Source organism: Herpetosiphon sp. (genome assembly GCF_003512625.1).
Lineage (GTDB): Bacteria > Chloroflexota > Chloroflexia > Chloroflexales > Herpetosiphonaceae > Herpetosiphon > Herpetosiphon aurantiacus.
Map to the genome: position 1 here is coordinate 1 of NZ_DOPT01000091.1, position 81881 is coordinate 81881.

The following is an 81881-nucleotide window of genomic DNA, read 5'->3' on the forward strand; positions in this document are numbered from 1 at the left end:
CCGCCCTTAAACACTGCGGCGGGCGAGGGGCGTTTGGTTTGGTGGTTTCCCCTCGGCTCGCGGGCGGGCTAGGGGGCTAGGGGGTGAGGGCATTAAACCAATAATTATCCTCTTGACAAACTATGCTATCCGACTGTATAGTCATTGTCAAATACTACACGAACGGATAGCATAAAAATAATTGAGGAATTGATGATGACTGAAACCGCCTTGGCAAGCCCAGCCTTGATTGCGCCAGGCCCGTGTGGCCGCCTGTTGATTGGCAATTTGCACGATTTTATCGATGATTTTCTGGTCACGATGCAACGTGATTTTGTTAATCATGGCGATATTGTGCGCTACCAAATTGGCTCACGCATTGTGCATGTGGTTTCAAATCCCGATTATGCGCAATATGTACTTGTTGAGCATCAGCGGGATTTCCCCAAAGTTGGCGGCAACGGCGGTTTACAAATTATCGCTGGCAATGGCTTGATTTCTAATCCCAGCCCTGAATCGTGGCTCATTCAGCGGCGTATGATGCAGCCAATGTTTCACCGCAAACGCCTCGCGGCCATGGGTGAAAAAATCGATGGCGCAGGCGCACGTATGATCCAGCGTTGGCAAGCGTTGCCCGATGCAGCACCGATCGACATGGATCATGAAATGCTGCAAGTGACGCTTGATATTATTATGCAAACCATGTTTAGCGCCGATATGCTGGGCGAAGTGGGCAAATTGGCTCCGGCAGTCACTGCGGCGGTCGATTATGCAAATTATCGCATTTTTAATCCGTTCAGCCTGCCCTTACCAATGCCAACCCGCCGCAATCGCGCCTATATGCAAGCTCGCAAAGTGCTGGATAGCATGATTTTTGGTTTGATCAAACAACGACGGGCGGCCACCGAGCCAGTTGGCGATTTGCTGGATATGTTGCTCGAAGCCCAAGATGCCGAGACTGGCGAGCGCATGAGCGATGAGCAGATTCGCGATGAAGTCCTGACAATCTTTGCGGCTGGTCACGAAACCACGGCCAATACCTTGACTTTTGGCTGGTATTTGCTCAGCGAACACTGCGAAATTCGCCAAAATCTCCAAACCGAGCTTGATCAGGTGTTGCAAGGCCGAGCACCAAGCGTCAACGATTTGCCGCAATTGCCCTACACGTTGCAAGTATTTAAAGAGGCCATGCGCTTGTACCCAGCTGCGCCAATTACTGGACCTCGCCGTGTTACCAAACCCACCCAACTTGGTGGCTACGACTTGCCACTCAATTCGCAAGTGATCGTCAGCATCACCAATTTGCATTTGCATCCGGCTTTTTGGGAAAATCCTTTGCAATTTGATCCGAGCCGTTTCGCGCCAAATGCCAATCAGCCTCGTCACCATTTGGCGTTTATGCCGTTTGGCGCGGGGCCGCGTAAATGCATTGGCAATAATTTGGCCGAGATGGAAGGCGCATTATTACTAGCATGTGTGGCGCAGCATTACAACCCGCAATTGCAGCCAGGCCACCAAGTTAAGCCTGAAATGGCGATTACCATGCGAGCCAAAGCTGGCATGCCGATGTTGCTCAAGCGGCGCTAATCCCCTCATCCCTATCCCCACGCTCCCAGGGGAACCACCAAACCAAACGCCCCTCGCCTGCCGCAGCGGGAGAGGGGTTGGGGGTGAGGGGTCTTAAAACTCGATGTTCATGCCCTCAGCACTATCCCACGCTCCCGCACGCGAGGCGAGGGGGAACCACCAAACCAAACACCCCTCGCCTGCCGCAGCGGGAGAGGGGTTGGGGGTGAGGGAACGCTCGCACTAGCTAACAAACTAGGTTTCTTTCAGCAGTTTGTAATCATCAGGGTTATCGAAGCCCGCGATCCAAGCGGCGGCTTGATGGCAACTCTGCATAGTTGGTGGCACACGCAAGACATAGCGTCGATCAGTTGAAGGACATTGCACCGCCAAACAAACCAAATCTTCATCGTTGGGCATGGGCATTTGCAACAAGCGCCGCACGCCACCAGTATCACGGTCGCGATCAAGCTCTTTGGCTTCAGCTTGGGCAAAAAATTCTTCGTAGCCTTTGCGTTCGAGCAACACCCGCCGCCGCTCAACATTAACTTCGTCGATAATTTCGCTAACGCTGATTGTTTCAGGTTGGAAGGCGATCCGCTCATCAATTGGCACGCCATTCCAGCGCAATTGGCTAACTTGGCTATCCGCAGGCAGGCAGCTAATTTCAGTATTACCCAAATCGAGCCACGAGTGGACTACCAAGCCTGCTGGCAATTCGGTTAGGCTGCTGCAACCACGCACACTGAGCTGAGCCAATTCGCCGAGCCAATTGGGCAAATTGGGCATGTTGATACAGTTGCGAGCCACAATCCGTCCAACGCTGATGCGGCCTGTGCTTGGCCAACGCCGAAAATTAACACAATCGGTCAAATCAAGAAAATTAACATCAATTCCTTCGGGCAGGCTTTCGAGCGCACTGCAACCGCGCAGCACCAACGAGCCAACTTTGAGATTGCGCGGCAAACTCTTGAGATGAATATTGTTGCTCAGGTTCAGCCGATTTTGCACATGCACCAAGGGCAAATGCTCAATGCTGGTACCACGGAGATCAAGTTCAAAACAGTGCAAACCTTCAGGAATGCTGGTCAAACCGGTACAACCACTGAGATCTAAGCGCCCTGCATGCAAATCTTTGGGCAAATAGCGCAATTTGGTGCAATTTTTGGCTTCGATGGCAGTTGCCACCAGTCCACGCGGCAAAAATTCAATATTGTTATCTAAAACCAACGTGCCATTAATTGGGCGACCACCGAAATCTTCGACCCCAGCGCGAATTTGAGCTAAGGCAGTGGCGACAGTCAGCATTGCATCATTCATCGAACTATCCTCAAGGGCTGGTGGTAACAGGAGAGTATTACCACCAGTCGCAGCATTAATCAACGACTCGGCGAATTTCTTGGGGTGAATATTCGCGTTGCATCCAAACCCGATACGTACCGCGTGGCAATTCGATCATGGCATGTTCTTCATGAATAAGTTGAGCGTTATCGGCGGTTACTTCGACGAACAATGAATCGCCGCGTTGCCAAAGTGCCACAGTGTCGGCCAACTTAAAACGATGGCTATGGCCAGTAACTTCGCCATAGGCTAAAGTCGAGCCATTACGCGGCGTTGCATCACTGGGAATTTGATCAATTGCTGCGATGAGGACATCACCATGTCGCCACATTGAAGCACCCTTTCTGCTCGGTTGAGCACTAATGCCGCTGCGAATGCTGCCGTTCCAGCGACCTTACTTAAGCTAGTATAGGGCTTCGACGTGTCAAAGAATGTCACAGTTAATAAACACAATGATTGATTTTTGGCCCAACAGCGCTATACTGTTGCTAGCAATTGATTTGATCAATAACGAGGTGCAACTATGCGCGATTTTTGGCAACGAGTGCAAGCCTTGGCTGGCCAAACCTTGGCTACCACAGCCCAACATCGCTTATTTAGCATTTTAAGCGTTGATGCAAATGAACTTTGGTTGGAGCTGCATAGTACACACAAAAAACGCTGGTTGCGGCGCAACGATTTTGAGGTTTTGTTACAAAGTGGGGTTGATCTTAAGCGCTTAACCCGCGCCGATATTGCTGAACATATGCCCAATGCGCGTTTCAATACCGCTTATGTCTACACAATTTTAGCCCATTTGGGAATAATTGATAATTAATGGGCATCACGGCAAGATCGTGAAGCAAAGGGATGCCCATACCAAACTTAGCTGATGTTACGAGGGATCGCTGCTGCAATAAAAGCGGCCAACGCTGGCTACGCTTGCACCGCTACTATCAGTAACAACTAGGTTCACTCGTGCCGTTCGGCCAAGCGTACAGCTACCCAAAACGTAGTCACCGCCATTTTGCCCGATATCGGCGTTGAGTACGGGAGACCAATTATAGCTATAGGAACCGGTTCCACCACTCACATAGGCATCGCAGGCAAATGCCCCACGGTTATACTGAATACCCAAGCTATAACATGAAACACCTGCGGTTAATGGCCCAGCTTGTGGGGCGGCAGCGGTTGGAGTCAAGGGAGCTAAAGCCAAAGCACAGGTTGCCGCCACCAAACCGAGCATCCGTCGCGAAATTTTGAACATTGCCAGTCCTTCCAATTACAGCAAGATAATTCTTAAGAACAAATTAATTAGCGCTTTGATCGATTTAAGATTCGCTATTGTCGCAGTACAGGTAGCCATAATCTACTGATTTGCGTAAGCCATTGCTATCAGTAACCGTAAGCTTAACAAGGAATGACGTATAAGGATCGCAATAACCAAAGATTGAGTCCCCTATCGTTGTATCAATCGAAGCATTACGAGCTGACCAGCTATAGTTGTAGAGACCGGTTCCACCACTCACATAGGCACTGCAGGAGAATGATCCTTGATTATAATCTATGCCATGTTGTGCACAACCGACGAATACACTCAAGGGCTTGGGTGCGGCAGCGGTCGGAGTCAAAGGGGCCAAGGCTAAAGCACAGGTCGCTACCAATAAACCAATTGCCCGTCGTGACGTTTTAAACATTGCCAATCCTTCCAAAATATAGCTATACGTACTAACTATGTACGTAGACCTCTATTGTGCTGAATATAGTAGCTTTGTCAAAAGATAATCTATTAAATGTCTATTAATAAATATTAACTTTATTAACATAAGCGTTAGATTAACCAGCACGTTAAAAGGACAATTGGCGATCGAATTGGGAATATTTTGGAGGTTGTTGCTGCTCAAAAACTGGGCATCGCGCGGGAGATCGCGAAGAGGAAGGGATGCCCATGACCAATTAGCCGAACTTACGAGGCGACTTTGCGGCAGAGCACGCGCCCAATTTTGCTGACGCTGGCTCCACTGTTATCGGTAACCACAACGTTCACCCGAGCACTTTGGTTAATCGCACAGCTCCCGTAAATATAGCTACCCCAGTTTTCCAGAATCGTAGCATTTTGCACCGCCGACCAGTTGTAGCTATAATCGCCAGTTCCACCACTAGCAAACGCGTCGCACGAGAATGAACCTTGGTTATTGCGCATACCTAGATTTTCGCAAAAAACACTTACATCCAAGGCATTGGGCGCTGCTGCACTGGGAGTCAAGGGAGCCAAAGCCAAAGCACAGGTTGCCGCCAACAAACCGAGCATCCGTCGTGAAGCCTTAATCATCGTCGATCCTTTCGCTTACAATCCTACGCAGCAAATGGCTACGTAGAACACGATTGTGCTTGATTTGACGGTTAGGATCAATAATAGTTGCATGAGAAATTGCTGATACCTAGCTTATTAATCATTGCTTGACGAACATAAGTAATTATCCTATACTTAGGATGCTAAATATTGAGGAAGCCATGTCAAAGCCAATTCGCTACTTAAAACTAAGCTACATTCTGATGCGCAAAGGCCTAGATGAAGAACTAAGTGCCTATCAGCTTACCACCTCGCAATTTGAGATTATGGGCTATCTTTATGGTGAGGCGGAGATTGAGCAACAGCAACTTCAATCCTACAGTGGGGTTACGCCTGCAACCTTGACTGGCATTCTGGATAAATTGGAGCAACGTGATTTGGTACAGCGGCGCTTGAGCCATGTCGATGGTCGCGCTAAAACGGTTGCTTTAACACCCACAGGTCAAGCCCTTTGCGGCCAATTGATCGATCTATTTCATGAGTTTGAAGCCAAAATGCTTGAAGGCTTTTCAGCCGCCGAACGCGCTTTATTCACCGATTGGCTCCAGCGAATTGCCAAAAATTTAGGCTATCACGAATCAGATTAATTTTTTGACATATATTTAGCATCCTAATTATTTTTATCAAAGGAAGCATTGTATGAATGTTGTGGTAACTGGGGGAACCAGTGGAATTGGCGCGGCAGTTGTGCGCGAATTAACCAACAAAGGCCTACAAGTAAGCTTTATTGGGCGTAATCGTGAGCGTGGGCAAGCAATCGCCAAGCAAACAGGTGGGCAATTTATTCAGGCCGATTTATCGTTGCTCCACGAGACGCACCAGCTTGCTACATACCTAAACAAACCACTCGATAGCCTCATTCTATGTGCTGGTGGGATCGGCTCAAAAAGCACACCCTTAGTTACTAGTGAAGGCTTAGAGACATTGTTCGCCACTAACTATTTAAGCAAAGTCGTCTTATCGCAAGCTTTACTGCCCCAAATGACTACCAACGCCAGTATTGTGATGGTAAGCGGCAATGGACGTTACAAAAATGCTTCAACTGCTTGGCAAACTGCCGAAAAAGGGCTGCGAGGAGCATTAAAAGCTGGTTTAGCGCTCGATTTATATGCCCAGCAGCTTGCTCAAAACCAACCAGCACTGCGGGTTCATACCTGTTACCCTGGCATGGTTCAGACAAATTTATTTCAGCAGATGGCTTGGCCAGTACGAGTGTTGGTGCGCATGTTTGGCCAATCGCCAGACCAAGCTAGTGGCTATATCACACGCTTGGTCTACAGCCGCCATGAAGGTGTGCATTGGCAAAAAACCAAACCTATACAGCTTGACTTGCCAGTAACCGGCAATGATTTAGCTCTTGAGCTATGGAACTATAGTCACAGCATTCTGGCTGATTATCAATAACGCAGGAGTTTTACGATGAATTATAAGGTTGGTTGGCTGTTCGATCAGCAAATTTTGGCCCTTACCCATTTTACTCCGGCCATAACTCCTGAGGAGTTTCAGGCAATCGTAACCCAAACTCAAGCCTATCTACAATCTGTTCGCCAGCCTTTTCATGTATTGATTGATAATCGCCAGATTGGCGATAGCAATGTTGTTGATTTAGATATGGTGATGCAAGCATTTCCGGCCTTGAACCATGCCCAATTACGTTGGATTGTGATGATTTTACCTGAGCCAATTAAGCATACGGCGGCTCAGCGAGTAATCCAACGGCAAGCCGAAATACAATTAATCTATGTCGAGACGTTGGAACAGGCTTTAGCTCATTTGCAACAGGTTGATCCAACACTCGATCTAAATCAGCAGGATCAAGCATTTTTCAGGCAACCCTAACGCAAGCGCTGCGCCAATAGCCCTTTGACAAGGCCTAAAATCATAAATGAGATAACCAACAACAGCATGGCCAAAATTAATGCCACATTTAAATCTTGCTCAAAGCCTTGGTAAATTGCCAAGGGCATGGTTTGGGTGCGACCCACGAAATTGCCAGCAAAAATGATCGTAGCCCCAAACTCGCCCAAAGCGCGGACCCAAGTCATCACTGCGCCGCTCACCACACCTGTCCAAGCCAGTGGAATGCTAATAAACCAAAAGATTTGGCGCGAATTCGCGCCATCAAGCGCCGCTGCATCCTCTAAATCATGATCGATCGTGGCGAAAGCTGCGGCGGCGGCTTTAATATAAAAGGGTGAGGCCACGAAAACTTGGGCTAAAACCACCGCCGCTGTGGTAAATGGTAACTCGATCTCGATCAGGCGGAGATATTGGCCGAGCAAACCACGCCGCCCAAACGCCATCAACAGGGCAATTCCGGCGACCGAGGGTGGCAAAATCATCGGCAAGTCGATTAGAGTATCCAGCAATGCTTGACCACGAAAACGTGGTCGAGCCAAAAGAATTGCAATTGGCGTACCAAATACGAGCGTGATCAGCATGCTACTGCTGGTGGTAAGCAGGCTCAGACTAAGGGCTTCGCGCACAGCTGGTTTGGCAAACGTACTAGCCAATGCCTCAATTGGAACCCGCAACGCTACCGCAATTAAGGGGATCAGTAGAAAACCAAGCAATGGCATACTACTCAGTATCAACCAAAACGAGCGACGAAAACGATTATTTCCCATTCAACACCCATAAAAACAGGATAGGCTTTCATCCTACCCTGTTGCTGGATCTGCGCAAATTATAGGTTCATTCTACCGTAATTTTGACGATGTTTTTAAGCTGGCTGGCGTTCGGATTGCTCGGAATAATGCTGGTAAAACTGCCATCAGCTTCGGCGGCGATAATTGCTCGTGGGTCGGCAGTGAGGTCGGCAATTGCCAGCACAGTTTGGCTACCATCGCTACTGAGCAAGCTAAATGTTCGAGCATTGCTCTTGGGCTGAATTTGCATCAACAATTGACCAAAGCCCAAACCACGATAGCTTTGACCATTGAATTCAACTTGTTGTTGTTCGTAGTTCTCGATCAGTTCAGCGGTCAGGGTCAAGGGTGTCGTTAAATTGCCAGCAATCAATAGTTGATAAGGAGATAATGCTGAAGGATCGGTGACCGTAATAAAGCCATAACGGGCCAAAATCTGTTGGCCTGCGGGAGTTAACACAAAATCGACGAAGGCTTGGGCAAGTTGCGAATTGGCACTATTTTGGGTAATTGCAATTGGATAGGTGGCGATCGTATTCAGCTGATCAGGAATTGCCAACGTGCCAATGCTGCTATCGCTGATCGAAGCTGCATCAGTGCTATAGACAATGCCTGCATCGGCCTCGCCCAACGAAACTTTGCTCAAAACAGCTTTGACATTATTTTCATACGAAACCACATTCAACAAGACAGTTGGGCTATAGCTTGTACCAAATTCGGGCAAAGCTGAGGCTTTCGCCAAAAAATCTAGGGCATAATTGCCAACTGGCACGCTCGCACTGGCCAATACCAATTTCAGCTTAGGCTTGGCTAAATCTTGCAGGCTTTGAATTTGGGCTGGGTTAGATTGAGGGTAAACTACGATTAAGCGATTACGAGCAAAAGGCTGAAGCATTGAACCATCAATCATACCAGCATCAACCGCAACCTGCATCTGTGTAGAATTGGCTGAAGCAAAAACATCAGCAGGTGCACCCTGGGTAATCTGGGTTGCCAGCTGATCCGAGCCAGCAAAATTGAAATTGATTTTGGTATTAGGATGGCTTGTCTGAAATGTATTACCAATCTCAGTAAATGCGCCAGTCAATGAGGCAGCTGCGAATACATTTATCTCGCCACTGAGGGTTGGCGTAGGGTTAGTAGAGGTAGTTGGTGCAGCGGGGGTAGTTGGTACGCTGGTAGTTGCGGCTCCACACGCCAACAAACTAAGGCTCAACACAAATAATCCGATTCGACGAATCTGCTTCATACTGATAATCCTTTATCCACACCAAACACTGTTTGGCTCATTTTCCAGCGCCTAGCATACCACTTTAATCAGGGATGAAGGATGAAGGATGAAAAATCAAAAGGTTGAAGGCAAAAATCAATGTAGCTCAAGTTTTGATGCAGAGGCGCAGAGAGTCTAAGGCTTCAGGCTCAATGGTTATCGGCTATCGAAATACTTATTAATATCTCCATTATCCCGATAGCCAAGCGCCTATAGACCATAGCCTCATCATTCACGATCTTCGCGTGCTTCGTGGTTTCAACCTTCGTGCCCTTCGTGTCCTTCGTGGATCAAAACCTGATCCCTATGCTCTATGTTCTTTGCTCTATGCTCTCCTGAGTTTGCCAATTGAGCCGTAGCTGAAAGCGCCGCAAGACTGCCAGAATTGGCTTGCCAAAGGCCATAATCAGCAAAACATTGAAGAAGGCTCGTGTGGCATCCCAGCCCAATGAAGTTAGCAGATAAAAGGCCCAATAGCGCTCTACGGTTGGGCCAAACCCCAAGCCTGGTTGCCAGGAAATTGCGCTTTCGCCTGCGCTAAATGGCCAAAATGTCAGGTTCATCAAGCCGCCGAAGAGTAAGCCCCAAACCCAGCCAAATATCGCTAGCAGGACGACTTCGCCCCACCCAGCATCGGCCAATTTCAACCAGCGTTTGATAGGCTGCAACAAGGCGGTGCTTAATCCCAACCAGCCCATTGCCAACATCTGAAACGGCATCCATGGGCCAATCCCTGCCACCAACAAGGCCGAAACTGCTAAACTCAGGCTACCTAGTAAAAATCCAAAGCGCCCACCATAGACAAAGCCCGCCAAAATGACCAAAAAGAAAAAGGTTGGGCTATCACCTGGGCCAGCAGGCAAGCGCAGCACTGCATTGATCGCCACCAACATGCCCAAGGCTGCCACCACCCGCGAATTCATCGCATGACTATTGAGATCCGCCAGAATAATCCCGAGCAATAATGGCCCGAGTAACAACATAATCAAAGGCGCATCGGCAGCATGATTATCGCCAGCCTGAACTTCGCTTAGAAAAAATGGATAAAAAAAGGCAACCAGCCCAATCAGACTGGTTACCCCAACTAAAATACGGCTAGCAAACGGCGTGGCTCGGCTCATGAAACGGCTTCAATCAATGGGTCGGGATAGACAATTGTTTCATAGCGGGTGCGCAAGGTCGTCAGAATTTTCTCTAATTCGGCTGGTAGCGGTACTTCCCACGAGCACCATTCGCCAGTGCTTGGCAGGCGAAAGCCCAAATGATAGGCATGCAAAAAGTGGCGTTCGATGCCAAAGGTTTCTTTGGGCTTACGATGACCATATAGCGCATCATTTAAAATTGGCCGATTGCGATAGGAAAAATGCACCCGAATTTGATGGGTGCGGCCTGTTTCGAGGGTTGCGCGAACCAACGAATAGGGGCCAAGCACCTCTAGCACTTGATAATGAGTAACCGCATAACGCCCTTCGGGCATCACCATCATGCGCAAACGGTTATTGGGGTTGCGGCCAATTGGCGCATCGATTGTGCCGGTTGGCTCTCGCCAATGGCCTTCGACCAGCGCGAGATATTTTTTATGCATGCGCCGCGCCATCTGTTGCTCAGTTAGCATCATGCGTGCTTGATCATGCTTGGCAATCACCAATAAACCTGAGGTTTCTTTATCCAAGCGATGCACGATGCCCGGTCGCAAATCGCCGCTAGTGGTCAAATGCGGATAGCGATAGAGCAAGGCATTGACTAATGTGCCAGTTGTATGGCCAGGCGCAGGATGCACAACCATGCCTGCGGCCTTATTGACCAACAGCACATCGGCATCTTCATAGATCACATCAAGCGGCAAATCTTCGGCCACGATATCGGTCGGCTTTGCCAGCGGCAGAAAGATCTCAATCTGATCGCCAATTTGCACCGGCAAACTGGCTTTTGCGCCGCGCCCATTGACCCGAATATGTAAATCGGTAATTAATTGTTGAACATATGTGCGTGATAAATCTGGCATATTGGCAGAAACAAGCCGATCTAAACGTTGGCCTGCTTCTGCTTCGCCCACCTGAATCGTGGTTAAATTGGCCGTTGGCTCCATCGCTCCATCCTCTGCTGTGTTGGGTTAACTATTGGCGGCCTCAATTGAAAGCGCTGCATACGGCAACACCTCGAGCCGCTCGATTGGAATTTGCTTGCCAGTTTTAAGGCAAATGCCATAGGTGCCATGATCAATGCGATCAAGCGCTGCTTCAACCTCGCCAATCAAGCGTTGGCGATCTTCAATTAAGGCAAAATTCTTTTCACGCTCAAAAATATCCGAGGCATCATCGGCAATATGATTACTAACCCCAAACTCAGCATCTTGATTGAGCTGGTTGGTGGCCTCTTCCAAACGCTGAACTTCTTCATTCAGATGGTTATGCATATCGTGCAAGCGCTCTTTGAAATAGCCTAATTGTGCTTTTGATAAAGTCATCGTGTACTCCCACACAAATTTTAAGCCAGGATTATAGCACGCCCATGGGCAAGACTCTAGCCATGAACTGCGATTTTGCTCGAATCTTGTAGAGATCTAACGCTTTTGCTGCTTGTGTGGATGGATCGTGGCGCTATTGTACACGATATTTAGCTATATGCTTAGTGACTAGCCCATTCTAAAAACCAATAGGGTTGCACGGGTGTCAAAGCACGATCTTCACCAGTTGCCAAGGTATATTCCATTAATCCATCATAGCCATGGATAAAGAGAAAATGCTCGCCATCGGGATTCCAGGCTGTGCGGCCATCGTCAATATTTTGCGCTAAGGGCTTCAAGGCTCCATCATTGGCATTAACTTGCCACAATGAAACTGGCTCGCCGTGAGCACTAGCAATCTCGACTCCTAACAACACTTCCCACCAAGCCAAGCTTGGCTCTGCGCCGCCACCAATTGCGCCAGGCCCGCCGCCAACCGTCATCACAATGCTGCTGCCATCGGGCGACCAGCGCGGGGCGACAATCGATTTGAAGGGCAGATCTGGCTGGCCGAGTGGCTGGGCAGCGCTGCCATCAAGTTTGGCAAGCATCAACGAGGGAAAGCCAATTTCAACATTCGGCTGCACATAGACCAGATGTTGACCATCGGGCGAAAGTGCAGGTGTAGTTGCACCTTCAACCACAACCGTTTCTTGGTTGCTGCCCAAGGCATAGCGTGCGACGGCAATTTCTTCGCCAACAAATTGGTTTTTCGCGTCGAGCAGGGTGCGACGGCGGGTCAAATACAACGATTGATTATCACTAGCCCAGCTTGGCTCACTTAATGAAACATCGATATTGCCATAGGCTAAAAGGCTGCCTTTGCCAGTGGCCGCATCGATTCCACAGACAATACTCGATTGCAACCACGGAATCGCCAAATCAATTGGCGGCAACATCAACGAATAGGCTAAAGTTTTGCGATCATGCGACCATGCTGCATCACGAATGAGCGTGCGTTCCTTGACGGTGGTTAATTGACTGGCCTCTGTGCCATCGCCGTTAATTGACCACATATTGCCTTCGAGGCCGACGATCACGGGCTTGGTGATCGGTGCAGTATCAACACAATAGCCAGCCAAGTTAGCAGCATCGGGTGCTGTTAGAACTTGGGGAACAGTCGTAACGCTGTTTGAGGCCGCGCCACAGCCAGCTAAACCAACAATTAAACCAACAATTAAAAGCTGTTTTTTCATTATGATTATGCCATTTGATTAAAACAAACCGCTGAGTGCAAACCACTCAGCGGTATTGTAACGCGTTTTACTAAGTTCGTTATTTGCCAACTAATGGCAGATAAAGCTTGTTGTTGACTACAGTTACCACAAAGGTACGTTCGAAGGTGTCTTCGCCATCATTAACGGTAACCGTAATGGTGGTTGTACCAGTTTGGCTGGCGGCTGGAGTCAAGCTCAAGGTACGTTCTGAGCCAGTGCCAACAATTGAAATATTGGCATTTGGTACCAAGATCGTGTTTGATGATTCAGCGGTAACGGTTAAGTTGGCGGCTGCATCATCAATATCGGCCACGGTAAACAGAATTGGCCCAAGGGTTGAATTGACGTTGATCGTTTCATCCATAAAGGCCGAAAGCTCAGGTGCATCGTTAACCGCATTGACGGTCAAGGCAACGGTCTGGGTATAGGCTGAAACACCATCCTGAATAAAGAAGTTCAGGTTGGTTGTACCCGAAGCATTCAAGACTGGAGCAATCGTGAAGGTACGGGTATAAACGTTGGTTGCGCCAGTTTCCACAATATCAGCATTGGCAACCAAATCTTGATCACCCGATAAGCTAGTAATTGTAATATCGCTGGCTCTGGTGTCGCTATCGATTATGCCAATATTAAGCGTGACCGAAGCATCTTCATCGGTGGTCAGGCTGGCAACACTGTTGGCAGTTGGCTTATCGTTCACCACCACCACAAAGGTATCACTGGCTGAGCCTTGACCATTAACCCGAATTTGAATGGTAACTGTGCCTGTACGACCAGCCACTGGCGTGACCGTTACTGTTCGATTGATACCACTACCAGTCAAAACAATATTGGCATTTGGCACCAAAGTAGTGTTTGATGAAGTTCCAGTCAAGGTTACGGTGGTGGTATTAGGATCGGTCGTCAAACGTGGATCGCTAATCATGAAGTTCATGGCCCCAGTGGTGCCATCCTTTGGAATGATCCGATCGTGAATATCCTCGATACGGGTTACATCAAGCAAGCGATCTTGGATGCTTGGGATAATTGGTGTTGTTTGGCTGATATATTCCAACACCACATCGGCCATAACCGCTAAGGTCGTGCCTTTGCCATCGTTGAGCATGGTATAGCCGTCGCCACCAGCGTTGGTAAAGTCGTTGGTTGCGAGGGTATAGATCGAGGTGGTATTTGAAAGCACCTGTGTACCATTATCCAAGGTGATCGATTGGACTTGCTGGCCGATTGGCTTTGATGAATCGAAGGTTACTTTGAAGCCCGAAATTTGTGGGAAGCGGCCATTTGCCCCAGGCAACGCGCCCAAGCCAAATTCCATTACTTGCCATAATTGACCACCAGTAACGGTTCGGGTTACCACCGTATTACCGAATGGCAAGACCGCATAGATATCGCCTAACACCAAATCATAGCCTGGGCCAGTTGGGTAGCCGACGCTCGCACGGCGCAAGTTGCGATTAATTGGCGTGTAGGACGATGGCAAGGTGTCGCGCAAACCGCCGCCGTTGGTAAAGGCAATTTGGGTGCCATATTTGACCCGCATTGCATCGGTTACCAAATTGCCCAATGGTACTTCAGCAACCCGTTCGACGTTATTGCCACGGGTGTAGAAGCCACTGGTCGTACCAATCGGGGTGTCAAATTGTTGGGCTAATTGTGCCCGATAGGGAGCCAACATGGCTTCAATCGCAGCAACTTTAGGCACATTGGCAGTTGGCGTAACAAAGGTAGCACTCTTGTTGGTTACAGTTTCGGTTGTGGTATCGTAGGTCAAGTTAACCTTAAGATACTGCAACCCTTTGCTCTTGTTTTCGGTAACCAATGCCCCGTTGATTGTATTTTGGAAGTTTAAGTCGGTGTGATCGCCTAAGATTAAATCAAAGCCAGTCACGCCGTTGGCAAAATCAATCAATGGGCCTTGATTTGGGGCGGTGATCCCTTTGTGGGTAATTGCCACAAACACATCAGCGCCTTCAGTTTCGGCTTGGGCTTTGGCTGCCATCGCCGCTGCAACTGAATCGGTAATTTGAATTGGCCCGAAGTTGCCTGGCTTCACCAAGCTTGGAGCTTCTTCGTTGACCAAACCGATGATCGCAACTTGTACGCCTTGGAATTCAAAAATCTTGTAGGGAGCTACGCCAGTCAACACGCCAGTGGTGTTGATCAAGTTGGCTGCTACATAGTGAAAAGGAATCCCATTGTTGTAGATTGAGCTAGGAGTTAATGGACTGGTTGGCGAGCCAGCCAATTCGATCATCTGTTGCAAGTGAGCAACCCCACGGTCGAAGTTGTGGTTGCCAAAGGTATTCACCTGAATACCCATCATGCGTTGGGCCAACACAGCGGGTACTTCATCGAACATCCCCGAAAGCGGAGGAGTAGCCCCAAAGTCATCGCCAGCAGTCAAAGTAATGGTGTTGGGGTTGGCAGCGCGATCAGCATTCCAATAGGTTGCGATCGTCGAGGCTCCCCCAGCTGCTGGTGTACCACTTGGGTCGAGTTGCCCGTGCCAGTCGGAAACATTCAACAATTGAATATCGACAATAGCAACTGGCGCGGCACTGGTCAAGGTTGAGCTGAGCGGAACAAGCGCACTCAATATGGCGCAGAGGGCAACAAGGACAAGTAGTTTTCGTTTCGTCATAGCCATGTGATGACAGAGGTTTGGCACCTTTGCCATCGATCCCCCTTTCGTGGAGCAACAATGATTTATTAAGCATGTTGGCTGATTTGACACATCTATTGTACCCGATCTTAATAACCGAGCAACTATTAGAATTATTTAATAGCGGGTTAAATTTAGGTTATCTTCATCAATTAAAGCTAAATATTTGATGAGAATGCCAAAATACTCTAGGAGTGCTTTCGGCGGCGATTATGAGAAAAATTGTTGCCAACGAGTGCCAATCGTAGTTATTTTTTAATCTTTTTGCTGGCGAATTATGTTGACGAAATCTGCAAGCCTTGGTATCCTCCCCCGCCGATACACCATGCATTGTGTATTGCATCCTAGTTTCGATGGTGGCTCCATGTTGAGCCTGGTTTTCTGGAGGTTCCATGGTGAAACGGACACTGCGCTCGGTGTTGTTTGGGGTTATCGGGGTCGCGGTGTTGCTGGGGTTTGCTCAATCGGCACAGGCCGAAGGCAAGCCAACATTGTATCTACCAACGCCACCAGGCCAAACGTGGGAAGTAATTCAAGGCTATAACTGCGGGACACACGACGGTTGGGGCCGACTCTCGTTCGATTTGGTCAATACCGAAGGGCCAACGACTGGTGCACCAATCTATGCCGCAGCCGATGGTACAATCTTTTTCTGGACAGGTCGCTCTGGTTCGCTGATTCTCTCTCACGGTGATGGCTACTACACGATGTATTCACACTTATCATCGTGGATCGAAGCTCCGGTTGGCACTTCGATCAAACGTGGTCAATATATCGGCAACGCAGGCGCGACTAATCCCACACCCACAGTTCCCCACTTACACTTTACCTTTTTCCGTGGCGATGGCCCATATGCCTACAATCGCCAACCAGTGGCTTTAGCCTTCGCTGAAGGCCACGATTTTCCGGATACTGGCAAATGTAATCAATATGCTGGCACGCAATTAGTTGCGAATGGCGAAGCTGATAACATTGCTCCAACCCTCGAATGGGCTGGCCCAGCCGAACGCACCTGGGTCAACAGTGGGCGGCTCGATTGGCAATTAGCCGATAATCAAAGCATCCTTGGCTTTAGCCAAAATTGGGATGCCCCCGCTGCCACTGAAAAACCGCAATTTGCCGCCAACACAGGCTACCTTGAGTTGATCGCAGGTCAACACACCGCCTATGTGACGGTGTGGGATGCCGCTAGCAATCAAGCAAGCTTCCAACGGGAAATCTGGTTTGATCCAACTGCGCCCAGTTTGCCAACCACGACCGTGACCGAAAGCCTCAAACTCAACGGCAGCCAAGCCAGTTTGGTGCTCAATTGGCAAGCGGCCAGCGATGCCGATTCGGGAATCAAAGGCTATCAAGTCTATTTTGGCACTGATCCGTTGGGCACAAGCGAATGGTTTGTGGCGGAGCAACAAGTTGATGTTGGCTTACGCGAACCAGGCTTCTACTACTTCCGTATTCGCAGCGAAGATAATGCCCATAATTTCAGCGAATGGACAACCCTGCAAACGGTGCAAATTAATTAAGTCAAGCGATTAATTTTCTGTATTGAATACCATATCAGCCATCGCCACAAAAGTGCTAGCAGAGTGTCATTGCCAAGCGTGCTGATGACCTTTATACTCAGTTTATCCCCGTCTAGCCTTTGGGAGGATCGCTGATATGGTGTTCTTTGGGATCGTCTTGCTGATCGCGGCTGTTATCTGCTTCTTTTTCGCTCGCAGTCAATCCAATAAATTGGCCGATCTGAATGCTACCGACACCTATACAACCCAAATGTTGCATGATTTGCACAAAAAAGTTGTGGAAACGCTCGGGGCCGAGGCGCTGGCCGAACCCTGCGAAATTGAAGGCCAAGTTAGCTGCGATAATCCATTGGTCGCCCCGATTTCTGGTCAAACCTGTATTGCCTACCGTTTTTCGTTAACTCGCGAATATAGCGAAGTTGTGCATGACACCGATAGCGAAGGTCGCAAACGTACCCGTACCCAAACTGGCAGTGAAACGATTAAATCTGAGGAAGAGTGCGCCTATTTCTGGATCAACGATAATTTTGGTAAGGTCTGGGTTGACCCAACTGATGCCGAGATTGAGTATGAGGCGGGCCAAAATATTCTGCTGCCTTCGCCAGATAAGGCTTCAATTTTGCATTTTGGCGATTTTGAATTTGCCGCCCCAGCCTCAAACAAGGGTGCTCGCCGCACCACTGGCTATCGGGCGCAAGAAGAGCTTTTTACCGACGATGGGCGAGCCTACATTCTTGGTTGTGTGACTGATGACGAGGGTGAGCCAACCATCGCCTACCATGAAAAGAAGCTTGATCGCATGCTGGTTAGCCGCAAAACTGAACGCGAATTGGCTAACAGCGCGGCTGGTTGGTCACGCAATCTCTATTATGGCGCTGCTGGCTCAGCCGTAGCTGGTATCATCTTCACGATTTGGGGTTTGTTGTAATAACCCTATTTTAAGCTTCCATACACCCGTAAAATCGGATCGATTGCGCTGAGGTGGCTCAAAGCCCAAGCCAAACTGGCAGCCTGAACTGCCTCAGCCAACCAACGACTGCCTCGTGGCCAACGCCAGGCCTGCCCGCGCAACCACTCCAACCAATACGCGCCAAGCACCAACAACAAGGGCACAATCGGTAGATAAAAACGATCTTTGTTCCAGGTTAGGGCAATAATTGGAATATAGCTTAAACTCAGCCATGCCAACAAACTCAAACGCGGGTCAGCCCGTTTCAATACCGCTAAGCCCAATCCCAAAAGCATCAATAAGCCAAATGGCCAAATAAAGATTGTGTGCAAGGTAAAGCTAAAAAATTGGCTTAAATTAGCTTGCCAATGACGAAATAGGCCATATGGATCAAACGCCACAATATCGTATAAGCCTGTATCGCTGGGCGCGGTGGCAATCGCTTCGGGGCTATCGGCAGCTACTACCGCATCAACCCGATTGTAGGCAGCTTGCCAGATGTTTTCATATTGTTGTGAGAAAAATGGTCGCCCTGTATCGCGAATATCGAGCACCCACTGCGGCGATGACCCAAGCAAAAATCCGGCTAAAAGCAAACTTGGAGCAAACCAACCTGCCAAACGTTGCGGCCAACGCGGCGGGGCAGGCAGGCGTTGCAGCCATAACCATGGCAAAACCAGCACCACAATCACTATCGATTGAAAACGGAATAAATAAGCCAACCCCAAGCACAACCCAGCCAGTGCGACGCGGCGGCGGGTCAGTTCTGGTTGCCAAACTAGGATCAATAACGCAGCTAAATAGGCTGGCAATTGGACACTATCGCTGCTGGCCACCACGCCAAAAGCCAGTAATAGCGGGGTTGCTAAGGCCAAAATCAAGGCGACAATTGCCCCACGCAAGGCCAAGATCCGATAGGCCAATAAGCCCGTGAGCAGCAAGCTCAAGAGCATGCTGATAAATCCAGCGGTTTGCCCAATCGCTAGTTGATCGCCGTTCCACAACAAACCAAGCCATAAGATTAGCGGAAATCCCAATGGATAGAAGGGATGCGCCCGAAACACCGATTCGGCAGAACTACCATGGTTGGCGTGCCAGCCAAAATCTGGCCCCTCAACCGCCCACCACTGGCGCGAGAGCAGCATCACAATTGCCGCAATGCCAATTAAACTGAGTACTGGCAAGGCTTGCCACCAGCCTTGCCATGGCCAGCGCAATAGTGCAAACCCCGCCAAGGGCAAAATCAACAAACTAGGGGCAAAGCGTAATGGCGACCAAACGCTTTGATCGTTGGCAAGCCAGCTCAGGCCGCCGAGCATTAGGCTTAACCCAATAGCCGATAGTGCAAACCAAAGCCAATCACGCCGTTGCTGTGGCCTGATTAATGCCGCTAAACTCACCACCAGCGCGGTAATCCAGGCAAATGGTAATAACGAAATGCTGCCAGTAGGCGACCAACTGAGGTTTTGCAAGACTACGCCTAGTTGGCGTTGATCGCTGCCTTCAAGCACTTGCAGCTCGCTATTGAGCGTAAGTTGCTGGTCGCTAGCCCAACGCAGCCAATTCAGCGAGATATTGGGCCGCCAAAAAATTTGATAATAGCGCGGCGCATTACTAATCGGTAGCTCAAGCACCCGATGTCCAGCATTATTGAGCTGAACAACCGTGGTTGTTACGGGAGAAACTAAACTCAAGCCTAGCATATAACTACGATGAGTTGCTGGTGAGCCAATAATTCCATGGCCATTCGTCCAACGATAGGCTCCCAATTCTGAGCGTTCTTTGGTTTGAAAGCCCTCCACCAGCCATGGTGAATCGTATTTGCCACCAATTGTGACCTGCGCAGGGCTACGTTGCAGTACCCAAATTAAGGTTATGGCTAAACAAAGAGCTAAAATAGCTATAAAACTGCTTATTTGAATAATTCTACGTTGCACAATCAATCCAATCCTCATCACACAAATCACATCCGTGCTTATCCTAGCACATCTGTTGCGCGACGAGGATTGGATTGGTCAGTTTTGGATTAATTGCTAATTAAGATTTAGCCAATGCTAATCCATTGGCTGCGCAAGCGTTGAATAATTTGGCTTTCATAGCCAAGCAACTCGTTGGTAATTGCAGTCATGATGTTCGTTTCAGGCTTAATTGTGGCCTGTTGGGGAGCAATCGTGCTCAGAAACTCGATTCGCTGGGCGGTTGGCGGATGTGAAGCATCAAGCAATGAGCCTTCTAAACGAGCTACGCGCCGCAAGCGTTCGCGCTCATGATCAGGAATCGTCGTAATATGCTCTGCCAAATATTGCAAAATATGTGGTTTGGCAGGGCTAAGCACGGCCCGCTGAATTGCCAAATGACATGAATCGTCAAGGTGAATCCGATCCAGCAAATCGATTGCGGCGGCACTGCCACCTAATTCAGCTGCCTTATAATCGGCCAAATATTCAGCTCGTTGGCTTTCGCGGCCAGCCAATAGCACCATGAGCCGCATCCAACCCAGTAGAAGCCAACAAAAGCCCCGTAGCAACAGATTAAACGGTAACAACAAAAAGCCTTTCAATCCTAGCTCAGGCTGTACCAGCTCGACTGGATAGATCGTTTGAACCCATGTCGCTAATGCGTTAATTGCCGAATGAATTAAGAACGAGCGATTAATATCATTGTTGATGCTATGGTCAATTTCATGGGCGATTAGGGCAACCCGTTCTTGGTTGCTCAAAGCTAACCACAAGGGCAGCCCAAGGCCCAGTACTGGCGTTCGATGCCAACCCAAACTGCTGAACGAGGCATTAAACCGTTCATCAACCACCACAACTTCAATCGGTTTTGCACCAAGCTGAGTGGTCATTTGGTTGAGCAAGTTAAACAACGTTGGCGCTTCTTTTGGTGTTAGAATTAATTCATCTTTGGAAAATTTGGCCAACCTTGGACGCAAGAGCCACACCATACCCAGCAGCACGACCCCAAAAACTACCGCAAAGGGATTGGGCCAGCCATCAAAAATTAAGAGCACGCCTAAAACGAGGATGAGCAGCGTAAATCCATGAATGAGTCCAGCCATCAACCCAACCACGACTTTGCCGAACGTCCAACGCGGTTTAAGATCATTCAGCGATTGCATCTGACGTAACATCTGGTTACCCAAACGCCGACTCACATTGGTATAGATCTTGTCGAACATGCCATAGGTTTCAGGCAGCGAACGTGGCTTGATATTCCAGCCACATTCACACCATGGCAAATAGGCTGGGTTGAACGCAAGCTGGCGTTGGCATTGGGGACATTGCTGTTGCATAAACTCTCTCATCAAACAATATGGTTCGTGTAGTTGGGAATAGGGCTAGTTTAATCGAGGCCCAGGCTCGGTGCATCCTGCTTTGGGCCTAGATTTCACGCTCAAAGCAGCCCCCTCGACTAATTGGCGAGCAGAGGGGGCGAGGCATTGCTTATTTACTGTGGTTAATATAATTCAGCAAATTTGGTTTGTAAATACTTAACGTAAGGCGCTGCATCCATTGACCGGCCCGTTGCTCGGGTAATCAACTCGTTAGGCAAGAATTTACTGCCATGCTGATGGATATGTTCACGCATCCAACCAAGCAGTGTGCCAAATTCACCACGGCGCATTTCATCCCAAATCTCAGGATGTTGGGCGATTGCCGTATCAAATAGTTGAACCGACAGCACATTGCCAATAGTGTAGGTGGGGAAGTAGCCAAACATCATGCCCGACCAGTGAATATCTTGGAGTACACCCTCAGCATCGTTGGCTGGGGTGATGCCAAGGTAGGCTTGCATCTTGGCGTTCCAAGCTTCGGGCAAATCGGCAACCTTGAGCGTGCCTTCAACCAAGGCAATTTCTAGCTCCATACGCAGCAAAATATGCAAATTGTAGGTTAATTCATCAGCTTCGACGCGAATCAATGAGGGCTTAACCGCATTAACGGCCCGATAGAAGCGCTCCAGATCGACATTGGCTAATGGCTCAGGGAAGGTCGCCTGCAAATCGCTGTAGAAAAACTCCCAGAATGGTCGCGAACGCCCAACAATATTTTCCCACATACGCGATTGCGATTCGTGGACACCCAACGAGGTACCGCGACCAAGCGGCGTGCGATCAAGTTCGGGCTTGATATTTTGTTCGTACAAGGCATGCCCGGTTTCATGCAATGTGCCAAAAAGCGCTGGTGAAAGCCAATTGGGATTAAAACGCGTGGTGATCCGTACGTCGTTGCGCCCAAAGTTGCTACAAAATGGATGGGTGCTGCGATCTTGCCGACCGCGATTCCAATCGTAGCCATAACGCACGGTCACTTTTTTGCCAAATTGTTCTTGGAGCGCTTCGGGATAATTGCCATGCAACGGGGCATCGCGGCCATCGTCGCCCATCGCGGCAATTTTGAGCACCAATGGCACAGTGCCGGCCTTCAATTCATCGAACAAGCCAAGCGCTTGCTTGGTTGTCAAACCACGCTCGTAGCTATTGAGCAAGGCATCGTAGGGATGTTCATCGTAGCCCAGAAATTGGGTTTGTTCGCGCACCATCTCAACAATCGTTTCAAGATGCGGCTGAAACTGGCTGAAATCGGCGTTGGCACGGGCATCTTCCCAAACTTTGCCCGCTAATGCCCGTACCCGCGATTGTTTGGCGACAAATTCGGCAGGCAATTTGCTCGAACGTTCGTAATTGTAGCGGGTATGACTGATCAAACGAGCATCATCAGAGTCGGGCGATAAATCAGCAACATCAACCGCATCAAGCAAGCTGAGGGTTTTCTCGCCAGTGAATAGCTCATGCGAAATTCGACTGATGGTAGCTAATTGCTCAGCACGCGTGCTGGCCCCACCACGCGGCATTTGAGTGCGCTGATCCCAGGCAAGCAATCCTGCGGTGTGATTAAGATCGCGGATAGTTGCGAGATGGTCGCGAAGTTGCTCAAGAGCTTGGCTCATAAATGCTTAAATCCTTTTCGTTAAAGCCGCATAAACCAGATGTAGCTTAAGTGGCTGATTATTCCCAGAGTATTTTAGCATATGTTGATATGATCATACGAGCTTTTTTAAAGATTAAGCCATCACCTTCTGCTCAAACGGGCCATTTGGTTTCAGCCCTCATTCTTCATGCGTGTCTATGCTATCATACCAAGAACATACATTAAATTTTACGAGATACTCACCGATAGTTGGAGGTAGTTCGATGACCTTCGAACGTGCTGCGGGGATTCTTCTGCACCCCACGTCGTTGCATGGTCGCTATGGAATTGGCGATCTTGGCAGCGAGGCTTACCAATTTGTGGATTGGCTACAAGCTGCTGGCGCACGGCTATGGCAAATTTTGCCACTCGGCCCAACTGGCTATGGCGATTCGCCCTATCAATGTTTTTCGGCGTTTGCTGGCAACCATATGCTGATCAGCCCCGATTATTTGGCTCGGATCAATTTGCTAGCCGAATGGGACTTGGAACAACTCACCCATTTGCCAGCCGAAGCTGTCGATTTTGGCGCGGTAATTCCGGCCAAATTGCAGCTTTTGCGCACCGCCTTTGAAAATTTCAAGGCTCAAGCCGATGATCGTGGTTTTCGCGCGTTTTGTGTTGCCGAACAAGCGTGGCTCGACGATTATGCCTTGTTTATGGCTTGTAAAGCAGCTCATGGCGGCGCTTCTTGGACGACATGGGATCAGGCAATTGCTTTGCATGAACCAGCGGCAATCAGCGAATGGGGCAACAAATTAGCTGATGATGTGCAGTTTCATAAGTTTTTGCAGTGGGCCTTTTTCAGCCAATGGGATGCCTTGAAGCACTATGCCAACGAGCGCGATATCAAAATTGTTGGCGATATTCCAATTTTTGTAGCTCACGATAGCGCCGATGTTTGGGCTAATCGCAGCCTGTTTTTGCTGCATCCCGATGGCAATCCGGTTGATATTGCGGGTGTGCCACCAGATTATTTTTCGGCGACCGGCCAGCGCTGGGGCAACCCACTCTATCGTTGGGATGTGATGGCCCAAGATGGCTATCAATGGTGGCAACAGCGAATTAGTGCCAGTTTGCGCACCGTCGATATCGTGCGGGTTGATCACTTCCGTGGCTTTGCCGGCTATTGGGCTGTGCCAGCAAGCGAAGAAACCGCTGTTAATGGCGAGTGGCGACGTGGCCCAGGCGCAGATTTCTTCCAAGCAATTAGCCATGCTTTTGGCAGTTTGCCGTTGATTGCCGAAGATTTAGGCATGATCACGCCTGATGTGTATCAATTGCGCGACCAATTTGCCTTGCCTGGCATGCGGATTTTGCAATTTGCCTTCACATCGGGAGCCTTCCAATCGAACTTCTTGCCCCATACCTATGTGCAAAATACGGTTGCCTACACTGGCTCGCACGATAACGATACCTCGCGCGGCTGGTACACGAGTGCTGGGCCAGAAGAACAGCATCGTGCTCGTACCTATTTGTATTGTGGCGAAGACGCGATTGTGTGGACGATGATTCGCACCTTGTATGCCTCAGTTGCCGATACGGTGATTATCCCCATGCAAGATGCGCTTGATCTGGGCAGCGAAGCCCGTATGAATCGGCCTGGCTACACTGGTGGTAATTGGGCATGGCGCATCAAGCCCGACCAGCTATCCTATGATTTAGCCCGTTCGCTTTATGGGCTGGCCGAAGTGTATGGGCGCTTGGCTCAGCCAGCGATCAGCAATGAGCTTGATCCCAATGCTCCGCCCTATTTTGACCTACAAGAAACCAGCGAACTATGAGATTTGACCGTTCTTGGATGCCCGCGATCATTGCAATTTTGGGCTTGTTTATGCTGCGCACCCAAGTGTTGGCGATGCCAAACTTGGCGCGAGTGGCAATTATGTTGGTTGGCTGCGGCTTTCTGCTCTGGATTGCTTGGCAAATCTGGCAGAATCGTCAAGGCTCAAGGCTCTTTAGCAGCAGCCCGCAAGTTCAATACTGGCGCGGCCAGCGAATTGAAATGAAACCAACTCAGAGCTATAAAAAGAGCCTTAAGCTTGAGCCACGGACAATCGCGCTCATCGCGCTATATGGCCTTGCTGGATTAACGGGCATTATTGGCACGTTATTGAATCTTGGCCGTTTTGGCTTCTAAAGCGCACTTTGGAGCATGCATGCGCCGCTGTCTTTCATTCTTGCTTGTGGGGTTGTTGGCTGGCTGTAGTCAGCAACCTCAACACTTGCTGCGTCCAAATGGCGTTGCCGTTGCCAGCGATCAACACATTTATGTGACCGATCGTGGCAATTATCGCATCGCTCAACTCGACTCCACTGGCCAAATTGCCGCCAGCATTGGGGTTTTTGGGGTTGGCCCAAGCAATATTCACTCTGGCTGGGATCTTGGGCGCGATAGTTTTGGCCGTTTGTATATCGGCAATTTTATCTATAATGATGAGGCGACGCTGGTGCACGATGGGGTGCGCAGTTTCGAGCCTGATGGTTCGTTTGTGCGCGAATTCGGTGGCAACGATTATGATCCAGCCATGGATGAGCCAACCAACGAACCCTATGGCGTAACTGTCGATAGTGCCGACCGCATTTGGGTGGCAAATTACAAGGCCAATCGGGTGGTGGTCTATCATCGTGATGGCCAGCAATTGGCCGAATTTTTTGGCGAGTTTGGTAATGGCAACGAACAATTTAGCGGCATCAGCGATTTAGTCGTTGATCGTGAGCGTCGCCATGTGTATGTGGTCGATTCGTTCAATGGTCGAATTCAAGAATTTTCGTTGCACGAAGCTGGCGATACGATTTCACTGCAATTTTTGCGGGTCATTGGTCGCTATGGCAGCAACCTTGGTGAATTTTCCTACCCACTTAATATTGCGCTTGATCAAGCGACTGGCGATATTTATGTTGGCGATATGGGCAATCAGCGGATTCAACGCCTAACCCATGATGGTCAGCCAATCGCGGCTTTTGCGCCTGATCTGGCGCGTTGGCAAGTTTTTGGTTTGGCGTTTCACAACAATCATGTTTATGCTGCCGACGCTTATAACAACACGATTTGGCGCTTTAATGCCGATGGTAGCAATCCACAACGCTTGGGGAGCGAGCAATGAAACTGCGTATTCCACTGATTATCAAGGTGTTGTTGCCGCTCCAAGTGATCATTATTGCGACGCTGATCTTTGCTGGCCTGAGTTTTTATCGTGAAACCAACCAGCGTTGGCAACGCGAGATGGATACACGCTTGGCACGAGTCGTTGAATTGATTGCCCGTGAGCTTGATCCAGCCTTGTTGAGTCAAATTGATGCGCCAGCTGATTTGTATACCGAGGCCTATACTACGCTGCAAAAGCAATTGGCCCAAGCCCAAACTGCGGCCAACGTGGGCTTTATTGGCATTTTACGCCGCGATATCAAAACCCATCGTTTGTATTATTGGGTCGATGTTGATAATACTGGCATCAACTATCCCTTCTTCTACGATACGCCTGAGCACTGGGCCGCCTTTGAGGATGGCCAGCGCCATGCCGTGCGCTATGCCGATGAATTTGGCTCGTACTATGGCTTGGTTGCGCCAATTGTGGTTAATGATGCTCAAGGCCAGCCCTATGTGATTGCCATTGTCGAGGCTTCGCTGTCGGTTGAGGCGCGTGATCTGACCCAACAATCGTTGATTAACCAACTGTTGCCATTGATTATTGGTGGCAGTCTGGTGGCGATTGCTTGTGCTTGGCTAGCGACGGTTTTTGTGGTCAATCGGCCACTTCAGCGTTTGAAACATGGTGCGTTGCAACTTGCTGACGGCCATTTGGGTCATACCCTGCCTGATGATCAACGGGTTACCGATGAATTAACCGACCTGACGCGCACTTTTAATCTTATGTCGCAGCGGATTGCCAAGCTTTATACCGAGCAGAGCGAACGCGAACGAATGCTGAGCGAACTGCAAATTGCGCGAAATGTGCAACAAGCGCTGTTGCCGAAACGCCTTCCAAGCGTGGCTGGGCTTGAAGTTGCCGCAATTTGTTTGCCCCAACGCGAGACCTCAGGCGATTTCTATGGCGTAATCGCTCAAGGCAGCAGTACCGTTGATCTGATGATTGGCGATGTTTCGGGCAAGAGCGTGCCTGCCGCCTTAGTAATGGTCGCAACTTACAGCACCCTCCGCGCCTTGGCTGGCACTCAAGCGACTCCAGCGATGATTCTTGATCAAACTAATACTAGTTTAGTGCAAAATATTCCCCGTAGTATGTTTGCGGCGGTGAGCTATGCTCGGATCGATGCCTTGGCTCGCACCTTGGTTTGGGCCAATGCTGGCCAAGTATACCCATTTTTAATTCATAGCAGTCGCAACCAGCCAGAGTTTCCTGAATATTTGACTGGGCGCGGCCAATCATTGCCGCTTGGCATCACACCATTAATTCAATATGAAGATAGCCCAATTCAATGTAATCATGGCGATATGCTGTTGTTTTTCACCGATGGAATTGTCGAAGCCATGAATAGCAGCGACGAAATGTATGGCTTCGAGCGTTTAGAAGATTTGGTGCGCTCATTGCCAGCCGATATTCATGCTCAAGCCTTGCTCGATGCTGTGCTCAACGACGTGCAAGACTTTGCCAACCATACCGAGCAACACGACGATATTACGATGCTGGCCGTGAAGTTTGTGTAGCGTGGGGATTAGTTGGCAGGGATTAGAACTCGAGTTATTGGTCCTCAAAACACTTGAGTTAATGGTGTAGCTACAATTTAACCCAGAGACGCAGAGTTCTATTTTATTTGTGAGAGCAAGGATGAACTAGCGCTTTGGCAATGTGTCATCCTTCATCCCTCATAATTCATAATGCACAACTCTGCGCTTCTGGATTAAAAAGCTGCTAATCTCGCCACCATTCAGTTAAATGTTCGGGCTGGCTTGGCTCGACTGGCTGACCAAGTTGCGGCGTGAGAATGCTGATCGGGCTGGCGTGGGCAGCCTTCAGCAAACGCTCGATTGGCTCATCCCAAGCATGCAACGAAAGGCAATATGCGCCCCAATGTACCGGCAACATCGTGCGAGCTTGCAACATTTCAGCCGCTTGCAACGCCTCTTCCGGCTGCATATGCACACCAGGCCAAGCAATATCATATTGGGCCATTTCGAGCGTGGCCAGTTCAAACGGGCCATAACGTTGCCCAATATCATTAAATCCGGCGAACATCCCACTATCACAGCCCACATAAATCCGTGAGTTTTGGCTCATCACCACCCACGAAGCCCAAAGTGTGCTATTGCGCTTAAGGCCACGCCCAGAGAAATGTTGGGCTGGCACAGCGGCAATCGTCAAACCAAATTCGGCCAAATGCAATTCTTCCCACCAATCCAGCTCGTGGATGCGGCTGCTGGCGATACCCCAACGTTCAAGATGCTCGCCAACACCCAAGGCGGTGACGAAAGGCATCGAGCCACGGGCTAGCCAGCGAATTGTTTGCTTATCAAGATGATCATAATGGTCGTGCGAAAGCAGCACTAAATCGATTGCTGGCAATTGTTCTAGCGCAATCGGCGCAGTTTGAAAACGCTGTGGCCCAATGCCCTGCACCGGCGATAAATGCTTAGCCCACACCGGATCAGTTAATAGCGTGATGCCCGCAAATTCGATTAATAACGTTGAATGGCCAAGCCATGTAACGCGTAACCCCGAGGCTGGCGGTGTTTGGTGAAAACGTTGACCAGGCCAAGCACTCGGCAAGGGCTTGGTTGGCCGCCGTTGTTCCTTGCCAAAAAACTGGCGGCGCAAGGTCGAAACCATTGAATTGGCTTGAAGCATAGCCGTTGGATACAAATTTTGAAATTGGTTATTGCGATAGTAGGGCGATGCAAGAATGCGTTGTTGGCGGCTGCGCATGGGCGTTCCTCACACAGAAAAATCGTTGCTGCAATGAGCATAGCACGTTGTTCGCGTGAGAATCCAGCAGAATGATGAATAAGCTGTGATCAACCATTAACGCTTAGCCTTTGGGGTACAATAAAGCTAGATTTGTGTTGCGAGGATGCTTGATTATGCCTATTTTTGAACCGATCGGCCTAGCCTATATTGAGCTAGCATTTCGAATTAGCCAACATATCGATGGCTACGTTGATGCCTATTGTGGCCCAAATTATCTACGCGACCAAGTGTTGGATAGCGCTGCTTGGCCAACCAACCAGTTGGTGCAGGCCGCTGAACAACTGCTAGAGCAGATTGAAGCCAGTGATTTGCCAATTCGCCGTCGCACCTATTTGCGCAAACAGGTGACTGGTATGGCCACCACCTGTCGCCAGTTGGCTGGCGAACGTTTTGATTATCGCGAGGAAGTGCGGCGTTGCTTCGATATCGAGCCAGCAATGATCGACGAAGCCGTGTTCGATGAGGCAATCGACGAACTTGATAGTTTATTGCCAGGCCAAGGTGACGTACTCGAACGCACTCAAATCTGGCGACGACAATTTGAAATCAACGGCGAACAGGCCCAACCCTTGTTGCAGTTGATCGAAACTGAATTACGCAGCCGCACGTTGGCGTTATATCCCTTGCCTGCTAGCGAAAAAGTCGATTTTCGCTTGGTCAACAATCAGCCTTGGAGCGGCTATAACTGGTATTACGGCAATTATCATTCAGCGGTCGATATCAACACCGATTTGCCAATTGCCCTCAATAGTCTGACAAACTTAGTTGCCCACGAAGCCTATCCAGGCCATCACACCGAGCATTGCATCAAAGAACGTGATTTATATGCTGGTCGGGGCTGGGCAGAGCATTCGATCTTTTTGCTGAATACGCCTGAATGTGTGATGGCTGAAGGTATCGCCAATAGCGCGGTGGGCATATTGTTCAGCCCTAAAGAGTTGGTCGAGTGGCAAGCTCAAACCCTCTATCCCAAGGTTGGCATCACTGGCGACCCAGCCCAAGAACTACGAATTAACACGGCACTCAAGGCCTTGGCGGGGGTGGCTGGCAATGCCGCGTTGCTATTACATGCTGAAGGTCGGCCTGCTGATGAGATTGTTGATTACTTGGTGCGCTATGGCTTAACCAGCGAAGAACGAGCACAGCAACGCTTGCGCTTTATTAGCTCACCATTGTGGCGAGCCTATATTTTCAGCTATTTCTATGGCGAACAATTGATTAGTCGTTGGTTTGAGCGCGGCGATAAAATTGAGCGCTTTGGCACATTATTGAGCGAGCAAATCTACCCATCACTGCTTGAGCAATGGGTGATCGAGCAAGCCAACCAATGTTATAAAGGCTAAGAGTAATGACCTCACCCCAACCCCTCTCCCACGGCGGCGGGCGAGGGGCGTTTGGTTTGGTGCTTCCCCTTGATCGCTCGGTGGGAGAAGCAGGGCATGCCACCTCGCTTGATTTGATCAAGTTTCCCCCTCTCCCGCTCGGCGGGAGAGGGGTTGGGGGTGAGGGAGCTTAAAACCTACTCTTGTAAGGAGGAGGATAGGGGGTGAGGGCATCAGCCAAGCTGCTGCTTGAGCCACTTGACCACCACTTGCAAACTATCCAAATTAATTTCGTGGCCCATGGCAAATTCATGGTATTCCAGTTGCACAGGCAGGGTTTGCAGAAAATCGCGAATCGCCCGCCCATATTGAATTGGAATAACCTCATCGTATACGCCATGAACCGCCACAATTGGCTTGTTGGCGATGTGTTCGCGGTCGGTTTGCGGGCCAACTTCGGGCATCCAACGGCCACTCATCAAAATTGTGCCAGCAATCAATTCGGGCTTGGTCAGGGTTGCACCTAAACTCATAATTGCGCCTTGCGAAAAACCGCCCAAATAAATTTGTTTAGGATCGCAATCGTAGGCGCTGCATGCTTCACCCAAAAAGCGCTGCACCGTCTCCCAGCTTTGTTGGGCTTGATTGGTATCAATATTAAAACCCTTGGCATGCCAATGAATATCGAACCACGAAAAGCCGCCAAATTGATAGCGATGGGGTGCGCGAGCCGAAACGACACACAAACGTGGGTCGAGATATTGAGCCAAAGGCAACAGATCATGCTCGTTGGCTCCCACGCCATGCAACATGACCAACAAGGGCGCTTTAGCCTCGGCACTGGTTTGGCGTGGTTTAACGACTTCGTGGGTTAATGAAATTTGACTCATGGATGTAGGATGCTCCTTAGGCCCAGCGACGACCGCCATCAACAAAGATGGTTTCGCCGGTAAAATAGGGCGATTCGACGATAAAACGCACAGCTTTGGCGATATCTTCGGGCACGCCCAGCCGTTTCAAGGGAATTTTGTTTAATGAATTGTGGTCTTCTTGCCAACCATCAGGCAAAAGTGCTACGCCTGGCCCAACTGCCCCAACCCGAATAGTAGGAGCCAAAGCTAATGCTAAACCACGGGTCATCATGATTAATGCAGCTTTGGTCATGCCATAAGGCACAAAACTAGGCCATGGCACTTCGCCACCAACATCAACAATATTCACAATCACCCCATGGTCAGGCATGAGTTTGGCGGCAGCCTGAGCACAAAAAAACGGGGCACGTTGATTGAGCGCAACCAAATCGTCCCAGGTTTGCTGGCTCACGCTACCAATCGGTGTGCGCGGAAAATCGGCAGCACTATTGACCAAAACTGCCAATTTGCCACAACGTTCGCCAATTATTTGAAACATTGTCTCAATTGCAGCCACATCGCGCAGATCGGCGCTATAAGCCCATGCCTCACGCCCAAGTGCCTGAATCTCGCTACAGGTTTGTTCGGCCTCAGCCTGAGCCGCATTGTAGTGAATAATTAAATTGTAGCCAGCGCGGGCTAATTCCAGCGCAATTGATTTGCCCAAGCGCCGAGCGCCGCCCGTGACGATGGCCCAGCCATGATTCATAATTCACCCTCTGCTTGCTTCTGAAAAATTAACAAAAATTGATGCACCTGATTGGCAACAAAACTATAGGGATAACCAAATGGATAGAGCATTGCACTTTGATCGTACCAGATGCGATAGCCGCGATAGCGCAGCTGCGATAATTGATACAACGCTGACACGATATCGGCATGGAGCATGTTATGATGCTCTGGGGTTGGTTGCAGATCTTTGACAAACAACACCAAATGGCCGCCAACCCGCAACGATTGCAAGGTTTGCGCCACAATTGAAGTCAATTCACGCAGAAAGGTTGGATAATCGACATTGCCAAGATCGGCGGGATCATCGGTGAAGGGCGTGGCTGCGCCGTTACCCTGTTTGCGACGCTGACCAGTGCGTGCTCGACTGAGCATTGAACTATAGGGTGGGTCGGTCAACACCAAATCAAAGCGTTGTTGCTGGATGCTTGGGCTGTTGAGTACTTCACGGGCATCGCCTTGCAAAACTGGCAAACGAGCCAAATTCAGTGCATCAGCCGCCTGTCCATACAAATCGATATAGTGCGGCGATAATTCGATGCCGATTGCTTGGCGTTGGGTTTGGGCACAAGCCAGCAGCGTGCCGCCAACCCCAGCAAATGGGTCGAGCACCCAACCGTTGGGCTTGGTAAAAAAACGAATAATTTCGCTAAGCAAGGCTGGTGGTTTAGGCGATGGATGGGCTTTGCGAATATGATGGGCAGCCGAAGCAGGGCCACGGGTTGGGTAAGCGCTGGCTAAAATTGGGGCTGACCAAGCCGCCCATTCTTCAGCAGTTAAATCGTTGAGTGGCGTTGGTGGCGTGCCAGTTAGCGCAATCGAACGCGTTGCATAAAGCCACTCGCGCCCCGATAAATCGTTTAACTGGTTGCGACGGTGGGGCTGTTGCGCTTCTGAATCGCTCATAACGGCTCCTTCTTTCGCGGACACACTGGTTGCGCTATTGTAGCATTGAACCAATATCTTGATATGCTTGATGGGATAAACTGTGCAGTCGATTAGCCTGCCCTCACCCCCTCACCCCCAACCCCTCTCCCGCACGTGAGGCGAGGGGGGAAGCAGCCTAGCATGATAGATGGAATGCCCCTCGCCCGCCGCCGTGGGCGAGGGGTTGGGGGTGAGGGAGCTTAAAATCCAAACCGCCATAAATTGAGAAAAATCATTTTTAAGGAGTACTATAGATGAGTGATCAATCACCACGGGCAGCGTATGCTAATCAGGTACAAATTAGCGGCAGCCCTTACGATTTTACAATCGATTTTGCTTGTGTCGAAGATGTTCGCAATAATACTGCCAGTGTTCAACCAGTCGCACGAATCATGATGAGCCCGCAACATACCAAAGTGTTGGCGTTGATGTTGCTCAAACATGTGGCAGCCTATGAGCATGCCATTGGCGTAATTGAATTACCAAGTGCCTTGCTAAATGATATGAAGCTTGGTAACTTAGAACACTTTATTAGTCAAGTAAATTTAAACGAATAATTTAACAATACGTTTGAGGAGCATGTTCATGTCACCCCCATCGCGGCTGCTTTCGCCCTTGCCAGTCACTCGTCGGCGTTGGTATCATCGTTTACCGTTGGGTTGGACGATTGTGCTGGGCTTTGTGATTGTGGCCTTGTGTTATCCGATCATCTATTTTGGGCGCACCGCCGTCCCGTTGATTTATATTGATCAGGCTGATCAGGCCATGCTCAAGGGCAAGTGGGATACCGCCCGTGAAGCCTATAACACGGCGATGGATTGGAGTATGAATTACGAGGAGCCATTCGATCTGCGCTGGAGTTTAGCGCTTCGAGCCAACGCGATTCAGGCCGCTGTTGATGATTTTGGCATGGTGATTACGGCGCACCCTGAGCGCTATATGGCCTATTGCTATCGCGCCGAAGCCTATATGGAGTTAGAGCAACATCCTGCGGCGCTGGCCGATTATCAAGCCTGTTTGGAGCGTGAGCCTAGCCCAATTTGGCAAGCAACCGCCCGTAATATGGTCGATTATTTGCAAAAGAAGTAGTGGAATCAACCAATGCAAGCACTATTGATCATTGGTCATGGGAGTTTATTCGCTGGTTCGGGGGCAACCATGCTGCGTTTGGCTGCACGGCTGCGCGAGCGCGGCGTTGCCCAATTGGCTGGGGCGGGTTTTCTCAATTATAGCCAGCCTGATCTGACCCAAGCAACCGCCCGTTTAGTCGCGCAAGGCGCAACTGCAATTAGGGTCTTGCCCTATTTTTTGATCGATGGCTATTTTGTCCAAGTGAGTTTACGCCAACAGGTTGCGCAAATGGCCGCCAATTATCCTAATGTAGCTTTTTCGATGGCCCCAGCGTTTGGCGAACACCCCGCCTTGGCCCAACTCGTGCAAAAACGCGCTAATCAGGCTTGGCCTGATTTAGATTATGCGCAAGCTGGCTTGTTGGTAATGGTGCATGGCAGTCCACGCCCAGCCTCAAATGCACCGATTGAAGCCGTTGCTGAACGGGTACGCCAAGCAACACCTTGGGCCGCAGTCCAGGTCTGTTTTATGGATTTGAACGAGCCAAGCATCGCGGAAGCCCTTGATAGGCTGGTTGCCCAAGGTTTGAAGCAGCTTGTGGCCGTGCCCTATTTTATTCAATTTGGCAGTCATGTGCGTGAAGATTTGCCCGAAATTATTCAAGCAGGCCGTGATCGTCATGCTCATACCACAATTGTGTTGGCAAAACATCTCGATTATGACGAATTATTGATCGATGTACTAACCGATCGGGTTGCCGAACACCGACCTGTTATCACTAATGGATGAGGCAATAGATGAGTCGTTTTCCAAATAGCCAAGTGCATCGCTGGGATTTAACGCCCGAGCAAGCGATCGATCTGCAACTCCAACTACGCGATCAGGTGCGTTTAGTCGATGATTTTGCCCAGCCACTTCAAACGGTGGCTGGGGTTGATGCTGCCTTTGAAGACGATGGCGCAACCACCCGTGCCGCAATCGTGATCTTGAATTTTCCAGCACTTCAACCAGTCGAAAAAACCTTAGTTCGTCGTCCAACCAACTTCCCCTATATTCCTGGCTTGCTGTCATTTCGCGAAATTCCGGCAGTGTTGGCAGCCTTGGAGCAATTGCAACAGCTGCCCGATGTGTTGTTGTGTGATGGGATGGGCATTATGCATCCCCGTCGTTTTGGCATTGCCGCTCATTTGGGTGTTTTGACCGATTTACCAACAATTGGCGTGGGCAAAAGTTATTTATGCGGAACCCACGAACCAGTGCCCAATCAGCAAGGTGCGTGGGTTCCCGTCTATGATGCTGGCGAACAGATTGGGGCGGTTGTGCGAACGCGGGTTGGCACAAATCCGCTCTACATTTCGCCTGGCCATCGCGTAAGCATTAGCACTGCTGTCGATTTAGTGTTGGGTTGCACAACCAAATATCGATTGCCTGAAACTACCCGCCACGCCGACCAACTTTCCAAAGATAAAGCCAATAATGGTGGCATTCAACTCTGAGTAGAAGCAATCACACAACTGCTTGCACCTCGACTGCTATTCCATTTAAGGCAGCATTGCCACTTAATGGATCGATCGCTTGATCATCGGTTAAATCGTTGATGCTGCTGCCAGCATGGGCTTGGGCGATTTGAATTTTGGTATCAGAATAGCGATGACCCCAGCCATGCGGCAAGCTGACCACCCCAGGCATCATTAACTCACTGACTTCAAGCGCCACCTCGATTGTGCCAACTCGTGAACTGATGCTGACCTGCTGGCCATGGCTCAGTTGGCGTTGCGCTGCATCGGCTGGGTGCATTTGCAGGGTACAACGATCATCGCCCTTGACTAAACGTTGGCTATTGTGCATCCAAGAATTGTTGCTGCGCAGTTGCCGACGGCTAATCAAGCGTAGTTGCTTGCTTGGTGCTTGTTGCAACAATTCGGCTAGTCGATCCAAATCGTGGGCAATTGCTGGTGGCACAAGCTGAATTTGTTTATCCTCAGTGAAAAGTCGTTCAGGCAGGCGTGGTTGCAATGGCCCAAGGTCAATCCCATGCGGTTGTTGAGCTAATTCGCTGAGTTGAATCGCATATGGCCCTGAACGCAATCCACGCTCAAGCATCGCTTTTGGTGGAAAAATGCGCCCCTCTTTTTCGCTCATGCGCTGGGTTAATTCGCCGAAAATTTGCCAATCGTGGCGAGCAGCTTGATCGATCTCGAATAGCGCGGGGCTGTATTTAGCGGTGTTACGAATCGCCAAATTGTGAAACAGCACATCATAATGATCATGCTCCAAGGGTGAGCTTGGTGGCAAAATCAAGTGGGCATGGCGAGTGGTTTCATTCAAATAGAAGTCGATTGAGAGCATAAATTCAAGCCCAGCCAAAGCTTGGTCAAGTTGTTGACCATTGGGCGTTGAAAGCACCGGATTGCCCGCCGAGGTGATTAATCCTCGAATTTGGCCTTCGCCCGGGGTCAAAATCTCTTCGGCCAAAGCGACTGAAGGCAGCTCGCCAGCGAATTCGGGCAACTGGCGCACACGAGTATGCCACCGCCCAACATTACCTTTACTGCCCAGTGGCAACGTATCGAAGGCTGGCGTGGCAAACATCGAGCCACCCTCGCGATCCAAGTTGCCAGTAATGATATTCAGTACCTGAATTAACCACTGGCTGAGTGTACCAAACTGCTGGATTGAAACCCCAATTCGGCCATAGCAAACAGCGCTACTGGCATGGGCAAAATCATGGGCTAGTTGCAATATTGTATCAGCTGCTACACCCGTTGCCTCAGCGACTGCTGCTGGGCTGAATCGTGCGAACAGCGCTTCAAGCTGATCAAGCCCATTGGTAAAGCCAGCTAGCCGATCAGGATTAGCCCAACCTTCTTTGAGCATCGTATGAATCAGCGCTGCCAATACCAAGCCATCGCTACCAGGCTGAATAAAATAATGTTGATCGGCTAATTGTGCTGTTTCGCTTTGGCGGGGGTCAAACACCACAATTTGGCCGCCGCGCTGCTGAATCGCCTTCAAACGGCGTTTAATATCGGGGGCGCTCATAATGCTCCCATTTGAAACCGCTGGATTCGCCCCAAAAATCAACAAAAACTGAGTTCGATCTAAATCAGGCACAGGCAACATTAATTGATGCCCATACATGTGATACACCACCAACTGATGCGGCAATTGATCGACCGAGCTAGCCGAGAAGCGATTTTTGGTGCGCAAACTGCGGACAAACGCGCCAGCACCTAAAGCTGTGCCAAGATTATGTACCGAAGGATTGCCCTGATAAATCGCGATTGCATCGGGGCCGTAGCGAGCCTGAAGTTGTTTTAATTGGGTAGCAGCATAATCAAAAGCCTCATCCCAACCAATTTGATGCCAGCCATCAGCACGGCGTTGAAGTGGCTGGCGCAAGCGATCAGGGTCGTGGTGAATATCGCCGAGGGCACTACCTTTGGGGCAAATATGCCCACGGCTGAGTGGATCATCCTGATCACCCCGAATCTGCTTGACTGCATTGTCGGCGACCGTAATTGCCAAGCCACACATTGCCTCACAGAGCGGGCAGGTTCGATAATGAATTTGTTCAGTCATCGCTACGCCTCCTTGCGTCACACAATTAGCAGCATTATCGCATAGCAAAATCAGTCGTGCGAGGGATGAGCCATGGCTCAACCTATGCTAGAGTATCAGCAAAGAGCAACCACAGCGATTCCTTGGTGAAAGGCGGAACCCACATGATAAAGATATGGTAAAAGCGCAAAGTTGTTGTTTTGTAGTAAGCTACGCTGTGGTCACGAAATTTAAGGAGATCTATGAGTAATTCTGTCCGTGAACGGATGCATGTCACCGCCAAACCCAAGGAACGTGCCCTATTAGTCGGGGGCGATATCTATAATAATCGCGAAGCTTGGCACATCGACGATTCACTTGATGAATTGGCGTTACTGGCCGATACTGCTGGACTCGAGGTGGTTGGCACGGTTTCGCAAAAGCTTGATCATCCCAATCCCAAAACCTATATCGGGCCAGGTAAAGTGCGCGAAGTTGCTGATTTGCGTTCGGAAACGCCCTACGATGTGGTGATTTTCGATGAGGAGCTTTCGCCTTCGCAAGCCCGCAACCTCGAAGAAGCAATCAAAGTTAAAGTGATCGATCGCACAACCTTGATTTTGGATATTTTTGCCCAACACGCTCGCACCCGTGAAGGGAGTTTGCAGGTGGAGTTGGCGCAATACGATTATTTGCTGCCGCGTTTGCGCCGCGCTTGGACCCACCTTGAGCGCCAATCTGGCGGTGGTGGCGGTGGTTCGGGGGTCGGGGTTGGGTTGCGCGGGCCTGGTGAAACCCAGCTCGAAAGTGACCAACGAATAATTGGCAAACGCATCGCCTTGTTGAAAGAACAATTGGCTGATGTGCATCGTCATCGCGAATTGTATCGCCAAAACCGCCAAGAATCGGGCTTGCCAATTATTTCGGTGGTTGGCTACACCAACGCTGGCAAATCGACCTTGCTCAATCGTTTGGCTCAAGCCGATGTGCTGGCAGCCGATATGCTGTTTGCCACGCTCGACCCAACCACCCGCAAAGTGGCCTTACCTGGTGGTCGCGCAGTTTTGATGACTGATACGGTCGGATTTATTCAACGCTTGCCAACTGCCTTGGTCGCTGCATTCCGCGCTACCTTGGAAGAAATTGCCGAAGCCGATGTGTTATTGCACGTTTTGGATCTGACCCATGCCAATGTTGAAGAGCAATTCAAAACCGTGATTGATACGCTCAGCGAACTCAAAGTGCAGGATAAGCCAATTCTGACCGTGTTCAACAAAATCGACAAGATCGATAGCCCCAGCGATGCCGAAATTGTGCGTATGATCACAGAGTTGGGCTTGCCGATCGATCGTTGGGTGGCGATTTCGGCTCAACAAAACATTGGAATTGATCGCTTACAAACCGCGATTGAACAGATGTTGATGGAGCGTATGGTTAAATTTGAGGTCATGATTCCCTATCGAGCCAACGAGCTGGTAGCGCTTTGGCATGAACGTGGGATGATCGAAAGCGAAGAATTTGGCGCTGAAGGCACAACCTTGCGTGGTGCAGTGCCCCGCCAATTTGCCCATCGCTTCGAGCCATATCGCGTAAAATAAGCCATATCCAAACACTGGGTTAGATTAATTATCAATTTAACCCAGTGTTTTTTATTGATAATTGATGTGTTCCCTCGCCCACAGCAGCGGGCGAGGTTTTTTTTAGTTTAATGGTTCAGCCTTGAGCGATTCAACCATTGCTAGCTTTGCTGCTTTCGTGAGTTATTGTCGCATTCCCCACAACTGTATTTGCCCGCCTTCAATCGCTAGATAAAGCCGATTATCAGGCGAAAGCATGCCTTGTTTGATCCGATACATTGGCATTCCATCGCTGAGTCGATAGACAATCGCTGTATGATCAGGCAAATTAACCGGAATGATCATAAAATCAGCATTGTTAACGATTTGGATAGGAACACTTTTTCGATATGATTGATACCTTATATTATCATAATCAATCGCAAATTGACCTTCAACTGCGCCAAAAGTTCTGACAATACTTAAATCGTTGCGATTAAGCAATGCTGCAATAATTGACTGAGGATTTTCCTCGAAGCTTGCAATAATGGAATTATTATCGCTGCTAAATGATAATTCTCTGACTGGATACGGAAATATCCTAGCTTGAATAAATGATTTAAGCGCTAGATCGTAGATCTGTAATTCGTTATTATTGAAAATAAAGCCAATTTGCTTCCCATCAGCGCTAAAATAGGCATCATTTAAGGTTTTAGTAACGGTAAAGCTACTATGCAGCTGATCGGCTTGGAAAAGTTTTAGCGCAAGTGGCTCATTCATTCCAGTAAATTGCTTTTCGCTGGTTACTATCCAATCGTTTGCACCATGAACAATCGCCATGCCCGAAGCTACATCACCAAAGAATGGCAATCGTTGCTGGCGAATTAATGGTGGATCTTGATTAACCGCCCAAATATTTTCGCCATTGCTGATGCGTTGACCATCGCTACTAAATGTTGGGCGGGTATAGGTGCGATACATCGTATCAATCGGCTGATTTGGAAAAGTTTTGAAAAGGCGTGCTTGATTCACATCGAGCAATTGAAAACCATCACCCGTTGCATAGAGGGTATTGTCGGGGCTGAAATTGCCATACGTGTAAGCTGGAATAACCAACGACGTGACAACTGCTGAATTCAAATCGATCAATTGAATCGAGTGCTGAAAAAACACCGCAGCATAGGTACTATCAGGGCTAAATCGTAGATACAGCGACTGCTCATCAGTATAAATCGTTGTTTGATCGATGACCCGCTCGATGGCTACTCCTAAGCCAACCGCTAAACCTGGTGGCGGCTCAAGCTGGGCGAAAAATGCTTGATTTGGGCTATAAGCACCATAACCACCAGCATGATTTGGAATTGATTGGGTTCCAATGCGTGGTTCACTTGCATCCCATTGGTTCACATCAACCATCTGCTCAGTCTCATCAAGAAACGCGCCTGTTTGGCTTACGTAACGGCGAAGCGTTGCCTTAGCTGGAGCAGGATTAATTAAATCGGGGTTGAGCAATAGGTTAATCGTGGCACTATCAGCACTAATGCTAAGGTTGTAGATCGTTGCCGGAACTTGAGCAACATAGCGTTGCTCTAAACTTGGTAGATCATACACCACAATATTGATCGCCGTTGCAATCGCAATAAATTGATTATTCGGCGCAATCGCAAGATCAATTACGTCACCCAAACCAATTTTTTGTAAGAGACTGAGGTTAGGCAAGCTTGCCAAATTGATCGTTTCGACACGACGTTCTGGTAATAGTACCGGATTGGCATAGGTTGTTTGATCATTCAAATCAAAGGTTAGCGGTGGATCAAGCGTCGTTGGCATAAGGCTTGGCAGTGGCTCGTTGATCAAAATTGGATCGGGCAATGGTTCAATGCTAGCTGTAAAAGGGGTTGGGCTTGGTGCTATGGTTGGCTCAACCGTTGGTGTTGCCAAAACTTGGGCCGCCTCAGTTGGCGTTACTGGCTCGTTGGTTGCTACCAGCGATGGCGTTGCTGAATGCTGGGTTCGTTGGGTTGGGTTTGCTTGGGCTTGAGTTTCAATCGATGCTGTGATTTGGGCCGTAGCTGTCGATTGGCTTTGGCTTGGTTGACAAGCACTCAGCCCAAGCACAATCGTGCCGCAAAGAAATAATCCCACAAGACGCTTAAACATAACTCCTCCTTAGATGCATAGCTCTATCATCTAAGAAGGAGTTGCGACACGACATCATACGGGGCTGATAGTTGGCTCATAATTAACTGAGAACTAATCGGCCTGTTCGCTCAATAAACGCACTTCAGCAGGTTTATTGGCCAGCGCAAACAGCGTATCACCAGCATAGACGACATACAAATATTCGTTATTGCGATAGCTCCAACGGCGTTGGCTTGACAATGGCGCACCAAGGTTGGCTTCTAAAGCTTTTTTGATAAATGGCAATTTGGCATCGAAGCTTGTATTGATGCGGCTATACATGGCACGGTTGATCGTTTCACGTAGCGCGGCATCGGCGGCAGAGGCATTTTGAGCGGCCACAATTGCACTAAGTTGCTTGACTACCGACCAATTGGTTGTGCCAGTGGCGGCAATTGGCGTATACAGCGCATCCAGCGAGAAAAGTTGGGCTGCATAGGCCGCGCCATCGCCAGCTTGCAAGCGGCTGCTGTTACCCAACGGCACTCCAACGAGCTTGCGCGGTGGCCGACTGATAAATTGATAAAAGGCTTGATCCGGTCGGTAATCCACGCCCAACGCGCCATAGGTAAATTGCATCAAGGCATTATAAACATCTTGATCGGTCAGATCATTGGCGCGAAGCACAATATCCCATTGATTGTATGGGCTAATAATTACATCACGGCCATACACCTCGCCAGTATAGCGCACGCCCTTCACGCTAAAATCCATGCCAACCCGAATCGGCGAGCCAAGTTTGTTTTTGAAGGCATATTGATGAAACATCCAATCAGGCCGATATTCACCCTTGGCCAGTTTATAGACTTCGTTGCGCAGTTGTGCGCCAAGGGTATTGGGGCGTGGGCCAGTGCTGGGAAGGCTACTTTCATCAAGCAATTTCAAGGTATATTCAACACTATAGCCCCGTGGATCATCTTTATAGCCAGGTGCAACCGTGCTATGGGCAAAGAAATAGTCACGATTAATGGGAATCGCATAGGTATCACGAAAATAGCGAATTAATTCAACCAAGGCTTTGGTTTGGGCAGTAGTGATCGGCGTACCATCATTTGGTCCCTCAACCTCAACTCCAATCGCGTATACATTGATTTCGCCGCCGCTATAGCCGCGTGCCCAACTGCGTACTCCAGCATGCCAAGCAATATAGGATTTTTCATTGACGTAGTGATAGGTCTTACCATCACGGGCAATCAAATAATTATAACTGGAGCGAACTTCGGGCCGCAAATTCCATTCGAGTGAGCCATAGCCCGCCGTTTCGTGTAAAATCACAAATTCCGGCTTGAAACTCGTGGTGTTACGGGCGGTTTTGTTGGGGGTTTTGTTGAGATACGAGGTATCAAACTGCATACAAGCTCCTTACATGATGCCAATCATTGCATCATTACTACCGCTCCTAATATTCCCGTTGTTAATGTACTACAAAATATAGAAACTAAGGAATTGGTTCAGTGAAGGGCGGGGTACGAATATCGCTGGTATGAGGAAGCGCCAATCGCCACAAAAAAAGGACGTAGCAAGTTTGCTACGTCCTTGATGTTTGGTGAGCCGGGTGGGACTCGAACCCACAACCAGCTGATTAAGAGTCAGATGCTCGACCATTGAGCTACCGGCCCAAACAGCGTCTGCAAGTATACACAGCCGTTGAATTTTTGTCAAATTATTAACATGAGCTCAGCATAATGGCTCCAATGCCGATCACCATGATCCCCTAGCGCACTAACCCAACCCCTCATTAAACAAAGGTTTGGGCAGCCAATGGTAAATGCCCAACATCACCATGGCGAATTAAACAACGCCAACCTTGATCGGTAATACTCATCTCAGTTAAACCACAATGTTGAATATCGGCGTTGATCCAATGGGTATTGGCTGCTCCAAAAATCGCTGCAACTACCGCACTAATCAAATTGCCATGACTCACCAAGAGAATCTGCTCGTCGGCTCGAGCTGGGCCAAAATACTTTTGCCAGAGGTCAGCAAATTGCGCTGCCCCTGCAGCAACAATCGCAGGCTCAAGTTTGGCAAAAAAGGCTTGGGTCGATTGAGGCAAGGCTTCTTCATTGGGAATCGAAGGAATTAATTCGAGCAACAATGGCTCAATTTGCAAGGGAATATTCGGATGCTGTTGCTGAAGCCATTGGGCAGTTTCAGTCGCACGAATACTCGGGCTATGCCAAATCTGGCTGATCGGTAGCGCAGCCAAGCGCGTTGCCAACGCCTGAGCTTGTTGCTGCCCTAAATCGGTCAACGCTCCATCGGGCATCGCCGATTCGCCAGCTTGATTGCAATACTGTCCATGGCGAACCAAATAGATTGTCCGTTTAGCCATCCAAACCCTCCTTTGATTGATCAGGAGCCTCAGCATAGCAAATTTTAGCCGACTGCCAATGATAGCAAACTGAGATCCTCAGCCAAAAAGAGCTAGCAAATGGATCGTACTTTTGGCTATTGACAGCAGCCATTAGCTCTACGATGATATGGAAATCCCCAAACTTGTTTCCATGGCGATTTGTTGGCGTTGTTTTAAGGGAATGTGTGATTATGCATATACCAATCCTTTCGCGCATCAGCACAAAAATTACCTTAGCCAGTGCGTTCTTGCTGTTTGCAACAATTTTGCTGGTGGTCATTGGGCTATTGCGTGGCTTTGCTCAAACGCGCACCGATGTAACCACCGCTAGTCAACATGGTTTGCAAAATCAAGGTCAGGTAGCCTTGTTTGATCTCACGCAAGTTGAGGCCAAATTGCTCAATGCCAACCTTGAGCAAGCCGCCAGCACGACTCGCCATCTAGTTAGTTTGTTTAATAGCCTTGATCAAGTTCCGAGCCTGAGCTTGGATGACCCATTGAGCCAACTCACAACTGGCCCTGCCAACAATCGTTTTGATGCTAACCCCGACCGCAAGAGCGATTTAGTGATTTTTGCCAATACGCCTGATAGCGCGTTACTGCGTCAAAACCTACGCGATTCGCAGATTCTCGATGCGATTTTCCCTGGGGTTTTGGCCAATTTGGGCGATGCGCTAGCAATTTATTATGTTAGCAACGAAGGCATGACCCGCTATTATCCGGTTTCGAATTTGCAAGATATTGTGCCGTCTGATTTCGATGTGCCCAACGAAAATTTTTATACGATTGTGGCGGCAACCCGCAACCCTGAACGCAAAACCGTTTGGACAGATATTTACTCGGATGAATTGGGCAAAGGCTTACTAACAACCGTCAGTTCGCCAATTTACCAAGGCGATCAATTTCGTGGCTTTATTGGTATCGATATTACACTCAATGAATTTTTGAAACAACTTGATACGATTCCACGCCCAGTAGCTATGCTTTTGTGCTTGATCAACAGGGCGATGTGATTGCTGCGCCCCAAATTGCGCTCCAAACATTTTTGAATATTCCTAGCTCGCAAACCCTTAGCCCAAGCCAAACCCTCGAACTTCAGATGAACCCCACCACCGCGCCAGCATTAGCCAGTGTGCTTGAGCGAATGCAGAATAACCAAAGCGGCATTCAAACGCTCCAGGCGAACAATCAAGAACTAGTGGTAGCCAACGCTGCACTCACCTCGATCAATTGGCATATTGTGGTGGTTGCGCCTAAAACCGAGATCACCAGTGAAGCCCAAGCGGTCACCGCCACAATCGAAACCAGTTCAGGCCGAATTGTTGGCAAACTGCTGTGGTTTTTGGCAGCCTTGACTATTATCACCCTGCTAGCGACTTGGTTGATCAGCAATCGGCTGAGTCAGCCAATCGTGGCGTTGGTGCAAAATACCCAAGCCTTAGCCGAATCGAATCAGTTTGTGCAGTTGCCCGAGCAAAGCAACGATGAGCTAGGATTTTTGGCTCGCGCCTTCAATCAAATGGCTAGTAAAGTTCAGTCAGCGCAACAAAGTCTCCAACAAGTCAATCAAAATCTTGAGCAAACCGTGCAGCAACGCACCCATGAGCTAGAACAAGAGCGCGAATCGTTGCAACAAACCCTTGATCAACTCCAACAGGCCAATAGTACAGTGGCCAAACTGACCGCGCCAATTATTCCGGTGGCCCAAGGCGTGGTGGTTGTACCAATTACTGGTAGCCTGAATACCGAGCGAATCGAGCAATTGCAACAAGCCATGTTGCGCACTGCTGAGCGCCTACGGATTCATACCGTAATTCTCGATGTGACCGGACTTGAAGTTTTGGAAGATTCTGCGACCTTTGTCCGCAGCCTTGATGCCTTGCGCTTGCTTGGTTCAAAAGCAATGTTGGTTGGGGTAAGTGCCGATTTTGCCCAAGATTTGATTCAGAGCGGCATCAATCTTGATTCAGTTACGACCATGGCCAATCTTCAAGCAGCTGTCCGAGCAACATTAAATCAAGCCTAGAACTTAACGAACCACATAATAAACCCCCGATCCATTTGGTATGGATCGGGGGGTTTGGTTCGATGCGGGTCTAGCGGTCAGGAATAACATCTAAGAACAAGGTTGAATAGGCCCGACCCAACTCAATTGGCTCTTTGAGTGCGCCCTGGGTTTGCAACATTTGGTGGGTAAACGACCAAAGATCGGGTCGCATATCGCCAATTTTGGTGTTCGCAGGCTTGATCAACTTCAGCATTTCAGTTAAGCGCCGTAGTTGGGCATCGCGATTGAGCTTAACATCGTAGGTCACAACATAATCAACCGCTTGGCTTGGATTAGCAATTACGTCATTCCAACCTTTGAAGGTAGCTTTGAGGAAACGGGTGACCAAATCGGGATTTTCAGTTGCCATTTTTTCGGTAGTAATAATCACCAACTCATAGCTATTGATGCCGTAATCGCTCATCAACATAATTGAGGGTGGATAGCCCCGCTCGCTTAATTCAATTGCTTCGTTGATATTCCAAGCCACCAACGCATCAATTTCGCCATCAATTAACTGATCGATACCTGAATCGAAGCGTGGTAAGGGCTTGGCGCTCTCCAAATCGATGCCTTGGGCGGTCAGCAAGGTATTGTAAAGCTGGGTTGCCCCGCCTTCCGAGACCAGCACTTTCTTGCCAACCAAATCTTGGGGCGTGCGAATATTAGCGCCAGGCAAGGAAAGAATCGCTAATGGGCTATTTTGGGTTAGCACGGCAATCCCAACCACAGGTTTGCCATTAGCACGAGCTTGAATCACACTATCGGCGCTGGCTACCCCAAAATCAGCGGCCCCACTACTGACTTTTTCAGTACCATCAATATAGCCGTTAGCATCAAAACCGCCTGCAATCAACTCGACATTCAAATTCTGCTCGCCAAAACGACCATTCTTTTCAGCAGCAAAAAAGCCCGACGACGAATAATCAAAAACCCAGTTCAACTGAAGCTTGACCGAATCCTTAGGGGCTGGGGTGGGGGTTGCTTGGCTCGTACTACAAGCAGCCAGTAACACCAGCATGAGCACACTGAGATAGCTTAACCGGCGCATCCTAACTCCTCGGCGAGACAGAAGCTTAACCATGGGCAACCTCCATGAACAAAAAAGCACTAAGCGCAATATAATCTAGATACGGGCTGTGTAAATGTCATTATTAGATCGACTAAAGTCCTTGTCAAGGTCTATAAGTCCTAGCCAAGCGCTAGGCGTATACCCTGAAGCAAGCCCAATTAAGTGTCAGATTTTTGGGCCTGCTGGCCCTCTCTACTACGGCAGATAATTAAGCTATATAGCTAGTTTGTGTTGAGTAGAAAGGATTTCCATGGCACACGCTCAAACAATTTTGGTAACTGGGAGCAGCAGCGGTTTGGGTCGGGCAATCGTCGAAACTTTGGCCCAGCATGGCCACACCGTATTCGCCTCAATGCGCGGGATTGCTGGCAAAAATGCCCAGGCCGCCCAAGAATTACGCGATTTTGCTAGCCAACATGGATTAAACATCGAGCCAATCGAGCTTGATGTAGTCAATCAAGCCTCAGTCGATCAGGCAATTGCCACAATTCAAGCCAAAGCAGGCCGCCTCGATTGTTTGATCAACAACGCGGGCGCTGGCTTGGCGGGCTTAACCGAGGCTTGTAGCATCGAGCAAGTTCAGCAATTATTTGATATCAATGTGTTTGGGGCATTGCGGGTTAGCAAAGCTGTTTTGCCATTAATGCGCCAACAGCAAGCAGGCCTGTTGATCACGATCTCCAGTACCAGTACCCAAATCGTTGTGCCATTTTTGGCCGCCTATGGAGCCAGCAAAGCTGCTGAAGAAATTATGGCCCAAAGCATGTTTTACGAATTGACCTCGCTGGGGATTGATAGCGTAATTTTGCAACTAGGTGGCTATGCAACCAAGTTTGGCACGAATATTCAGGTTGCCGCCGACCAAAGCCTGAATGCCGCCTATGGCTTGGCTGGTCAATTTGCCCAAGGCATCAGCACAGGCATTGTGGCTGGGCTTGAGTATGCTGATAATCCAGTTGACGTTGGCAATAAAATCAACGAAATTTTGGCAATGCCCAGCGAGCAACGCCCACGCAAATATAGCATGGGCGGTGGTTCACAAGGCCTGAATGAACTCAACCAACAGCTTGAGCCATTGCAAGCAGGTTTGATCAGCTTGATGCAGATGGAACCATTGTTGTTGCGCAGCCAAACTGCCAGCTAGCCTACTCGTTGAGAGTCGAGAGAGGCAGCAGGATTAATCCTCAAGCTCATTCAAATGCAATTCGATCCGGCGATCAGGCAAGAGCCACATAATTGCTACCGCCACATAGAAAAAGCCCGCCAAGGCTGGATGAATAAAAGCACAACCAATTGCCACAGTGTAGAGCAAGGGCGAGAGTTTACCTTTAAGATCACGTCCGATCAATTTTGCCAGCGAAGAATTTGGGCCTTGGCTGCGAATAATCGTGCCTTGCAAGACCCAATAGGCAACCCCTGCTCCCAACATCACAATCCCATAGGCGGCGGTAGGAATCGTGGCAAAGTGATTTTCGCCCATCCAGCCAGTCGTAAATGGCACAAGTGAGAGCCAAAACAACAAGTGCAAATTAGCCCAAAGTATCGCCCCATTGGACTGGTTGGTCACATGCAACATATGATGATGATTGTTCCAATAGATCCCGATATACACAAAACTCAAAATATACGATAGCAACACTGGCACTAATGGCTGAATATCAGCCCAAGTATCCCCATGAGGAATTTTCAACTCCAACACCATAATCGTCAAAATAATCGCGAGCACCCCATCACTAAACGCCTCTAACCGCTGTGTTTTCATCACCACTCCTGAATCTGGCTGGAATTACAGCTATTTGACAATTTTTGTCATATTGTGTCAATACCCAATCGACTAGGCTTACCACTATACAGGTTGATAGCGGTTACAGGAGGAATATCATGCATTTGAAGAAATGGTCGTTGATTGGAGCTGCATTGGTTGGTTTATTGCTCGCTCAGCCAATTACCCCAAGCACAGCTAGCCCACAAGCTTTGGATATCGCTACTAGAGGATCGATTAGTTGTGCCAGCCCGACGACTGATCGAATCGATTGCTTTGTGGTGGGCGATGATAAACAAGTTTGGCAACATTCATGGCAAAGCGGTTTTGGTTGGGGCACTTGGGTTGGTTTGGGCTTTCCCTATTTCACAATCGATCCAGGCGGGGGTGTTTCGGCGGTTGCGCGTGATGGCACGACCATTGATATTTTTGTGAGTGGCAAGGATGGTAATTTTTTCAATCTATACCAACGCACCTGGAATGGCACAACTTGGAGCGATTGGACGAGCTTAGGCGGGCCAGGCTCGTGGGATATTTACGAATTGAGCTGTACCTCAGCTTCGGCGACCAACATTAGCTGTTTTGTGCGAGCGAGCGACAACCACCTTTGGCAAAAAACCTGGAATGGCAGCAATTGGTCAACGTGGAGCGATCTTGGCACATTTGTTAATGGCGGCCCATTTAAAGGTCTCGCTTCAAGTAATTATAACGCTGATAGTATTCTGCTTTTTGCAATCGGCAGTGATGGTCATGCCTATCGTCGTTTTTACGAAAGCGGCACATGGAGTGGCTGGCTCGATGATGGCGGGCCAACTGGCAGTAGCTTCGATCAAGTAAATTGCCAGGATCAAGCAGGCAGCAAGATCACATGTGCCTTTACTGATACCATGGGGGACGTTTGGTATCGCACATGGGATGCAGGTTGGAGCGCATTCACGCAGCTAGCAACCCCGCCATCAAGTGCTAAGGGGGTTGCGGTAGCCCATTATTCTAGCTTGGGAAGGGTGATCGTTACCAATGGCTTTGATGGTAGGCTTTATCGAACATTTCAGCCAGACCCAACCAGCGCTTGGGCTAGTTGGCTCGACGATGGTCGCCCGCAAGATCTTCAAATCTTTCTGCCAATGGCGATAAAGCCCAACTAAGCCTTGAGCAAAGCAAAATGGCGCATATCGGCAACTTGTTGCTTGTTGCGTTTGAATAATTCTTGATTGTAGCCCACAATCAAAGCCAAAGCGCTAGCTTCATATTCGCTGTAGTCTGCATCAAAATACATTGCAGCCGCCAGCATGAGGCTAGCGCGATCGGTATATTGATGGCCGATTAATTGGCGTTTCGCTGTAGCCAACGAAATTTCGGTGACTGGCAGGCCCGTCCCATAAATCAAGCCAATCAAAGCTCCCACAATCCGTTGACAGGCAATCAGATCGGCGGGCTGGGTTTTGGGCAATGGCGCATTAATCACACATTCAACCAATTTTGGATAATCGCGCAGCCATTGTTGGCATGATTGAACTGCGAGGATAATTCGTTGTTTAGGGGTACAACGGCGGGCATCGAGATCGAGATGGGCATGTTCTACAACGCGGGCGGTGGCACGTTCAAAAACAACCATCCCCAAATTTGCGGCTGAAATATCAAGTGCAAGAATCATCGTTCTACTCCCTTATGTCGTGTAATAGGTCAGGAGGTCGCATGAATGGCAATAAACATATGGCAATGGGCATGGCTCTAGACTCAGAATCTCAGTACTAACCATTCGCTCAAGGGTTAATCCTTGGATGCTAACCCATAGGGGTGATATTTAATCCGGAATTGCCCCAAGTACTAGCCCTAGTTAGGTTGCTGATACGACCTATTGTCTTAGCTCAGCCTTACCAAAAGGATTACCACCAAACCTGTAATTAACCATGCAAGGCCTCAACGTTGGGGTTAGCGTGATTGTGGGAGCAACGAAATCGTAAACGCCTAAAACCACAAACGGCTCGCAAAATGGAGCCGCTTGTGGGAGAGAAGAGAGAGGAGAAGGTTTGACATGAATATAGCAAAACTAGCTTAATTTGTCAAGTAGCAAATCGCCTTGCACACTAGCCCAACGTTGTATGGTATCATCGAATGCCACATCCTACTAAAACACTACGCTCATTGCCACCAGCGATCATGTGGGTTAGGAGCACGCAACTATGTCCTTCGGAAGCGTTTTTATTGCCATGGAAGAATCCATGAGCGATCAATTGATTGATCAAGCTTTGGTGGAGATTCCAGGTTACCGCAAATTGCCCCTCACCAAGCAACAATTGGCTCAACGGGTGCTGATTACCGTTCATGCCTTCGGAATGGATTTGGATGAGGAAGAACCCCATTTTTACCGTACCCACCTCGAAGAAGGGGCTTACCAACGCGCCATGCAAGGCCTGCCTATCGACGATTTTGAGCAATTGGTGTTGCTCTGGCACCGCCGGGGCATCGAAATGCTTATGGCCAAATTCGAGCACCCAGCTGAGCATGTCGCCCTTTTACGCCAAACGTTAAAAGTTATTCAATCGGGGCTAGCTGGGTTATATCGTGGCTATGATCGGGCACGGATCGGCCAACTCGACCGCCAACAGGCAATTTTGAGCGAATTGGCGCTCCCGATTATTCCAGTCTACAAGCATATTTTGGCAGTTCCGCTGATTGGGGTCATCGATAGCAGCCGTGCGCAGCAAATGATCGAGCGTTTGCTCGATGAAATTACCACTCTCAAAGCTCAAATGGTCATCCTCGATCTCACAGGTGTACCATTAATTGATACTGGCGTGGCCCACCATTTGCTTAAAACCGTGCATTCGGCCCGTTTACTCGGTGCACGGGTGATTATCGTGGGGATTCGTGGCGAAATTGCCCAAACCATGGTCCATTTAGGCATTGATCTGAGCGAAATTACGACCCGCGCCAATCTCCAAGCAGGCGTAGAATATGCCCTCGCTTGTACTGGCTTTGCAATTCGCCCATTGTAGCGTGGGCAGGGAATTTGGATTATGGCTAACCAAACGCCGCAACACGATCATTCACATCAATTAAGTGCTTTAGCCGCCCGCGAACGCGAGTTGATCAAACATTTAATCGAACACCCCACGATTAGCAAAAATACCAATCATCAATTTGAGGCCGACCAAACCTTTGGTGAGCGTTTGGCCGATCGAGTAGCGGCGTTTGGTGGTTCATGGCCCTTCTTGATCGGCTTTTCCAGTGCTTTGCTCGGTTGGATGCTGCTGAACGGGCTATTCTTGACCAAACCGTTCGATCCCTATCCCTTTATTTTGTTAAATTTGGTGCTATCGAGCGTTGCAGCCTTGCAAGCGCCAATTATTATGATGTCGCAAAGCCGTCAGGCCGCCAAAGATCGGCTTGATGCCAGCAACGATTATGAAATTAATCTCAAGGCCGAGCTGGAAATTCAGCGCCTGCATAACAAAATTGATGATCTACGCGAAGCTCAATGGCACGAGCTGGTGCAGCTCCAACAAGAGCAAATTCGCTTGCTCAACCAAATTTTAAGCCAACGCCCTGAATAAGCACCCAACTCGTTAACTTTCCGGTTATGTTGCCTTGCCATACTGCTACTATCAATCCTAAAAGGCTTTCAATCCTAGGAGCAAGCAGATGGATGCAGCACTCAGAAAATCACAACGCCACGGCAACCTGTTGTTGGTTGGTTTGTGTCTGCTTTTATTATTGATTGGCATGCATTTGGGCTATCAATTGGCCCATTCCACCCAGCAACAGTTTCGTGCAGCTAACCCAGCAATTAAATGTAATTACCTTTGTAAAATGAGCATCAGCGAGTAAAAAATACTTTTGTGTGTCGGTTTAAAAGTAATCAATATCTCAATTTCAAGTTCAAATTAACTGTATTCATATGTGTTTAAACTGAAAATTGTTCATTTTAAGCTTCTCATTCAAATTTCTTGCAGATGTATTCAGTACTTCTAGCCTAATACCACATTAACCATTCGGTACGTCCTAAAAAATGACTAGGCCAAAGGAGCGGCTATTTTAGTTTGTGCTGCTACAAAAGTACTTGACTAGAAGTACTAACGCTTATTTCACAGAAGTACGGTAAATAGTTAACGTTTTGGTTGATTGTGTTAATTGCTTTTTTAATAAAAAATAAAGATATAAATTATTGATTTGGTTCAGTGAGCATCAGCATTACAATCAAGCACCACACTCGCGAGCCTTCAGCCATTGCGAGAGGTTTGTATGTCAGGTAGCACAATTCAGTTTCCACAAAAATTTCAAGGTATTTTCAAGCGTTCTCAAGCCAGCTTCGCCCCCCATCTCCAAGTCGCCCGCCAGTTACTCAATAGTCTCAATATTCCAGCGCCATTGCAACATGTCTGGGATTATGTAGTCGTGGACAATCCACAGCCATCGTTCATTCTACTGCCCTTGCTTTTTTTAAGTTTGGCTGAGCAATTGGGCGGCATTACACCAGCCCATCAACGGGCGTTGCCAGTAATTATGTTAACCATGGAAGCGGTTGCAGTGATGGACGATACGGTCGATATTTCCAGCCGACGTTCGGAGCGAGCAACCGTGCCTGCCCGCTTCGGCGTAACCCAAGCCACGCCGATTGCCACCAGCCTCACCGCAACCATCGCCGAATTGGCGGTCGAAATTGACCCACGTTTGGTTCAGCCAACCATGAATTTTTTGCGCGAATTAGGCGCTTTGCAAATTTGGGAAGTCGAACATAGCTACCCTGAGCAGGCTGAATGGGACGAATGGATGCAGCAACGCTATCGCCAAGGCCAAATTGCCACCGAATTTGCCCTCAATTTAGCCCTGATGTACCACCGCCAAGCGCCATTTCCGGCCACGCCTGCCTATTTCTTTGCCCAAATAATGCAAGATGTTGATGATGTCGTGGGCCTTTTAGAGCAACGAGTGCAATTCGGCGAGGGCTGTGATCTTCAGCGCGGTCGGGTTATTGCCCCACTGGCTGATGCGTGTGATAATAATATTCAGCTAGCTAGCTTAATCAGCCAGCTTTGGCGTAAAAAACAAGCCTTGTTGGCCGAATCCAATCAAACAACCTTCCAACAACTCAACCAACATGTGCTGGAAGCCGGATTAGCCACAACCCTTGATCGCTTGACCCAGATTGCCATAGCCTGCGAAGAACAAACACCGCCAGCGCTCCAAGCCTGGATGTATGATGTGATTTGCACTTTTATGGCTCGCCTCAGCGGCGTTGGCCTAGCGCAAACCCAAACAGCCTAGTGCTATGGCACGCCCACTGATGGCTTACAATCATGATAGTCGCGGCTATCAGTGGAGCAATCATGAAGGATGGATGGGGCAATTTAGCGCAATCATGGTTCAACGCCTATCAACGCATCGGCCAACAACTTGATCCATTGCCGTGGATTACATGGCTGATTGCCTGCTTTAGTGTGGGAGTCGGCGCTCTCGGCTTAACTGGCATCGATCAAACCGCGCCTAAACTCTTAATTTGGATCGATTTTGGCCTAGCGTTGTATCTGTTTTGGCTGGGATGGGTGGTCTATCGCCGCCCAAACTTGAGCTGGCCGCGCTGGCTGATTGTGCTCAGTATGACTTCAACCTGTTTGATCGCCCTCAGTATTGTCGAGCTTGAAAGCGCCGCAGTCGTCTTGGTGACCGTGCCAATTTTGTTGGCAATTATCACGACCGGACGTTTATGGCCAATTATTAGTTATCCGGCGTTTATGCTAATTGCGACACTGGTTCACCCTGCTGGCTGGAGTTTGTTTAACCCAGCGGTGATTGTGTTTAATTTGTTGTTGTTTTTGACGATGTGGCAATTGCGCAGCTCGGCCAGCCGCGCCACCCAAATTCAGGTGTTGGCCAAAGCCCAGCTTGAGCAAGAACAACAAGCGCGTCAATTTATTCGCTTTTTTCAGCACGAATTACGCGGCTATAGCAGTGGCTTAGAAGGTTTAGTACCAATTTTTGAGCGTTTTTTGGCCAACGCGCCGCAACAAAATGCTGGTATTAGCAGTGACGAAGCCTTGAGTGCCCTCGCCACCACAACCCAACATCTCAAGCAATTAACCACACAACTATTAATTTTAACTCGCGATGGGGTTTTACAACCCCAACAATTACAAACTCTCAATTTAGCCGAATTATTACAACAAATTGTCAATGAGGTGCGCACTTCACATCAGCTTGATGCTGAGCACCTGCGTTTGAGTTTATGCAAACAGCAACCAGTCTTGATTAAAGGCAATGATTTGTTTATTACTCTAGCCTTACGAACAATTATTCAAAATTCAATCGAGGCCAACCCAAGCTCAATCGCTGGACAACAGATTAGCCTTGAGTGCTGTACCAACAACGAAATGGCCGTAATTAGCATTAGCGATCAAGGCGCTGGTTATCCCAACGAATTGCTGCAACGGCTCGCTACCAATCAGATTCCGGCAGTGCTAGGCTGGAGCGGCAAACTTGGTGGCAATGGCCTAGGCTTGGCATTAATTATGCAGGTTGCTCGTTTGCATCAAGGCTCGGTTCGTTTTGAAAATCAAGCTCAAGGCGGCGCACGCACCAGTTTGGCCTTGCCGCGCATTTAGGCAATGAGCTGATTGGTAGCCCATGGCACGGGCAAGCCCACACACGTCCAGCCTGCGCCATGCAAGCGCTGCTGATAAATCCATTCGATGGCTTGGGCAACCTCGTTTTGGGCTAAATGCTTGCTGATAAAGCCATCGAAGCCAACCGAACGAAACAAGCTATCAACATCTTCATAGGCGCTCCAGCCAATGAGCAAGGCCTCGGGATGCAAGGCTGGGTGCAATGTGCGATTGGTACGCAAGCGATAAATAATATGCAGCGGCGTGCGCCCAACCATCGCATAATCAACCACCATCAAACGAATACTTTGGGCTGGATATAAATCGAGTTGACGTTCGAGATCGCCAACCGAACTAACCCGATCACAGCCATAGCTTAAATTGCGCAACAAACTCAAACGTTGATCGGCGATCGCTGCTTGGAGGCCTAAGGCAGCGGCTGGTTGATCATCAACAATTACCACATATGGTTGATTTGTAAGCTGCATACTGCTTTCCTTTCACGCCATTTTTATCAGCTTTACAAGGTCAAAACAGGCTTTTTGATTGCGGCTTGTGGCTGTAATCTTCCTTGTTCGCTTGATTATACTGTGATTCAATTACGAAAACTACCATCAATAGTCTGAGTATTTAAAGGTAGTTGGGCATGGCAAATTCTTGCAGCAAACGCCTTTTAGGCTGAGCCAAAGTTCAGTCGTAAAACCGATGCCCCGCCCCACGAACGGCCTATAATCAAGCAACAATCGCAATCGCAGCCTTGTAGAAGGGTCGTTATGAGCAGTGAAAATCCAATTTATCCAGTGGTAACGGGCCAGCAAATTTATTTTGCAACCCTGCGCCATGAGCATGTTCCGTTGTATGTACGTTGGTTTAGCGACCTTGGTATGAGTGCCAATCTAGGGTCGCTCGGCTTTGCTGCCACGCTTGAAGATGAAGAAGCATGGTATCAACAAGCGTCACGCCAAAACGCCGAACGCATAACCTTTGCCATCCATATCAAAGAAACTGACCAGCCGATTGGCAACATTAGTTTGTTTGAAATCAATCACCGTCGCCAAAGCGCAGCCTTAGGCATTTTGATTGGCGAAGCGAGCCAGCGTAGCAAAGGTTATGGCACCGAGGCTGTGCGTTTGATGGCTGAATATGGCTTTTTCTTCTTGAATTTGCACAATATCAAGCTTTGGTATTACGGCTACAACGCCCGAGCTGGCCGCGCCTACGAACGGGCAGGCTTTCGCGAGGCTGGGCGGGTACGCGGCGCAATCCCCTTGGGCAATCAGCGCTACGACGAAATTTTGATGGATATTGTGCGCGACGACGTTGATTTGCGAGCTATGAGTATGCTGGTTCCTGGGGCAAATCATGACTAAGCTGTGGCAGCCCAATCCTGCGCTGCTCTATCATCTCAGCGAAGATGCCACGATTAGTCAATTTGCGCCACGTCCGCATCCGCGCAAGCCCGAGCATCCACCAATCGTTTGGGCAATTCAAGGCAGTCTTGTGGCAAATTATTTGTTGCCACGAGATTGCCCCCGCATCTGCATGCGCTGCGATCAGCAGACCAGCCCCGACGATCAAACTCGTTTTTTTGGCTTGAGCAACGCCCAAACAATTATCGCAATCGAGCATGCTTGGCTCGACCGAATTCGTGCGACGACCCTGTATGCCTATGCGTTTGAGCAGGCAGATTTTGAGCTTGCGGATGCAGCGGCAGGCTATTGGATTAGCTTTCGTCACGTTGACCCAATCGCCATGCATCCAATTGATGATCTCTTGGGTCAGCTTGTCAGTTTGGGGGTTGAATTACACGTCATGCCCAATTTATGGCGTTTGCATGACTCGGTGGCCCAATCGAGCCTGCAATTTTCGATGATTCGCATGCGCAATGCCACGGCACGTAGCGAATAGGTCACCATGGGTAGTGCTTCCTCCCCCCAGCGGTTGCGCACAGCATGCTATAATGGGCGCGTTGTCAGCCATAAGGAGCATTCTCAATGATTGACCGTATTGCAGAATTATTAGGCGATGAAGCATCGTCACTCTTAGAACATCAATCGAAAACGATTAGCAAAGATTTGATCCATCAACCAGGGCCAGATTTTGTTGATCGGGTCTGGACTGCCTCAGATCGCAGTATTCCGGTATTGCGCAACTTGCAAAGCCTCTATGGCACAGGCCGCTTGGCCAACACTGGCTATCTTTCAATTTTGCCAGTTGACCAAGGTATCGAACACTCCGCTGGTGCTTCATTTGCCCCAAATCCTGCGTATTTCGACCCTGAAAATATTGTAAAACTTGCTATCGAAGGTGGTTGTAACGCCGTTGCTTCAACCTTTGGGGTGCTGGGTTCAGTTGCCCGTAAATATGCCCATAAAATTCCGTTCGTGGTCAAAATCAACCACAACGAATTCTTATCATATCCCAACAAGTTTGATCAAATCTTGTTTGGCACAATTAAAGAAGCCCACGAAATGGGCGCTGCCGCAGTTGGCGCAACCATCTACTTTGGCTCAGCCGAATCAGGCCGCCAAATTGTTGAAGTTGCCCAAGCCTTCAAGATGGCCCACGAGTTGGGCATGGCCACAATTCTGTGGTGCTACTTGCGTAACAACGCATTCAAGAACAGCACTACCGACTTCCATGTTTCAGCCGACTTGACCGGCCAAGCCAATCACTTGGGTGTAACGATCGAAGCCGACATCATCAAGCAAAAACTGCCTGAAAACAACGGCGGCTACAATGCAGTTACCTCAAAAGACAACCCATATGGCAAAACCGACAAGCGCATTTATAGCGAATTGACCAGCGATCATCCAATCGACTTGGTACGCTATCAAGTTGCCAACTGCTACATGGGCCGCGCCAGCTTGATCAACTCAGGTGGTGCATCGAGCGGCGAAAGCGACACCGCCGAAGCAGTCCGCACCGCCGTGATCAACAAGCGTGGTGGTGGCGCAGGCTTGATTTCAGGCCGCAAAGCCTTCCAACGCCCAATGGCCGAAGGTGCAGCCTTGTTGCAAGCCATCCAAGATGTTTACCTGTGCGAAGACGTTACCATCGCCTAAACATCGCGCAATCAGCCAAATCAAGCGAGTGCATAGCCTAGCTATGCGCTCGTTTTCAGTGGAGCACAATTATGGCATCCTATGATTATCGCACTCGACGCGGGGTTGACCCAATTAGTTGGCAACGCTTCGAGGAACTAACCCGCCAGCTTGCCGTGCAAATTGCCCCATGGGGACCAGAACTCGTCTTGGGGATCGCCCGTGGGGGCTTGTTTCCGGCCACCTTGCTTTCATATGCCCTGCGCCGCGAACTCTACCCAATTCGCTTAACCCGCCGTTTTGAAGATCAAGTTGTGCGGCGTGACCCATCGTGGTTGGTTAAACCACCCGAAAAAGTGCGCAATCGGCGGGTGCTGATCGTCGATGAGATGGCTGATTCAGGCCAAACCTTGTTGGTCGCGGCGCTGGTAGTGCGCGATATGGGTGCTGCTGATGTCAAAACTGTTGCGCTCTACGCTCATACGTGGGCTAATCCACGGCCAGATTATGTAGGCTTGTTATCAGATCAACTGATTATGAACCCGTGGGATCGCGAAATTTTGCAGGATGGTCATTTTGTGCAGCACCCTGAATATACGGCGGCAATTCGCGCTCAGGATGACGAACAACCATCGGAACAACCATAAAACTATAGTAAAGTAGGACTGTTGCGCTATAGGCAATAACGACAAAATCTACTACATTGCAGCATAGTCGTTAACTTTTTTAAGGATACGCACATATGCGGGCATTGGTTGTTAGCAGTTTAAGCATTTGCTTTACCATGCTCTTAGTGGTTGCCCTCTTAACCGCGCAATCATTAGCTGGGGTAGAGCAAGCCCAAGCACAAACTATCGGGGCGCAACAAGCCGCACAAACATTTCAGCATCACATCCAACAAACGGCGGTTAATATAGCCTTCTATCGCCTAATTGATCATGGGGCTAGTCGCATTCAATCCGCCGCCTCAATCAAGCCAATTTACATTCCAGAACACATTTTAGGGCGCTATCAACTGACTATGCAACGCTAATTGGCTTGCATGTAGCGCCCATTCCGTCGCCTGCTCCCATCAATTGCGGGAGCAGGCGGTCATTTTCAGCCGTGCAAACGCTCAAAATAGGCTTGCATCGCTTCGTTGTGCAAGGGAAACGCCAACACTTGCGGAGCATCGATCACCACTAAGGCTTCGGTTTCGCTGCGATCAAAGTCGTTTGGTACATCAGTACGACGAATCGGCTGGGCCAAGCCAAAAATCAAAATCATGCCATCGGGCGTGCTGCGCGTCCACCAATCGCGAATACTGTGCGGATCGAGCTGAATATTCGTTTCCTCGAACACCTCGCGCACTCCAGCAGCTTGCCAACTTTCATCGACGTTAACAAAGCCGCCAGGCAAGGCCAATTGACCTTTGCGCGGCTCGATTGCCCGCCGCACAGTTAATAATCCGCGCTCAACTGGCAATAAAATCACACTGACCGGAATTGGATTACGATAGGTCGAATTGCCACATGCGCTGCAAACGCGCGGAAATCCTTGTACCGCGCCAAACGCCGCCCCACACCAATGACAATGCTGAAACGCTGGCATGCAATCTACCTCATCAAATGCAGAATCTGAAGTTTAGCTTAACTGAGCCACGCTAAAAAAACAACAGCGTATCGCCACTGATACGCTGCTACAATCACCCATCATGGCCTAGCTTCATTACAATAAGGCTGCTCCATGGTCAACCAAAATCGACTGAATGCGCCCACGGGCGGTAGCAGGATCGTGAAGTTGGGCAACTGGCACTTCTAACCGGAAATGACAGCCATCACGCACTCGTTCATCGGGATGCCAATAGATCTTCGTGATATTCAGGCTGGTACGAATCGTGCGCATTGCACGCCATAAAATCGGGACGGTCGCTTCCACTGGTACTACAATAAATGCACTCGAATCAACGGCCATGCCGAACCTCCTTTGGGTAGAATCACCCGTGTGGTATAGGACAGATGTTTTGGCGATTGTAACGATGCAGTGTAGCAAGCTTTGACCAAGATTTCAAGCCCCTTGATCACGCATTTGGGTGATTAACGGGTGGTACTTAATCACCCATTGATAGTATAGCTATCTACCCATATTAATCAAGATTAATTTTTACAATTTCAGACTTATTCGCGCTGACTGCTCAAACAAACGTTCATGTGTTCGGCATGATCTGCCAGTTGTTGGCCTTGATCGAGGCTCAAACGCCAAATTTCTTGCACACATTGCCATCCTTGCGCTTGATAGAAGCGTTTGGCACGGTGATTACTAGCGGTTACATACAACTGTATCCGTTGATAGCCCTGTGCGCTGGCCCATGCTTGGGCTAGGTTAAGCAAGCTTTGCGCCACGCCAAGCCCTCGAACTTCTTGTACAACATACAATGCCAGTAACTCTGCCCAGTTACGATGCTTAAATAATGCTGATCCCTGCTGACCTGCCAGCATCAACAAACCAATTGGAGTTGAGCCATGCCATGCCAGCATCGTTATACCACGTTGATTCAGCGCTTGATCGATCAAAAATGTATGTAAGGCCTCGCGCCAATCTGGCGACAAGCTAAAGTAGTGATCAAGCGATGTGTTATAGTAGTGTAATCCTTCAAACAGTTGTGCAACCGCCCATTCCTCATGAGCTTGCGTCGGGCGAATTTCAAAAGCAATCGTCATAGCGTTTTGGGTATCCTTATGCCTGCAAACAATCCTTATTGGTTCTACTGATTATGCGTTGTTTTTGGATGCTTGCCTGCATGCAGCAAAAAGTAGGCCATTCCAAACTGGAATGGCCTAGAATAATACCAGTGATCGCTATGTTAATGGGTTACAAAACTCCAAATCGTACCATCCCAACCATAAGCTGCACCATCCAAGGCTGGGCAAGCATGGCCAAGGTAGCGATCAAGCGTGCTTTGCCAAAAGCTTAATCCCGCGCGATTGCTCGCTAAACAGCGAATCTCCCACGTCGCTGGGAAGCGATCGAACAACAGCCACGCTGTTTGCTGCGCCAAGCCTTGACCACGCGCATGCGGCTCGACGTAAAATTCAGCAATCGCCAGCGTCGTTTGCGGCAGCAAGGCATAGCGATTCAGCAGCACAAAGCCGATGCGCTGCTCAGCTCGTTCGATCCACAATGGCACGCGCTCGGCATCTTCCCAATAGCTCTTTAAATAGGGATACTCGCCGCTTGCTGTCGGATCAAGCTCAGCTAGATAATCAGCGATTAGCGCGGCTAATTGGGCTTGTTGCTCAACCAAAATTGGCCGTAGTTGGATTAGCTGCATAATCCTAGCTCACGCGGGCTTGCACTTCGTCAGCCACCTGCGGCGGATCGCTCATTGTAATGCTGATGGTTGGCGTGCGATGCCAATTGGCACAATCACGCAGCATCACGGCCAGATCGTCGTATAAAGCTTCGCTTAGCTCGATGTTTGGTTCCAAATGCAGGGCATGCACCCGAAAAATCCCAGCACTGCGCTCAGCCTTGGCATCAATCCGCCCAACTACTCGATCTTTCCAGAGAATTGGCAAGGTGAAATAGCCATAGCGTCGCTTGGGCGCTGGGGTATAGCATTCAAGCCGATAGTCAAACTGCCAAAAATCCAGCGTGCGTTGGCGATCCCAAATTAAGTTATCGAAGGGCGAAAGCATCGTCGTCAGACTGGGCGTGGGTGTTTGCTCCAACAAATGGCGCTGGTCATGATGAATATAGGCTGGAGTTTTCCAACCTTCCACATGCACCTCAATTGCCTTGCCTTCAGCCGCCCAAGTTTGCAAGCGTTCTTTGATGCCTGGTCGGCGTTGGCGAAAGTAATCGGGCAGATGCCGCTCGGTGGCAATCCCCATCGCCCGCAAGCCACGCTCACTCAATTGCTCGGCGGCTGCCTCAAAACTAAGCACATCGCGATCATCCCAATCGGGCACAACCCGCTCGGTCAATTCATAAACCCGTTGGAATTTCTCGCGGCGCACAATCATCAATTCGCCCATGCCCCAGAGGATATCGAGCGCCGATTTGGCTGGTTTCCAATTCCACCAGCCACCGCCAGCATGATCGGCTGGGGCTTCAAAATCGGCTGAACGCAACGGGCCACGTTCGCGAATCATGGCCAGCACACCATCAGCCACCGCCTTATTTTCCTCGAGCCAACGCCGCGACCTGTGCCAATCGTGGATATAGCGCAACATCGCTGGACGCAGCAAGGGAAATAATTCGATCGGCAAGAACGAGGCTGCATGTGCCCAATATTCAAATAATTGACCCGCCGGATATTGCAATTGCTCAAACCAAGCAGGATCATAATCACCCAAACGGCTCCAGAGCACAAAGTAGGGCGCACGTGCTACCACATTGATCGTATCGATCTGGACAATTTGCATGCGCTGGATGGTTTGTTGCAATGTGGTTTGATCAACAGTGTTGGGACGACGATCTAAGCCTTGGGCAGCAATTGCAATCGCCCGCGCTTGATCAAGCGAGATAGTCCGAGTCATACATCATCCTTAATTCAAACTCAACCGACACAACGAGGCCACATGTTGAGTTGCCACAGCAGATTAATTGGCTGACAGGCTGGCAAGATCAATCACAAAACGATATTTGACATCACTTTTGAGCATCCGTTCGTAGGCTTGGTCGATTTGGGTTACCCCAATTAATTCGATATCCGCCAAAACATTATGTTCAGCACAAAAATCTAACATTGCTTGGGTTTCGGCGATACCGCCAATCAACGAGCCAGTTAATTGCCGTCGCCGAAAGATCAAATCGGGGTAGCTCGGAGTTGGATGAGGATTTTCCGGCACGCCAACGAGGCAGAGCGTACCATCACGTTTCAACAAGCTTAAATAATCATCGAGATTATGCGCGGCAGAAACTGTATTGAGAATAAAATCGAAGCTGTTGCGTTGGCTGCGCATGGCTTCGGCATCTTTGGAGATTACCACTGAAGCGCCCAAACGCTCGGCATCAGCGGCTTTATGCGGCGAGGTGGTGAACAAAACCACTTCCGCACCCATGGCTTTGGCAATTTTCACCCCAATATGCCCCAGCCCGCCCAAGCCGACCACACCAACTTTTTGGCCTGGCTGGACGTTCCAATGGTGCAACGGCGAGTAGGTCGTGATGCCAGCACAGAGCAATGGCGCAACCCGCGCTAAATCCAAATGCTCAGCAATCCGCAACACAAAATGCTGATCAACCACAATGTGGCTGGAATAGCCGCCATAAGTTACGCCGCCAGTGTGCAAATCAGGGCTATTGTAGGTATAAGTGGTTTTCGGGCAGAATTGTTCTTGGTCATCGCGGCAATCGAAACATTCGCCACACGAATCGACCATACAGCCAACCCCAACGGCATCGCCGAGGTTGAATTTGTGCACGTCAGCACCGACTGCCACAACCCGCCCAACAATTTCGTGGCCAGGCACAATCGGGTAGACCGTGCCATCCCACTCGCTGCGGGCTTGATGTAAATCGGAATGGCAAATGCCACAATATAAAATTTCAATTTGTACATCGTTGGCAGTTAAATCGCGGCGCTCGAATTGGAAGGGGGCAAACGGAGCATCGGCGCTAAAAGCAGCAAACCCTTTGGTCGTTAGCATGGGCTTCCTCCTACAACAAAACATATGTGCAGTTTACCCAAAAAATGCTAACCGTGCATATGACCTAAGGCTTATTTTCACAGGTGCTTGTTTCGCTAACCTTACGTTATAAACCCCCTATGCTCGTTTAACGCCACAATTGCTCACAATGCCATTCATCGTTAGCAGCGGCGAGGCCTTGAAGTTTGGGCCACCAATAGGCCTGATCTGCGCCATCGATAGCATTTCCAATTGGTTCAAAAAGCATGTAAGCTAACATCAAACGATAATCGCTGCAAAGCTGTTGCCACGAGTAATCGATGCCTGAGCCGATTAAGCCTGCCAAATAGCGCCGTAACAGTTGCTCCTCGTAGAATGCGCGTTGGGTTGGATTCCAAAACGTTGCCAGCAGAGAAACCAAATCGTAGGTTGGTAAATTGGCCGAAGCAGCACTAAAATCCAAAAGGTAAGCGTGATCTTCTTGGGGATTTTTGGGGCAGAAAAATTGATTGAAGGCGCAAGCACCATGCACGAGGGTTAATTGGCGATGGCTACTGATGCGTGGCTCAAGCCAACGTTGCCAAAGCGTGGGTAAGGCAGCCAAGGTTGAAGCCAAACGATCATGAATTGCATCGGTGAGAATTGGGCCATGCTGAGCCAGAAATCGCTGCCATTCGGTTTGACGACGCTGCACATGCTGAGCATGCGCCACTGAATCGTTATACCAACAGTGTACTGCAAACGGCGAATTAGCCTCGCCAATCACGGGTGCTTGCCACCACGAACTATGCAGTTGAGCTAAACCATCGATGCACATGAAACGACGCTGCTCATTAGGAACATGTTCGCCAGTGATTAATAATTGGCGATCAATGGCTGGTTCATAGGTTTCGCTTAAATCGGCCAATAAAAGGTTAGAAACCCCTGAAACAGGATCGTAGCTAGCAGCAAAACACGGCACAAACGGCAAATGATTAAGATCGTTGGCCTGCGCATACTGATAAATTGCCACTTCATGAGCGCCATGCTGTTCATGATTGATTTTAAGCAGCAATTGACGCGGCGCTTTGATCGGCGTGCGAAACAATTGTAATTGAATATGACCAAGCTGCGAATTGGGCGTATGGGCTTCGATCAGCTGCATATGCTTGATCATGCCTGAACCCAACCAAGGCTGTAAGTGTTCGGTCAGCCAAGCCAACGAAATATCGCCCAGCGAATGCAGGATGGTCATGATCGCTCCCTTTGCCGCCTATCGATCAATTTCCGCGATACCTAACATTCATTTGCTGCCCACGGGTCGCATTGATCGCATAGGTAATTCCTTGTTGCAGGCTACTATGCGTCATGATCGAGCGGAAATCAACCCCCAAGGTAACCAAGGTTTGCGCCAATTCTGGCCGAATGCCAGTAATGATTACGCGTGCTCCTAGTAGCTGGACGCTGGTTGCGGCACGAATCAACAGGCCTGCCACTTGGGTATCCATCACTGGAACGCCCGTCACATCGACAATTGCGATTTGAGCTTTATTGATATGCACACCTTCGAGCAAGGTTTCCATAAATTGCTGTGCCCGCGCGGTATCAACGCTGCCAACTAACGGCAAGAGCACCACCGTGTCGGCAATCGGAATCAGCGGGGTAGAAAGCTCGATCAAGGCTTGTTGTTGGGTGCGAATAACTTCTTCGTGCAAGCGTTGGCGTTCAGCTTCAGCCTGTTTTTGGTCGCTAATATCATGGGCGATCATCGAGAAGAAGCTGGGTTGGTGATCAATATCATAATGACAGAGCATTTGATACATCACAGGGAGCTTTTGGCCTTGAGCCGTTTGTAGTTGATGCTCGCCCATCCACGAGCCATGGATTTGGGCATGCTGCAAGGTTTTGGCTAGCCATGTTTGCTCAGCTTGGTTGGGGTGTAAATCGTGCCAGGTTAATTGACTGACCTGATCGGTTGGCTCAAGTTGCAACAAGCGCCGCGCCGCCGGATTCAAATATTGCATCTGGCCTGACAAATCGGCAATCGCTACCAAGTCCGGGGTCGAACTTAGAATGGTATCAAAACGCCCCAACAAGGCTTCAGCTTGTTTTTGTTGGGTAATATTTAATAGCAAACCATCCCATAAAATGGCTCCATTGGCCAATTTCGTGGGCCGAGAAGCCCCTTGCAGCCAGTTTTCTTGGCCATTGATATAAACCCGACCTTCCCAGCGCCATGGCTCAAGCGTTTGAGCCGAAGTCATAATCGCCTCTTGAAAGCGCAGTCGGTCAGCTGGATTGACGGCCTCGGTCACGATGCTGGCATTTTGCATAATCGCTTCTGGTTCGAGGCCATAAATATCGCGGCTGCCAGTGCTGACAAATGGAAAACGCATCGTATGATCTGGCTCAAGCAAAAATTGATAGACCATGCCTGGTACATTTTCGATGATCCGTTGCAAGCGAGCCTCGTTATCGGTTAGGGCTGCCGAGGCCGCTACCTCGTTGCTCAGATCACGCGAAATGCCAACCGTGCCGATGATCGAGCCATCGTGATTGCGAATGGGATGTTTGGTGGTGGCAAACAGATGCACTTCACCGGTATGGCGCGTAACTGGCTCTGAATCGATCACCAAGGCTTGGCCAGTTTGAAACACCTGAGCATCATCGCGAATATATTGCTCGGTATAACTTGGTTGGTTAAAATCTGCGTCGATCAGATCTTGCAGCTGCTGGCTATCCATGCCATAGTATTCGCGAAAAGCGCGATTGGCGTAGCGAATATGCGAACCTGGGCCTTTGTATAAAATCAAATCGGGGATACTATCTAAAATCTGTTCGTAGATCGCGATCTGGGCACGCAAGTTGATGATGGTTTGTTGCTGGTCAATCGTCGTTTCATCCCGTTCCACATACACATCAGTCCCCATTACGTGCCTCCTCGATTTATTTTTTTGTAATTACTTTAGTGTCCCCCATGTGGGCTACCCTGCGCCTCCCACAAAGGTCACGATCTTATCTAGTACTTCTGGCGAATGGAGGATGCCACTATGGCCCAATTTGTTGGTCGCCAATAGTTCAGAGTTGGGCCAGTGCTGCTGCAATTCTTGACCATAGCGAAAATCAACCCGCAAATCATTGCGATCATGCACAATCAAAGCTGGCGGTAAATGTTCGGTTGGCATTGATTTCATGGCATAATGGCTGGCTGGTTGGCCAAATTGCCGTTGCAAGGCTTGCTCAAACAAACGCTTGAGCCGTTGCGATAAACCAAATCCATCGGCAAACGCCCCTGTCATATATTCGCCGCTGGTTGGTGCACCCATCAACACAACTCGCTGCGGCAAGCTAACCCCAAGCGTGCCTAGCATCCAAGCGCTGCAAGCCGCCCCAAACGAGTGCGCAATGATCACCTCGAACGGGCCAAGTTGCTGCACCGTCGCCGCCAAAGCTGCGCTAAAATCAGGGATGCTGGTGGTTTTGCCTTCGGAAGCGCCATGGGCTGGGCCATCGATCGCCGTTACTTCGTAGCCCAAACTTGCTAGACGTGGAGCTAAAGCATGCCAGCGGCGAGCATCGTGTTCCCAGCCATGCACCAACAATACTTTGCGCGAGCCAGCGCCCCAACGATAGGCTTGCAAACGCCGCCCTGCATGCTCAACATTCAAACGTTGGGCCGATTGGAGAAATTTTGAAGGTTTGGGGCTGGTTGCCCGCCGTGGTTGTAAAAAAAGCTGAAGCACCATGCGCCCAGCAAGTTGCGGCGCGAGATAGCTCAAGCCGCCAATGCCATTGCGCAATAGCCGCGCTTGCCATGGAAGTTTAATTGATTGAGTTGCCATATGTTCCCCTTAGAAATTGCCTATTTGCAAATCGCCAAACGCATGGTAATTATTGTAATGAGCAATGTTACCACTGTCAACATTGAGGTAGCTACATGATGGAAGAACGGTATCATCACGGCGATTTGCGCCAAGCCCTTTTGACGCTTGCCAAGCAGCAGCTCACCAGCCAAGGGATCGAATCGCTGAGTTTACGGGCGATCAGTCGCGAGGCTGGGGTGAGCCATGCAGCGGCCTACCGCCATTTTCCCAATAAAGAGGCCTTGGTGGCGGCCTTAGCCTGCGCTGGGTTTGAGCAATTACAAATATTCGTTGCCGGAGAAGTAGCCCAGTACAGCGAAGATCCAACTGAACAATTTTTTCAATGTGGCATTGCCTATGTCACATTTGCGATCAACAATGCCACCTTATTTCGTTTGATGTTTGGGGTTTCTGGAGTTGATCGTTTGCAATACCCCGCGACTCATGCGGCGGCTCAGGCTAGTTTTGGGGTGTTGGTTGGCACAATTGAACGCGGCCAAGCGGCGGGCTTGATTGGCTCCGGTGAACCACGCCAACTGGCATTTACGGCATGGGCTGCGGTTCATGGTTTAGCAACCCTAGCGCTCCAAGATCAAATCACACCGCAAGGCACAATCGATCCCGAGCGCTTGGTGCGTAACAGCGCAAAATTGCTTTGGCATGGCTTGAAATATGGGCAAATTTAGGCCATATGCGCATCAAGCCATTCAATAACTAAGGGGATTAATGTGGTTTGTTCTGGCTCGTTCAGCACTTCATGATACAAGCCAGGGTAGCTATGCAGGGTTTTATCTTGCGATTTGAACAATCCAAAGGCATGCATCGCGCCAGCAGGGCTAACCAAGCGATCAGCTAAGCCTTGCAAGAGCAGCACTGGCAAGCTAATTTCGTGGGCGCGTTGGTCGATCACTTTGGTTGCATTGATCATCGATGTGCCCATTTGGGCTTTGATGCCACCTTTGTAATTCAAGGGATCAGCCTTGAAGGCCTCGACTACCTTGGGATCGCGGCTGTTCCACTGGGGATCGAATGGGGCAACTGGTAGGTTTGGCAGAAATTTGCTAATAAACGCCCCAACTTTTACCACCACTTTGGGAGTTGTGGCATCAACTTTGAAGGCTGGGCCAGTCAAAACCAAGCCATGCAAATTATGTCCATAGTCCAACGTGTAGAGCGTGCTGATCAAACCACCCATGCTATGGCCAAGCATAAATAACGGGCCATTTGGCTCTTTATCGCGCACCAAGCGCACAAAACTGGCTAAATCGTTGACAAATTCATCGAAATGTTTGACCGTTGCGCGATTGCCTTGCGATTGCCCATGGCCACGATGATCAAGCGCCCAAACACTATAATTGGCCGCAACCAAGGCCTCGGCTACATGTTGATAACGCCCGCTATGTTCGGCGTAGCCATGCACCACCACCACGGTGGCTTTGGGCGCAGCTGGCCGCCATGTTTGATAAAAAATCGTCGTGTTGTTGCCGCCTGTAAATGTTGCCGTTGTATGTTCCATGCACTAGCCTTTCTGTTTTTAGGGATCGGTTGTTGGGGATCGGGGATCGGTTCTGCTCCACAAAGGTCACGAAGGATGCAACCGCGAAGAACACTAAGGTTCTAACCGTAACGATTCATTGAGCCGGCAATGTACCTAGCCCCCTCTCCCGCCCAGCGAGGCGAGGGGGAACCCCTCTATCATGACGATTGGAACGCCTCTCGCCCGCCGCAGTGGGAGAGGGGTCGGGGGTGAGGGCACGGTGGAACTGGTTGTTAACCTCATAATCTATCACATCTAACCAATTGTTCGATAGCCAATAGCCCAAAGCCGATAGCCATACTCCCCTATGCTCTGTGTTATAGTCTAATCTCTGACTCTCGATCCCCAGCCCTCGACAGCCGATCCCCAGTTTCTACAAGTTCTGCGTACACCGCCCGAATTTGGGCATATTTGCGCTCCCACGTTAGCTCGGCCAAGGTTCGCATATAGCCCTGCTGGCCAAGTTGTTGGGCTAAATCAGGGTTGGTCAGCAACTTGGTCAAGGCTGCTATAAGTTGAGCAACATTGCCATAATCAACCAACAAGCCTGTTTCGTTCTCGCGAATAACCGCTGGCACTCCACCAGCTCTGGCCCCAATCACGGGCAAGCGATACAACCAAGCCTCAAGATAGACAATTCCAAATGAATCGGTGCGTGAGGGCATGGCGAACAGCGTGGCAGCGGCCAAGGCATCGCGTTTGCGTGCTTGCGGCGCTCGCGCAAACACATGAATCCGCTGCTTGCTGACAGGATCAAGCGTTTCCCAAAGCTGCTCAAAATGGGCCATCGGCGTGCCAACCATCACCAGATGCTCGCTACGCCCGCTTGCCCAAAGCTGCTCCATCGCACGAATCAGGTCGAACGCGCCTTTTTCTTTGGCCAAGGTGCCGATATACAGCACAAACGGTTGTTGAATGCCAGTTTCTTGGCGAAAACGCTCAGCATCGCCGCCTGCCAATTCATGTGGCTCAACTCCCACCCCAATGCAACGTAGGGTTGAGCGCGAAATGCCACAATCAGCCAGATAATCGGCCTCAAGCGGCGTTTGTACGATCACTCGATCAGCTTGCTGCATTAACTTAATATGATGCGGCATCGTGTAATAGCGCACTAACGAGCGATCGCCAGGCACGCCTAAATGGACATATGGCGAAAGTACAAACGGAATTTTAGCTTGCTTGGCATATTTTAGCGCCGGAATCAGCATAAAATCTAAGGTAATGTTGGCTGCATGGATCAGATCAAATTTCCCAACTTCTTGGCTTAGGGCACGATTGAAGGTTGGCATGCGCGGCGTAATTTGACTGAGCGCCATCAACAAGCTGCCTGTGGCTGGCAAACGCCCAAATTCGAGCATTGCCCGTCGCAAAATTGGGTAGACCAAGGCTGGGCCAGGTGCACGCACGACCGGAAAGCGCCGAATCGTTACGCCATTGTGTTGCTCAGTTGGCTGATCGATGGTGCGTCGCCCGCTAGCCCAAAAATGGTCAAGATCCCATGCATTGCTTGTCCAAACATCGACCATATGCCCTTCGGCTGCCAACCGTTCAGCAATCACTTGGCAAACCTGCTCTGAGCCGCCGATATACGGGTAATAGCGCTGAATAACGTGTAAAATCCGCATGAATACTCGCTAACGGCCACAACCAGCAGGATTTTTGGCTTGGGCATACAGCCGATCAAATTCAGCCAAATAATGGCGTGCCAAATCGGGATCAGTAATAATCAATAAATTTTCATCGTTATTATTTTCAGCTGCCGCAGTAAAATTATACGAGCCAGTAATCACGATTTTTTCGTCGATAATCATCGTTTTATTATGTAAAATATAACAATTCGCATCACGTAAAATCGGGATTCCGGCATCTTCCAAAATGCCAAACTCCGAGCCAGTGCCATCGGCGTTGCGAGCTTCCATCACAACTTGAATTTCTAAGCCAGCTTCATGGCGATCGATTAAGGCTTGGGCGGTATCATCGTCGGTAAACGAAAATGCCAGTACATTGACCGATTGTTTGGCCTTTTTAATATAATTGACAATTTTCGAGCGCGGCTTATCGACTGGCGAAAAATAGGTTTCGATCTGCACCCCACCAGCCAATTTAATTACTGGGTTGGGCGTATTTTTGGGAGCTTTACTACCCAGCTTGCCAGCGAACAAATCCAAGAAACGCTGGCGATAATTAGCGACCAACTCAGGCACGGTGGAACGAATCATATTATTGTTGTTACGATAAACGTCGTTTACAACCAAATTCATCGAGCCAGTCCAAACAATTGTATCGTCAATGACCACGATTTTGTTGTGCATAAACGCTGAACGCTCATCCCACGTAATTGGGATTTTAGCTGCTTCCAAACGACCTGTCGTTTCGGCAACTTCCGGTGAAGCCAAATTTTCATCATCAACCACGAGCTGAACTTTGACTTTACGCTTTTTGGCGCGAATCAAGGCATCGGTCATCAATTCTAAATCAAAATCGAACGATGCAATATAAATCGTGCTTTTAGCAGCATCAATATCGGCAATCATCGCCGCATCAACCCCACCTTTCCGGCCTGCTGCTTTTTCAGGGTAGCTTGGGCGGGTAAAAAATACCTGATACCATGCACCTTCGGCAACATAGGCTTTATCTGGATCAAGCGCCGCGAGCACATTATTGGGATCGGCCATTGTTGGCGGGTTTGTGGGTGTCGTTGGCCCAGCCACGCTGGTTGGTTCAAGGCTAGTACTGCCAAGCCAACGATTGAAATAGCCCGCCTGATAGGCATAAACCAACCCAGCAATCACCAGAATCACGACAATTTGCCAAGGTTTGAGCTTCGTGGTCGATGTGCTACGCGCCATTATTCCAGCCTTTCGATAGTGGGTAGGGGGCAGGGGCTAGGGATCAGATTTTTAGCCACGAATTCCACGAATTCCACGAATTATTTAATTTCATCCCTCATAATTCATCCTTCATACTTTCCTCTGACCCCTATGTTTTATGCTCTATGTGTAATGGTTTATAGTGCAACGGTCAGCATGCCCTCACCCCCAACCCCTCTCCCACTGCGGCGGGCGAGGGGCACGAGCCATTGCTAGCTCAATAAATCATTAATAGAGCCTAGAGTATAACCTTCATCCTTCATCCTTACTAAATTATCCTCGCCAACCACGGCGGCGCTTGATCCGATGTGAGCGAGGTCGCGCATTTGCGCCCAACATTTGGCCCATGCGGTCAATTTTGGCAGTAATCAGGCTTTGCTTGGCGGCTTGGCCAGCCCCATCAAGCACATTCTGGCCAAGCTTGCTCATTTTCTCGGCCACACTTGGAATTAATTGGCTCAGCGCATTGGCTACCGCTTGGCCAGCTTGAGCAGCTGGCTCGGCAGTTTGCGGTGTTTCTGCAACCATCGCTTTATGCGCTTGATTCAACGCTGAATTGGCAGCCGCCAAAACCTCGTTGACCTCAACAATATCATCACGATTAGCTTGACGCGCCGCTTGGAGCACATCGGCCTCGGCCACCCCAGCCTGAAGTTGTTGCTCAGCCCAACGCAAAAGCGCCTTGGCCGTCACATCAGTCAAATTGTCGGTTAAACGTTCGTTGTTAGCGAGACGTTCAAATGCCGCTTGGCGATCAAGGCTCATTGGAATCCTCCTGTTGATCGATACCATTGGTCTTATGGGCGACGCACCCCAAGCACAATTATGCTACCACGCGGAATCAAGGCTCCATTATCGATTGGCTGACCATTGGCGGTTGCACTCACCACCGTATTTGCTGCGATGCTATCAAAATTGGGAATCAAATCTGGCCCTTGTTCATCGACAATATCGAGGCGTAAATCGCTGCGTGTCGCCAAAATTGCCTCAGCCTCAGCCCGCTGGCGGCCAATCAGATCAGGGAACATTACCAGATCGCCGACGCTCACGACCAATTCAATCTCGCTGCCTTGAGCCAATTTCAAGCCTGCTGGCGGATTTTGGCGTAAGACAAAGCCCGCTGGAATCGTTTGATCGGGCGTGTCGGTGCGCCGAACTTTAAAACCAGCCCGAATCAACGCATCCGAGGCGGCATCGAATTGTTGGCGGGTTACATCGGGAATTTCAACTTGGGCTGGCCCTAAACTTAAGGTAAACGGAATGACCGTGCCTTTAGCGACCTTGGTTCCAGCAGCAACATCTTGGCCGATTACGGTTGCGGCTGGCGCAAGATCGTTGCGTGGCTCTTTGCGTTGTTCGCCAAGCTCCAGCGATTTAAGTAGATCAAGCGCTTCGCTTTCGGTTCGGCCAACCAAATCGGGGACTTCAACCATTTCTGGGGCGGGAGTTGGCTCACCCGTTGGGGCAACTTGGGTCGGCTTATTTCCACCAAAAGCCTGGCTGATCGATTGCATCACATCAGTAAACATCAGCACATAGACCAAACCGCCAATTCCGACCAATAAGAAAGTGGCAATCACCCATAAGCCGCAACCAGATGATTGGCGTGATTGGGGTTGGTTCATTGGCACGGGATGTTGGGCGGCCAAGGGTGGAGCATAATTTTGGCGCGGGCGAGCTGGCGGCGCTGGTTGTTGACGGGGCGGACGCACCTCGGCAGGCTCTTGGGTTTGCGGCAAACGGCCAGCATTCGACGAAGGCACAGCCATGGTCGCTTGGTTGCCGCGCTCACGATATAGCCGCAACAACTCGGCAAACGCTCGCGCCGATTGTGGGCGTTGAGCCGGATCTTTTGCCATCGCTTGGAGTACAATCGCCTCAAGCTGCGGCGGAATCGACGGATTATAGCTGAGCAAAGGCGGCGGTGCTGCCTGAATATGCTGCAAGGCGACTGCCAAAGGCGAATCGCCACTAAACGGCAAACGTCCGGTCAGCATCTCATAGGTTAGCACGCCCAAGGCATAGACATCGGAAAGCGGCGTTGCGCCCAAACCTTGAGCCTGTTCTGGCGCAAGATAATCGGCAGTCCCAAAGGTTGTGCCTGGGTCGGTTAATGCCGAGGATTGCTTGCTTTTGGCGATGCCAAAATCGCTGAGCCGCGCATAATCATTGGTATCAATCAAGACATTTTGCGGCTTGACATCACGGTGCACCAAACCGCTATCATGGGCGGCTTGCAAGGCCTCGGCCACTTGACGCACAATCGCTAAGGTGCGGGGCACTGGCAAGGGGGCTTGCAACGAAATAATTTCTTTGAGATCGGTACCTTGGACATATTCCATCACAATATAATGCAGATCGCCCTCGGCCCCGATATCATAAACCCGCACAATATTGGGATGCCCCAATTGGGCGGCGGCATCGGCTTCGTGCTTAAAGCGGCGCAAAAATTGTTCGTCACTGGCATATTGGCCATGTAACACTTTAATCGCAACTGGTCGATTGAGTCGCAAATCGCGCCCAAGATAGACCGTTGCCATGCCGCCTTGGCCTAGTTTTCGCTCTAATTGATAGCGATTATTGAGAATTCGTGGTTGTTCGCTCATCGCCCCACTAATACTCCTCGTCGCTCAATGGCGACAGCAACGATTGCTCAGACGCATGCCAAATCGTAACATGCGGGTGCAAATCAGGCTCAGCTAGTTTATGTAAGTAACAACGCAAACGTGGCAAATGAATAATATCGTCGCGATTGTAGCGTAATAATAAATCTAAAGCGTTTTGATCGTTATAGTTTTCGTAGGCTTGCCACAAACGCAAGGCATCACGACCATCAAGCCCATGAGTAGAACGGGCAATTCCGATCTTTTGTTCAACAACTTTCAAGCCACCGCGCAGATTTTGCCGCCGACATTCGCGCAACAAATCGCAATGCTCAAACTCGCGCTTCAAATCTGCACCCAAGGCTTTGTAAATAATCGGCAGATCAAAACTTGCACCATTAAAGGTATAGATCGTTTCGACTCCTGCCAAGGCCGCATACAAATTAACATCACTAACCCCAGCGCCAACCAGTTGAACTGTACCACGCCGGGGCAAGTAAATCCCAATCACGCTAATCGTGCGCTGCCAGGTTGTTTCAATATCAAGATATGCGTCCATAATTTGCGAGGGGCTGGAGATTGGGGGTCGGGGATCGGATTAAATAATTAAGGTTATAGTCATTTATAGCTTAAATCAATATTCCCAAATTGGCTAAAATGACTTCGACCTTAACCCGACCTCCAACAACCGATCTCCGACCCCCAACATTACAACTCCAACATCTCGGCGACGTGCAAGGCGCGAATCAGCGAACCAGCTTTGTTGCGGGTTTCGAGATCTTCCAATTTAACATCGCTATCGGCGACAATCCCCGCGCCAGCTTGCATATAGGCTACGCCATCTTTGATAACCATTGTGCGAATAGTAATCGCTGTGTCAAGCGACAACCCGCCAAACGAGACATAGCCAACGCAACCACCATATGGCCCGCGTTGGCTTGGCTCTAATTCAGCGATAATTTCCATGGCCCGCACTTTGGGCGCACCAGTCAGCGTGCCAGCAGGGAAGCAGGCGCGTAAGGCATGCAATGGCGAGTAGCGCGAGGTATCCAGCGTGCCTTTGACCACCGAAACTAAGTGCATCACATGCGAATATTTTTCAATTTGCATAAATTTGGGCACGTGGACGGTGCCAGGCAGCGAAACCCGCCCCACATCGTTGCGCCCAAGATCAACCAGCATCAAATGCTCAGCCCGTTCTTTTTCGTCGGCTAATAATTCAGCCTGCATGCGAGCTTCGTCATCGGCATCGCGGCCACGGCGGCGCGTACCAGCAATTGGGTGGGTCTCAATAATGCCATCTTCAACCCGCACCAACATTTCGGGCGATGCCCCAATAATCGCCGCATCAGGCACATTCAAAAAGAACATGTATGGTGATGGATTGACCGTGCGCAGTGCTCGATAGACCGCAAATGGCTCGGCATCGGTTTCACGCTGAAAACGCTGCGATAACACCACTTGAAAAATATCGCCAGCCCGAATATATTCGCGAGCCTTTTCAATCGCGGTGCTAAATTCGCTAAACGATTGATTTGATTGCAATTGCTCGTTGAGTTCGGGTAAGCTGGGCGAGGCGGCGCTTGAGCTATAGACTTCGGGTGCTAATGGCCGTACCAATTTTTTGGTCATGGCTTCGATCGCTTGGTTGGCTTCGGCAAATTGAGTTGCCAAATCTACCGCCGAATCAAACACCAGTGTGCTCATAATTTTGATCGTATGGCGCACATGGTCGAAAGCCAAAACCGTTTTGACCACCATCCACACGCCATCGGGAATTTGCAATGGGCGCAGGGTTGGCGCGGGCAAACGTTCAAACGTGCGCACAGTTTCATAGCCCAAAAAGCCAACCGCCCCGCCCGTAAAGCGCGGCAAATCAGGTTGAGGCGCAGGGTTAGCCCGTTGCGTGCCAACCACCAAGCGTTCTAATTGATCAAGCGTCGTCAGATCATCAAAGCTGGTACGTTCGCCATTGGCAGTTTCAATAATACTTTGCTGGCCAAGGCCACGAATAATTAAATGAGGCTCACAGCCAATAAATGAATAGCGACCAATTTGCTCGCCACCCTCAACACTTTCAAGCAAGAAACTATAATGACCCTGAGCAACCTTCAAGTACGCCGACACTGGCGTTTCCAAATCGGCGACTAACTCACGATAGACTGCACATTGGGTGTAGCCAGCCGCAGCCCATGCTTGCACTTGTTCAAATGTTGGCGAAGCCATGAACGCTCCATAAAAACTATAAGAAGAGGGGTCAGGGGTCAGATGCCAGGGATTAGTTCGAGGAATGTAAAAAAAAGATCAATTGTAAAATCAGCCTAAATTCTGACCCCTAATCCCCTACCCCTGATCCCTAAATATAATACATCGGCGAATCGAGTTGCTGGTGTTTGCGTTGACAGAGATCGGCGATGGTCATTTCGCTGAGATGGCCTTCGATCACGGCGCGTAATTCGCCCCAAACTTCGCCCAACAAACCAGCATCAAAAGTATCGAGGCTTGCGCCTTCGGGTGTTGGCAACAATGGCCCTTCCAATACCAAAATAGCATCAAGCAAGCTAATTGCTTGGGGAGGGCGAGCCAACTGATGACCACCTTGAGGGCCACGCACGCTGGTAATTAGGCCAGCTTTGCGCAATGCGATTAACAATTGATTGAGATAATTTTCTGAGATAGCTTGACGCTCGGCAATTTCGTGGCTTTGCACCAAACCCTCGCCATAGTGCTGAGCCAAATCAAATAACGCTCGCACGCCATATTCACCTTTGGTTGATAATCGCATTCTGCCTCATTGCTGCTATATACAATCAATTCAGATAGCCGCCATGCTAGCATTAGGGGCCAGAGAAGTCAAAAGCGAGCCTTTTAAATTGGTCGCCACCATGGGCAACAGTTGGGCAGTTGCTCCGATTGAATTGCTTGCTCAGTTTTACATTCAACATAGCCATTAAAAATACAATTGGCACAGCAGCGCACATGCACATGGCAGCGCCAACAAAAGGTCGCACTAGCATACAATTGGGCATCGCAGGCATAACAACAGACTGGCAATTCAGCCAATTGGCTCAAACTCAATGGCTCAGGTGGGTTCCAAGGCGGCAATGGCTCTGGTTCGACCACCATCGGCTCAAGTGGGCCGCGCAAGCTGGCCAAACCGCGAATCGCTGCATGATTATAAGGATTGATCGCCAGCACCCGCTCCAAGCAGGCAATTTGCTGTTCGGGCAGCTCAACCGCGCCACTCAGCCAGAGCAAGGCGATTTCGTTATAGGGTTCTAGGGCTAAAGCTTGGGTTAAATAAACTCGGGCGCTGCGACGGTCGCCAGCATATAACGCCGCCACCGCTGTTTCCAGCAGCAATGCCGTTTGATTTGAAGTCATAGCTTGCGTCCCTCTCTATGACAGGTTAGGCTGGATCGAGGGCTGCTAACGCCGCCATAAGCACTGCATCCTGCTCAGGTAGCACAGTCCGCAGATCAAGGATTAGGCGCTGCGCTTGAATTCGACCAACAATGGGTGGGTCGTTGGCACGAAGTTGTTTGCTCAAAGCTTCAGCCATGCCGTCAAGGGCTAGCCCTCGGCTTGGCAAGCTTGAACCAGGCAGCGAACCACCGCCAATGGTAGCATGAGTTGCCACAAGTTCGGCAGCGGGGTATTGCGCCAGCAGCGGTAGTGCGCGTTGTTCTAATTCATCAAGCGAACTGGTGACCATGCGCCAGATTGGAATTTCGCTGCTCGCTCGCTGGGTTTCATAGGCCAAAAGCGTGGCACTCAAGGCGGCAATTGTCAATTTATCAACTCGTAGCGCCCGCAATAATGGATGTTTGCGCAGTTGATCGATCAGCTGGCGTTTGCCGACAATCAACCCTGCTTGCGGGCCACCAAGCAATTTATCGCCGCTGAACACTACTAAATCAGCCTTGGCTTGAACCATCATGGCAACTGTTGGCTCGGCTACCAATCCATAGGCCTGGGTATCTAACAACGCACCGCTGCCAAGATCGCAAATTAAGAGCTTTTGATGCTCATGGGCGGCTTGGGCTAATTCGGCCACACTTGGCTCGTGGGTAAAGCCCAGCACCTGAAAATTCGAGGCATGGACATGCAATAACGCTGCGGTTTGGTTGGTGATCGCCGCCGTATAATCGGGCAAATAGCTGCGATTGGTCGTGCCAACATCGACTAAAATGCAACCACTTTGGCGCAAAATATCAGGAATTCGAAAGCCGCCGCCAATTTCAACCGCATGGCCACGACTCACAATTACTTCCTGCCCTTGGGCAAAACAACTCAAGCAAAGCAACATTGCCGCCGCCGCATTATTGACCACTAATGCCGCTTCGGCTCCGGTTAAGCGTTGCAGTTGTGGCTCCAACAGGCTATTGCGTGAACCACGCTCGCCTTGCGCCAAATCGTATTCGAGGTTGCTATAGCCAGCACTGGCCGTAATTATGGCCTGATGGGCAGCAGCACTGAGCGGTGCACGCCCAAGATTGGTGTGTAAAATCACGCCTGTGGCATTGATCACGTGGCGCAGTGGTGGTTGTTGACGTTGGAGAATTAAGTCCACCGCATGAGCCACAATTTGTTTAGTTGATGGAACAGCAGCGTGAGAACGAATCGCGTGGCGAGCCTGCTCAAGGCTGGTTCGGGCGGCCTCAAGCAACCATTGAGCAGGCAGTTCGGGGAAACGCTCGGCCAACAGGCCAATCAGCCCATGTACCGCTGGCAAATTGCGCAAACTCAAGCCAACCTCAGGAGATCGGCGACGGCGCAGGCCGTGGCAACGGATAAACCACAGTTGGCTCAACCCCAGGATTCGTCACGGTTGGTAGATCTTGGGTTGGCGCAACGGTTGGGCCATTGGTTGGAGTTGGCGGTGGCACGTCAGTTGGCGTTGCTTGAATTGGGGTTGGCTCAACTGGCGTGTTCGATGGCACAACCGTCGTTGGTTGGGTCGTGCGCGTCGGCGGCACAGTGCGGGTTGGTTGGGTGGTGCGCGTCGGTGTATTCGATGGCACGGTTGCGCTTGGCTCAGGCGTGATGCTGGGCGGCTCGGTTGGCGCATCGGTTGGGGTTGGTTCGGGTGTATTACTCGGAACCGCCGTAGGAATTCGCGTCGATTCGGGCACAAATGGCCCTGATAAGCTGCTGGTTTGGGTGGCAGTTGGCAACGAAATCAAACCGCGATTGCCTTGACCAATTCGTTGCCAAAAGACAATCCCCAAGACAGCTAGGGTTATAATGATTGCTACAGGGTAAATAATTTTTAAAGGATCGCTGGTTGTGGCCGTGCGCATCACCGGACGGGTGCGCATGCGAGGCCGAGCAGCATTACTACTGCTTGGCGGCGTTGGGCGTGGGCGTGGCTGAGCCGGAGCAGCTTGAGGCCGCGATTGAGCACTCGGCGCAACCCGAGCCGTTGGATTCGGATTGCTTGGGCGGGGCACAGGTTGCGGCACAGGCGCGGCAGGTCGCGCTTGCGGCTGAATCGAGCCAACGTCGGTTTGGGCGTTCGGATCATGTTGGCGTTGCAAGGATGGCAGCGCATTCATCGCCACGGTAGCCTTGCCAGCCGAAGAACCAGCTGGAACCGCCAAGCCGCGCAAATCGTCTTTGCTAGGAATCATAATGCCAGCTCGACCGGAGAGCGTGCGTAAGGCATCGATAAAGGCAACTGCCGAAGGCGGGCGGTCGCTTGGTTGCTTGGCCAATGCTCGCTCAAAGACCTTATCGAAAGCCGCAGGCAAGCCAGGCACAAGGCTGGTGATCGCTGGCGGCGGCGTGTAGGTGTGAGCAACCAGCAACTCTGGAACCGTTCCAGTAAAGGGAACTTGGCCAGTGATCACTTCAAACGCCACAATTCCTAAAGCATATAAATCGGAGCGGCCATCAACCAACTGCGCCGAGGCTTGTTCAGGGGCAATATATTCTGGCGTGCCCATAAACATACCGGCGCGGGTTAGACGCTTATCATTAACAACTGGTGCTTGAGCAATGCCGAAGTCGGTTAATAACACCCGACCATCGGCATTGAGCAAAATATTGTGGGGTTTGACATCACGATGGACTGCTCGCTGCGAATGGGCATAATCTAAGGCCTCAGCCACGGGCATTAACAACGCCACGGCGTAGCCCAACCCAAGCGCACCTTGTTCATCGATGACTGCTTGGAGCGAACGCCCAGCAATATATTCCATGGCGATGTAGGGCAAGCCTTCGGCCTCGCCAACATCAAAAATGGTTACAATATTAGGATGATGCAAATTGCCAGCGGTAATCGCTTCGCGCTCAAAGCGCTGGCTCGATTCGGGGTCACTCGCCAGCTGAGGTGCAAGAATTTTAAGTGCAACCGTTCGTTGCAAAGTGGTATCAGTCGCACGAAAAACGCGGGCCATACCACCGCGCCCAACTTCGTTGTGCAAAACATACTTGCCAAATTGGCGACCATTCCAAGAAGTCAAACGCCCGCTCCTTGCGCCTCTAGCGCATTCAGAAGCCCTATGTTAGAATCGCGTCACATTCTATCATAGCCCTTTTGCTTTGTCTCTGACTAAGACTCTAGCATACCATACCACGCCTCTCCATGCATCGTGTGTTTGAGGAGGAATTTTTTATGAGCGATCAGCCAGTGCCATCGCTAACAATTAAGAACCAAGATGTGCCACCGCGACTTATGTCATGGGAACAAACCATTCTCACCATCGGACGCGATGTGGCCAACGATATTGTCATCGATCATCGTTTAGCATCGCGCCGTCACGCCCGCTTGGAACGCGATGAAGCCGGCTGTTATATTCGCGATCTCGATAGCACCAACGGAACTTATTTAAATGGGGTTAAGGTCAATGGCCTCGCACCCTTACGCAATAACGACGAAGTTTGGGTCGCCGATACGGTGATCATTTTTCGCGATCCCGAAGCAACTATGAAAGGCACGCCGCCGCCTGTGGTGATGCATCGGATCGCCACCCAAGATCAAGCTGAATTGCACGTTGATAGTGCTGCCAAGGAAGTTTATGTGCGGGGTAAACGGCTTGACCCACAACTCACCGCCAAGGAATTTCAGCTGCTAGAGCTGCTCTACAATCGCCGTGGCGAGGTCGTGAGTAAAGAGCAAATTGCGATTGGCGTGTGGGATTATGAGGTCTACGATTACAATGCCATCGACGCTTTGATCTATCGTTTGCGCCAACGCATCGAGATCGATCCATCTGCGCCACGCTTTGTGCTGACTGTGCGCGGCTTTGGCTATAAATTGAGCTTAGATTAAAGCCCTCACCGCCTTAGCCTCCTCCTTACGAGGGTAGGTTTTTACTCGTTTTCCGTTGTGAACCACCAATCCTGTGGTTCATCAATGGATGAATGATAGTGTATTCATGTCCTTGAGGGGGTGCAGGG

80 protein-coding genes and 1 tRNA gene are annotated in these 81881 nt (G+C 49.7%); 33 read left to right on the top strand and 48 right to left on the bottom strand.

Going from position 1 to position 81881, the window contains the following annotated elements:
* Positions 1-192: 192 nt before the first annotated feature.
* The gene (locus DEF47_RS19525) at positions 193-1566 is read left to right on the top strand and encodes a cytochrome P450 (RefSeq protein ID WP_012190428.1); all 1374 of its coding nucleotides are present in this window, start codon (positions 193-195) and stop codon (positions 1564-1566) included.
* Between the two features lie 234 nt (positions 1567-1800).
* On the opposite strand, the gene DEF47_RS19530 is transcribed toward DEF47_RS19525, so the two are convergent.
* The gene (locus DEF47_RS19530) at positions 1801-2865 is read right to left on the bottom strand and encodes a DUF6745 domain-containing protein (RefSeq protein WP_012190429.1); all 1065 of its coding nucleotides are present in this window, start codon (positions 2863-2865) and stop codon (positions 1801-1803) included.
* Positions 2866-2920: 55 nt separating this feature from the next.
* Positions 2921-3217, bottom strand: coding sequence for a DUF8820 family protein (locus DEF47_RS19535; protein WP_012190430.1), 297 nt, complete (start codon positions 3215-3217; stop codon positions 2921-2923).
* 192 nt (positions 3218-3409) lie between these two features.
* Between DEF47_RS19535 and DEF47_RS19540 the strand changes: the two genes are divergently transcribed.
* The gene (locus DEF47_RS19540) at positions 3410-3703 is read left to right on the top strand and encodes a hypothetical protein (RefSeq protein WP_012190431.1); all 294 of its coding nucleotides are present in this window, start codon (positions 3410-3412) and stop codon (positions 3701-3703) included.
* Positions 3704-3760: 57 nt separating this feature from the next.
* On the opposite strand, the gene DEF47_RS19545 is transcribed toward DEF47_RS19540, so the two are convergent.
* From DEF47_RS19545 to DEF47_RS19555, 3 genes are all read right to left on the bottom strand, one after another.
* Positions 3761-4132 carry a hypothetical protein gene (locus DEF47_RS19545; protein WP_012190432.1) on the bottom strand — a complete coding sequence of 124 codons (372 nt, stop codon included), beginning with the start codon at positions 4130-4132 and terminating at the stop codon, positions 3761-3763.
* A 64-nt stretch (positions 4133-4196) separates the two neighbouring features.
* Positions 4197-4562 (bottom strand): hypothetical protein, encoded by a 366-nt coding sequence (locus DEF47_RS19550; RefSeq protein WP_041304553.1) that lies wholly within the window; start codon positions 4560-4562, stop codon positions 4197-4199.
* Positions 4563-4831: 269 nt separating this feature from the next.
* Positions 4832-5197 (bottom strand): hypothetical protein, encoded by a 366-nt coding sequence (locus DEF47_RS19555; protein ID WP_012190433.1) that lies wholly within the window; start codon positions 5195-5197, stop codon positions 4832-4834.
* A gap of 182 nt (positions 5198-5379) precedes the next feature.
* Here DEF47_RS19555 and DEF47_RS19560 point away from each other — a divergent pair, with 182 nt between their 5' ends.
* Genes DEF47_RS19560 through DEF47_RS19570 form a run of 3 tightly spaced genes read left to right on the top strand, consistent with a single transcriptional unit; the run spans position 5380 to position 7057 of the window.
* On the top strand, positions 5380-5805 hold the full coding sequence (locus DEF47_RS19560) for a MarR family winged helix-turn-helix transcriptional regulator (RefSeq protein WP_012190434.1): 426 nt from the start codon (positions 5380-5382) through the stop codon (positions 5803-5805).
* Between the two features lie 52 nt (positions 5806-5857).
* A complete protein-coding gene (locus tag DEF47_RS19565) occupies positions 5858-6622 on the top strand; it encodes an SDR family NAD(P)-dependent oxidoreductase (RefSeq protein ID WP_012190435.1) in 765 nt (254 codons plus the stop codon).
* Between the two features lie 15 nt (positions 6623-6637).
* Positions 6638-7057 (top strand): hypothetical protein, encoded by a 420-nt coding sequence (locus DEF47_RS19570; protein WP_012190436.1) that lies wholly within the window; start codon positions 6638-6640, stop codon positions 7055-7057.
* On the opposite strand, the gene DEF47_RS19575 is transcribed toward DEF47_RS19570, so the two are convergent.
* From DEF47_RS19575 to DEF47_RS19605, 7 genes are all read right to left on the bottom strand, one after another.
* Positions 7054-7797 (bottom strand): ABC transporter permease, encoded by a 744-nt coding sequence (locus tag DEF47_RS19575; protein ID WP_287045308.1) that lies wholly within the window; start codon positions 7795-7797, stop codon positions 7054-7056. The two genes, DEF47_RS19570 and DEF47_RS19575, sit on opposite strands and share 4 nt — an antisense overlap.
* Before the next feature lie 115 nt (positions 7798-7912).
* Positions 7913-9115: a molybdate ABC transporter substrate-binding protein gene (gene modA, locus DEF47_RS19580; protein WP_012190438.1), complete on the bottom strand. Its 1203-nt coding sequence runs from the start codon at positions 9113-9115 to the stop codon at positions 7913-7915.
* A gap of 332 nt (positions 9116-9447) precedes the next feature.
* Positions 9448-10257: an ECF transporter S component gene (locus tag DEF47_RS19585; protein ID WP_012190439.1), complete on the bottom strand. Its 810-nt coding sequence runs from the start codon at positions 10255-10257 to the stop codon at positions 9448-9450.
* On the bottom strand, positions 10254-11225 hold the full coding sequence (locus DEF47_RS19590; protein ID WP_012190440.1) for an RluA family pseudouridine synthase: 972 nt from the start codon (positions 11223-11225) through the stop codon (positions 10254-10256). The genes DEF47_RS19585 and DEF47_RS19590 overlap by 4 nt, the downstream gene beginning before the upstream one ends.
* Positions 11226-11249: 24 nt before the next feature.
* Positions 11250-11603, bottom strand: coding sequence for a TraR/DksA family transcriptional regulator (locus DEF47_RS19595; protein ID WP_012190441.1), 354 nt, complete (start codon positions 11601-11603; stop codon positions 11250-11252).
* Between the two features lie 161 nt (positions 11604-11764).
* A complete protein-coding gene (locus tag DEF47_RS19600) occupies positions 11765-12838 on the bottom strand; it encodes a TolB family protein (RefSeq protein WP_012190442.1) in 1074 nt (357 codons plus the stop codon).
* A 79-nt stretch (positions 12839-12917) separates the two neighbouring features.
* Entirely contained in the window at positions 12918-15455 is a 2538-nt protein-coding gene (locus DEF47_RS19605) for a 5'-nucleotidase C-terminal domain-containing protein (protein ID WP_287045309.1), read from the bottom strand.
* A gap of 458 nt (positions 15456-15913) precedes the next feature.
* On the opposite strand from DEF47_RS19605, the gene DEF47_RS19610 reads away from it, so the two are divergent.
* Entirely contained in the window at positions 15914-17044 is a 1131-nt protein-coding gene (locus DEF47_RS19610) for a peptidoglycan DD-metalloendopeptidase family protein (protein WP_287045310.1), read from the top strand.
* Positions 17045-17180: 136 nt separating this feature from the next.
* Complete coding sequence (locus DEF47_RS19615; RefSeq protein ID WP_012190445.1) at positions 17181-17972, top strand: E3 ubiquitin ligase family protein; 792 nt, start codon at positions 17181-17183, stop codon at positions 17970-17972.
* Between the two features lie 5 nt (positions 17973-17977).
* Here DEF47_RS19615 and DEF47_RS19620 read toward each other — a convergent pair whose 3' ends face one another.
* From DEF47_RS19620 to DEF47_RS19630, 3 genes are all read right to left on the bottom strand, one after another.
* Positions 17978-19930 (bottom strand): hypothetical protein, encoded by a 1953-nt coding sequence (locus tag DEF47_RS19620; RefSeq protein WP_287045311.1) that lies wholly within the window; start codon positions 19928-19930, stop codon positions 17978-17980.
* Between the two features lie 107 nt (positions 19931-20037).
* Positions 20038-21288: a M48 family metallopeptidase gene (locus DEF47_RS19625; protein WP_041304557.1), complete on the bottom strand. Its 1251-nt coding sequence runs from the start codon at positions 21286-21288 to the stop codon at positions 20038-20040.
* A 164-nt stretch (positions 21289-21452) separates the two neighbouring features.
* Entirely contained in the window at positions 21453-22946 is a 1494-nt protein-coding gene (locus DEF47_RS19630) for a carboxypeptidase M32 (RefSeq protein ID WP_012190448.1), read from the bottom strand.
* A 244-nt stretch (positions 22947-23190) separates the two neighbouring features.
* On the opposite strand from DEF47_RS19630, the gene malQ reads away from it, so the two are divergent.
* The 4 genes from malQ to DEF47_RS19650 are packed head-to-tail and all read left to right on the top strand — an operon-like array spanning position 23191 to position 27635.
* A complete protein-coding gene (gene malQ, locus DEF47_RS19635) occupies positions 23191-24750 on the top strand; it encodes a 4-alpha-glucanotransferase (RefSeq protein ID WP_012190449.1) in 1560 nt (519 codons plus the stop codon).
* Between the two features lie 17 nt (positions 24751-24767).
* Positions 24768-25106, top strand: coding sequence for a hypothetical protein (locus DEF47_RS19640; protein WP_012190450.1), 339 nt, complete (start codon positions 24768-24770; stop codon positions 25104-25106).
* Positions 25107-25125: 19 nt separating this feature from the next.
* Positions 25126-26073, top strand: coding sequence for an NHL repeat-containing protein (locus DEF47_RS19645; protein WP_012190451.1), 948 nt, complete (start codon positions 25126-25128; stop codon positions 26071-26073).
* Complete coding sequence (locus DEF47_RS19650; RefSeq protein ID WP_012190452.1) at positions 26070-27635, top strand: PP2C family protein-serine/threonine phosphatase; 1566 nt, start codon at positions 26070-26072, stop codon at positions 27633-27635. The genes DEF47_RS19645 and DEF47_RS19650 overlap by 4 nt, the downstream gene beginning before the upstream one ends.
* Before the next feature lie 205 nt (positions 27636-27840).
* Here DEF47_RS19650 and DEF47_RS19655 read toward each other — a convergent pair whose 3' ends face one another.
* A complete protein-coding gene (locus DEF47_RS19655; RefSeq protein WP_012190453.1) occupies positions 27841-28851 on the bottom strand; it encodes an MBL fold metallo-hydrolase in 1011 nt (336 codons plus the stop codon).
* Positions 28852-29006: 155 nt separating this feature from the next.
* On the opposite strand from DEF47_RS19655, the gene DEF47_RS19660 reads away from it, so the two are divergent.
* Positions 29007-30236: a hypothetical protein gene (locus DEF47_RS19660; RefSeq protein ID WP_012190454.1), complete on the top strand. Its 1230-nt coding sequence runs from the start codon at positions 29007-29009 to the stop codon at positions 30234-30236.
* 212 nt (positions 30237-30448) lie between these two features.
* Here the strand turns inward: DEF47_RS19660 and DEF47_RS19665 are convergent, their stop codons facing one another.
* From DEF47_RS19665 to DEF47_RS19675, 3 genes are read right to left on the bottom strand one after another with little or no spacing between them, the layout of a single operon-like run.
* On the bottom strand, positions 30449-31105 hold the full coding sequence (locus tag DEF47_RS19665) for an alpha/beta hydrolase (RefSeq protein WP_012190455.1): 657 nt from the start codon (positions 31103-31105) through the stop codon (positions 30449-30451).
* A gap of 16 nt (positions 31106-31121) precedes the next feature.
* Entirely contained in the window at positions 31122-31835 is a 714-nt protein-coding gene (locus tag DEF47_RS19670) for an SDR family oxidoreductase (protein ID WP_012190456.1), read from the bottom strand.
* On the bottom strand, positions 31832-32761 hold the full coding sequence (locus tag DEF47_RS19675) for a DNA methyltransferase (RefSeq protein WP_012190457.1): 930 nt from the start codon (positions 32759-32761) through the stop codon (positions 31832-31834). Before DEF47_RS19675 ends, DEF47_RS19670 begins: the two co-directional genes overlap by 4 nt.
* A gap of 275 nt (positions 32762-33036) precedes the next feature.
* On the opposite strand from DEF47_RS19675, the gene DEF47_RS19680 reads away from it, so the two are divergent.
* From DEF47_RS19680 to nfi, 4 genes are read left to right on the top strand one after another with little or no spacing between them, the layout of a single operon-like run.
* Positions 33037-33339 (top strand): DUF3467 domain-containing protein, encoded by a 303-nt coding sequence (locus DEF47_RS19680; RefSeq protein ID WP_012190458.1) that lies wholly within the window; start codon positions 33037-33039, stop codon positions 33337-33339.
* A gap of 28 nt (positions 33340-33367) precedes the next feature.
* The gene (locus DEF47_RS19685; RefSeq protein ID WP_012190459.1) at positions 33368-33871 is read left to right on the top strand and encodes a tetratricopeptide repeat protein; all 504 of its coding nucleotides are present in this window, start codon (positions 33368-33370) and stop codon (positions 33869-33871) included.
* 12 nt (positions 33872-33883) lie between these two features.
* Positions 33884-34642: a sirohydrochlorin chelatase gene (locus DEF47_RS19690; RefSeq protein ID WP_041304561.1), complete on the top strand. Its 759-nt coding sequence runs from the start codon at positions 33884-33886 to the stop codon at positions 34640-34642.
* 8 nt (positions 34643-34650) lie between these two features.
* Entirely contained in the window at positions 34651-35349 is a 699-nt protein-coding gene (gene nfi / locus DEF47_RS19695; RefSeq protein WP_012190461.1) for a deoxyribonuclease V, read from the top strand.
* A 10-nt stretch (positions 35350-35359) separates the two neighbouring features.
* Here nfi and DEF47_RS19700 read toward each other — a convergent pair whose 3' ends face one another.
* Positions 35360-37435, bottom strand: a complete 2076-nt coding sequence (locus tag DEF47_RS19700; protein ID WP_012190462.1) for a molybdopterin oxidoreductase family protein — start codon at positions 37433-37435, stop codon at positions 35360-35362.
* Positions 37436-37656: 221 nt separating this feature from the next.
* Between DEF47_RS19700 and hflX the strand changes: the two genes are divergently transcribed.
* Entirely contained in the window at positions 37657-38991 is a 1335-nt protein-coding gene (gene hflX, locus DEF47_RS19705) for a GTPase HflX (protein WP_012190463.1), read from the top strand.
* Positions 38992-39153: 162 nt separating this feature from the next.
* Here the strand turns inward: hflX and DEF47_RS19710 are convergent, their stop codons facing one another.
* The 4 genes from DEF47_RS19710 to DEF47_RS19725 form a co-directional block, all read right to left on the bottom strand.
* On the bottom strand, positions 39154-41109 hold the full coding sequence (locus DEF47_RS19710; protein ID WP_012190464.1) for a hypothetical protein: 1956 nt from the start codon (positions 41107-41109) through the stop codon (positions 39154-39156).
* Between the two features lie 93 nt (positions 41110-41202).
* Positions 41203-42483: an N-acetylmuramoyl-L-alanine amidase gene (locus tag DEF47_RS19715; protein WP_012190465.1), complete on the bottom strand. Its 1281-nt coding sequence runs from the start codon at positions 42481-42483 to the stop codon at positions 41203-41205.
* A gap of 191 nt (positions 42484-42674) precedes the next feature.
* Positions 42675-42749: transfer RNA gene (locus tag DEF47_RS19720), tRNA-Lys, on the bottom strand.
* Between the two features lie 119 nt (positions 42750-42868).
* The gene (locus DEF47_RS19725; protein ID WP_012190466.1) at positions 42869-43465 is read right to left on the bottom strand and encodes a histidine phosphatase family protein; all 597 of its coding nucleotides are present in this window, start codon (positions 43463-43465) and stop codon (positions 42869-42871) included.
* A gap of 212 nt (positions 43466-43677) precedes the next feature.
* Here DEF47_RS19725 and DEF47_RS19730 point away from each other — a divergent pair, with 212 nt between their 5' ends.
* Both DEF47_RS19730 and DEF47_RS19735 read left to right on the top strand, forming a co-directional pair.
* Entirely contained in the window at positions 43678-44499 is an 822-nt protein-coding gene (locus DEF47_RS19730) for a cache domain-containing protein (protein ID WP_012190467.1), read from the top strand.
* A complete protein-coding gene (locus DEF47_RS19735) occupies positions 44475-45512 on the top strand; it encodes an STAS domain-containing protein (protein ID WP_041304563.1) in 1038 nt (345 codons plus the stop codon). The genes DEF47_RS19730 and DEF47_RS19735 overlap by 25 nt, the downstream gene beginning before the upstream one ends.
* 70 nt (positions 45513-45582) lie before the next feature.
* Here the strand turns inward: DEF47_RS19735 and DEF47_RS19740 are convergent, their stop codons facing one another.
* Positions 45583-46584 carry an ABC transporter substrate-binding protein gene (locus DEF47_RS19740; RefSeq protein ID WP_041304565.1) on the bottom strand — a complete coding sequence of 334 codons (1002 nt, stop codon included), beginning with the start codon at positions 46582-46584 and terminating at the stop codon, positions 45583-45585.
* Between the two features lie 271 nt (positions 46585-46855).
* Here DEF47_RS19740 and DEF47_RS19745 point away from each other — a divergent pair, with 271 nt between their 5' ends.
* Positions 46856-47749 (top strand): SDR family NAD(P)-dependent oxidoreductase, encoded by an 894-nt coding sequence (locus DEF47_RS19745; RefSeq protein ID WP_012190470.1) that lies wholly within the window; start codon positions 46856-46858, stop codon positions 47747-47749.
* A 33-nt stretch (positions 47750-47782) separates the two neighbouring features.
* On the opposite strand, the gene DEF47_RS19750 is transcribed toward DEF47_RS19745, so the two are convergent.
* Positions 47783-48367: a TMEM175 family protein gene (locus DEF47_RS19750; protein ID WP_012190471.1), complete on the bottom strand. Its 585-nt coding sequence runs from the start codon at positions 48365-48367 to the stop codon at positions 47783-47785.
* Positions 48368-48486: 119 nt separating this feature from the next.
* Between DEF47_RS19750 and DEF47_RS19755 the strand changes: the two genes are divergently transcribed.
* Complete coding sequence (locus tag DEF47_RS19755; protein ID WP_012190472.1) at positions 48487-49512, top strand: DUF8189 domain-containing protein; 1026 nt, start codon at positions 48487-48489, stop codon at positions 49510-49512.
* On the opposite strand, the gene DEF47_RS19760 is transcribed toward DEF47_RS19755, so the two are convergent.
* On the bottom strand, positions 49509-50021 hold the full coding sequence (locus tag DEF47_RS19760) for a hypothetical protein (protein WP_012190473.1): 513 nt from the start codon (positions 50019-50021) through the stop codon (positions 49509-49511). The genes DEF47_RS19755 and DEF47_RS19760 overlap by 4 nt on opposite strands.
* A 529-nt stretch (positions 50022-50550) precedes the next feature.
* On the opposite strand from DEF47_RS19760, the gene DEF47_RS19765 reads away from it, so the two are divergent.
* The 5 genes from DEF47_RS19765 to DEF47_RS19785 all read left to right on the top strand — a co-directional run bounded on the left by DEF47_RS19765 (position 50551) and on the right by DEF47_RS19785 (position 54969).
* Positions 50551-51366, top strand: a complete 816-nt coding sequence (locus DEF47_RS19765; protein WP_012190474.1) for an STAS domain-containing protein — start codon at positions 50551-50553, stop codon at positions 51364-51366.
* Positions 51367-51387: 21 nt separating this feature from the next.
* Complete coding sequence (locus DEF47_RS19770) at positions 51388-51924, top strand: DUF1003 domain-containing protein (RefSeq protein ID WP_012190475.1); 537 nt, start codon at positions 51388-51390, stop codon at positions 51922-51924.
* A gap of 88 nt (positions 51925-52012) precedes the next feature.
* Complete coding sequence (locus DEF47_RS19775; RefSeq protein WP_041304567.1) at positions 52013-52198, top strand: hypothetical protein; 186 nt, start codon at positions 52013-52015, stop codon at positions 52196-52198.
* Positions 52199-52612: 414 nt separating this feature from the next.
* Complete coding sequence (locus DEF47_RS19780) at positions 52613-53635, top strand: polyprenyl synthetase family protein (RefSeq protein WP_012190476.1); 1023 nt, start codon at positions 52613-52615, stop codon at positions 53633-53635.
* 62 nt (positions 53636-53697) lie between these two features.
* On the top strand, positions 53698-54969 hold the full coding sequence (locus DEF47_RS19785; protein ID WP_012190477.1) for a sensor histidine kinase: 1272 nt from the start codon (positions 53698-53700) through the stop codon (positions 54967-54969).
* On the opposite strand, the gene DEF47_RS19790 is transcribed toward DEF47_RS19785, so the two are convergent.
* Entirely contained in the window at positions 54966-55457 is a 492-nt protein-coding gene (locus DEF47_RS19790; RefSeq protein WP_012190478.1) for a response regulator, read from the bottom strand. The two genes, DEF47_RS19785 and DEF47_RS19790, sit on opposite strands and share 4 nt — an antisense overlap.
* 285 nt (positions 55458-55742) lie before the next feature.
* Between DEF47_RS19790 and DEF47_RS19795 the strand changes: the two genes are divergently transcribed.
* From DEF47_RS19795 to DEF47_RS19815, 5 genes are all read left to right on the top strand, one after another.
* Positions 55743-56339 carry a GNAT family N-acetyltransferase gene (locus DEF47_RS19795; protein WP_012190479.1) on the top strand — a complete coding sequence of 199 codons (597 nt, stop codon included), beginning with the start codon at positions 55743-55745 and terminating at the stop codon, positions 56337-56339.
* A complete protein-coding gene (locus DEF47_RS19800; RefSeq protein ID WP_012190480.1) occupies positions 56332-56877 on the top strand; it encodes a DUF6886 family protein in 546 nt (181 codons plus the stop codon). The genes DEF47_RS19795 and DEF47_RS19800 overlap by 8 nt, the downstream gene beginning before the upstream one ends.
* A gap of 86 nt (positions 56878-56963) precedes the next feature.
* A complete protein-coding gene (locus tag DEF47_RS19805; protein ID WP_012190481.1) occupies positions 56964-58034 on the top strand; it encodes a class I fructose-bisphosphate aldolase in 1071 nt (356 codons plus the stop codon).
* 71 nt (positions 58035-58105) lie between these two features.
* Positions 58106-58660 carry a phosphoribosyltransferase gene (locus DEF47_RS19810; RefSeq protein ID WP_012190482.1) on the top strand — a complete coding sequence of 185 codons (555 nt, stop codon included), beginning with the start codon at positions 58106-58108 and terminating at the stop codon, positions 58658-58660.
* 95 nt (positions 58661-58755) lie between these two features.
* Positions 58756-59046 (top strand): hypothetical protein, encoded by a 291-nt coding sequence (locus DEF47_RS19815; protein ID WP_012190483.1) that lies wholly within the window; start codon positions 58756-58758, stop codon positions 59044-59046.
* Between the two features lie 65 nt (positions 59047-59111).
* Here DEF47_RS19815 and DEF47_RS19820 read toward each other — a convergent pair whose 3' ends face one another.
* The 9 genes from DEF47_RS19820 to DEF47_RS19860 form a co-directional block, all read right to left on the bottom strand.
* Complete coding sequence (locus DEF47_RS19820; protein WP_012190484.1) at positions 59112-59603, bottom strand: NUDIX domain-containing protein; 492 nt, start codon at positions 59601-59603, stop codon at positions 59112-59114.
* A 117-nt stretch (positions 59604-59720) separates the two neighbouring features.
* A complete protein-coding gene (locus DEF47_RS19825) occupies positions 59721-59966 on the bottom strand; it encodes a hypothetical protein (protein WP_041304569.1) in 246 nt (81 codons plus the stop codon).
* A gap of 203 nt (positions 59967-60169) precedes the next feature.
* Positions 60170-60712, bottom strand: a complete 543-nt coding sequence (locus DEF47_RS19830) for a GNAT family N-acetyltransferase (RefSeq protein WP_012190485.1) — start codon at positions 60710-60712, stop codon at positions 60170-60172.
* A gap of 143 nt (positions 60713-60855) precedes the next feature.
* The gene (locus tag DEF47_RS19835) at positions 60856-61323 is read right to left on the bottom strand and encodes a GNAT family N-acetyltransferase (RefSeq protein WP_012190486.1); all 468 of its coding nucleotides are present in this window, start codon (positions 61321-61323) and stop codon (positions 60856-60858) included.
* Positions 61324-61327: 4 nt separating this feature from the next.
* Complete coding sequence (locus DEF47_RS19840) at positions 61328-62533, bottom strand: winged helix-turn-helix domain-containing protein (RefSeq protein ID WP_012190487.1); 1206 nt, start codon at positions 62531-62533, stop codon at positions 61328-61330.
* Between the two features lie 63 nt (positions 62534-62596).
* Positions 62597-63646 (bottom strand): NAD(P)-dependent alcohol dehydrogenase, encoded by a 1050-nt coding sequence (locus tag DEF47_RS19845; protein ID WP_012190488.1) that lies wholly within the window; start codon positions 63644-63646, stop codon positions 62597-62599.
* A 127-nt stretch (positions 63647-63773) separates the two neighbouring features.
* Entirely contained in the window at positions 63774-64859 is a 1086-nt protein-coding gene (locus DEF47_RS19850) for a phosphotransferase (protein WP_012190489.1), read from the bottom strand.
* A gap of 25 nt (positions 64860-64884) precedes the next feature.
* Entirely contained in the window at positions 64885-66534 is a 1650-nt protein-coding gene (locus DEF47_RS19855) for a PAS domain-containing protein (protein ID WP_012190490.1), read from the bottom strand.
* Positions 66535-66588: 54 nt separating this feature from the next.
* On the bottom strand, positions 66589-67446 hold the full coding sequence (locus tag DEF47_RS19860) for an alpha/beta fold hydrolase (protein WP_012190491.1): 858 nt from the start codon (positions 67444-67446) through the stop codon (positions 66589-66591).
* 95 nt (positions 67447-67541) lie between these two features.
* Between DEF47_RS19860 and DEF47_RS19865 the strand changes: the two genes are divergently transcribed.
* Positions 67542-68153: a TetR/AcrR family transcriptional regulator gene (locus tag DEF47_RS19865; RefSeq protein WP_012190492.1), complete on the top strand. Its 612-nt coding sequence runs from the start codon at positions 67542-67544 to the stop codon at positions 68151-68153.
* Here DEF47_RS19865 and DEF47_RS19870 read toward each other — a convergent pair.
* The 11 genes from DEF47_RS19870 to DEF47_RS19920 form a co-directional block, all read right to left on the bottom strand.
* Positions 68150-68983, bottom strand: coding sequence for an alpha/beta hydrolase (locus DEF47_RS19870; RefSeq protein WP_012190493.1), 834 nt, complete (start codon positions 68981-68983; stop codon positions 68150-68152). The two genes, DEF47_RS19865 and DEF47_RS19870, sit on opposite strands and share 4 nt — an antisense overlap.
* A 338-nt stretch (positions 68984-69321) precedes the next feature.
* Entirely contained in the window at positions 69322-70629 is a 1308-nt protein-coding gene (locus DEF47_RS19875; protein WP_012190494.1) for a glycosyltransferase family 4 protein, read from the bottom strand.
* 9 nt (positions 70630-70638) lie between these two features.
* A complete protein-coding gene (locus DEF47_RS19880; RefSeq protein ID WP_012190495.1) occupies positions 70639-71853 on the bottom strand; it encodes a phospholipase D-like domain-containing protein in 1215 nt (404 codons plus the stop codon).
* Positions 71854-72147: 294 nt separating this feature from the next.
* Complete coding sequence (locus tag DEF47_RS19885; protein WP_012190496.1) at positions 72148-72639, bottom strand: hypothetical protein; 492 nt, start codon at positions 72637-72639, stop codon at positions 72148-72150.
* 32 nt (positions 72640-72671) lie between these two features.
* Positions 72672-74480, bottom strand: a complete 1809-nt coding sequence (gene pknB, locus DEF47_RS19890; RefSeq protein WP_012190497.1) for a Stk1 family PASTA domain-containing Ser/Thr kinase — start codon at positions 74478-74480, stop codon at positions 72672-72674.
* A 7-nt stretch (positions 74481-74487) separates the two neighbouring features.
* Complete coding sequence (locus DEF47_RS19895) at positions 74488-75036, bottom strand: ribonuclease H-like domain-containing protein (protein WP_012190498.1); 549 nt, start codon at positions 75034-75036, stop codon at positions 74488-74490.
* A 149-nt stretch (positions 75037-75185) separates the two neighbouring features.
* Positions 75186-76703, bottom strand: coding sequence for an anthranilate synthase component I (gene trpE, locus DEF47_RS19900; RefSeq protein ID WP_012190499.1), 1518 nt, complete (start codon positions 76701-76703; stop codon positions 75186-75188).
* 130 nt (positions 76704-76833) lie between these two features.
* Positions 76834-77262 carry an RrF2 family transcriptional regulator gene (locus DEF47_RS19905; protein ID WP_012190500.1) on the bottom strand — a complete coding sequence of 143 codons (429 nt, stop codon included), beginning with the start codon at positions 77260-77262 and terminating at the stop codon, positions 76834-76836.
* A gap of 83 nt (positions 77263-77345) precedes the next feature.
* The gene (locus DEF47_RS19910; protein WP_012190501.1) at positions 77346-77861 is read right to left on the bottom strand and encodes a hypothetical protein; all 516 of its coding nucleotides are present in this window, start codon (positions 77859-77861) and stop codon (positions 77346-77348) included.
* 25 nt (positions 77862-77886) lie between these two features.
* Positions 77887-79290 carry an L-seryl-tRNA(Sec) selenium transferase gene (selA, locus tag DEF47_RS19915; RefSeq protein WP_287045312.1) on the bottom strand — a complete coding sequence of 468 codons (1404 nt, stop codon included), beginning with the start codon at positions 79288-79290 and terminating at the stop codon, positions 77887-77889.
* Positions 79235-80944 carry a serine/threonine-protein kinase gene (locus tag DEF47_RS19920; protein WP_012190503.1) on the bottom strand — a complete coding sequence of 570 codons (1710 nt, stop codon included), beginning with the start codon at positions 80942-80944 and terminating at the stop codon, positions 79235-79237. Before DEF47_RS19920 ends, selA begins: the two co-directional genes overlap by 56 nt.
* 152 nt (positions 80945-81096) lie before the next feature.
* Between DEF47_RS19920 and DEF47_RS19925 the strand changes: the two genes are divergently transcribed.
* Positions 81097-81753, top strand: coding sequence for a winged helix-turn-helix domain-containing protein (locus DEF47_RS19925; protein ID WP_012190504.1), 657 nt, complete (start codon positions 81097-81099; stop codon positions 81751-81753).
* The last annotated feature ends 128 nt before the right edge of the window (positions 81754-81881 follow it).

Coding starts and splice junctions, on each gene's coding strand:
- DEF47_RS19525 (WP_012190428.1), top strand. CDS start 193: ATGATGACTGAAACCGCCTTGGCAAGCCCAGCCTTGATTGCGCCAGGC.
- DEF47_RS19530 (WP_012190429.1), bottom strand. CDS start 2,865: ATGAATGATGCAATGCTGACTGTCGCCACTGCCTTAGCTCAAATTCGC.
- DEF47_RS19535 (WP_012190430.1), bottom strand. CDS start 3,217: ATGTGGCGACATGGTGATGTCCTCATCGCAGCAATTGATCAAATTCCC.
- DEF47_RS19540 (WP_012190431.1), top strand. CDS start 3,410: ATGCGCGATTTTTGGCAACGAGTGCAAGCCTTGGCTGGCCAAACCTTG.
- DEF47_RS19545 (WP_012190432.1), bottom strand. CDS start 4,132: ATGTTCAAAATTTCGCGACGGATGCTCGGTTTGGTGGCGGCAACCTGT.
- DEF47_RS19550 (WP_041304553.1), bottom strand. CDS start 4,562: ATGTTTAAAACGTCACGACGGGCAATTGGTTTATTGGTAGCGACCTGT.
- DEF47_RS19555 (WP_012190433.1), bottom strand. CDS start 5,197: ATGATTAAGGCTTCACGACGGATGCTCGGTTTGTTGGCGGCAACCTGT.
- DEF47_RS19560 (WP_012190434.1), top strand. CDS start 5,380: ATGTCAAAGCCAATTCGCTACTTAAAACTAAGCTACATTCTGATGCGC.
- DEF47_RS19565 (WP_012190435.1), top strand. CDS start 5,858: ATGAATGTTGTGGTAACTGGGGGAACCAGTGGAATTGGCGCGGCAGTT.
- DEF47_RS19570 (WP_012190436.1), top strand. CDS start 6,638: ATGAATTATAAGGTTGGTTGGCTGTTCGATCAGCAAATTTTGGCCCTT.
- DEF47_RS19575 (WP_287045308.1), bottom strand. CDS start 7,797: ATGCCATTGCTTGGTTTTCTACTGATCCCCTTAATTGCGGTAGCGTTG.
- modA (WP_012190438.1), bottom strand. CDS start 9,115: ATGAAGCAGATTCGTCGAATCGGATTATTTGTGTTGAGCCTTAGTTTG.
- DEF47_RS19585 (WP_012190439.1), bottom strand. CDS start 10,257: ATGAGCCGAGCCACGCCGTTTGCTAGCCGTATTTTAGTTGGGGTAACC.
- DEF47_RS19590 (WP_012190440.1), bottom strand. CDS start 11,225: ATGGAGCCAACGGCCAATTTAACCACGATTCAGGTGGGCGAAGCAGAA.
- DEF47_RS19595 (WP_012190441.1), bottom strand. CDS start 11,603: ATGACTTTATCAAAAGCACAATTAGGCTATTTCAAAGAGCGCTTGCAC.
- DEF47_RS19600 (WP_012190442.1), bottom strand. CDS start 12,838: ATGAAAAAACAGCTTTTAATTGTTGGTTTAATTGTTGGTTTAGCTGGC.
- DEF47_RS19610 (WP_287045310.1), top strand. CDS start 15,914: ATGGTGAAACGGACACTGCGCTCGGTGTTGTTTGGGGTTATCGGGGTC.
- DEF47_RS19615 (WP_012190445.1), top strand. CDS start 17,181: ATGGTGTTCTTTGGGATCGTCTTGCTGATCGCGGCTGTTATCTGCTTC.
- DEF47_RS19625 (WP_041304557.1), bottom strand. CDS start 21,288: ATGCAACAGCAATGTCCCCAATGCCAACGCCAGCTTGCGTTCAACCCA.
- DEF47_RS19630 (WP_012190448.1), bottom strand. CDS start 22,946: ATGAGCCAAGCTCTTGAGCAACTTCGCGACCATCTCGCAACTATCCGC.
- malQ (WP_012190449.1), top strand. CDS start 23,191: ATGACCTTCGAACGTGCTGCGGGGATTCTTCTGCACCCCACGTCGTTG.
- DEF47_RS19640 (WP_012190450.1), top strand. CDS start 24,768: ATGCCCGCGATCATTGCAATTTTGGGCTTGTTTATGCTGCGCACCCAA.
- DEF47_RS19645 (WP_012190451.1), top strand. CDS start 25,126: ATGCGCCGCTGTCTTTCATTCTTGCTTGTGGGGTTGTTGGCTGGCTGT.
- DEF47_RS19650 (WP_012190452.1), top strand. CDS start 26,070: ATGAAACTGCGTATTCCACTGATTATCAAGGTGTTGTTGCCGCTCCAA.
- DEF47_RS19655 (WP_012190453.1), bottom strand. CDS start 28,851: ATGCGCAGCCGCCAACAACGCATTCTTGCATCGCCCTACTATCGCAAT.
- DEF47_RS19660 (WP_012190454.1), top strand. CDS start 29,007: ATGCCTATTTTTGAACCGATCGGCCTAGCCTATATTGAGCTAGCATTT.
- DEF47_RS19665 (WP_012190455.1), bottom strand. CDS start 31,105: ATGAGTCAAATTTCATTAACCCACGAAGTCGTTAAACCACGCCAAACC.
- DEF47_RS19670 (WP_012190456.1), bottom strand. CDS start 31,835: ATGAATCATGGCTGGGCCATCGTCACGGGCGGCGCTCGGCGCTTGGGC.
- DEF47_RS19675 (WP_012190457.1), bottom strand. CDS start 32,761: ATGAGCGATTCAGAAGCGCAACAGCCCCACCGTCGCAACCAGTTAAAC.
- DEF47_RS19680 (WP_012190458.1), top strand. CDS start 33,037: ATGAGTGATCAATCACCACGGGCAGCGTATGCTAATCAGGTACAAATT.
- DEF47_RS19685 (WP_012190459.1), top strand. CDS start 33,368: ATGTCACCCCCATCGCGGCTGCTTTCGCCCTTGCCAGTCACTCGTCGG.
- DEF47_RS19690 (WP_041304561.1), top strand. CDS start 33,884: ATGCAAGCACTATTGATCATTGGTCATGGGAGTTTATTCGCTGGTTCG.
- nfi (WP_012190461.1), top strand. CDS start 34,651: ATGAGTCGTTTTCCAAATAGCCAAGTGCATCGCTGGGATTTAACGCCC.
- DEF47_RS19700 (WP_012190462.1), bottom strand. CDS start 37,435: ATGACTGAACAAATTCATTATCGAACCTGCCCGCTCTGTGAGGCAATG.
- hflX (WP_012190463.1), top strand. CDS start 37,657: ATGAGTAATTCTGTCCGTGAACGGATGCATGTCACCGCCAAACCCAAG.
- DEF47_RS19710 (WP_012190464.1), bottom strand. CDS start 41,109: ATGTTTAAGCGTCTTGTGGGATTATTTCTTTGCGGCACGATTGTGCTT.
- DEF47_RS19715 (WP_012190465.1), bottom strand. CDS start 42,483: ATGCAGTTTGATACCTCGTATCTCAACAAAACCCCCAACAAAACCGCC.
- DEF47_RS19725 (WP_012190466.1), bottom strand. CDS start 43,465: ATGGCTAAACGGACAATCTATTTGGTTCGCCATGGACAGTATTGCAAT.
- DEF47_RS19730 (WP_012190467.1), top strand. CDS start 43,678: ATGCATATACCAATCCTTTCGCGCATCAGCACAAAAATTACCTTAGCC.
- DEF47_RS19740 (WP_041304565.1), bottom strand. CDS start 46,584: ATGCGCCGGTTAAGCTATCTCAGTGTGCTCATGCTGGTGTTACTGGCT.
- DEF47_RS19745 (WP_012190470.1), top strand. CDS start 46,856: ATGGCACACGCTCAAACAATTTTGGTAACTGGGAGCAGCAGCGGTTTG.
- DEF47_RS19750 (WP_012190471.1), bottom strand. CDS start 48,367: ATGAAAACACAGCGGTTAGAGGCGTTTAGTGATGGGGTGCTCGCGATT.
- DEF47_RS19755 (WP_012190472.1), top strand. CDS start 48,487: ATGCATTTGAAGAAATGGTCGTTGATTGGAGCTGCATTGGTTGGTTTA.
- DEF47_RS19760 (WP_012190473.1), bottom strand. CDS start 50,021: ATGATTCTTGCACTTGATATTTCAGCCGCAAATTTGGGGATGGTTGTT.
- DEF47_RS19765 (WP_012190474.1), top strand. CDS start 50,551: ATGTCCTTCGGAAGCGTTTTTATTGCCATGGAAGAATCCATGAGCGAT.
- DEF47_RS19770 (WP_012190475.1), top strand. CDS start 51,388: ATGGCTAACCAAACGCCGCAACACGATCATTCACATCAATTAAGTGCT.
- DEF47_RS19775 (WP_041304567.1), top strand. CDS start 52,013: ATGGATGCAGCACTCAGAAAATCACAACGCCACGGCAACCTGTTGTTG.
- DEF47_RS19780 (WP_012190476.1), top strand. CDS start 52,613: ATGTCAGGTAGCACAATTCAGTTTCCACAAAAATTTCAAGGTATTTTC.
- DEF47_RS19785 (WP_012190477.1), top strand. CDS start 53,698: ATGAAGGATGGATGGGGCAATTTAGCGCAATCATGGTTCAACGCCTAT.
- DEF47_RS19790 (WP_012190478.1), bottom strand. CDS start 55,457: ATGCAGCTTACAAATCAACCATATGTGGTAATTGTTGATGATCAACCA.
- DEF47_RS19795 (WP_012190479.1), top strand. CDS start 55,743: ATGAGCAGTGAAAATCCAATTTATCCAGTGGTAACGGGCCAGCAAATT.
- DEF47_RS19800 (WP_012190480.1), top strand. CDS start 56,332: ATGACTAAGCTGTGGCAGCCCAATCCTGCGCTGCTCTATCATCTCAGC.
- DEF47_RS19805 (WP_012190481.1), top strand. CDS start 56,964: ATGATTGACCGTATTGCAGAATTATTAGGCGATGAAGCATCGTCACTC.
- DEF47_RS19810 (WP_012190482.1), top strand. CDS start 58,106: ATGGCATCCTATGATTATCGCACTCGACGCGGGGTTGACCCAATTAGT.
- DEF47_RS19815 (WP_012190483.1), top strand. CDS start 58,756: ATGCGGGCATTGGTTGTTAGCAGTTTAAGCATTTGCTTTACCATGCTC.
- DEF47_RS19820 (WP_012190484.1), bottom strand. CDS start 59,603: ATGCCAGCGTTTCAGCATTGTCATTGGTGTGGGGCGGCGTTTGGCGCG.
- DEF47_RS19825 (WP_041304569.1), bottom strand. CDS start 59,966: ATGGCCGTTGATTCGAGTGCATTTATTGTAGTACCAGTGGAAGCGACC.
- DEF47_RS19830 (WP_012190485.1), bottom strand. CDS start 60,712: ATGACGATTGCTTTTGAAATTCGCCCGACGCAAGCTCATGAGGAATGG.
- DEF47_RS19835 (WP_012190486.1), bottom strand. CDS start 61,323: ATGCAGCTAATCCAACTACGGCCAATTTTGGTTGAGCAACAAGCCCAA.
- DEF47_RS19840 (WP_012190487.1), bottom strand. CDS start 62,533: ATGACTCGGACTATCTCGCTTGATCAAGCGCGGGCGATTGCAATTGCT.
- DEF47_RS19845 (WP_012190488.1), bottom strand. CDS start 63,646: ATGCTAACGACCAAAGGGTTTGCTGCTTTTAGCGCCGATGCTCCGTTT.
- DEF47_RS19850 (WP_012190489.1), bottom strand. CDS start 64,859: ATGACCATCCTGCATTCGCTGGGCGATATTTCGTTGGCTTGGCTGACC.
- DEF47_RS19855 (WP_012190490.1), bottom strand. CDS start 66,534: ATGGGGACTGATGTGTATGTGGAACGGGATGAAACGACGATTGACCAG.
- DEF47_RS19860 (WP_012190491.1), bottom strand. CDS start 67,446: ATGGCAACTCAATCAATTAAACTTCCATGGCAAGCGCGGCTATTGCGC.
- DEF47_RS19865 (WP_012190492.1), top strand. CDS start 67,542: ATGATGGAAGAACGGTATCATCACGGCGATTTGCGCCAAGCCCTTTTG.
- DEF47_RS19870 (WP_012190493.1), bottom strand. CDS start 68,983: ATGGAACATACAACGGCAACATTTACAGGCGGCAACAACACGACGATT.
- DEF47_RS19875 (WP_012190494.1), bottom strand. CDS start 70,629: ATGCGGATTTTACACGTTATTCAGCGCTATTACCCGTATATCGGCGGC.
- DEF47_RS19880 (WP_012190495.1), bottom strand. CDS start 71,853: ATGGCGCGTAGCACATCGACCACGAAGCTCAAACCTTGGCAAATTGTC.
- DEF47_RS19885 (WP_012190496.1), bottom strand. CDS start 72,639: ATGAGCCTTGATCGCCAAGCGGCATTTGAACGTCTCGCTAACAACGAA.
- pknB (WP_012190497.1), bottom strand. CDS start 74,480: ATGAGCGAACAACCACGAATTCTCAATAATCGCTATCAATTAGAGCGA.
- DEF47_RS19895 (WP_012190498.1), bottom strand. CDS start 75,036: ATGGACGCATATCTTGATATTGAAACAACCTGGCAGCGCACGATTAGC.
- trpE (WP_012190499.1), bottom strand. CDS start 76,703: ATGGCTTCGCCAACATTTGAACAAGTGCAAGCATGGGCTGCGGCTGGC.
- DEF47_RS19905 (WP_012190500.1), bottom strand. CDS start 77,262: ATGCGATTATCAACCAAAGGTGAATATGGCGTGCGAGCGTTATTTGAT.
- DEF47_RS19910 (WP_012190501.1), bottom strand. CDS start 77,861: ATGACTTCAAATCAAACGGCATTGCTGCTGGAAACAGCGGTGGCGGCG.
- DEF47_RS19925 (WP_012190504.1), top strand. CDS start 81,097: ATGAGCGATCAGCCAGTGCCATCGCTAACAATTAAGAACCAAGATGTG.